Source organism: Variovorax multivorans (assembly GCF_051216835.1).
Taxonomy (GTDB): domain Bacteria; phylum Pseudomonadota; class Gammaproteobacteria; order Burkholderiales; family Burkholderiaceae_C; genus Variovorax.
In genome coordinates this window covers 56930-164277 of the sequence record NZ_JBPJZL010000007.1, presented here as the reverse complement: position 1 = coordinate 164277, position 107348 = coordinate 56930, and the positions used below count along the sequence as shown (strand labels likewise).

At 67.4% G+C, this 107348-nt stretch carries 117 protein-coding genes (2 of these 117 running past the window's edge); 66 read left to right on the top strand and 51 right to left on the bottom strand.

The features are described from left to right. Positions 1-878: the 3' portion of a class I adenylate-forming enzyme family protein gene (locus tag ACSFCA_RS19770; RefSeq protein WP_435460808.1), read on the top strand. 706 nt of this gene lie to the left of the window's left edge; only the last 878 of its 1584 coding nucleotides appear in the window; its start codon lies off the left edge, out of view; the stop codon is at positions 876-878. Positions 879-906: 28 nt separating this feature from the next. Here the strand turns inward: ACSFCA_RS19770 and gshA are convergent, their stop codons facing one another. The 4 genes from gshA to ACSFCA_RS19750 all read right to left on the bottom strand — a co-directional run bounded on the left by gshA (position 907) and on the right by ACSFCA_RS19750 (position 4776). Continuing rightward, on the bottom strand, positions 907-2463 hold the full coding sequence (gene gshA / locus ACSFCA_RS19765) for a glutamate--cysteine ligase (protein WP_258350327.1): 1557 nt from the start codon (positions 2461-2463) through the stop codon (positions 907-909). Positions 2464-2628: 165 nt separating this feature from the next. Then, a complete protein-coding gene (locus ACSFCA_RS19760) occupies positions 2629-2946 on the bottom strand; it encodes a putative quinol monooxygenase (protein ID WP_258350328.1) in 318 nt (105 codons plus the stop codon). A gap of 23 nt (positions 2947-2969) precedes the next feature. Then, positions 2970-3632: an alpha/beta hydrolase gene (locus ACSFCA_RS19755; RefSeq protein ID WP_258350329.1), complete on the bottom strand. Its 663-nt coding sequence runs from the start codon at positions 3630-3632 to the stop codon at positions 2970-2972. A gap of 151 nt (positions 3633-3783) precedes the next feature. After that, the gene (locus ACSFCA_RS19750; RefSeq protein ID WP_435460809.1) at positions 3784-4776 is read right to left on the bottom strand and encodes a Bug family tripartite tricarboxylate transporter substrate binding protein; all 993 of its coding nucleotides are present in this window, start codon (positions 4774-4776) and stop codon (positions 3784-3786) included. Positions 4777-4987: 211 nt separating this feature from the next. Here ACSFCA_RS19750 and ACSFCA_RS19745 point away from each other — a divergent pair, with 211 nt between their 5' ends. Further along, positions 4988-5461, top strand: a complete 474-nt coding sequence (locus ACSFCA_RS19745) for a Fur family transcriptional regulator (protein WP_258350331.1) — start codon at positions 4988-4990, stop codon at positions 5459-5461. A 7-nt stretch (positions 5462-5468) separates the two neighbouring features. Here the strand turns inward: ACSFCA_RS19745 and zigA are convergent, their stop codons facing one another. Further along, positions 5469-6662, bottom strand: a complete 1194-nt coding sequence (gene zigA, locus ACSFCA_RS19740) for a zinc metallochaperone GTPase ZigA (RefSeq protein ID WP_258350332.1) — start codon at positions 6660-6662, stop codon at positions 5469-5471. A 110-nt stretch (positions 6663-6772) separates the two neighbouring features. Between zigA and ACSFCA_RS19735 the strand changes: the two genes are divergently transcribed. Further along, entirely contained in the window at positions 6773-7360 is a 588-nt protein-coding gene (locus ACSFCA_RS19735; protein WP_435460810.1) for a GNAT family N-acetyltransferase, read from the top strand. A gap of 2 nt (positions 7361-7362) precedes the next feature. Here the strand turns inward: ACSFCA_RS19735 and ACSFCA_RS19730 are convergent, their stop codons facing one another. Together ACSFCA_RS19730 and ACSFCA_RS19725 are read right to left on the bottom strand one after the other, a co-directional pair. Continuing rightward, positions 7363-8259: an SDR family oxidoreductase gene (locus ACSFCA_RS19730; RefSeq protein ID WP_435460811.1), complete on the bottom strand. Its 897-nt coding sequence runs from the start codon at positions 8257-8259 to the stop codon at positions 7363-7365. Between the two features lie 54 nt (positions 8260-8313). Beyond that, a complete protein-coding gene (locus tag ACSFCA_RS19725; RefSeq protein ID WP_435460812.1) occupies positions 8314-9189 on the bottom strand; it encodes a helix-turn-helix domain-containing protein in 876 nt (291 codons plus the stop codon). An 83-nt stretch (positions 9190-9272) separates the two neighbouring features. On the opposite strand from ACSFCA_RS19725, the gene ACSFCA_RS19720 reads away from it, so the two are divergent. Continuing rightward, entirely contained in the window at positions 9273-9929 is a 657-nt protein-coding gene (locus ACSFCA_RS19720) for a glutathione S-transferase (RefSeq protein ID WP_435460813.1), read from the top strand. Here ACSFCA_RS19720 and ACSFCA_RS19715 read toward each other — a convergent pair whose 3' ends face one another. Then, positions 9930-10832 (bottom strand): LysR family transcriptional regulator, encoded by a 903-nt coding sequence (locus ACSFCA_RS19715; RefSeq protein ID WP_435460814.1) that lies wholly within the window; start codon positions 10830-10832, stop codon positions 9930-9932. A gap of 134 nt (positions 10833-10966) precedes the next feature. Here ACSFCA_RS19715 and ACSFCA_RS19710 point away from each other — a divergent pair, with 134 nt between their 5' ends. Together ACSFCA_RS19710 and ACSFCA_RS19705 are read left to right on the top strand one after the other, a co-directional pair. Continuing rightward, positions 10967-12301, top strand: a complete 1335-nt coding sequence (locus tag ACSFCA_RS19710) for an MFS transporter (protein ID WP_435460815.1) — start codon at positions 10967-10969, stop codon at positions 12299-12301. A gap of 40 nt (positions 12302-12341) precedes the next feature. Beyond that, complete coding sequence (locus ACSFCA_RS19705) at positions 12342-13448, top strand: M14 family metallopeptidase (protein WP_435460816.1); 1107 nt, start codon at positions 12342-12344, stop codon at positions 13446-13448. Between the two features lie 4 nt (positions 13449-13452). Here the strand turns inward: ACSFCA_RS19705 and ACSFCA_RS19700 are convergent, their stop codons facing one another. From ACSFCA_RS19700 to ACSFCA_RS19690, 3 genes are all read right to left on the bottom strand, one after another. Further along, a complete protein-coding gene (locus tag ACSFCA_RS19700; RefSeq protein ID WP_435460817.1) occupies positions 13453-14250 on the bottom strand; it encodes an enoyl-CoA hydratase/isomerase family protein in 798 nt (265 codons plus the stop codon). 33 nt (positions 14251-14283) lie between these two features. Then, positions 14284-14706, bottom strand: a complete 423-nt coding sequence (locus ACSFCA_RS19695) for a hypothetical protein (protein ID WP_093078907.1) — start codon at positions 14704-14706, stop codon at positions 14284-14286. 63 nt (positions 14707-14769) lie between these two features. Further along, positions 14770-15042 carry a DUF2164 domain-containing protein gene (locus ACSFCA_RS19690; protein WP_258350342.1) on the bottom strand — a complete coding sequence of 91 codons (273 nt, stop codon included), beginning with the start codon at positions 15040-15042 and terminating at the stop codon, positions 14770-14772. A gap of 93 nt (positions 15043-15135) precedes the next feature. Here ACSFCA_RS19690 and ACSFCA_RS19685 point away from each other — a divergent pair, with 93 nt between their 5' ends. Together ACSFCA_RS19685 and ACSFCA_RS19680 are read left to right on the top strand one after the other, a co-directional pair. Beyond that, a complete protein-coding gene (locus ACSFCA_RS19685; protein ID WP_435460818.1) occupies positions 15136-16332 on the top strand; it encodes a YncE family protein in 1197 nt (398 codons plus the stop codon). Between the two features lie 36 nt (positions 16333-16368). After that, entirely contained in the window at positions 16369-16584 is a 216-nt protein-coding gene (locus ACSFCA_RS19680; protein ID WP_258350344.1) for a hypothetical protein, read from the top strand. Positions 16585-16622: 38 nt separating this feature from the next. Here ACSFCA_RS19680 and ACSFCA_RS19675 read toward each other — a convergent pair whose 3' ends face one another. The 3 genes from ACSFCA_RS19675 to ACSFCA_RS19665 form a co-directional block, all read right to left on the bottom strand. After that, entirely contained in the window at positions 16623-17531 is a 909-nt protein-coding gene (locus ACSFCA_RS19675) for a DUF808 domain-containing protein (RefSeq protein WP_093078757.1), read from the bottom strand. A gap of 75 nt (positions 17532-17606) precedes the next feature. Next, positions 17607-18290 (bottom strand): PepSY-associated TM helix domain-containing protein, encoded by a 684-nt coding sequence (locus tag ACSFCA_RS19670; protein ID WP_093177831.1) that lies wholly within the window; start codon positions 18288-18290, stop codon positions 17607-17609. A gap of 1 nt (position 18291) precedes the next feature. Beyond that, entirely contained in the window at positions 18292-18810 is a 519-nt protein-coding gene (locus ACSFCA_RS19665; protein ID WP_093059111.1) for a GNAT family N-acetyltransferase, read from the bottom strand. Between the two features lie 87 nt (positions 18811-18897). Between ACSFCA_RS19665 and ACSFCA_RS19660 the strand changes: the two genes are divergently transcribed. The 3 genes from ACSFCA_RS19660 to ACSFCA_RS19650 are packed head-to-tail and all read left to right on the top strand — an operon-like array spanning position 18898 to position 19639. Further along, positions 18898-19047, top strand: coding sequence for a hypothetical protein (locus ACSFCA_RS19660; protein ID WP_013542593.1), 150 nt, complete (start codon positions 18898-18900; stop codon positions 19045-19047). Further along, positions 19044-19355 (top strand): VF530 family protein, encoded by a 312-nt coding sequence (locus ACSFCA_RS19655; RefSeq protein ID WP_258350346.1) that lies wholly within the window; start codon positions 19044-19046, stop codon positions 19353-19355. Before ACSFCA_RS19660 ends, ACSFCA_RS19655 begins: the two co-directional genes overlap by 4 nt. Beyond that, positions 19352-19639, top strand: coding sequence for a 2Fe-2S iron-sulfur cluster-binding protein (locus ACSFCA_RS19650; protein WP_435460819.1), 288 nt, complete (start codon positions 19352-19354; stop codon positions 19637-19639). The genes ACSFCA_RS19655 and ACSFCA_RS19650 overlap by 4 nt, the downstream gene beginning before the upstream one ends. Here ACSFCA_RS19650 and ACSFCA_RS19645 read toward each other — a convergent pair. Next, complete coding sequence (locus tag ACSFCA_RS19645) at positions 19636-20916, bottom strand: MFS transporter (RefSeq protein WP_435460820.1); 1281 nt, start codon at positions 20914-20916, stop codon at positions 19636-19638. The two genes, ACSFCA_RS19650 and ACSFCA_RS19645, sit on opposite strands and share 4 nt — an antisense overlap. 95 nt (positions 20917-21011) lie before the next feature. Between ACSFCA_RS19645 and ACSFCA_RS19640 the strand changes: the two genes are divergently transcribed. Then, positions 21012-21686, top strand: a complete 675-nt coding sequence (locus tag ACSFCA_RS19640) for an RluA family pseudouridine synthase (RefSeq protein WP_435460821.1) — start codon at positions 21012-21014, stop codon at positions 21684-21686. A gap of 16 nt (positions 21687-21702) precedes the next feature. Here ACSFCA_RS19640 and ACSFCA_RS19635 read toward each other — a convergent pair whose 3' ends face one another. The 5 genes from ACSFCA_RS19635 to egtB form a co-directional block, all read right to left on the bottom strand. Then, positions 21703-22143 (bottom strand): universal stress protein, encoded by a 441-nt coding sequence (locus tag ACSFCA_RS19635; protein ID WP_007833935.1) that lies wholly within the window; start codon positions 22141-22143, stop codon positions 21703-21705. Between the two features lie 128 nt (positions 22144-22271). Next, positions 22272-23030 (bottom strand): 2OG-Fe dioxygenase family protein, encoded by a 759-nt coding sequence (locus ACSFCA_RS19630; RefSeq protein ID WP_435460822.1) that lies wholly within the window; start codon positions 23028-23030, stop codon positions 22272-22274. Continuing rightward, positions 23027-23311: a DUF427 domain-containing protein gene (locus ACSFCA_RS19625; protein WP_093059105.1), complete on the bottom strand. Its 285-nt coding sequence runs from the start codon at positions 23309-23311 to the stop codon at positions 23027-23029. Before ACSFCA_RS19625 ends, ACSFCA_RS19630 begins: the two co-directional genes overlap by 4 nt. Before the next feature lie 708 nt (positions 23312-24019). Then, positions 24020-24916, bottom strand: coding sequence for an L-histidine N(alpha)-methyltransferase (gene egtD, locus ACSFCA_RS19620; protein ID WP_435460915.1), 897 nt, complete (start codon positions 24914-24916; stop codon positions 24020-24022). 110 nt (positions 24917-25026) lie between these two features. Next, on the bottom strand, positions 25027-26283 hold the full coding sequence (egtB, locus tag ACSFCA_RS19615; RefSeq protein ID WP_435460823.1) for an ergothioneine biosynthesis protein EgtB: 1257 nt from the start codon (positions 26281-26283) through the stop codon (positions 25027-25029). 157 nt (positions 26284-26440) lie between these two features. On the opposite strand from egtB, the gene ACSFCA_RS19610 reads away from it, so the two are divergent. Beyond that, positions 26441-27787 (top strand): NAD(P)/FAD-dependent oxidoreductase, encoded by a 1347-nt coding sequence (locus tag ACSFCA_RS19610; protein ID WP_435460824.1) that lies wholly within the window; start codon positions 26441-26443, stop codon positions 27785-27787. A gap of 18 nt (positions 27788-27805) precedes the next feature. Continuing rightward, on the top strand, positions 27806-28054 hold the full coding sequence (locus ACSFCA_RS19605; protein ID WP_435460825.1) for a hypothetical protein: 249 nt from the start codon (positions 27806-27808) through the stop codon (positions 28052-28054). Positions 28055-28078: 24 nt separating this feature from the next. On the opposite strand, the gene ACSFCA_RS19600 is transcribed toward ACSFCA_RS19605, so the two are convergent. Both ACSFCA_RS19600 and ACSFCA_RS19595 read right to left on the bottom strand, forming a co-directional pair. Beyond that, positions 28079-29989, bottom strand: a complete 1911-nt coding sequence (locus tag ACSFCA_RS19600) for a PhoX family protein (protein WP_435460826.1) — start codon at positions 29987-29989, stop codon at positions 28079-28081. Positions 29990-30072: 83 nt separating this feature from the next. After that, positions 30073-30597, bottom strand: coding sequence for a thermonuclease family protein (locus ACSFCA_RS19595; protein ID WP_258350355.1), 525 nt, complete (start codon positions 30595-30597; stop codon positions 30073-30075). A 120-nt stretch (positions 30598-30717) separates the two neighbouring features. Between ACSFCA_RS19595 and ACSFCA_RS19590 the strand changes: the two genes are divergently transcribed. Further along, positions 30718-31200 carry a tetratricopeptide repeat protein gene (locus ACSFCA_RS19590; protein ID WP_093058310.1) on the top strand — a complete coding sequence of 161 codons (483 nt, stop codon included), beginning with the start codon at positions 30718-30720 and terminating at the stop codon, positions 31198-31200. 7 nt (positions 31201-31207) lie between these two features. On the opposite strand, the gene ACSFCA_RS19585 is transcribed toward ACSFCA_RS19590, so the two are convergent. Beyond that, positions 31208-32905: a long-chain fatty acid--CoA ligase gene (locus tag ACSFCA_RS19585; protein WP_435460827.1), complete on the bottom strand. Its 1698-nt coding sequence runs from the start codon at positions 32903-32905 to the stop codon at positions 31208-31210. 215 nt (positions 32906-33120) lie between these two features. Between ACSFCA_RS19585 and ACSFCA_RS19580 the strand changes: the two genes are divergently transcribed. Both ACSFCA_RS19580 and ACSFCA_RS19575 read left to right on the top strand, forming a co-directional pair. After that, complete coding sequence (locus ACSFCA_RS19580) at positions 33121-33561, top strand: OsmC family protein (protein WP_435460828.1); 441 nt, start codon at positions 33121-33123, stop codon at positions 33559-33561. Positions 33562-33604: 43 nt separating this feature from the next. Then, entirely contained in the window at positions 33605-34570 is a 966-nt protein-coding gene (locus tag ACSFCA_RS19575; RefSeq protein WP_258350358.1) for a Bug family tripartite tricarboxylate transporter substrate binding protein, read from the top strand. A 19-nt stretch (positions 34571-34589) separates the two neighbouring features. Here the strand turns inward: ACSFCA_RS19575 and ACSFCA_RS19570 are convergent, their stop codons facing one another. Then, the gene (locus ACSFCA_RS19570) at positions 34590-35315 is read right to left on the bottom strand and encodes a Crp/Fnr family transcriptional regulator (protein WP_258350359.1); all 726 of its coding nucleotides are present in this window, start codon (positions 35313-35315) and stop codon (positions 34590-34592) included. A 142-nt stretch (positions 35316-35457) separates the two neighbouring features. Here ACSFCA_RS19570 and ACSFCA_RS19565 point away from each other — a divergent pair, with 142 nt between their 5' ends. The 22 genes from ACSFCA_RS19565 to ACSFCA_RS19460 all read left to right on the top strand — a co-directional run bounded on the left by ACSFCA_RS19565 (position 35458) and on the right by ACSFCA_RS19460 (position 53149). Then, complete coding sequence (locus tag ACSFCA_RS19565; RefSeq protein WP_258350360.1) at positions 35458-35967, top strand: ester cyclase; 510 nt, start codon at positions 35458-35460, stop codon at positions 35965-35967. Then, positions 35964-36737: an SDR family NAD(P)-dependent oxidoreductase gene (locus ACSFCA_RS19560; RefSeq protein ID WP_435460829.1), complete on the top strand. Its 774-nt coding sequence runs from the start codon at positions 35964-35966 to the stop codon at positions 36735-36737. The genes ACSFCA_RS19565 and ACSFCA_RS19560 overlap by 4 nt, the downstream gene beginning before the upstream one ends. A 34-nt stretch (positions 36738-36771) precedes the next feature. Next, on the top strand, positions 36772-37845 hold the full coding sequence (locus ACSFCA_RS19555) for an MBL fold metallo-hydrolase (protein ID WP_435460830.1): 1074 nt from the start codon (positions 36772-36774) through the stop codon (positions 37843-37845). A 39-nt stretch (positions 37846-37884) separates the two neighbouring features. Next, on the top strand, positions 37885-39222 hold the full coding sequence (locus tag ACSFCA_RS19550) for an MFS transporter (RefSeq protein WP_435460831.1): 1338 nt from the start codon (positions 37885-37887) through the stop codon (positions 39220-39222). Between the two features lie 88 nt (positions 39223-39310). After that, complete coding sequence (locus tag ACSFCA_RS19545) at positions 39311-40093, top strand: GntR family transcriptional regulator (protein WP_435460832.1); 783 nt, start codon at positions 39311-39313, stop codon at positions 40091-40093. Next, positions 40090-40890, top strand: coding sequence for a transporter substrate-binding domain-containing protein (locus ACSFCA_RS19540; RefSeq protein ID WP_258350365.1), 801 nt, complete (start codon positions 40090-40092; stop codon positions 40888-40890). The genes ACSFCA_RS19545 and ACSFCA_RS19540 overlap by 4 nt, the downstream gene beginning before the upstream one ends. Positions 40891-40905: 15 nt before the next feature. Continuing rightward, a complete protein-coding gene (locus ACSFCA_RS19535; protein ID WP_093058300.1) occupies positions 40906-41568 on the top strand; it encodes an amino acid ABC transporter permease in 663 nt (220 codons plus the stop codon). Positions 41569-41592: 24 nt separating this feature from the next. Further along, entirely contained in the window at positions 41593-42246 is a 654-nt protein-coding gene (locus ACSFCA_RS19530) for an amino acid ABC transporter permease (protein ID WP_435460833.1), read from the top strand. After that, positions 42230-43009 carry an amino acid ABC transporter ATP-binding protein gene (locus tag ACSFCA_RS19525; RefSeq protein ID WP_093078782.1) on the top strand — a complete coding sequence of 260 codons (780 nt, stop codon included), beginning with the start codon at positions 42230-42232 and terminating at the stop codon, positions 43007-43009. Before ACSFCA_RS19530 ends, ACSFCA_RS19525 begins: the two co-directional genes overlap by 17 nt. A gap of 54 nt (positions 43010-43063) precedes the next feature. Continuing rightward, complete coding sequence (locus ACSFCA_RS19520; protein WP_435460834.1) at positions 43064-43552, top strand: GNAT family N-acetyltransferase; 489 nt, start codon at positions 43064-43066, stop codon at positions 43550-43552. 18 nt (positions 43553-43570) lie between these two features. Next, a complete protein-coding gene (locus tag ACSFCA_RS19515) occupies positions 43571-44464 on the top strand; it encodes a LysR family transcriptional regulator (protein ID WP_258350367.1) in 894 nt (297 codons plus the stop codon). Between the two features lie 91 nt (positions 44465-44555). Continuing rightward, the gene (locus ACSFCA_RS19510) at positions 44556-45536 is read left to right on the top strand and encodes a Bug family tripartite tricarboxylate transporter substrate binding protein (protein ID WP_435460835.1); all 981 of its coding nucleotides are present in this window, start codon (positions 44556-44558) and stop codon (positions 45534-45536) included. A 2-nt stretch (positions 45537-45538) separates the two neighbouring features. After that, positions 45539-46507, top strand: coding sequence for a M14 family metallopeptidase (locus ACSFCA_RS19505; RefSeq protein WP_435460836.1), 969 nt, complete (start codon positions 45539-45541; stop codon positions 46505-46507). Positions 46508-46565: 58 nt separating this feature from the next. Next, the gene (locus ACSFCA_RS19500) at positions 46566-47147 is read left to right on the top strand and encodes a DUF1439 domain-containing protein (RefSeq protein WP_307617154.1); all 582 of its coding nucleotides are present in this window, start codon (positions 46566-46568) and stop codon (positions 47145-47147) included. Beyond that, on the top strand, positions 47144-48139 hold the full coding sequence (locus ACSFCA_RS19495; protein WP_435460837.1) for a glycerophosphodiester phosphodiesterase: 996 nt from the start codon (positions 47144-47146) through the stop codon (positions 48137-48139). The genes ACSFCA_RS19500 and ACSFCA_RS19495 overlap by 4 nt, the downstream gene beginning before the upstream one ends. Beyond that, positions 48136-48414, top strand: coding sequence for a hypothetical protein (locus tag ACSFCA_RS19490; protein ID WP_258350372.1), 279 nt, complete (start codon positions 48136-48138; stop codon positions 48412-48414). Before ACSFCA_RS19495 ends, ACSFCA_RS19490 begins: the two co-directional genes overlap by 4 nt. Positions 48415-48451: 37 nt before the next feature. Next, a complete protein-coding gene (locus ACSFCA_RS19485) occupies positions 48452-48871 on the top strand; it encodes a hypothetical protein (RefSeq protein WP_435460838.1) in 420 nt (139 codons plus the stop codon). Positions 48872-48948: 77 nt separating this feature from the next. Then, positions 48949-50424: a TolC family protein gene (locus ACSFCA_RS19480; RefSeq protein ID WP_435460839.1), complete on the top strand. Its 1476-nt coding sequence runs from the start codon at positions 48949-48951 to the stop codon at positions 50422-50424. A 1-nt stretch (position 50425) separates the two neighbouring features. Then, a complete protein-coding gene (locus ACSFCA_RS19475) occupies positions 50426-51817 on the top strand; it encodes a multicopper oxidase family protein (RefSeq protein WP_435460840.1) in 1392 nt (463 codons plus the stop codon). A 33-nt stretch (positions 51818-51850) separates the two neighbouring features. Further along, positions 51851-52369, top strand: coding sequence for a cupredoxin domain-containing protein (locus ACSFCA_RS19470; RefSeq protein WP_435460841.1), 519 nt, complete (start codon positions 51851-51853; stop codon positions 52367-52369). A gap of 10 nt (positions 52370-52379) precedes the next feature. Next, complete coding sequence (locus ACSFCA_RS19465; protein ID WP_435460842.1) at positions 52380-52826, top strand: DUF411 domain-containing protein; 447 nt, start codon at positions 52380-52382, stop codon at positions 52824-52826. 32 nt (positions 52827-52858) lie between these two features. Beyond that, positions 52859-53149: a copper-binding protein gene (locus ACSFCA_RS19460; RefSeq protein WP_258350378.1), complete on the top strand. Its 291-nt coding sequence runs from the start codon at positions 52859-52861 to the stop codon at positions 53147-53149. A 43-nt stretch (positions 53150-53192) separates the two neighbouring features. Here the strand turns inward: ACSFCA_RS19460 and ACSFCA_RS19455 are convergent, their stop codons facing one another. Further along, entirely contained in the window at positions 53193-54494 is a 1302-nt protein-coding gene (locus tag ACSFCA_RS19455; RefSeq protein WP_435460843.1) for an NAD(P)/FAD-dependent oxidoreductase, read from the bottom strand. A 40-nt stretch (positions 54495-54534) separates the two neighbouring features. On the opposite strand from ACSFCA_RS19455, the gene ACSFCA_RS19450 reads away from it, so the two are divergent. From ACSFCA_RS19450 to ACSFCA_RS19430, 5 genes are read left to right on the top strand one after another with little or no spacing between them, the layout of a single operon-like run. Further along, on the top strand, positions 54535-55563 hold the full coding sequence (locus tag ACSFCA_RS19450) for a P1 family peptidase (protein WP_258350380.1): 1029 nt from the start codon (positions 54535-54537) through the stop codon (positions 55561-55563). Between the two features lie 16 nt (positions 55564-55579). Continuing rightward, positions 55580-56986 carry a TAXI family TRAP transporter solute-binding subunit gene (locus tag ACSFCA_RS19445; RefSeq protein ID WP_435460844.1) on the top strand — a complete coding sequence of 469 codons (1407 nt, stop codon included), beginning with the start codon at positions 55580-55582 and terminating at the stop codon, positions 56984-56986. Beyond that, the gene (pabB, locus tag ACSFCA_RS19440) at positions 56976-58775 is read left to right on the top strand and encodes an aminodeoxychorismate synthase component I (RefSeq protein WP_435460845.1); all 1800 of its coding nucleotides are present in this window, start codon (positions 56976-56978) and stop codon (positions 58773-58775) included. The genes ACSFCA_RS19445 and pabB overlap by 11 nt, the downstream gene beginning before the upstream one ends. A gap of 51 nt (positions 58776-58826) precedes the next feature. Continuing rightward, positions 58827-59324 carry a MerR family transcriptional regulator gene (locus tag ACSFCA_RS19435; RefSeq protein ID WP_258350384.1) on the top strand — a complete coding sequence of 166 codons (498 nt, stop codon included), beginning with the start codon at positions 58827-58829 and terminating at the stop codon, positions 59322-59324. Further along, positions 59242-59703, top strand: a complete 462-nt coding sequence (locus ACSFCA_RS19430) for a carboxymuconolactone decarboxylase family protein (protein WP_435460846.1) — start codon at positions 59242-59244, stop codon at positions 59701-59703. The genes ACSFCA_RS19435 and ACSFCA_RS19430 overlap by 83 nt, the downstream gene beginning before the upstream one ends. A 3-nt stretch (positions 59704-59706) precedes the next feature. On the opposite strand, the gene ettA is transcribed toward ACSFCA_RS19430, so the two are convergent. Beyond that, on the bottom strand, positions 59707-61368 hold the full coding sequence (gene ettA, locus ACSFCA_RS19425; protein WP_093058280.1) for an energy-dependent translational throttle protein EttA: 1662 nt from the start codon (positions 61366-61368) through the stop codon (positions 59707-59709). A gap of 300 nt (positions 61369-61668) precedes the next feature. Here ettA and ACSFCA_RS19420 point away from each other — a divergent pair, with 300 nt between their 5' ends. Both ACSFCA_RS19420 and ACSFCA_RS19415 read left to right on the top strand, forming a co-directional pair. After that, a complete protein-coding gene (locus ACSFCA_RS19420; RefSeq protein ID WP_435460847.1) occupies positions 61669-63492 on the top strand; it encodes a DEAD/DEAH box helicase in 1824 nt (607 codons plus the stop codon). Positions 63493-63581: 89 nt separating this feature from the next. Next, positions 63582-64622, top strand: a complete 1041-nt coding sequence (locus ACSFCA_RS19415) for an endonuclease/exonuclease/phosphatase family protein (protein ID WP_435460848.1) — start codon at positions 63582-63584, stop codon at positions 64620-64622. A gap of 10 nt (positions 64623-64632) precedes the next feature. Here the strand turns inward: ACSFCA_RS19415 and ACSFCA_RS19410 are convergent, their stop codons facing one another. The 5 genes from ACSFCA_RS19410 to ACSFCA_RS19390 form a co-directional block, all read right to left on the bottom strand. Further along, complete coding sequence (locus tag ACSFCA_RS19410) at positions 64633-65703, bottom strand: ABC transporter ATP-binding protein (RefSeq protein ID WP_435460849.1); 1071 nt, start codon at positions 65701-65703, stop codon at positions 64633-64635. Positions 65704-65722: 19 nt separating this feature from the next. After that, on the bottom strand, positions 65723-66574 hold the full coding sequence (locus ACSFCA_RS19405; RefSeq protein ID WP_093058276.1) for a carbohydrate ABC transporter permease: 852 nt from the start codon (positions 66572-66574) through the stop codon (positions 65723-65725). Then, positions 66571-67452 carry a carbohydrate ABC transporter permease gene (locus ACSFCA_RS19400; RefSeq protein ID WP_093058275.1) on the bottom strand — a complete coding sequence of 294 codons (882 nt, stop codon included), beginning with the start codon at positions 67450-67452 and terminating at the stop codon, positions 66571-66573. The genes ACSFCA_RS19405 and ACSFCA_RS19400 overlap by 4 nt, the downstream gene beginning before the upstream one ends. Before the next feature lie 45 nt (positions 67453-67497). Then, entirely contained in the window at positions 67498-68880 is a 1383-nt protein-coding gene (locus ACSFCA_RS19395) for an ABC transporter substrate-binding protein (RefSeq protein WP_093078812.1), read from the bottom strand. Positions 68881-68991: 111 nt separating this feature from the next. Continuing rightward, the gene (locus tag ACSFCA_RS19390) at positions 68992-69735 is read right to left on the bottom strand and encodes a FadR/GntR family transcriptional regulator (protein ID WP_435460850.1); all 744 of its coding nucleotides are present in this window, start codon (positions 69733-69735) and stop codon (positions 68992-68994) included. A 149-nt stretch (positions 69736-69884) separates the two neighbouring features. Between ACSFCA_RS19390 and ACSFCA_RS19385 the strand changes: the two genes are divergently transcribed. The 5 genes from ACSFCA_RS19385 (at position 69885) to ACSFCA_RS19365 (ending at position 74489) form a co-directional block, all read left to right on the top strand. Continuing rightward, positions 69885-71621 carry an IlvD/Edd family dehydratase gene (locus ACSFCA_RS19385; RefSeq protein ID WP_435460851.1) on the top strand — a complete coding sequence of 579 codons (1737 nt, stop codon included), beginning with the start codon at positions 69885-69887 and terminating at the stop codon, positions 71619-71621. Between the two features lies 1 nt (position 71622). After that, positions 71623-72531 (top strand): 2-dehydro-3-deoxygalactonokinase, encoded by a 909-nt coding sequence (locus tag ACSFCA_RS19380; protein WP_435460852.1) that lies wholly within the window; start codon positions 71623-71625, stop codon positions 72529-72531. Further along, positions 72528-73175, top strand: a complete 648-nt coding sequence (locus ACSFCA_RS19375; protein ID WP_435460853.1) for a 2-dehydro-3-deoxy-6-phosphogalactonate aldolase — start codon at positions 72528-72530, stop codon at positions 73173-73175. Before ACSFCA_RS19380 ends, ACSFCA_RS19375 begins: the two co-directional genes overlap by 4 nt. A gap of 50 nt (positions 73176-73225) precedes the next feature. Continuing rightward, positions 73226-73978 carry an aldolase gene (locus ACSFCA_RS19370; protein WP_258350394.1) on the top strand — a complete coding sequence of 251 codons (753 nt, stop codon included), beginning with the start codon at positions 73226-73228 and terminating at the stop codon, positions 73976-73978. A gap of 196 nt (positions 73979-74174) precedes the next feature. Beyond that, positions 74175-74489 (top strand): hypothetical protein, encoded by a 315-nt coding sequence (locus ACSFCA_RS19365; protein WP_258350395.1) that lies wholly within the window; start codon positions 74175-74177, stop codon positions 74487-74489. A 33-nt stretch (positions 74490-74522) separates the two neighbouring features. Here ACSFCA_RS19365 and ACSFCA_RS19360 read toward each other — a convergent pair whose 3' ends face one another. From ACSFCA_RS19360 to ACSFCA_RS19345, 4 genes are all read right to left on the bottom strand, one after another. Then, positions 74523-75230 carry an SDR family oxidoreductase gene (locus tag ACSFCA_RS19360; RefSeq protein ID WP_435460854.1) on the bottom strand — a complete coding sequence of 236 codons (708 nt, stop codon included), beginning with the start codon at positions 75228-75230 and terminating at the stop codon, positions 74523-74525. Positions 75231-75269: 39 nt separating this feature from the next. Further along, a complete protein-coding gene (locus ACSFCA_RS19355) occupies positions 75270-76691 on the bottom strand; it encodes an MATE family efflux transporter (RefSeq protein ID WP_258350397.1) in 1422 nt (473 codons plus the stop codon). 19 nt (positions 76692-76710) lie between these two features. After that, positions 76711-78027 (bottom strand): MFS transporter, encoded by a 1317-nt coding sequence (locus tag ACSFCA_RS19350; protein WP_435460855.1) that lies wholly within the window; start codon positions 78025-78027, stop codon positions 76711-76713. A gap of 105 nt (positions 78028-78132) precedes the next feature. Further along, positions 78133-78588 (bottom strand): MarR family winged helix-turn-helix transcriptional regulator, encoded by a 456-nt coding sequence (locus ACSFCA_RS19345; RefSeq protein WP_093058264.1) that lies wholly within the window; start codon positions 78586-78588, stop codon positions 78133-78135. 75 nt (positions 78589-78663) lie between these two features. On the opposite strand from ACSFCA_RS19345, the gene ACSFCA_RS19340 reads away from it, so the two are divergent. After that, a complete protein-coding gene (locus ACSFCA_RS19340; protein ID WP_435460856.1) occupies positions 78664-79212 on the top strand; it encodes a PaaI family thioesterase in 549 nt (182 codons plus the stop codon). Positions 79213-79220: 8 nt separating this feature from the next. Here the strand turns inward: ACSFCA_RS19340 and ACSFCA_RS19335 are convergent, their stop codons facing one another. Further along, on the bottom strand, positions 79221-79550 hold the full coding sequence (locus ACSFCA_RS19335) for a hypothetical protein (protein ID WP_435460857.1): 330 nt from the start codon (positions 79548-79550) through the stop codon (positions 79221-79223). A 173-nt stretch (positions 79551-79723) separates the two neighbouring features. On the opposite strand from ACSFCA_RS19335, the gene ACSFCA_RS19330 reads away from it, so the two are divergent. From ACSFCA_RS19330 to ACSFCA_RS19305, 6 genes are all read left to right on the top strand, one after another. Then, complete coding sequence (locus ACSFCA_RS19330; protein WP_435460858.1) at positions 79724-80788, top strand: Fe(3+) ABC transporter substrate-binding protein; 1065 nt, start codon at positions 79724-79726, stop codon at positions 80786-80788. Positions 80789-80822: 34 nt separating this feature from the next. Beyond that, positions 80823-82502: an ABC transporter permease gene (locus ACSFCA_RS19325; protein WP_435460859.1), complete on the top strand. Its 1680-nt coding sequence runs from the start codon at positions 80823-80825 to the stop codon at positions 82500-82502. Then, on the top strand, positions 82499-83182 hold the full coding sequence (locus ACSFCA_RS19320) for an ABC transporter ATP-binding protein (RefSeq protein ID WP_435460860.1): 684 nt from the start codon (positions 82499-82501) through the stop codon (positions 83180-83182). Before ACSFCA_RS19325 ends, ACSFCA_RS19320 begins: the two co-directional genes overlap by 4 nt. 112 nt (positions 83183-83294) lie before the next feature. Further along, entirely contained in the window at positions 83295-83978 is a 684-nt protein-coding gene (locus tag ACSFCA_RS19315) for a glutathione S-transferase family protein (RefSeq protein ID WP_435460861.1), read from the top strand. A gap of 71 nt (positions 83979-84049) precedes the next feature. After that, positions 84050-84463 (top strand): lactoylglutathione lyase, encoded by a 414-nt coding sequence (gene gloA, locus ACSFCA_RS19310; RefSeq protein WP_081268016.1) that lies wholly within the window; start codon positions 84050-84052, stop codon positions 84461-84463. 17 nt (positions 84464-84480) lie between these two features. Continuing rightward, positions 84481-85038: a DUF1697 domain-containing protein gene (locus tag ACSFCA_RS19305; RefSeq protein WP_435460862.1), complete on the top strand. Its 558-nt coding sequence runs from the start codon at positions 84481-84483 to the stop codon at positions 85036-85038. On the opposite strand, the gene ACSFCA_RS19300 is transcribed toward ACSFCA_RS19305, so the two are convergent. From ACSFCA_RS19300 to ACSFCA_RS19285, 4 genes are all read right to left on the bottom strand, one after another. Continuing rightward, entirely contained in the window at positions 85039-85770 is a 732-nt protein-coding gene (locus tag ACSFCA_RS19300; RefSeq protein WP_258350410.1) for a haloacid dehalogenase type II, read from the bottom strand. Between the two features lie 8 nt (positions 85771-85778). Beyond that, entirely contained in the window at positions 85779-86420 is a 642-nt protein-coding gene (gene eda / locus ACSFCA_RS19295; protein ID WP_093058255.1) for a bifunctional 4-hydroxy-2-oxoglutarate aldolase/2-dehydro-3-deoxy-phosphogluconate aldolase, read from the bottom strand. After that, positions 86411-88252: a phosphogluconate dehydratase gene (gene edd / locus ACSFCA_RS19290; RefSeq protein WP_435460863.1), complete on the bottom strand. Its 1842-nt coding sequence runs from the start codon at positions 88250-88252 to the stop codon at positions 86411-86413. The genes eda and edd overlap by 10 nt, the downstream gene beginning before the upstream one ends. 203 nt (positions 88253-88455) lie before the next feature. After that, a complete protein-coding gene (locus tag ACSFCA_RS19285) occupies positions 88456-89004 on the bottom strand; it encodes an OmpA family protein (RefSeq protein WP_093078833.1) in 549 nt (182 codons plus the stop codon). Between the two features lie 135 nt (positions 89005-89139). Here ACSFCA_RS19285 and ACSFCA_RS19280 point away from each other — a divergent pair, with 135 nt between their 5' ends. Both ACSFCA_RS19280 and ACSFCA_RS19275 read left to right on the top strand, forming a co-directional pair. Then, the gene (locus tag ACSFCA_RS19280; RefSeq protein WP_258350414.1) at positions 89140-89847 is read left to right on the top strand and encodes a gamma-glutamylcyclotransferase; all 708 of its coding nucleotides are present in this window, start codon (positions 89140-89142) and stop codon (positions 89845-89847) included. Then, a complete protein-coding gene (locus ACSFCA_RS19275) occupies positions 89844-90383 on the top strand; it encodes a superoxide dismutase family protein (protein WP_435460864.1) in 540 nt (179 codons plus the stop codon). The genes ACSFCA_RS19280 and ACSFCA_RS19275 overlap by 4 nt, the downstream gene beginning before the upstream one ends. Positions 90384-90399: 16 nt before the next feature. Here the strand turns inward: ACSFCA_RS19275 and ACSFCA_RS19270 are convergent, their stop codons facing one another. After that, positions 90400-90969 carry a nucleotidyltransferase family protein gene (locus ACSFCA_RS19270; protein WP_435460865.1) on the bottom strand — a complete coding sequence of 190 codons (570 nt, stop codon included), beginning with the start codon at positions 90967-90969 and terminating at the stop codon, positions 90400-90402. 29 nt (positions 90970-90998) lie between these two features. Here ACSFCA_RS19270 and pdxH point away from each other — a divergent pair, with 29 nt between their 5' ends. Continuing rightward, entirely contained in the window at positions 90999-91652 is a 654-nt protein-coding gene (gene pdxH, locus ACSFCA_RS19265; RefSeq protein ID WP_435460866.1) for a pyridoxamine 5'-phosphate oxidase, read from the top strand. A gap of 12 nt (positions 91653-91664) precedes the next feature. Here the strand turns inward: pdxH and ACSFCA_RS19260 are convergent, their stop codons facing one another. The 8 genes from ACSFCA_RS19260 to msrA all read right to left on the bottom strand — a co-directional run bounded on the left by ACSFCA_RS19260 (position 91665) and on the right by msrA (position 100188). Beyond that, a complete protein-coding gene (locus ACSFCA_RS19260; RefSeq protein WP_435460867.1) occupies positions 91665-92876 on the bottom strand; it encodes an OmpA family protein in 1212 nt (403 codons plus the stop codon). Continuing rightward, complete coding sequence (locus ACSFCA_RS19255; RefSeq protein WP_435477244.1) at positions 92870-93262, bottom strand: hypothetical protein; 393 nt, start codon at positions 93260-93262, stop codon at positions 92870-92872. Before ACSFCA_RS19255 ends, ACSFCA_RS19260 begins: the two co-directional genes overlap by 7 nt. A 134-nt stretch (positions 93263-93396) precedes the next feature. Further along, the gene (locus ACSFCA_RS19250) at positions 93397-94350 is read right to left on the bottom strand and encodes an AEC family transporter (RefSeq protein WP_435460868.1); all 954 of its coding nucleotides are present in this window, start codon (positions 94348-94350) and stop codon (positions 93397-93399) included. A gap of 51 nt (positions 94351-94401) precedes the next feature. Beyond that, positions 94402-96483, bottom strand: coding sequence for a TonB-dependent receptor (locus ACSFCA_RS19245; RefSeq protein ID WP_435460869.1), 2082 nt, complete (start codon positions 96481-96483; stop codon positions 94402-94404). 81 nt (positions 96484-96564) lie between these two features. Further along, positions 96565-96960: a hypothetical protein gene (locus ACSFCA_RS19240; protein WP_435477241.1), complete on the bottom strand. Its 396-nt coding sequence runs from the start codon at positions 96958-96960 to the stop codon at positions 96565-96567. A 17-nt stretch (positions 96961-96977) separates the two neighbouring features. Next, on the bottom strand, positions 96978-99146 hold the full coding sequence (locus ACSFCA_RS19235; RefSeq protein WP_435460871.1) for a TonB-dependent receptor: 2169 nt from the start codon (positions 99144-99146) through the stop codon (positions 96978-96980). A gap of 80 nt (positions 99147-99226) precedes the next feature. Beyond that, positions 99227-99529, bottom strand: a complete 303-nt coding sequence (locus ACSFCA_RS19230; protein WP_435460872.1) for a hypothetical protein — start codon at positions 99527-99529, stop codon at positions 99227-99229. Between the two features lie 107 nt (positions 99530-99636). After that, a complete protein-coding gene (gene msrA / locus ACSFCA_RS19225; protein ID WP_435460873.1) occupies positions 99637-100188 on the bottom strand; it encodes a peptide-methionine (S)-S-oxide reductase MsrA in 552 nt (183 codons plus the stop codon). 102 nt (positions 100189-100290) lie between these two features. On the opposite strand from msrA, the gene ACSFCA_RS19220 reads away from it, so the two are divergent. Genes ACSFCA_RS19220 through ACSFCA_RS19205 form a run of 4 tightly spaced genes read left to right on the top strand, consistent with a single transcriptional unit; the run spans position 100291 to position 103648 of the window. Beyond that, complete coding sequence (locus ACSFCA_RS19220; RefSeq protein WP_435460874.1) at positions 100291-101013, top strand: TetR/AcrR family transcriptional regulator; 723 nt, start codon at positions 100291-100293, stop codon at positions 101011-101013. Positions 101014-101034: 21 nt separating this feature from the next. Further along, the gene (locus tag ACSFCA_RS19215) at positions 101035-101712 is read left to right on the top strand and encodes a protein-L-isoaspartate O-methyltransferase family protein (RefSeq protein WP_093058243.1); all 678 of its coding nucleotides are present in this window, start codon (positions 101035-101037) and stop codon (positions 101710-101712) included. 16 nt (positions 101713-101728) lie between these two features. Then, positions 101729-102073, top strand: a complete 345-nt coding sequence (locus ACSFCA_RS19210; protein WP_435460875.1) for a rhodanese-like domain-containing protein — start codon at positions 101729-101731, stop codon at positions 102071-102073. 21 nt (positions 102074-102094) lie between these two features. Next, positions 102095-103648, top strand: a complete 1554-nt coding sequence (locus ACSFCA_RS19205; protein ID WP_435460876.1) for a TolC family outer membrane protein — start codon at positions 102095-102097, stop codon at positions 103646-103648. 13 nt (positions 103649-103661) lie between these two features. Here ACSFCA_RS19205 and ACSFCA_RS19200 read toward each other — a convergent pair whose 3' ends face one another. Both ACSFCA_RS19200 and ACSFCA_RS19195 read right to left on the bottom strand, forming a co-directional pair. Next, on the bottom strand, positions 103662-105044 hold the full coding sequence (locus tag ACSFCA_RS19200) for a 3-deoxy-D-manno-octulosonic acid transferase (protein ID WP_093058240.1): 1383 nt from the start codon (positions 105042-105044) through the stop codon (positions 103662-103664). A 9-nt stretch (positions 105045-105053) separates the two neighbouring features. After that, entirely contained in the window at positions 105054-106436 is a 1383-nt protein-coding gene (locus ACSFCA_RS19195) for a phosphomannomutase/phosphoglucomutase (protein WP_435460877.1), read from the bottom strand. 111 nt (positions 106437-106547) lie between these two features. Here ACSFCA_RS19195 and ACSFCA_RS19190 point away from each other — a divergent pair, with 111 nt between their 5' ends. Beyond that, positions 106548-107348, top strand: partial view of a DNA-3-methyladenine glycosylase 2 family protein gene (locus ACSFCA_RS19190; protein ID WP_435460878.1) — the 5' portion only. Its footprint extends 798 nt past the window's final position; 801 of the gene's 1599 nt are visible here — the first part of the coding sequence; it begins with the start codon at positions 106548-106550; its stop codon lies beyond the right edge, outside the window.

The window sequence follows — 107348 nt, the reverse complement described above, 5'->3', positions numbered from 1 at the left end:
TGGTCGGGGCAACGCTGTGGCTCGCCAACGGCTTCGATCCGGCGGCAATGCTGGCGGCCATCGGGCGCGAACGCATCACCTGGCTGTCGTGCCTGCCGATGATGTTCGATGCGCTGATGAAGCACCCGCAGCGCCCGCAAACCGACTTCTCGTCGCTGCGCGTGTGCATGTACGGCCTGGCGCCGATGCCGAAGAACCTGCTCGCGGACATCCGGCGCGACATGTGCGCCGACGTGCGCCTGGGCACCGGCCAGACCGAGATGTACCCGCCGACCATGATCTACCGCGCGAGCGACCATCCGGGCAAGGACGGCAACTGCTGGGGCGTGTCGGTGGCGGGGGTGGAGACCGCCGTCATGGACGACGACGGCCGGCTGCTCGGGCCGGGCCAGGTCGGCGAGATCGTCCATCGCGGGCCCAACGTCTTTCTCGGCTACCTCAAGGACCCGGAGGCCACCGCCGCGGCGCGCCGCTTCGGGTGGCACCACACCGGCGACATCGGCATGTTCGACGCCGACGGGCACATGCTGTTTCTCGACCGCAAGAAGGACATGATCAAGACCGGCGGAGAGAACGTCTCCAGCGTCAAGCTGGAGGCCGTGCTGCTCGCCCACCCTGCCGTCAGCGCCGCGGCCGTGGTGGGCCTGCCGCATCCGCACTGGGGCGAGGCGGTTGCCGCATTCGTGGTCTTGCGCCGCAATGACGGCTCGTGCGGCGAAGACGAACTACTGGCGTTCTGCAAGGAGCGCCTCGGCCGGTTCGAAGTGCCCAAGTCGATCCGCTTCGTCGACGAGATGCCGATGACGCCGACGGGCAAGATCCAGAAATTCCAGCTGCGCGGCGCCCATCTGGCGCTCTTCGAGTTCGCGCAAGGATAGGCGCGGTGCGCAGCGGGTTCAGGACCCGCTAGGCAGCGACCGCCATGCGGCCGCGCGCCATGCCCAGCCGCGCGGGCGAGACGTACTGCTCGCGGTAGATCTCGAAGGGCATGGTGTCGGCCGCCTCGATGCGCTTCTGCTCCTGGATCGACTCGGCCGTCATCTGCTCGAACTCGGCCTGTTGCGCGGCCGAGAACGGCAGGCCCAGCAGCGCGGCACGGGTCTGCTCCGACTGGGCACGCACGAAGCCGATGAAGGAGTTGCCGTGGTCTTTCTCGATGGCCGCGAGCACGCGGGCCGAGGGCAGGCTGTCGGGGTTCTGCAGCGCGGCCCTGGCAGCGCGCACTGCGTCGGCATGCGCCGTGCCGCTCAGTGCCGCGTCGAGCGCGGCGGCAATGGGCAGGCACTGCTCGACCAGCTCCAGGCCCCAGTCGGCCAGCGCCACTTCGCGTCCGTCGCGCTGCAGCTTCAGGCCCGGCTCGCGGCCGCGCGCGGCCGTGAGGTGCTGGTTGTGCGCGAGGTCGGCAATTTCCTGCGGCGTGTCGTCGGGGCTGTCGCTCAGCAGGCAGTGCAGCAGGAACACGTCGATGAAGCGCATGGTCTGCGCGTTGATGCCGACGGTCTCGAACGGGTCAAGGTCCATCAGGCGCACTTCGACGTACTCCACGCCGCGCTCGCGCAGCGCATGCAGCGGGCGCTCGCCGGGGTTGATCACGCGCTTGGGGCGGATGGTGCCGTAGAACTCGTTCTCGATCTGCAGCAGGCTGGTGCCCAGCTGGTTGTAGTCGCCGCCGAGGTTGCGGATGCCGATGGATTCGTACGCCGGCCACGGGCGCGTGAGCGCGTCCTGCAGCGAGGCGCCGTAGCCGTCGAGGCTGTTGTAGCTCACGGCCAGCGAGGCCTGCGCGTCACTCTGGTAGCCCAGGCGGCCCATGCGCAGCGAGGTGCCGTGCGGCATGAACATGCTGCCGTCGCCCAGCGGCTGCAGCTCGTGCGGGCGACCCGCAACAAAGCTCGAACACAGGGCCGGCGAGGCGCCGAACAGGTACAGCAGCAAGAAGGCCTGGCGGCGGAAATTGCGGATCAGCGCGAAGTACTGTTCGCTCGACACGTCGGGCAGCGACCAGTTGTAGTGAATGCCCGATATGGTCTGCATGCGGCGGCCATAGCGGTGGCTCAGGCCCATGCGGTAGACGCTCTTGGCGCGGCCCACGTTCGAGGAGCCATAGCGGCCGATCGGAATGGTCTCGTCGGTCGGCAGGCCGCAGGGCATGCTCGACACCCACAGGCGCTCGTCGCCCAGGCCGTCGAGCACGCGGTAGGTGAACTGGTGCACCCGCGTGAGTTCTTCGAGCGCCGATTCGACGTTCGCGTGCACGCCCGTGATGAGTTCGAGCTGCGATTCGCTGAAGTCGGTCGTGATGTGCGGATGCGTGAGCGCGGAGCCCAGGGCCACGGGATGCGGCGTCAGCGCGAGCTTGCCGTCCGGCAGAGCGCGCAGGCTTTCCTTCTCGATGCCACGTCGCATGCCCTGGAGGCGTGCGGCTGAAAGTGCACCCAACCTCTCCTGCAATCTGTTGCTCATATTGTTATGACCCATCAATCTTCTGAGGGGCTGGAAGGTAGCACGGGCACGCGGGCATTGCTTGTGCAGGGAATCCCGAGGCTGGCTACCCTGTAGCTCGCTATTCTTTTGATAGCTGCCTGCATAGACGACGCGCCAGTGAATGGCCCCGATGGCTGGTGAATTTCAGGCCTTGGCGCGGCCCGCCGACAGGTCGATCTCGTCCGACTGGTAGACGTGGATCTCCGGCGTGCCGTCGGCCATGGCCGCCAGCGCCTTGCCGAAGGCGCGCGAAGCGTCCACGCGAAAGTGCGTCTGCAGCGCGGCCATGTCGCTCCAGCGCTCCACGAAGGTCAGGCGCAGCGGGTCCTGCACGTCGGTCGTGACTTCGTGCGAGATGCAGCCGGGTTCGGCGCGCGAGCGCAGCACGTGCTCGGTGCTGATGGCGAGCATGGCCTGCAGGGTGTCGGGCTTTGCCAGGGCATGTCCGATGACCAGGATCATTTTTTTGTCTCCTTCGACGAAGTTCAGCCGAGCACCCGCAGCAGAAAGCGGTTGAGGTCGGCGATTTCTTCCATGCACACCGAGTGCGCCATCGTGTATTCGTGCCACTCGACGGTATAGCCCAGAGCGGACAGCGCGTCGCGCGAGCGCATCGCGGCAGCAAGGGGCACCACGGGGTCTTGCCGACCATGGGCGAGGAACACGGGTGTCTCGTGATTGGCCGCGTGACGTTCGGCCGCGGTGGTGGCCGCGATCGGCAGGTAGCCTGAGAGACCGACGATACCGGCCAACCGCTCGGTGTGGCGCAGGCCCGTCATCAGCGCCATCGCGCAGCCTTGCGAGAAGCCGGCCACCACGATGCGCTCGGCGGCGATGCCGCGGGCTTTTTCACTGGCGATGATCGCTTCGATGCTCGCCTGCGAGCGGCGCAGGCCGGCCTCGTCTTCCTGCGCTGCCAGGTCGGGCAAGGCGATGTCGTACCAGGCCGGCATCTGGTAGCCGCCGTTGATGGTCACGGGAATGACCGGTGCATTGGGGAACACGAAGCGCACGGGGCCCACGGCCGAGAGCTCGAGTTCGTTGGCAATGGGCACGAAGTCGTTGCCGTCGGCGCCGAGGCCGTGCATCACGATCACCGTGGCGGTGGGGTTGGGGGCGGTTTCGATCTCGATGGGAGGACGGGACATGGTCGGGCAAAGGTATTCAGGAACGCGGATGACCGCACCTTAGCGCATCCGGGGCCTGCCCAAGGCACGGAAACGGCCGGTTGGCTGACTTGCACATCGTTGCGATGTGCCACCGTGCGGCTGCCTTGGCAGGCGACTGTTTGACTGTTTGTTACTCGGCCTTGATGCCCACGGCCTTCACGATCTGCGCATAGCGCTCGTATTCGGCCGCCACCTGCGTCTGGAATTGGCGTTGCGGATGGCCAGTGGCCTCGATGCCCTGCACTGCGAGTTCGGCACGGGCGGCCGGAGCCTGCACGATGCGCCCCGCCTCCGCCGCGATGGCATCGAGCACCAGCTGCGGCGTGCGCGCGGGCGCGAACAGCCCGAACCATGTGCCCGAGCGGTAGCCCGCATAGCTTTCGCCCACGGTCGGCACTTCGGGCAGCAGCGCATGGCGCCTCTCGCCGCTGGTGCCCAGCGCCACCAGCCGGCCGCTGCGGATGTGCGGCAGCGCGGGGCCGACCGCGATGAACATCACGTCGACCTGCCCCGCGATCACGTCCTGCATGCCCAGCGGGCCGCCACGGTACGGGATGTGCGTGACGTAGATGCCGGCCTTCTGCTTCAGCAGCTCCATGCTCAACTGCTGCGGGCTGCCGTTGCCGGCCGAGGCGTAGTTGATGCGCCCAGGGTGGGCCTTGGCCGCACGAACGAAGTCGGCCACCGTGTGGAAGCCGGTCTTCGGGTTGGCGACCAGCACGAAGTCGATCTGCCCGAGCGATACCACCGGCACCAGGTCGCGCCGGGCGTCGTAGGGCAAGCCGGCTTGGATGTTGGGGAGGATGGTGATGGGGCCGTCCGCGCCCACCAGCAGTGAGTAGCCGTCGGGCTGCGCCTTGGCCAGCCCGTCGGCGGCCAGGATGCCGGCCGCGCCGGCGCGGTTGTCGACCACCACCGGCTGCTTCCATTGCTCCGACAGGCGCTGCGCCAGGTAGCGCGCCAGCACGTCGGGCGAACTTCCGGGCGTGTTCGCGACCGTGATGTGCACGGGCTTCGACGGATAGGCGGCCGCCGGTTGCGCCTGCGCGGCCACGGTCAACGAAGCGCAGGCCCACAGGGCAAGGACCGGCTTGAGCAGCTTCGACAGGAAATGGGCACGCATGGCGAACTTTCGGTTGCAGAAGGCAAAGCGCGCGATTCTGTCGTGCCCTCGCCCGCAAGCGAACGACCCATTTGTCAGATGCTTAGGCTGGTTCCGGCATATGCAGCGCTCCCAGTTCGCCATCGCCTCGCCCCATCAGGCGGGCGATTCGACCCCTCTCTACCCCGTGCACCCCGGAATGCAACACAATGGCGTTTCGCAAGAAGACCGCATGAAGACAACGACCTCGCACCCGAAACCCCCTCGCGCCGCCCCATTCGACAGCGAAGCGCTGCTGCGCGACAGCGGCCTGCGCGTGACCCGCGCCGCGCAGACCGTGCTCGAACTGATCGAACACAGCTCGCAACCCCTGACACACGAGGAAGTCGCCTCGGCCTACACCACCGCCACCGGCGAAACGCCCGACCGCGTGACGGTCTACCGCGTGCTCGACCGGCTTGTCGAGGCCGGCCTGTGCGACCGCCGCGTGGGCCCCGACCGCGTCAACCGCTTCTCGCGCCATGTGGAGGCCGAGTCGGGCAACACCTTCGAATGCGACCAGTGCCACAAGGTGCTGGCGCTGCCTTCGGACCCGGAGCTGCCGAAGGTGATGGGCCGTCTTGGCCGTGCGCTGCGCAAGCAGGGCATCGACACCCGCCACACTGCGCTGACCCTTCACGGCACCTGCGGCGACTGCGCCCGCTAAGCTGTTCTCACACGTTCCACGAAGGGAACGGATCCGGAAAGTTCTGCCACCACGAGGCGCCGAAGCGCATCTCGTTTTCCGTGAGCAGGCACTCGTCGAGCCGGGCACGCAACGCGTCTTCATCCATGCCGATGCCGATCAGCACCAGTTCCTGCCGCGCATCGCCCGTGGCCGGGTCCCAGTTCTTGTGGATCAGTTCCAGCGCATCCGGCTCGGTCGGCCAGTGCTCGCGCGGCACGGCGGCCCACCAGAAGCCAGCCGCGCCATAGCGGCAGGCACCGCCGGCCTGCGACCACGAGCCCGCGCGCGTGGCACGGCTCGCGAGCCAGAAGAAGCCCTTGGAACGCACCACGCCTTCCCATTCGCTTTGCACCAGCTTCCAGAACCGCATCGGGTGAAACGGAATGCGCGAGCGGTAGACAAAGCTGCGAATGCCGTATTCCTCCGACTCGGGCACGTGCTCGCCGCGCAGTTCGGCCAGCCAGCCGGGCGCCTGCTCGGCCTGCTCGAAATCGAACAGGCCGGTGTCGAGCACGCGATCGAGCGCCACGCGGCCGAACTCAGACACCTCGATGCGGGCGCGTGGATTCAGGCTGCACAAGATGGCCATGAGCCGTTCGCGCTCCTCGGGCGTGACGAGGTCGGTCTTGTTGACCACCAGCACGTCGCAGAACTCGATCTGCTCGATCAGCAGGTCGACCACCGTGCGCGTGTCCTCGTCACCAAGCGATTGCCCGCGCTGGCCGAGGCTGTCGGGCGAGCCGTAGTCGCGCAGGAAGTTGAAGGCGTCGACCACCGTCACCATGGTGTCGAGCCGGGCCACGTCGGCCAGGCTCTTGCCGTCTTCGCCGGCGAAGGTGAAGGTTTCGGCCACAGGCAGCGGCTCGGAGATGCCGGTGGACTCGATCACCAGCTGGTCGAAGCGCCCTTCCTTCGCGAGCCGGTTGACCTCGATCAGCAGGTCTTCGCGCAGCGTGCAGCAGATGCAGCCGTTGCTCATCTCGACCAGCTTCTCGTCGGTGCGCGAGAGCTCGGCACCGCCGTCGCGCACGAGCGCAGCGTCGATGTTGACCTCGCTCATGTCATTGACGATGACTGCCACGCGGCGGCCCTCGCGGTTGTGCAGGATGTGGTTCAACAGCGTGGTCTTGCCGGCGCCGAGAAAGCCGGAGAGAACGGTAACGGGGAGGCGGTCAGCCATTGGGCAGGCTCCATATATGCAACAGGATTGCATTATATGGATCAACGCAACCTTGTTGCGTTTTATGCCAACCACTCCCCGGAGCCAGCTGTTCGCCTACCATCAGGAAGATGTCCTCGGAACCCCGCACGCCCTTGCAACTCGTCTGGCCTTCGCACGAACACCTCCCTGGCTACATCGCCGCGCTGGAAAGCGGCTGGTCGCCCAACAACCTTCGGCCCGAAGCCGGCCAGGAAGAACTGGCGCAGATCCACGCCGACCCCGAACGCTTTCTGGCCAGCCTAGTCGACCCCGAAGCCAAGGGCCCGCCAGTCGCGCTGCCCGGCGGAGGCACGGTGCCCCGCCTGCCAGGCTACCGGCGCTGGATGTGGGACGGCGAGTTCTGCGGCAGCATTCAGCTGCGCTGGCAGCCTGGCACCAACGCCCTGCCCATCTACTGCCTTGGCCACATCGGCTACGGCGTGGTCCCGTGGAAGAGCGGCCGGGGCTACGCCAAGGCTGCGCTGCGCGCGCTGCTGCCCGAGGCGCGCGCCAGGTGCCTCGATCACGTCGAGATCACGACCAGCCCCGAAAACCTCGCCTCGCAGCAGGTGATCCGCGCCAACGGCGGCCTGCTGGTGGAAGAGTTCGTCAAGCTACCCGAGCTCGGCGGCACGCCTGAACTGCGCTTTCGCATCGACGTGCGGGAGCTCCGGTAGCGCTACATCTCGAAGGCCTCGACCTGCCTGCCGTCGATGTCGGTGAAGCCGTATTCGCGCGCCAGGTCGGCCACGCGCAGCACCTCGCCGCTCTTGTCCATCACCCGCGCATCGCCGGCCAGCGCCGCGATCGCCCGTCCCAGGTAGCGCGGCGACTCGGTGCGCGCCAGCGCGGGCCGCTCATGCCAGTGCGCCTCGTCGGTCTTGTGGCCGGCCAGCACGAACTCGGTGCGCATCCAGCCGGGGGACACGGCAATGGAAGCGACGCCGTGCGGCCTCAGGTCTTGCGCCATGCCGAAAGCCAGCCGGGTCATCGAAGCCTTGGCAAGGTCATAGAAGAGGCTGCCACGCAGGTAGTGGCCACGGTCCCAGAAGGTGGTGGTGGTGATCAGGCCCTTCTTTCGTCGCGCCATCAGCGGCGCAGCACATCGGCTGGCCACGAGGTGGTTGCGCACGCCTCGGTCGAACATCGAATCCCAGTTCGACAGCGGGTGCTCCCAGAAAGGCGCTTCGAACACGCCGTTGAAGGTCTCGTGGCCGCCCCATGCGTTGTTCACCAGCAGGTCGATGCGGCCTGCCTCGCGCTCCACGCGAGCGAAGAGCGCCGCCACTTCTTCTTCGCGGGTGTGGTCGCACTGCACGGCGATGCCGTGCCCGCCCATGCGGGTGAGTTCGTCTGCGGTGTCGTCGATGCTGCCGGGCACGGCCTGCATGTCGGACAAGGCCAGCAACTGGCCGTAGGTTTGCGCGGGCTGTTCGCGTGTGCTGCGCCCGGTGACGTACACCGTGGCTCCGGCGGCGCCCAGTTCCAGCGCGATGCCGCGCCCTGCACCGCGGCTCGCGCCGGTCACCACGGCTACGCAGTCCTTCAACGGGCGCTGGGTTTTTTCGTTCTGCATGTTCGGTTGCTCCTTCGATCTGCCTGTGCAAGAGCCGACGAAGATAGTGCGCGCTCAACGCGCCGTCTTGGAAGAACCCGAAACGGCGTGCCCCATGAACTCGGTCGGCGTAACGCCGCAAAGCGCGCGGAACTCGTTGACCAGGTGCGACTGGTCGTAGAAGCCGCTCTCCAGCGCAACATCGGCCCACACGGGCGACGACTGCATCCGCAGCGCGCGCAGACAACCATGCATGCGCGCGAGCCGGCTCCAGGCGCGCGGCGAAAGGCCCACGTGGGCATGAAAGAGCTGCTGCAGGCGCCGTTCGCCAACGCTGACGGCCATTGCCACCTCGCGCAAGGAGCGACGCCCACCGGATGCGGCGATGAGTTGCGCAGCACGCATAGCGACAGCTGCGTTGCCTGCTGCGACGTCACTGTCGCGAAGCCGGCGTTGCAGAACGGCGTGCAGCAGCATCACGCGTGCTGCGTCGTTCGGCGCCTCGGCCATGCGCCCCAGCAGCTCGGTGCCTTCGCCCTGCCACAGCGCATCGAGGTGCACGGCGCTGCCGCCGATCTCGCCGACTGGCAACCCCAGCAGCGCAGCGGCGGCACCAGGGCACAGGGTGACGGAGAGCCCCTCCACCTTGCGCCGCATGCGCACCACCACAGGCGCGGCCGAAGCGCCAATGGCTTCCACCGCCAGCCCCTCGCCCTCGCCGGCGGACGGCGCATCGCCGAGGTTGAAGACCAGACGCACCGCGCCATCGGGCAGCACGCGCTCGCGCACCTCGTGGCCATTGGCAAAGGTCTCGCGGTACAGCAGGATGTGCGAGACATGCGCCCGCAGCGCCGCCCCCACGGGAAACGCGCGCAACGTACCGGCCGGCACGCCCGATTCCGGCCCGTGCAACGGGTCGTCGTCGAGGCGCAGGAAGAGGCGTTCGGCCATGGCCGCCCATTGTGATGAAAACCCCGCCCGGGAGCGAGCCGGCCACGGTCGCGGAAAATCGGCCGCTTCGCCTGCACACACGAATGCCCGCCACCGCCCTCCCCGTCCTCTATTCGTTCCGCCGCTGCCCCTATGCGATGCGGGCCCGGCTCGCACTGGTCGCGAGCGGCCAGCACTGCGAGCTGCGCGAGGTGGTGCTGAAGAACAAGCCGGCCGAGATGCTCGCAGCCTCGCCCAAGGGCACGGTGCCCGTGCTGCTGACCGAAGACGGCACGGTGCTGGAGCAGAGCCTCGACGTGATGCTCTGGGCCTTGCGGCGCAACGATCCGCTGCGCTGGCTCCAGCCCGGAACCGGCACGTTGCAAGACATGCTCGCGCTGGTCACCATCTGCGACGACGAGTTCAAGCCCCAGCTCGACCGCTACAAGTACCCCGACCGGCATGCGGATGGCGGCGAACCCGCGCGCGAGCGGGGCGCCCGGTTCCTGCGCGACCTCGAAGCCAGGCTGTCGGCTTCGCCCTACCTGACCGGAGCGCACGCCACACTGGCCGATGCCGCCGTCATGCCCTTCGTGCGCCAGTTCGCGATGGTCGAGCCCGCATGGTTCGATGCACAGCCCTGGCCGCGCCTGGAAACGTGGCTGTCTGGCTGGACCGCCTCCGGCCTGTTCGAGCGCGCCATGTACAAGTACACGCCGTGGAAGGCCGGCGATGCCGGCGTCAGCTTTCCGCCGCTATAGCTAGCCGCTCATCGCCACTGCCGAGGCCCGCTGGATGCATTCGACGAAGTGCTGCGCGGCCGGCGTCAGCAGTTGCCCCCGGCGCTTGATGACGCTGACGCTCAGCATGGGCAGCTCTTCCTCGATCTCCACGCGCCGGATGCCGTGGCGCTTGAAGGTCAGCGTTGCCAGCGGCTCCACGAACAGGCCGACCAGGTCCATCTGCCCGACCAGCGCCAGCGCCACCGTGACCGACTGCCCCTGGATCACCCGCGCCGGCGGCGGCAGGCCCAGCGGCAGCAGCGGCGACACGGCCTCGCGGCCGCTGAAATGGTCGTCGCCCGGAAGAATCCACTCGGCCTTGTAGAGCTCGCGGATCGAGCGGCTCGCGCGCAGCGGATGACGCTCACGCAGTCCCACCACCAGCCTCACCGGAAAGAGCTCCATCGCCTCGAACTGCGGATCGAGCCGGCCCGGCACCACGTGCGCCACCGCAAAGTCGAGCGAGCCCTCGCGCAGGCGCCCCAGCATCCAGGGCAGCACCGTTTCGCTGAACTGCACGTCGACCGCCGGCAGACGCGCGTGGAAGTCCTTGAACGCGGCCGGCAGCACCGTGAGCGCAAACGAAGTGCTGACGGCCAGCGAGACCTTGCCCGTGAGCCCGTCGCGGATCTGCGCAATCTCGTCGCGTGCGCGCTGCATGTCGGCCAGCAGCAGCCGGGCGCGCGGCGCGAAGGCCTTGCCGAACTCGGTGAGCCGCACGCCCTTGACGCTGCGCTCCACCAGCGGCGCCCCGACTTCGCGCTCCAGTTCGCGCACGATCTTGGTCACGGCCGGCTGGGAAATGCCCAGCACGCGGGCTGCGGCGCGAATGCTCATCTGCTCGACCACCGCCACGAAGGCGTGCAACTGATTGGGTTTCATGACAACCAAAAGTTATCTTTGACGCCCAATTATTGTCTTTTCATGACAGCAGCGAGTCTCTAGCATCCGGCGCGGTCAGTGCGTAGATACCTTCGACCGACATCCTCGAAAAGCAAAGCCAACACTGGAGAGACATGAGCACCCCAAGCAAGCAGCCCTCGCCGTCCTCATCCCCCGCTCGCCCGGCGCGCAGGCGCCAGACCATCGTGGCCACCACCATCGGCAACGGGCTGGAGTTCTTCGACTTCACCGTCTACGGCTTTCTGGCATTGGTGATCGGCAAGCTGTTCTTCCCGACCTTCAATTCGTACGGACAGCTGCTGCTGACGGTGGCCAGCTTCGGCGTGGGCTTCATCATGCGGCCGCTGGGCGGCATCGTGATCGGCGCGTATGCCGACCGCGCGGGCCGCAAGAAGGCCATGACGCTCACGATCTTCCTGATGGCGCTGGGCTGCGCGTTGATCGCCTTCACGCCCACGTATGCGGCCATCGGCGTGGCGGCGCCCGTCGTCATCGTGCTGGCGCGGCTCATCCAGGGCTTCTCGGCCGGCGGCGAAGTCGGCGCCTCCACCACACTGCTGGTCGAGCACGCCACGCCGTCCAACCGCGGCTACATGGCGAGCTGGCAGTTCGCGAGCCAGGGCCTGGGCGTGATGCTCGGCGCCGTCGTGGTGGGCCTGCTGACCTTCACGCTGTCGACGGAATCGATGCAGAGCTGGGGCTGGCGCGTGCCCTTCATCATCGGCATGCTGATCGCGCCGGTGGGCATGTACATCCGCCGCCACCTGGAAGAGTCGCTGCACATCTCGCCGGAAGCCGCCGCTGCACCGCGCGAGAGCAGCCTGAAGATCGTCTGCACGCAGCACGGCAAGACGGTGTTGGCCGCGATTCTTTCGCTGGTGGGCGGCACCACGGCTGCATACGTCGTCACGTTCTACATGCCGACGTATGCCGTGCGCGAGCTGGGGTTCACACCGTCAGTGGCGCTGTTCGGCGCCGCGCTCACCGGGCTGATCTCGTTCGCCTTCGCGCCCTTCGTCGGCAAGCTGTCGGACGTGGTGGGCCGCAAGCCGCTCATCGTCTGGAGCCGCATCGCGCTGGCGATCCTGATCTACCCGGGCTTCCTGTGGCTCAACGCCTCGCCTACGCCGGCGGTGCTGTTCGTCGTGCTCGGCGTGTTCAGCTTCGGCCTGGTGGTGCAGACGGTGCCCGGCATCACGATGCTGCCGGAGATGTTCCCGAAGGCGGTGCGCGCCAGCGGCATGTCGCTGGTGTACAGCGTGGGCGTGGCGCTGTTCGGCGGCTTCGCGCCTTTCATCAGCACCTGGCTGCTCAACGCCACGGGCAGCAAGCTCGCACCGGCCTGGTACCTTGTGGCGATGACGGTGGTTTCGCTGATCGGCCTGCTCTGGCTGCGCGACCACACGGGCCGCGACATCGATGCCGCAGGCGCCCACGCAACGGCCTGACGACTTTCTTCACCATTCCACGCACAGGAGTCCCCACCTCATGCCGACAACACAACGCTCCGCCGCCACGCGGTATTTCTCGGGCACGTATGCCGAAGCCCGCGCCAAGTTCCTCGAGGCCGCAGCGCAGCGCGGCGCGGCCGTCGAATCGTTCGTGCTCGAAGCGCACCGCGGCGCGCTCGGCGAAGAACTCGCCACCGACGTTGCGCTGATTGGCGCGATCGACGCGAAGAAGCTGCTGCTCGTGACCTCGGGCACGCACGGCCCCGAAGGCTTCTGCGGCTCGGGCACGCAGATCGCCACGCTCAACGATGCCGATCTGCTCTCGCGGCTGGAGAAGGCGGGCGTCGCGCTGCTGCTGGTGCATGCCATCAACCCGCATGGCTTTTCGCACCTGCACCGCACGAACGAAGACAACATCGACCTGAACCGCAACCACATCGACTTCAACGCGCCTCTGCCGGTGAATGCCGAGTACGCGGATGTCGAACCACTGGTGCTGCCTGCAACCTGGCCACCGACACCCGCCGACGAAGCGGCCGTGGCCGCCTACGTCCAGCAGCACGGCATGACCGCCTTCCGCGCGGCCGTGACCAAGGGCCAGTACACCTCGCCCGACGGCCTGTTCTACGGCGGCACCGCACCCTCGTGGAGCAACGGAACCATCCGCAAGATCCTGCGCAAGTACGCTGCATCGGCCACCCACATCGGCTGGATCGACGTGCACACCGGCCTCGGCCCCTACGGCCATGGCGAGAAGATCTACCCGGGTCGCAACACGCCCGAAGACCTCGCGCTGGCTCATGCGTGGTGGGGCGCCGACGTGTTCGCGCCGTTTGCGGGCGACTCGGCCTCGGCCGACGTTTCGGGCCCTGTGATCTCGACCGCGTACGACGAATGCCCGAACGCCAAGATCGCGCCGATGGGCCTGGAGTTCGGCACGCTGCCCGACCTCGAAGTGCTGACCCGCCTGCGCGCCGACACCTGGCTGCGCCGCCACCCGGAGGCACCGGAAGCGCAGAAGCGCGAGATCCGCGCACAGCTGCGCGACGCGTTCTACTGCGACAACGAGGAGTGGAAGGGAATGATCCTCGGGCAGACCCGCGTCGTGCTGCTGCAGACGCTCCAAGGCCTTCGCAAGGCCTGATCGCTCAGTCGAACTTGGGCGCGCGCCGTTCGCGCAGCGAGGCAATGCCCTCGCGCACGTCGGCGCCCGCAAAGCCCATGAATTCGAGCGCCAGCGAGGCGTCGAAAGTCGGGCCGGCCTGGCGCAGCCAGTTGTTCAGCGCGTACTTGGTGAGGCGAATGGCGCTCTGGCTGCCGGCCGCCAGCCGGTCGGCCACATCGTAGGCACGCGGCAGCAGGTCGGCCTCTTCCACCGCAAGCGACACGAGGCCGATGCGCTCGGCCTCCTCGCCGCTCACCGGCTCGCACAGCAGCAGGTGGTACTTGGCCTTGGCCATGCCGCACAGCAACGGCCAGACGATGGCCGCGTGGTCGCCTGCCGCCACGCCCAGTCGCGTATGGCCGTCGACGATTTTCGCGTTCTTCGTGGCGATGGAGATGTCGGCCAGCAGCCCCGCCACCAGCCCCGCGCCCACGGCCGGGCCGTGCATGGCGCTCACGATGGGCTTGTCGCAATTGATGATGTTGTAGACGAGGTCGCGCGCCTCGCGCCACACGCGCTGGCGCACCGCGTCGTCGGTGGTCATGTCCTGCACCATCGCGAGGTCGCCGCCACCCGAGAAGCCCTGGCCTTCGCCCCGCAGCACGGCGCAGCGCACCGTGTCGTCGGCCGATACGTCACGCCAGATTTCGGCGAGCTCGCGGTGGCCGTCATGGCCCGCCGTGGGCAGCTTGCCGTTGGCGGCCCGCATCTGGATGTCGAGCACCGCGCCATTCGCACCACGGCGCGCGATGGCGAGGGTCTGGTAGCGGGCGTAGTCCATGGCGGGTGTCTCTTTCCGTGGCTTGTCTGCCGTCTATTTTTTTGCGGCCACTTCGCGGCAGCGCTGCACGTTGGTGTCGAAGCGTGAGGCCAGCCCGGGCTCGCACTCATCGGATGGGGTGAGCTTGCACATGCCGACGACCACGTAGTCCATGACCGCCGACGTGCACATCGGGTAGGCCGCCAGATCGGGGTTGGCCTTGACCTTGAAGCCCCAGCGTTCGGAGAACTGCACCGTGCGGATCATCGCGCCATGGAAGAAGCTGCGGTCCTTGGCGGCAATGGCTGCTTCCATGCGGGGCAGTTCCTCGTTCAGGTAGCCGACCGAATCCAGCGGGAAGCCGGACGGGTCCTGCTGCGCGGTGGCCATCGATGCGGCAACGACCAATGGCAAGGCAGCCAGGATGCGCAGGACGGGAGAAAGCGAGGGGCGGAGGGGCGTGCGTGGAAGGTGCATGGCTTCGAATTTTGCAACGTTTTGAAGCACTTTTGAAATCGCCGCGGTGCGCCCGCGCCACACCTACTTGCCCTTCTTCTGCTTGTCGAACTTGCGCCAGTACTGGAATTCGTCCTCGTGCACCTCCAGGTCGATCTCCGAAATGCGCGACTGCAGGCGCTCCTGCACCTCGGCCACCGCCTTGTTGAAGACCAGTGGACCGATCTCTTCGAGGAAGAAGCCGAGCAGCGCCCCCGCCGCGATGTTGCCGATCGGCTCTTCCATGTTCTCGCGGAAATAGCGCTCGATGGACGTGATGGCCTGCTGGCGCGCTTCCTTCGGTATCTCGATGGTCATGGGTGTTCGCTCCTCGGGACGTTCGGGCTGCCGATTGTGCCGCCCGCCTCTTCGCTACCATGCGCGCACACAACTACACCGGAGACACACACCATGCAGTTCCGCCCCGCCGCACTCGCGGCCCTGGCCCTGGCAGCCCTTGCCGCTCTCCCCGGCTGCTCGAACCTGACCCCCACCGTGCCGCAGCGCCAGCTGATGCTGGTCGCCAACGACGAGAAGCAGTCGTGGAACGATGCCGGCGTCGTGAGCCTCGGCCCCATGGGGCGCGACACCGTGCAGGTGCTCGACATCGGCACCGACCCGCTGGCGCCCAAGCTCGTCGGCACGCTGCAGCTGGACAACACCATCGCCGGCCCGCCGACCAACCTCGCGATCACGCCCGGCGAAACGCTGGCGCTGGTCGCCAACTCGCTCAACGTGGTCGAGGAGAACGGCGCACGCAAGCAGGCGCCCGACAACCGCCTCTTCGTGATCGACCTGACCACCACGCCGCCCAAGCTGCTCGACACCCTGCAGGTCGGCAAACAGCCCTCTGGCCTGTCGATCAACCGCACGGGCGACCTCGCACTGGTGGCCAACCGCGCCGACAACTCGGTGAGCGTGCTGCGCATCTCGGGCAAGAAGGTGACACTGATCGACACGGTGGCCATGGGCGATTCGGTGGCGCACGTGCGCTTCACGCCCGACGGCAAGCGCGCATTGGCGGCCAAGTTTCCGAGCCACAAGATCGCGCTGCTCGACGTGAACGGCGAGAAGGTCAGCTACAACAAGGTCGACCTCGCAGCGGGCCTGTGGCCCTACAACGTCGACGTGACGCCCGACGGCAAGCTCGCGCTCACGGCCGACAACGGCAACTCGGGCGCATCCGACGGCCAGGTCGACACCGTGAGCGTGATCGACCTCGAAGCCGCGCCGCCGCGCGTGGTCGACAAGGTGGTGGTCGGCGACGGCCCCGAAGGCCTGGCGGTTAGCCCGACCGGCAGGCACGCGGTGGCGGTGATCCTGCGCGGCAGCAATTCTTCGAAGAGCGCCTACTTTTACAACCGCAACGGCTCTGTGGTGCTGCTGAAGATCGACGGCAAGAAGGTCACGCGCGCCAACGAGGTGGTGGTGCGCGGCCTGCCCGAAGGCGCGGTGTGGAGCGCAGATGGCAAGTACCTGTACGTGGGCAACTTCATCGACCAGGACATCACGATCTTGCGGCTCGATGGCGACACGCTGGTGCCCACGGGCAAGTCGTTCCCGCTGCAGGGGCATCCGGCCGCGATGCGCGGGACAATGACGCACTGATCGATCCACCCTCCCCCGAACCCGAACGAAGAAGCCATGGCGCAGCAACCCAAACGACAACTCCGCACGCTCGAACGCGGCATCCTCTGCCTCGTGATCGGCGCCGCTGTTCTGCTGGGGCCGCGCTTTCTCCAGGGCACGCGCTGGTTCGAGATGGTCGCGGGTGCCTACCTGGTCGGCTGGTTCGCGCTGGTGCTGGGCGTGGCGCTGATCGTGGTCGAGCTGGTGAAGCGCGGCAAGACGCGCCAGTAAAAAAGAAACCCGCCTCGCGGCGGGTTTCAGCAGCAGGCTCAGGCCTTCTTGCCGCGCAACTTTCCGACCAGTTCCACCACGACCAGCACGATGGCGCCGGCCACGATGCCCACGCCGGCATTCACGCCCATCGAGCCCAGCGTACCGAACACGCCGCCCGTGGCCGCGGCCCAGCCCTCGACCGCATGGCCCAGCGCCGGCACGCCGTGCACCAGGATGCCGCCGCCCACGAGGAACATCGCGGCCGTGCCGGCCACCGACAGCGCCTTCATGAGCCACGGCGCCGTGGCCAGGATGCCGCGGCCCAAGGCCCGCGCGCCTGCGCTGGCGCGCTGGCTCAGGTAGAGGCCCGCGTCGTCGAGCTTCACGATGCCGGCCACCAGGCCGTACACGCCGATGGTCATGATCAGCGCGATGCCGACCAGCACGCTCAGCTGCGTCGTGAAGGGCTGGCCCTGCACGGTGCCCAGCGTGATGGCGATGATTTCGGCCGAGAGGATGAAGTCGGTGCGCACAGCGCCCTTGATCTTGTCCTTCTCCATGGCCACCACGTCGACCGATTCGTCGGCCACGGCCTTTTCGTGGCGCTCGGTGTCGGCGTCGTGCTCCTTCTTGTGCAGGAACTTGTGCGCGAGTTTCTCGGCGCCTTCGAAGCAGAGAAAAGCGCCGCCGACCATCAGCAGCGGCGTTACCAGCCAGGGCAGCCAGGTGCCGATGGCCAGCGCCGCTGGCACGAGGATGGCCTTGTTGACGAACGAGCCCTTGCACACGGCCCACACCACCGGGATCTCGCGATCGGCCTTGACGCCGGACACCTGCTGCGCATTGAGGGCAAGGTCGTCGCCCAGCACGCCGGCCGTCTTCTTGGCGGCCACTTTGGTGAGGATCGATACGTCGTCGAGAACGGTCGCGATGTCGTCGAGCAGCAGGAGCAGGCTGGTGGCCATGGGCGGGATTCGGGCTGAAAAAGAAGCGGCGAGCTTATCCGCAGCCGCCAACCGCCCCTGCAATAACCGTACGAATCAAAGAGCGCTGAGCGCAATGGCCAGCACCGCGGCGAGCGATGCGCCGAACAGCGCCAGCCCCACGCGGCGGCGGCGGTGCGTGAGCATCCACAGCGCCATGCCCGACATCGACAGGAAGATCAGGCTGCCGGCCAGCGTGTCGACCAGCAGGATCCACGGCAGCGGCATGCCGCCGCCCTTGTGCATGCTGGTGAGCGTGGCGACAAAGCCGTTGTGCGTGGTGGTGACGCCCACCGAGCGGTTGCCCTGCCAGTACTCGACCTGCACGATCTCGTTGGGGCCGCCGAAGTTGAACACCCAGCGCGCGGGCTGCGTGAGCACGGGGGCGCTCTTGTCGCTCTTGTCGGCCCAGGCGACGGGCTTGGCGGGCTCGATGCGGCGGGAGTTGGGCGGGCCGCTCATGCGCAGCGCACCCTGTAGCCACTGGCTCATGGCCTCGGGCGTTTCCGGCGCAGGGTCGGGCAGCACCAGCTGGGCGCGCGTGCGCTCCTGGGCCTGCGGCAGCTTCAGCACGTCGCGGTGGTTGAGCCAGATGCCGCTGAAACCGAACAGCAGCCCCAGCACCGCGCCCCAGAGGCCGAACCAGCCGTGGGTGCGGCGGATCCACTGCACGGCGGTCGTGCGCCGCTGGTGCGCGCGCACGCGCGCGGCGTGGCCTAGGGCGGTGCTGCCGGAGTCCATGTCAGGAAACGTCGCGCTTCAGGCGGATTTCCTCGACGCGCACGGTGCCGAAGGCGGTGGTCTTGGCGGTCTTCATCTCGCGCTTGAAGCCCGCGAGTTCGTGGAAGCGCATGGCGCGGTCGTTGCGGATCGGCACCCAGATGGTGACCGTGGTGCAGCCCTCTTCTTCCAGGCCTTCGCGCGCGGCATCCCAGAGGGCCACGCCCACGCCCTTGTCCCAGTGCTCGGGCTTGACGTAGATGGCCCAGATTTCGCCGGTGGTGGGCGGGGTCTTGGGGTCGCGCGAACGGTCGAAGCCGACGAAGCCGACGATTTCGCTGCCCAGCACGGCCACGCGCACCTGCGGCTCGCTGTATTCGATGGCTTCGCGCCACTTGGCTTCGCGGGTGGCCGGGGCCAGGGCGCGCAGCTCTTCCTCGGGAAGGATGCCTTCGTAGGCGGCCTTGGCGGCGAGGGAATGGATTTCGGCGACGGCCTTGGCGTCGCGCAGGGTGGCGGGGCGAACTTCGTAATCTGACATGAATGCGGGGAAATCAATGGAACCGCGTATTGTCGCCGCACCGCTAAACTGCTTGCCGCATCCGTCGTAACAACAGGAGAAATCGACATGGCCAAGAGTCAGCAACGCAGCACCAAGGAAGCGAAGAAACCGAAGAAGGACACCTCGCCGCCCAAGCCTGTGGGCACTGGCGGCATCGAGCCCGTTCGCACGATCACGACGGCGGTCATTCCCCGCGGCAAGCTCAAGAACAAGTGACGAACGACGCTCCAGCGCCCGCCCCGGCCGCCCCCGCGGCCGCAAAGGCCCAGCCGCGCAACCCGCTGCATGGGGTCACGCTGGAGGCCATCGTCACCGCGCTGGCCGACTACTACGGGTGGGAGCACCTGAGCGAGCTCGTTCCCATCCGTTGCTTCACGCTCGACCCGAGCGTGAGCTCGAGCCTCAAGTTCCTGCGCAAGACGCCGTGGGCGCGCGAGAAGGTCGAGAGCCTTTACCTCTTCATGCTGCGCGAGCAACGCCGCGAGCAGCAGCAACAACAGCAAAGCCAGCCACCGCAGCCATGAAGGTCCGACTCGAGCCCTCGGGCCTCGACTTCGAGACCGATGCCGGCACCACGCTCCTGAAAGCCGCCGAGGCCGCCGGCATCGAGCTGCCGAGCTCTTGCCGCAACGGCACCTGCCGCACCTGCATCTGCCAGCGGCTGTCCGGCGAAACCCGCCACATCATCGAATGGCCCGGCCTGAGCGCCGATGAAAAAGCCGAAGGCTGGATCCTGCCCTGCGTGGCGCAGGCGCTGGGCGACATCACGCTCGACGCGCCGGGCGCGCGCGCCCTGTTCGCAGACTAGGGCTTGACCAGCGGCCTGACGGAAGGCGCCGCCACCACCAGCCGGTCTCGCTGCGCGAGCGACGGGAACAGCCTGAACCAGGTCAGCGCGACCAGCATCGTCCCCACGCCGCCCACCACCACCGAGCCGACCGGCCCCAGCAGCGCCGCCGTGGCGCCCGACTCGAATTCGCCGAGCTGGTTGCTCGCGCCGATGAAGATCGAATTGACCGCACTCACCCGCCCGCGCATGGCATCGGGCGTTTCGAGTTGCACCAGCGTCTGGCGGATCACCACATTGACCATGTCGGCGCCGCCCGAAACCGCCAGCGCGATCAGCGAGACGACAAAGCTCTTCGAAATGCCGAACACCACCATGCACAGCCCGAAGAGCCCGATGGCCAGCAGCAGCGTGCGCCCCACGCGGCGCTCGACCGGCCGGCGCGTGAGCGCAATGGACATCACCAGCGCCCCCACCGCCGGCGCGCCGCGCAGCAGGCCGAGCCCCCAGGGCCCGGTGTGCAGGATGTCCTTGGCATAGATCGGCAGCAGCGCCACCGCGCCGCCCAGCAGCACCGCGAACAGATCGAGCGAGACCGCGCCGAGCACGGGCTTGCGCTTCCAGATGAAATCGACGCCCGCGAACACGGTGGCCAGCGTGACCGGCTCGCGCGCGGCCGGCGTGTAGGCATAGCGAAGCCGCAGCACCAGCGCGCAGGCGACGACAAAGAAGGCCACGCTGGCGCCGTAGACCACCGCCATGCCCGCCACGAACAACAGCCCGCCGAGAGCCGGCCCGCCGATGATCGCGCCCTGCATGCCCGCCGAACTGAAGGCCATCGCGCGAGACAACATGGTGGGCGGCACCAGCAGCGGCGTCAGCGCCTGCTGCGCCGGCATCTGGAAAGCCCGCACAGCGCCCAGCACCAGGGACAGGCCCAGCAGCAGGCTGCGCGAATCATGCTTTTCCAGCACCGCCAGCAGTAGCACGAGCGCCACCAGCCCCTGCACCGCGAAACAGGCCGCCACGATGCGCCCGCGATGGTGGCGGTCGACGATGTGGCCGGCCAGCAGCGCCAGCAGCAGCGCGGGCACGAACTGGTAGAGACCCACGAGGCCCAGGTCCCAGGCGCTGCTGGTGAGCTCGTACATGTGCCAGCCGATGGCCACCAGCAGCATTTGCGAGGCGGCAGTACCGAACAGCCGCGCCGTCCACATCTGCATGAACGGGCGTTCGCGCGTCAGGTCGGAAAAGCTGGGGGGAGAAGAGGAAACGGAGGCTGGGGCGGGGCCGGACATCCGCTCAAGGATAGCCGAGGCCGGATGAGCGGGGCATGAGGGGCCTGGAACGCGGGAACGGGCCACCATCGTGCTCTCTACACTCTGCGGCATCCATGACGACCGCGCCGCCGCTCCTGCAACCCGTTCACGAAGACCCGCACCTGCTGGTGCTCGACAAGCCAGCCGGCCTGCTCTGCGTACCCGGCCGCGGCGAGGACAAGCAGGACTGCCTGAGCGCACGCGCCATGCGGCAGTGGCCCGACGCGCTGATCGTGCACCGGCTCGATATGGCTACCAGCGGGCTGGTGGTGATGGCGCGCGGCATCGAAATGCAGCGTGCGCTGAGCGCGGCCTTTGCCGAGCGCCGGGTGCACAAGCGCTATGAAGCTATCGTCGATGGCGCGATGCCGATGCTGGAAGACTGGTCGCTGATCGACGCGCCGCTGATGGCCGACTGGCCGCGCAGGCCGCTGCAGAAGATCGACCCCGCGGGCAAGCCCAGCGTCACTCGGTGGAAGGCGATTTCATTGCTGCCAGGAGTGCGGCCTGGGGAGTCCGCCGCCACGCATGTGCTGCTGGAACCGCTGACCGGCCGTTCGCATCAGTTGCGCGTACACCTGCTGTCGATCGGGCATCCGATTCTTGGCGATGCGCTGTATGGCGATGCTGCTCTGCAGGCACGTGCGCCACGGCTGCTGTTGCATGCGAGCGAGCTGGGGTTCGTGCACCCGGTGACGCAGCAGGAGCTTTACTTCAAACGGCCGCCCGATTTCGTCGTCGTTTCCTGACCAATCAGTCAGCCAGTCAGCCGCCCTTGACGACCAGCACGGGCATGTTGGCGTCCTGCAGCACGCGCTGCGTCACGCTGCCCAGCAGCAGTTTTTCGATGCCGCTGCGGCCGTGCGAGCCCATCACGATCAGGTCGGCCGCGATGGCGATGGCCGTATCGACGATGCCTTCGTGCACCACGTGGCCGTCAATCACGCGCTGGTCGCTGTGCAGTCCTTCGGCCGCCAGGGCGGCCACGCCGCGTGCGAGCGCCGCGTTGGCGCTGGCCGTGGCTGCTGCGAGGTATTCGTTCTGGCCAAGCGCATAGTCCGCGCCCACGCCGATGAAGGGGTAGTTGTCGATCACGTGAATGAGCGTGATGCGGCTACCGAAAGCCAGTGCGAGGCCGCTGGCCTTGCTGACGGCGAGCATGGAAGTTTCGGAGCCGTCGATCGGAACCAGGATGTGATTGAACATGGCGGGACCTCGCTTTCGTTCGCAGACAGACACGGCCCACATGGAGCCGGGCCCCGAATTTAACCGCTGTTCCGCGGGCGGACTGTAGGACTCGTGCCAGCGACGGCGCGCAGCGCCGCCGTGCAGGGTCAGTCCCCCTGGAAACCCTTGGCGCGGCAGGTGATCACGAGCGTGTCGCGCCAGCCTTCGCCGCCCTCTTCCAGCGGCTGGATCGGCGTCGATTCGTGGATCACGCGCGCATCGTCGAGCACGAGCAGGCTCCACGGCTCGGTCATGGTGAAGCGCTCGCCGCGACGGCCGTTGGCTTCGAACACGCGCGTCTCACCGCCCTTGATGCCGTGCCGGCCGACGAGTGCCACGGCCACGAGATCCACACCATCGCGGTGCGCGCCCTCGGGCGTCGGGCGGCCGATGCCACCGGCGGTGTCGATGCGGAACTGGTGCGCTTCCACATACCAGCGCTGCGGTACACCGCCACGCATGTCGCTGCTGGCCTTGCCGAGCTGCTGCAGCAGCCGCTGCCACACAGGCTGCGCCACGGTGGCCTCGAGCATCGGCGCGAACCAGCGCTGCATGCCGCCGTGCAGGGCGTTGTATTCGACCGGCTGCCAGTGCGCGCGGTGCGGCACCTGCGCCGGCGTGGCATGGTCGTCGGCTTCGACGGTGAAGCAGGCATGGCGCCGCGTGCGGTAGCGGCCGCCGTCCTTCAGGTATTCGTCGGGCGGGAGATCGTTCCAGTCTGCGTGCAGTGCATTCAGCTGCGCGAGCGGGACGCCAAGCCATTCGCTGATGCCCTGCGGACTGAGCACCGCATAGCCTTGATCGCGCAATGCGGCAGGTAGCTCGGCGGGGGCGATGAACGGGGGAGTGAAAGCGGCCGTGGTCACTGCGCGCTGACCTTCACGTCCTTCCAGAACGCGACGCGGTCGCGGATCTCTTCGGCTTCGGGCTTCGGATCGGCGTAGTACCAGGCGGCGTCGGTGTTGAGTTCGCCGTTGACCAGCAGCGAGTAGTAGCTTGCGGTGCCCTTCCAGGGGCAGGTGGTCTTGTGGTTGCTGAAGGTGACTGCGTCGCGATTGAGCGAACTCATCGGGAAATAGTGGTTGCCTTCGACGAGCACGGTGTCGTCGCTTTCGGCGATGGTGACGCCGTTCCAGGTTGCTTTCATGGTCTTGGTCTCCAGGGGGAGGGTTGCGGGCGCTGGCCGTTGCGCTGCCGCACGGGGCTTGGGTATTGTGCCGTTGCTTGGCACTGCCGCTTTCTTCGTTGCTGTATCTACCCTGTTGGGGGGTTTGTTTTCTGGGGCCGGGTCTCGGCCCGGCGGCCGACTCACTTTCTTTTGCTTCGCCAAAAGAAAGTAAGCAAAGAAAAGGCGACCCTGCTGTCTGCGTCCCTTCGCTTCGCTGCGGGCAACCTGCGGTGCTCGACTCCGGAGGGGGTCCGCAGAACTCGCTTCGCTCAGACAGCTGCGGCCCTGATCCCTCCTGCGTCTGCGCTCCTCGGCGCAGCCAGAAGGGATTTGGGGACCCAGCAGGCCATCGCTGCGCTCGGCCTTCGAACCGCCAACAGCCAAACTCAACCACTGCAGGCGCTACGCGCCTGCAGTGGCCCCGAGGCCGAGCGAAGCAAAGGCCCGTGTTGTCTCCACCTCCCCTCTGGCTGCGCCGAGGAGCGGAGCGTTTCGCGGATCAGGGCCGCAGTTGTTTGAGCGAAGCGAGTTCTGCGGACCCCGCGAAACGCGAGCACCGCAGGTTGCCCCGTAGCGAAGCGAAGGGGTCGCAGACAGTGGGGTCGCCTTTTCTTTGGCTACTTTCTTTTGGCGAAGCAAAAGAAAGTAGCTCGCCCGCCGGGGCGAGTCCCGGCCTCGAAAGCCAAACTAGGCAGCCAGCCAGTGCACGCTAAAGAGCTTCTCAGGATCCGTCCAAACCGCAGCAGGACGAAACCCGGCACGAACAGCCAAAGCCCGCAACCCCTCAACAGTGAACTTATGCGAGTACTCAGTATGAATAGTCTCGCCCTCCTCAAACCCAAACCGTTCCCCATTCAACGAAACGCTCTGAGCCCGCCGGCTGACAAGATGCATCTCGATCCTCTGCCGAGGCGCGTTATAGAACGCCGCATGCGCAAATCCATCGACATCGAAGTCCGCATCCAGCTCAGCATTAGCCCGACGCAGCAGATTGAGATTGAACTCCCCCGTCACTCCTTGAGCATCGTTGTAGGCCGCGTGCAACCGCCCCGGATCCTTCACCAGATCCACCCCAATCAGCAGCCCACCCCCACGCAACATCCGCGCGGCCAGTTGCAAAAAGGCAAGCGCCTCCTCAGGCTCGAAATTCCCGATCGTCGACCCCGGAAAAAACCCGACTCGCCGCCCCGAACCAGCCATAGGCGCAGGCAACACCAGCGGCATCGTGTAATCCGCAGCAATAGGCTGCACAACCAGCTTCGGATAGTCCGCCTTCAGCCGCTCGGCCGCAGCCTCCAGATACTCCCCGGAGATGTCGATGGGCAGATAGCGCTTCGGCGCCAGCAGCGCATCGAGCAGCAGCCGCACCTTCGTGAGCGACCCCGCTCCGAACTCCACGATCTCCGCGTTCGGCCCGATCTGCTCGGCGATCTCCCCGGCACATTCACCAAGAATGCGCAGCTCGGTACGCGTCGGGTAGTACTCCGGCAGCTCGCAGATGCGGTCGAACAGCTGTGACCCTGCCGCGTCGTAGAAAAACTTCGGCGAGATGCTGCGCGGCGAGCGCGCAAGTCCCGCCTGCATCTCGCGCCCGAACTCGGACAACGGCGTGGAGACCGCTGGAGAAGAAGAAACACGCGGCTTCGCGGCAGGTGCGAACGACAGCGACGAGGAAGAAGTTGGATTGCGCATGATCAAAGGTCTTTCGCGAGCCGCAGCCCCGAGAACTGCCAGCGCGCCGCCGGCGGAAAGAAGTTGCGATAGCTGGGCCGCGTATGCCCCACCGGGGTGGCCACGCTGCCACCGCGCAACACCAGTTGCCCCACCATGAACTTGCCGTTGTATTCGGCCGCGATACCAGGCATCGGACGGAAGCCGGGATACGGGTCGTACGACGAACGCGTCCACTGCCAGACGTGCCCCGTCATCTGCGAGATGCCGGGGGCATCGAACGCGGCCTCCCATTCGAATTCGGTCGGCAGCCGCGCGCCGGCCCACTCGGCATACGCAGCGGCTTCATAGAAACTGAGCTGCGATACGGGTGCATCGGCCTCCATCGGCCGCACGCCGTGCAGGCCGAACACCTGCCAACCTGCGTTACCACCCTGTTGCTGCGCACCAAGGCCAAGGCGCGGATCGTCCGGCTCGAGCCAGTACACCGGATGCCTCCAACCCTGCGCCTGCACAGCGGCCCAGCCATCGGACAGCCAGAGCTCGGCCCGCTGATAGCCGCCATCCGCGATGAACTGCGCGTAGTCGCCGCAGTTCACCAGCCGGTCGGCAATCGCATAGGGCTGCAGCAAAGCCTTGTGGCGCGGCGTCTCGTTGTCGAAAGAAAAGCCCTGCCCCGGGAATCCCACCTCGAGTACGCCGCCGGCTTGCTCGATCCAGCGCACGGCAGGCGGCACCGCAGCCAGCCGCAGCGCAGGTCCGCTTGCAGGCTTGTAGGCCGGCAGCAGCGGGTTGCACGACAGCGCGTGCAGGATGTCGGTGAGCAACAGCTCCTGGTGCTGCTGCTCGTGATGCAGCCCGAGCGTGACGATGGGCTCGACGGTGGCCCAGTCGAGTCCGCCCTCTTCGAGCAGCGCGACCACCGCCTCGTCAACGTGCCGGCGGTAGGCATGCACCTCGTCCACCGAGGGCCGCGTGAGCAGGCCGCGCTGCGGCCTAGGATGCCGCGGCCCGAGCGCCTCGTAGTACGAGTTGAAGAGGTAATGAAAACGCGCATCGAAGGGCTTGTAGCCACTTGAATGCGGCTGCAGCAGCACGGTCTCGAAGAACCACGTGGTGTGCGCGAGGTGCCACTTGGTCGGGCTCGCGTCGGGCATCGACTGGATGCACTGGTCTTCGGGGGAAAGCGGGGCGGCAAGCGCCAGGCTCGTGGCGCGCACCTCGCGAAATCTGTCGCGCAGTGTGCTCGCCGCCTGTGTGATCGGCCGGGAAAGCGTCATGGGGTCTCCAGTCGGGTCAGCCGCAAGTTTTAGCCCATCCGGGCTGCGGCGGCGCGTAGGACAAAACGCCGCAGCCCTGCCGCCGGCACTTCGGCAAAGGGCAGCCACTGTGGCACAAGATTCGAGGCCTTGCAGGCGGCTGCGTATCATCCGTGCGATGCAAACGACCAACCCCTCGGGCAGGCCCAAAGTCGTCATCGTCGGCTGCGGATTCGGCGGACTCGAAGCGGCACGCAAGCTGCAGAGCGCCGACGTGGACGTGACGGTGATCGACAAGACCAACCACCACCTGTTCCAGCCGCTGCTGTACCAGGTGGCAACCGCCGGGCTCGCCGCGCCGTCGATCGCGGCGCCGGTGCGCGCACTGTTCCGCAAGCAGCCGAACATCACGACGCTGCTGGGCGAGGTGGGCGGCATCGATCCGGCCACGCGATCGGTGCAGCTGGCCAATGGGGACCGCGTGCCGTACGACCACCTGATCGTCGCGGCCGGTGCCACGCACAGCTACTTCGGGCACGACGAATGGGCGCCCGTCGCCCCGGGCCTGAAGACGCTGGCCGACGCCTTCGAGATCCGCCGTCGCGTGCTGCTGTCGTTCGAAAACGCCGAGATCACGGCCGACCTGGAACACCGCCGCGCCCTGCTCACCTTCGTGGTGATCGGCGCCGGCCCCACGGGCGTCGAGATGGCCGGCACGCTGGCCGAGATCGCCAAGCACACGCTGTCGGGCGAGTTCCGCCACATCGACCCCGCCAGCGCGCAGGTGCTGCTGGTCGAAGGTGGCCCGCGCGTGCTGCAGGCCATGCCCGAATCGCTGAGCCAGAAGGCGCTCGAACAGCTGGAGAAACTGGGCGTCGAAGTGCGGCTCAACGCGCGCGTGACGTCCATCGATGCCACCGGCCTCGAAGTACAGACTGGTGGTGGCGCAGACGGCGCACCGGTCGCCAGCTACCGAATCGATAGCAGCTGCGTGGTGTGGGCGGCGGGTGTGGCGGCCTCGCCGCTGGGCCGCATGCTGGGCACGGCCACCGGCGTCGAATGCGACCGCGCGGGCCGCATCAAGGTCGAGCCCGATCTGAGCCTGGCGGGCCATCCTGAGATCAGCGTGGTCGGCGACCTCGCGGCCGCCATGAGCCATGCGCCCGGCAAACCGCCCAAGCCCGTGCCCGGCGTGTCGCCCGGCGCCAAGCAGATGGGACGCGCGGCGGCCGCCAATATCTTGCGCCGCATTGCGGGCCAGCCGACGGTGCCGTTCCGCTATGCGGACTACGGCAACCTCGCGACCATCGGCCGCAACTCGGCGGTGGTGGACCTGGGCACGCCCTTCGGCCCGCTGCGTTTCAGTGGCCGGCTCGCGTGGCTGTTCTGGCTGTTTGCGCACGCGTACTTCCTGATCGGCTTTCGCAACCGCATCGTCGTGATGATGGACTGGGCAGGCGCCTATTGGAGCTTCCAGCGCAACGCGCGCGTGGTGGCAGACGTGCAGGGCAAGAGCGAGTCCTGAGCAAGGAGATCACGCGAAATGTCGCTGGCCTTGTGGATCGTGGTGCACGCAGCCGAAGCGCTCTTCTGCCTCTGGGTGCTGCGCTGGGGTGGTGCCGAACGGCTCGAAGGCAGCTTCGCCTCGGGCCTTATCAGCACCTTCGCGCCGCGCTGGAGCGCCGAGGGGTTGCGCATGGCGGCGCTGATCCTGCTGGTCTTTTGCGCCATCACCTTCGCCGTGGGCCTGTTCGTGCCCTCGCTGCGCTGCTGGGTCGGCGGCTCCTGCTGAGCGCTGCCAACCCGCCCTACCCCATCAGGTCCCGATCACGCCGCCGTCGTTCTTGGTGATTGCGATGGTCGCCGAGCGCGGGCGGCCCGCGCCGTCGGGCCACTTCGACACGGCGAGCGGACGGTCCGGGTCGCTGCGCTCGTTGGCCGGCTCGCCCGGGTGCTGGATGTTGATGAACAGCGTGCGCAAATCTGGCGTGGCCGTAAGCCCCGTGATTTCGCAGCCAGCCGGGCCGAGCAGGAAGCGGCGGATTTCGCCCTTTGTCGGGTCGCAGGCCAGCATCTGGTTGTTGGGCAGGTTGACGTACTCGCCCTTGCCCAGCGTGGAAGTCGACACGTCGGTCTCGATCCACAGCACGCCGCGCGCATCGACCATCAGGCCGTCGGGGCTGCCGAAGGTGTCACCCTTGATGTTGCCCTGCGCTTCATAGCGCGTCTGCTTCGGGTCGCCCGCGAGCACAAGGTGGTTCCACGCAAACCTGGTCGCGTCGAGGTCGCCGGTTTCCTTCCAGCGGATGATCTGGCCCATTGTGTTGTTGGAGCGCGGATTGGCCGCGTCCATGAAGGGCTGACCGGCACCGCCGCGGTTGCTGTTGTTGGTCAGCGTGCAGTAGACCTCCTTGGTGAGCGGGTCTACCGTCGTCCATTCGGGGCGGTCCATCTTGGTGGCGCCCAGCAGGTCGCTGGCCTGGCGTGCCTTGATGAGCACGTCGCCCTGCGTGGTGAAGCCCTTGTCTGCGACCAGGCCGTTCTTGCCCTGCACCAGCGGCAGCCACTCGCCGGTGCCGTCCACGTCGAAGCGGCCGACGTACAGCGTGCCGTGGTCGAGCAGGTCGCGGTTGGCCGCGGCGCCGCCGGGCTTGACGCTGTCGCGGCTCACGAACTTGTAGATGTATTCGAAGCGCGAGTCCTCGCCCATGTAGATGACGGCGCGGCCGTCGTTGGTGAGCGCGGTGGCAGCACCTTCGTGCGCGGCGCGGCCGAGGGCGGTGCGCTTGCGCGGCGTCGAGGTGGGGTCTTGCGGATCGATCTCGACCACCCAGCCGTAGCGGTTCGATTCGTTCGGGTTCTTCGACACGTCGAAGCGCGCTTCATGCTCGTGCCAGCGGTACTTCGCGCCATTGCCCTTCTTGATGCCCCAGCGCTTCTGGTGGGCGTCGGGCGTGTCGGTGCCTTCGAAGTAGTCGGCGAAGTTTTCTTCGCAGGTCAGATACGTGCCCCACGGCGTGTGGCCGTTCGAGCAGTTGTTGAAGGTACCCAGCACCTGCGTGCCCGACGGGTCGGCGGCGGTGCGCAGCATGGCGTGGCCGGCGGCGGGGCCGGTCAGCGTCATCGGCGTCAGGGCGGTAATGCGGCGCGCAAAGCGCGAGGGCGCAAGCTGCGTCCACGTGCCACCGTCGCGCTTCAGTTCAATGACCGACACGCCGTGCGCATTCATCGACTTGCGCACCTTCTCGGGCGTCCAGGTCTTCATGCCGTCGGTGTGCAGCAGGCCGTCGTCGACGTATTCGTGGTTCAGCACCAGCAGGCCGCGGTTGGAGCCATCGATCGGAAAGAAGGCCATGCCGTCGTGGTGCATGCCGGCCTGCAGCGCCTGCTCTTCAGCAGTGTTGGAGCCATCGGTCTTGAAGGCGGGCATGGCGCCAGCGATGCCGGTGGCGTCGCCCCAGCGGTAGAGCACCTGGGTGCTGTAGCCCTCGGGCACGACCACGGTGTCGACGGCGGCCATCGGCACGCTCTTGAAACCGATGGCACGGCCCAGCGAACCCGCCGCGCCGCCTGTTGCCGCACACCCGGCCAGCGGGCCGAACAGCCCGGCAATCGCGGCAGCAAGGCCGCCTTGCACGAGCATGCGCCGCTTCGGGTCGGACACTTCGTGGATCGTGGGGTTGGCGGACGGGTTGGAGTCCTCCATGCGGGCGAAGTCTTTGGCCATGTTCTTGTCGTCGTGGGGTTACGGAGCCGAGCATGGTGTCGCCAACTCGTGAATTCCGCATGACATGGGCCTGCAACAAGAGCTCAGAAGAAGCCGCCCCAATGCGGCTGCTCGCCTCGCTGGCGCTTGCGCCAGTCCCAGGGCGGCGTCGGCTTCGAATCGGCCCAGAGGCCGGCGTGCCGGGCACGCGCGCTGTCTTGAAGCCTGAAGAGCCCGCCGCCGCGTTTGGTGGCGAGGTGGTTGTAGTCGTACACCCAGGCCCAGCCTTCGGACACCATGCGGCTGCCGGCGTCCTCGCCGTTGCAGCGCACGTCGGCCACCGTGCGGCCATAGCGGTCGGTGTCGATCTCGGTGATGAGCGCCTGCTCGCGAAAGCAGATGTTGCTCAGCGCCTGCTTGCTGCGCTGGCCGTAGGGCTGGGCTTTTTCGGGCGCATCGATGGCGGCGATGCGCACCTTCACGCGCTCGTAGGCGCCGATGCGGCCGCAGCGCGCGGTAAGCGTGTCGCCGTCGCTGATGCCCACGACGAGGCAGGTGCGGGGAGCGGCTTGGGTCAGGAGGGGAGAAAAGGCAAGAAGGCAGGAAAGCAGCAGCGCGCGTGAATGCATGAAAAAGCGGGGAGATAGGCAGAATGGCAGGACCGATCGAGGCTAAGTGATCCATCCGCCGGAACCGATCGGTACACAGATTTTTTCTTTTGAACCACGCTTCGAAGGAGAGCACGCACCATGCAAGAACCTACCCAGGACGACTGGTTCCTTGCGGCCAACGACGCATGGGACGCTGGCGCGCACAAGAAGGCCCTCTCGCTGTTCCTCAAGGCCGCGGCCGCGGGCGAGACCCACGCGCTCAACAGCGTCGGCTATTTCCTCGACCACGGCATCGGCGTGAAGAAGAACCCCGCTGCCGCACGCGACTGGTATCGCAAAGCGGCCAAGGCAGGCGACGTGGCGGGCTGCGCCAACCTCGCCATCTGCTACCGCGACGAGGGCAATTTCCGCTGGGCGCGCTTCTGGTTCGAGAAGGCCTATGCGCAGGGCGACGGCGATGCAGCGCTGGAACTGGGACGGCTCTTCCTGTGGGAAGGGCCGAACCAGAATCGGCACAAGGTGGTGGACTACCTGGGCAAGGCGGTGGCCTCGCAATCCATCACCCCGAACGGCCGCACGGAGGCAGGGGCGCTGCTGAAGTCGCTGGGCCTCATCAAGTGAAGCGCGCTCACTTCGCCGCGTTCTCGTCCTCCTGCAGCAACCGCCACATCACCTTCCCGCTGCCGCTCTTCGGCAACGCATCGACGAACTGCACCTTGCGCGGGATCTTGTAGACCGCCATGTTCTCGCGGCACCAGTCGATGATCTGCTGCTCGGTGGTGTCCTTGTGCGTGGCGCGCAGCACCACTACGGCCTTGACCGATTCGCCGCGGTAGTCGTCCTTGGTCGAGATGACGCAGGCCTCCTGGATCGCGGGGTGGCGGAACATCAGCAGTTCGACCTCGGCCGGCCACACCTTGAAGCCGCTCGCGTTGATCATCCGCTTGAGGCGGTCGGTCATGAAGAAGTAGCCGTCCTCGTCCATGCGGCCCATGTCGCCCGAGCGGAAGAAGCGCTTGCCTTCGAACTCGACGAATGCGGCGGCCGTGGCGTCGGGGCGCTTCCAGTAGCCCTGGAACACCTCGGGGCCGTGGATGATGATTTCGCCCGATTCGCCGATGGGCATTTCGGCCAGCGTGTCGGGGTCGACCACGCGCGCGTCGGTGCTCATGAACGGAATGCCCAGGCACTGTTGCTTGGGGTGGTCCGACGGGTTGGTGTGCGAAGGCGCGGCGGTCTCGGTCAGGCCGTAACCCTCCTGGTACTTCAGCCCGTACTGCTCGAACAGGCGCTGCGCCACGGCCTGCGGCATGGCCGCGCCGCCACCGCCGATGTAGGTCATGCTCGACAGGTCGTAGCTCGCGAAGTTGGGGCTGGCCATGAGGTCGATGACCATGGTCGGGATGTTGGTCCAGGCCGTGACCTTCCAGCGCGAGATCAGTCGGCCGGCCACGTCGCGGTCCCAGCGCGGCATGATGATCAGCGTGGCCGCTGCGAGGATGGCCGTGTGCATCATGCTCACCACGCCGGTGATGTGGAACATGGGCACCACGGCCAGCACCACTGTCTCCGAAGTCGACCCGCCCCACATCTGGCCGGAGACCGCGTTGTGCATCAGGCTCGAATGGTGGTGGATGCAGCCCTTGGGAAGGCCGGTGGTGCCGCTGGTGTAGGGCAGCAGCGCCATGTCGTTGGCGCCCACCACGTGCTCGGGCGGCGGATGGCCGGCCTCGAGCGCGTCGGTCCAGGCGATGACCTTGCCGCCGTCCAGCGCGGGCAGCAGATGGCGGGTGGTGAGCCAGTCTTTCCAGGCGGGAGCCGGGGCGTCGTCGCCCGACGCGTCGGCGTCGAAGGCGTCGGTGAACTGGGTCACGATCATTTGGGCGAGCCGCTGCTCGGGTGGCAAGGCGTTGCTGGCCTTGGCCAGCTCGGGCGCCAGATCGCCGGTGATGATGGCCACCTTGGCGTCGGGATCGGTGATGTAGTGCTTGAGTTCCTCGGCCCGGTTCATCGGGTTGACCGGCACCACAACGGCATTGGCGCGCAGGATCGCGAAATGCGCGATCACCAGCTGCGGGCAGTTCTGCATGTCCAGGATCACGCGGTCGCCGCGCTTCACGCCCAGCGCGTGCAGCGCACCGGCCAGGCGCTCGGCCTGGGCGGCAAATTCGCGGTAGCTGATGACGCGGCCGAAGAACACGAGCGCGGGCTTGTCAGGGTAGCGTGCGGCCGAGGTGGCCAGGTTGTGCCAGAGAGATGTGGCGGGGACGGTAATCGAATGCGGGAGGCGTTTGGGCCAGAACTTGTAATGCGGGCGTTGTTGCATGGTGAGTACAGGCGGAACAAAGAAAAGCGCGACAGCCCGCCAGCCTAAGCCGCCAAGGCCGCCGCTCCCATCGGGGAAGCCCCCGGAGCGTCGCCTAGGTGACGCCATTTCTTCTCACATGCGCAACCTTCTGCTCACGCGCCCTGCGACTACAGACACGGGCCGCCTTCCGCGCGATACCTGTCAGCCCCCATCCACCGAATGAAGGAACCTCCATGGCAGCAGAAAAGCACGCAAGCGTTCACTGGGAAGGCGCCGGCAAGACCGGCAAAGGCCAGGTCAGCACCGAGACCGGCGCCCTGAAGGACTACCCCTACGGCTTCGCCAGCCGCTTCGAGGACGACAAGCGCGGCACCAACCCCGAGGAAATCATCGGCGCGGCGCATGCCGCCTGCTTCACGATGGCCTTCGCCTTCGCGCTCGAAAGAGAAGGCCTGGCCGCCACGAAGATCGACACCAAGGCGGCCGTGCGGCTGGCCAAGGACGGCGACGGCTTCAAGATCGACCGCATTGCGCTCGAACTCGACGCCAGCGTGCCGAACCTCGACGAAGCCAGGTTCCAGCAGATCGCAGCCGCCGCCAAGGCCGGCTGCCCGCTGTCGAAGGCGCTGGCGAGCGTGCCCGAGATCACGCTGAAGGCCACGCTGGCCGGCTGAGTGCGCTGCTTATGATCGTCTCCCAATAAAAAGGAGACGGATCATGAACAAGCTTGCCCGGACCGCGCTCGCGGTCCTTTCTTTCGGCCTCGGCACGGCCGCGATGGCGGCCTACCCCGACAAGCCGATCAAGGTCGTCATCGGCTTTCCGGCCGGCGGCCCGCTCGACCAGCACGCGCGCCTGCTCACCGACAAGCTGCAGGCCGTGCTCGGCCAGCCGCTGATCGTCGACTACAAGCCCGGCGCGGGCGGCTCGGTGGGCGCCGACGCGGTCGCCAAGAGCCCGGCCGACGGCTACACGCTGATGCTGGCCAACACCGGCGTGGCCGTGATCAACGGCGCGCTCTACAGCAAGCTGCCCTACAACACGCAGCGTGACTTCGTACCCATCGCTCGCACCGCCATGCAGCCGCTGGCGCTGCTGGTCACGCCCAAGCTGCCGGTGCAGAACCTCAAGCAGTTCGTCGACTACGCCAAGGCGCGGCCCGGCCAGGTCAACTACGGCTCGGCCGGCAACGGCGGCATCAGCCACCTGGTGCCCGAGATGTTCAAGACCGCGACGGGCATCTTCATGGTGCACATTCCCTACCGCGGCAGTGCTCCGGCCTTCACCGACCTGATGGGCGGGCAGGTGCAGTTCATGGCCGAGTCGATTCCGCAGGCCGCCAACTATCACAAGCAGGGCAAGGTGCGCGCGCTGGCCGTGACCAGCCGCGAGCGCAACCCCGCCCTGCCCGACGTGCCGACCGTGATCGAGTCGGGCGTCAAGGGCTTCGAGGTGGTGGGCTTCTATGGTTTTCTCGCACCGAAGGACACGCCGAAAGACGTGGTCGCCAAGCTCAGCGACGCATTCAGGCAGGTGCTGAACAACCCCGAGGTGCGCGACCGCATGGTGAGCCAGGGCGCAGACCCGGCCTTCCTGGGCAGCGAGGATTTCGGGCGCTTCCTGGCGACGGAAACGCCGCGCTGGGAGAAGGCGGTGAAGGCGTCGGGCGCTCGGATGGACTGACCGACCTGCCCGTTGGAGTTCAGCGCGGCGTGGCCGCATGCCGCTCCAGCTGCGCACGGTCCAGAAGCTCGATGCTGCGGTAGCGCACGCGCAGCGTGCCGTCTTCTTCCCACAGCTTCAGCTGTCGGTTCACGCTCTGGCGCGACACGCCGAGCATGAACGACAGGTCTTCCTGCGACACGCCCAGCAGCGTGCCGCCGCCCTCGCCCGGGCTTTGGGCGCGCGCGTCCAGCGTGAGCAGCCGGTGCGCGAGCCGCACCTGCAGCGGCATAAGGATCACGTCGTCGATCCACGCCAGCGCCTGGCGCAGCCTCAGGCAGACCAATCGGGTGAAGGCCATGTGCACGTCGGGGTGCTCGGCCACCAGCCGATGGAAATCGGCCGCCGCGACCACCGCCATCTCGGTCGTGTCGGCCGCGCAGGTGTCGTAGACGCGCTCGCGCCCGACCAGCAGCGACACCTCGCCAAACCAGTGGCCGGGTTCGAGCATCGCGATCACCGCCTCGCGCCCGCCCGGCGCGACCACGCTCACGCGCAACGAACCGCTGACCACGCCGAACAGTGCATCGGGCGACGACCCCTTGTGAAAGAGAGATTCGCCTCGCGCCAGCGTGCGCCGATGCGCCACGGCAAGCAGCCGCTGCTGCACGTCCTCGGCCAGCCGCATGTCGCTGTTGTGCACCGGTGACGGCTGCGCGTGCGGCGTGGCGCTGGTGGCGTTGGATGAAGGGGGCGTGCGTGGCATCGCGGGTTTGTCCCGAGCGGCGATTGCCAACACCGGACAGTCTTGTTGCGGGAGCGTGCCGATAGTAAGCAGCGAGCCCGGACCTGCGCATTCGCAGCAACCCGATGTCACCCGTCATCCCTGTCACATGGAGCACACCCCGATGAACACACAACGCACCGAACTTCAAGCCCGCCGCGAGCGCCTCGTGCTCGACCACTTCGCCGACGAGACCCGGCAGGACTTCGACGCCGTGCTCGGCACCTTCCCGCATCCGCACTACGAGCTGATTCCCAGCGGCGAAGTGCACGACGGTATTGCCGACGTGCGCCAGTACTACGCCGACACGCGCCGCGCCTTTCCCGACCAGCGGCACGAGATCATCCAGCTGCGACACGCCGACGATTCGGTGGTCGTCGAGTTCTGGCTGCTGGGCACGCACCGCGGCCCGCTCAAGGGCCTGCCGCCGACAGGCAACAGCTTTCGCTGCCGCATGAACGCGTTCTTCATCTTCGAAGGCGACCGGCTGGTATGCGAGCGCGTGTACTTCGACACGCTGACGATGCTTCGGCAGCTGCTGGCCGGTGTGCCCGCGGAGCATGTCGCCGCGCTGGTAGGCGGGTTGCTGGGCCAGCCAGCCGCAACTCGCGCACCCGAGGCGGCAGCTGCATGACTGCGCTGCGCAACGATGCGCTCGCAGGCCGCCACGCCATCGTGACGGGCGGCGCGCGCGGCATCGGCCTGGCCATTGCGCGGCGCTACCTGGCGGCTGGTGCCAGCGTCGCGCTGTGGGACCTCGACGCGTCGGTGCTGGCAAATGCGCTGCAGACGCTCGCGCCGCTCGGCACCGCAACCTCGGCAGTCGTCGACGTGCGCGACGAAGACCAGATCGCCCGTGCCGCCGCCCAGTCGCAGGAACGCTTCGGCGGCATTGACATCCTCGTCAACAACGCCGGAGTGCTCGGCCCGACCGTGCCAGCCTGGGAGCACACGCCCGCGCAGTGGCGCAATGTGCTCGACATCAACCTGACGGGCGCATGGCTGTGCTGCCGCGCGGTCGCACCGGTGATGCTCGCCCGGCGGCGTGGCCGCATCGTCAACATCGCCTCGGTTGCCGGCAAGGAGGGCAACGGCTTCAACGCCGCCTACTCGGCCTCCAAAGCCGGGCTCATTTCGCTGACCAAGTCGCTCGGCAAGGAGCTGGCGGCGGCGGGCGTGCTGGTGAACTGCATCACGCCCTCGGCGGCCGACACCGAGGTGTTCGCGGCTGTGCCCGTCGAGCACCGCGAACAACTGCGCACCGCCCTGCTCTCGCGCGTGCCGATGGGGCGCTTCGTCGAGGTCGACGAGGTGGCGGCCATGGCCGCATGGCTCGCGTCGGACGACTGCTCTTTCAGCACCGGCGCGGTGTTCGACATCTCGGGCGGCCGCTCGATGTACTGAGAGCCTGCGCGCCAAAAGCCAAGGAGAACTTCCCATGACCCGAGACCCCGACCCAACCGGCTTCGCACACCTGGCGGATTTCGACGGCACCCGCGACGCCGCCATGCCGCAAGACCGCCTGCGCGCCATCCGCCGCTCAGCCGAAGGCTTGCGCGAACGCCTGCTCGATGCGCCGCCGGTACGCTTCGCGCGCAGCTTCAACCTGCTGCGCATTCCGTACCCCGCATGGTTCGCCTTCACCGGCGTGTATTCGCAGCAGCTGCTCAAGCCGCACATGGTCCACCTGCTGGCGCGCACCGTGCTTATCCAGTACGACGACTTCGAGGGTCGCCTGCGCACGCTGCTGTTCACGCCGGCCGACTTCGAGGCCGGCAACGAAACGCCCTACTTCAAGCGCCTGGGCGAGCAGACGCCGAAATTTCTGCACAAGGCCATCGCACCGGTCTACCAGACCGTCCTGCAGGCGTTGGCAAGTTGCGGCGTCGCGCCGGAACAAGTCGACTTCATCACCTACGACCACCTGCACACGCAGGACGTACGCCGCTGGCTCGGCAGCGCCGCCATGCCGGGCCTGCTGCCGAACGCCAGGCTGCTGGTGCACCGCCAGGAACTCGCCAGCGTGCAAGGCTTGCTGCCGGTGCAGGCCGAGTGGTACTGCCCGCACGGGCTGGGCGGCGTGCCGGCCGAGCGCATCGTGCCCTTCGACGGCAGCATCCAGCTGGGCCGCGGCCTTGCGCTGGTGCATTCGCCTGGCCACACAGAGGGCAACCATTCGCTGGTCTACCGCACCGCCGACGGCCTGCGCGTGAGCAGCGAGAACGGCGTGGCGGCCGACAGCTGGGCGCCGCTGCAGTCGCGGCACAACGGCATCCGCCGCTACGCGCAGGCTACCGGCGCGGAGGTGATCCTCAACGGCAACACGCAGGAAAGCAGCAACGACCAGTACCTGTCGATGGTGCTGGAGAAGACCCTCGCCGGCACCTCGTCCTCGCACGGGTTCAGCAACGTGGTGCCGTCGGCCGAATGCTCGCCGCACTGGCTGTTTCCGGGCGCGCCGGCCAGCCACCTGTGGGGCGAGACCTGCTTCGGCACGCCCACCGTCGCCTGACACGCCGCCGCAGGAACAACACAGAAGGAGACACAGACGATGAACACCACCACCCTCGATGCCGCGGACGCACGCACGCCGGCCGAGACCACCGACGCCGCGCTCTTCCGCAAGATCACCTGGCGCCTGATGCCGCTGCTGTGCGCCTGCTATGTGCTGAACTATCTCGACCGCACCAACGTCGGCTATGCACAGCTGCAGATGAAGGACCAGTTGGGCTTCAGCGACGCGGTGTTCGGTCTGGGCGCGGGCATCTTCTTCATCGGCTATGCGGTGTTCGAGATTCCGAGCAACCTGATGCTCGCGAAGATCGGCGTGCGCGCGACGCTGCTGCGCATCATGGGCCTGTGGGGGCTGGCGTCGGCGGCGATGATGTTCGCGACCACGCCCACGCAGTTCTACGTGCTGCGCTTTCTCATCGGCGTGTTCGAGGCCGGCTTCGCGCCGGGCGTGCTGTTCTACCTGACGCTGTGGTTCCCGTCGCACCGCCGCGCACAGGCCACCGCGCTGTTCTTCATGGCTTTCGGCGCGGCGCCCATCGTGGCGGGGCCGATCGCCGGGCTCACCATGACCTACCTGGACGGCGTGCTGTCGCTGCGCGGCTGGCAGTGGCTGTTCCTGCTCGAAGGCATTCCGAGCGTGCTGCTGGGCGTGGCGGCGTTCCGCTGGCTGTCGAACAGTCCGTCGCAGGCGGCCTGGCTGTCCGCAGCCGAGAAGCAGCGCGTGGCGCGCCTGCTGGCCGAAGACCAGGCCGCGAACGGCGCCACAGGGCGCCACACCTTCGGTGCGGCCATACGCGACGCCCGGGTCTGGCTGATCGGCTTCATGTCGTTCCTGATCATCCTGGGCATCTACGCCATGTCGTTCTGGCAGCCCACGATCCTGAAGTCGATGGGGCTCAGCGTGCTGCAGATCGGCTTCTATTCAGTCATTCCGGCGATCGCGGGCATTGCGGCCAACATCGTCGTGGGGCGGCATTCGGACCGGTGCAAGGAGCGCCGCTGGCACTTTGCGCTGAGCGCAGTGGTGGGCGCTGCCGGGCTGGCGCTGACCACGCTCTTCATGCACAACGCCTTTGCCGCCGTGCTGTGCCTGGCACTGGCGGCCATGGGCATTTCCGCCGCGTTCACGGTGCTCTGGTCGGTGCCCGGCAATTTCATGTCGAAGAGCGCCGCGGCTGCGGGCATTGCGCTCATCAGCACCATCGGTGGGAGCGCAGGGCTGGTGGCGCCGATGATGGTCGGCGCGCTGAAGACGCTGACGGGCGGCTTCACCCTCAGCCTCTACGTGCTGAGCGGGGCCCTGGTGCTGTCGGCATTGCTCATGCTTGTGGCCCTGCCGGCGAGCGCACTGGGCCGGGGGCAAGCCCGGCGCTGAGCCCGCGCGCCCCTTTCGGGGTCATGTTCCATTTAGGTGCACAGATCTTGCATACCAGTTGGCACAGAAGCTGCTGGTATGCAGGCCTATGGCCATCTCCGCATCCGAAATCAGTGCACGCATCGTCGAAGCGGTGATGGCGCAGAAGCTCGCGCCGGGTTCGCGCCTGGGCGAGCAGCAGCTGGCGATGCTGTTCGACTGCAGCCGCACCATCGTGCGCGAGGCCCTCACGCGGCTGGCGGCGCGCGGCATCGTCACGGTGAGCGCGCGGCGCGGCTGGTTCGTCATCGAGCCATCTCAGGACGAGGCGCGCGAAGCCTTCGAGGCGCGGCGCGTGATCGAGCTGGGCCTCATCCGCAGTGCGGGCAGCACCGGAAAGATCGAGAAGACCGCCCTGCGCCAATTGAAGGCGCACCTTCAGCGTGAAAAGGCCGCACTGAAAGAAAGCGACGTCGGCAACCGCAGCTTCCTGCTGGGCGACTTCCACGTGTGCCTGGCCGAATGCCTGGGCAACACGCTGCTGGCCGACACGCTGCGCGACTACACGGCGCGCACCACGCTGATCGCCATGCTCTACCAGTCCACGCACGACGCGGTGCAGTCGTGCGAAGACCACGTGCAGATCGTCGCGGCGCTCGAGCGCGGCGACCATGCCGCCGCCGAGGCACTGATGGCCGAGCACATCGGCACGGTGCAGTCGGCGCTGCGCGTGCTGGCGCCCACCGATCCGCTCGCGCAGCTGCGCGATGCGCTGGCGCCGCTGCACAACACCAATGCCGCCCCGGCGCCCAAGGCCAGAAAGCGCCGCAAGGCTGCCGACGCCGCGTCCTCCGATTCAGATTCTTCGACTTACCTAGGAGCCCTGCTATGACCTTCTCTGCATCCAAACGCAACCTCGCCCTTGCGCTTGCTTCCGTTGCCATGCTGGCCTCGGCCGGCGGCGCGTACGCCCAGAACGCGCTCGACAACGTGCTCAAGGCCAAGACCATCAAGATCGCCGTGCCCACCGACTACCCGCCCTACGGCTCGGTCGACAAGAACATGAAGCCGCAGGGCCTCGACGTCGAAATGGCCGAGCTCATCGCCGCCAAGCTCGGCGTGAAGGTCGAACTGGTGCCCGTGACCAGCGCCAACCGCATTCCCTACCTGCAGACCAGGAAGGCCGACCTGGTGATCTCCACGCTCGGCAAGAACCCGGAGCGCGAGAAGGTGATCGAATTCACGTCGGCTTATGCGCCCTTCTTCCAGGCCGTGTACGCCGCCAAGAGCATGAAGCTCACCAGCTTCGCCGACATGGCCGGCAAGACCGTCGCCGTGACGCGCGGTGCGATGGAAGACCAGGAGCTGAACAAGGTGGCGCCGCCGAACGTCGACTACCGCCGCTTCGAGGACAACAACGCGACCATCGCCGCCTTCGTGGCCGGCCAGACGCAAACCCTCGCGACCAGCGCGGCGGTTGCTGGCGACATGCTCGCCAAGAATCCGAAGGTGAGCGCCGAGTTCAAACTGCTGCTGAAAGACAGCCCCTGCTTCGTCGGCGTAGCCAAGGGTGAAACCTCGCTGAAGACCAAGGTCAACGAAATCATTGCCGCCGCCAAGAAGGACGGCACGCTGGACGCCATGTCGAAGAAGTGGCTCGGCAAGGCAGCCGGCGACCTTCCCGTCTGATCGAACTGCGCGGCCATGAACATCGAGTTTGACTTTGGCGCGGTGCTCGCCGAATGGCCGCTGCTGCTGCGCGGCGTGGCGTGGACCGTCGGCCTCACCGCCGTGGGCACCGTGCTGGGCATGATCGTCGGCACCTTCTGCGCATGGGCGCGCTCGGGCGGCCCGAAGTGGCTGCGCGCCATCGTGGGCACCTATGTGGAGCTGATCCGCAACACGCCCTTCATCGTGCAGCTGTTCTTCATCTTCTTCGGGCTGCCGGCGGCGGGCGTCAAGCTCTCGCCGGAAGTGGCTTCGGTGATCGCGATGGTGATGAACCTGGGCGCCTATTCCACCGAGATCATCCGCGCCGGCATCGAGGCCACGCCCAAGGGGCAGATCGAGGCGGCCGTGAGCCTGGCGCTGAGCAAGTCGCAGGTGTTCCTGCGCGTGGTGCTGCCGCCGGCGCTGAAGAAGGTGTGGCCCGCAATGGTGAGCCAGATCGTCATCGTGATGCTGGGCTCCGCCGTGTGCGGACAGATCTCGACCGAGGAGCTGAGCTACGCGGCCAACCTGATCCAGAGCCGCAACTTCCGCGCCTTCGAGGCTTTCATCATCGCCACGCTGATCTACCTGGCGCTGTCGGTGGCGCTGCGGCGTCTGCTCGACTGGGCGGGTCCGAAGTTCTTCTTCGGCCGCTGACCGAATACCGAGGCCTTTTTCACCATGGCTGATTTTTCTCTCTGGGACATCCTGCGCAACCTGCTGATGGCGTTGCGCTGGACCGTCGTGCTGTCGCTCATCGCCTTCATCGGCGGTGGCCTCGTGGGTGCCCTGCTGCTGTTTTTGCGGATGCGCGGCGGCAAGGCGATCGGCAGGGTCGTGGGCCTGTATGTGCAGCTCTTCCAGGGCACGCCACTGCTGATGCAGCTGTTCCTGGCCTACTTCGGCATTGCGCTGTTCGGCATCGACGTGTCGGCGTGGACCGCGGCCAGCGTGGCGCTCACGCTCTACACCAGCGCCTTTCTCACCGAGATCTGGCGCGGCTGCGTGGCCTCGATCCCGAAGGGCCAGTGGGAAGCCTCGGGCAGCCTGGCCCTGAGCTTCGGCGAGCAGATGCGCCACGTGATCCTGCCGCAGGCCGTGAAGATCGCCATTGCGCCCACGGTCGGCTTTCTGGTGCAAGTCATCAAGGGCACGGCGCTGGCATCAGTGATTGGTTTTGTCGAACTCACCAAGGCCGGCAGCATGATTTCGAACGCAACCTTCAAGCCCTTCGTGGTGTTCAGCTGCGTGGCCCTGCTTTATTTTGTGCTGTGCTTCCCCGTGAGCCTGTACGCCAAGACCCTCGAGAGGAAAACCCATGGCCGCCGTGCTTGAACCGCAACAACCCGCCACCTCGGTGGGCGCTCCCATCGTGCGCATCACCGCGCTGCGCAAGTCTTACGGTACCAACGAAGTCCTGAAGGGCATCGACCTCGACGTGAAGCGCGGCGAGGTGATCGCCATCATCGGCAAGAGCGGCTCGGGCAAGAGCACGCTGCTGCGCTGCATCAACGGGCTCGAGGTGTTCCAGGAAGGCTCGCTCACCGTCGACGGCAAGCCGCTGCTGCATGAAAGCGCCATGGCCATGCGCGAGCTGCGCCAGCGCGTGGGCATGATCTTCCAGAGCTTCAACCTGTTTCCGCACCTCACGGTCGGCAAGAACGTGATGCTCGCACCCACACTGGTGAAAAAGCGCGGCAGCCTGGAAGCCGCCTCGCAGGCGCGCAAGCTGCTCACGCGCGTGGGCCTGGCCGAAAAATTCGACGCCATGCCCGACCAGCTTTCGGGCGGCCAGCAGCAGCGCGTAGCGATCGCCCGTGCGCTGGCAATGGAACCAGCCGTGCTGCTGTGCGACGAGATCACGTCGGCGCTCGACCCCGAACTGGTAGGCGAAGTGCTGCGCGTGGTGGAGTCGCTGGCCGACGAAGGCATGACGCTGCTGATGGTCACGCACGAGATGAGCTTCGCGCGCAAGGTCAGCGACCGGGTGATCTTCATGCACCAGGGCCGCGTGCACGAGATGGGGCCGCCGGCGGAGCTGTTCGGCAATCCGCAGACGGCGGAGCTCAAGCAGTTCCTGTCGTCGCTGCATGACTGAGTGATTGAGACTGAGAGGGGTCTTGCGGTCGGTCGGCTATCCTCCGCCACCGCGATGTACATAGAGCAAGCAACCTCCTCCGAAGCGGCCACAGTTGCCGCCGTTCTGAACGAAGCCGCCCAATGGCTCGCCGCCGATGGCCGACCGCTGTGGTCGGCCGCCGACGTCGGCCTCGAGCGCGTGCAGCGCGACACCGATGCCGGGCGCTACTTCATCGCACGCGAAAACGGCGACGTGGCCGGCGTGGTGCGGCTCGACATGGAAGACCCCTTCTTCTGGCCCGAGATCGAACCGGGCAGTTCGGCGTTCGTGCACAAGCTGGCTGTTCGCCGGGCGTGGGCCGGGCGCTGCGTGTCGACCGCCCTCCTGGCCTTTGCACGAGAGCGCGCCTTCGAGCTCGGGCGCAGGCATCTGCGGCTCGATTGCGTGGCAGACAGGGCGGCCCTGCGAAGCCTCTACGAACGCTTCGGTTTCCTGCTGCACAGCGAGATTCAAAAGGGCACCTCGTCCTTTGCCCGCTACGAACTCCCCTTGGGCAACTAGCCAGCCGCGCGCCGCACCATGCAATTCAAATGGATGGAGGACTTCATCGCGCTGGCGCAGACGCGCAGCTTCACGCGCGCGGCCGAGCTTCGCCACGTCACGCACCCGGCCTTCGGGCGGCGCATCCGCGCACTCGAGTCGTGGGCCGGCGCGACGCTGATCGAACGCGGCAGCTCGCCGGTCGTGCTGACGGCGGCAGGCGAGAGCTTCCTGGACAACGCAAGCCAGGTGGTGCGCAGCGTCGAGGGCTCGCGTGAAGAGGTGCACAACGTGGCCGGCAGGCAGGCCCGCACGGTGACGCTGGTCACGGGCCGCACGCTCGCGCGCACGGTAATGGCCGACTGGCTGGTGCGGCTGCAACCCGTGCTGCGCGATGGCGAGGTGCGCGTGCTGACGGGTGCGCTGGCGGAAACGGTGCGGATGCTGGAACACAACGAGGTGGATTTCTCGCTGATCTTTCATCACGCCGCGCTCACTTTCCGGCTCGATGGGCGGCAGTTTTCCCATGTGACGGTGGCGTCCGACAAGCTCGTGCCCGTGTCGCGCACCGATGCGCAAGGCCTTGCCAGGCACAGCTTCGACGGCACCGGCCAGGTGCCTTTTCTGTCTTATGTCCGCACGCTCGCCATGGGCCGCATGGTGGAAGACCTGCTCGCCAACAATCCGCAGGCGCCGCGCCTCCAACGTCGCATCGAATGCGATTCGGCCGATGCACTCTACGAGTACGTGCTGAGAGGGCTGGGCGTGGCATGGCTGCCCTGGTCGATGGTGCAGGGCGATTGCAAGGCCGGTCGGCTGGTGCCCGTGGGCGGCCGGCGCATGGAGGTGCGCTTCGAGGTTCGGCTCTATCGGCCGAAGCGCCGGCTGGGTCCGCTGGCCGAGGATGTGTGGCGGGCAATGACGCCGCGCTAGCCCAATCGGCACGGTCTTGTGCCAGTACGGCACCACACAGGAATGATCGGCCCCGCAGAATCCTCGGGATTACTACAACTCCGAGGCAACGATGCGTCTTCCCCGTACTTTCTCCTCCTGCCTCGCCGTGGCCCTGTGCGGCCTTGCCTGGGCCGCCGCCGGCCCGGCCAATGCCCAGGCCTACCCGAACAAGCCCATCACGCTGGTGGTGGCCTACCCGCCGGGCGGCTCGACCGATCTCACCGGACGTGCGCTCGGCGTCGAGTTGTCCCATCGCCTTGGCGTGCCGGTGATCATCGACAACGTGGGCGGTGCCGGTGGCGCTATCGGCGCGCAGAAAGTCGCCAATGCCGCGCCCGATGGCTACACGCTGCTCGCCGGTGCCAGCAACGAAGTGGCAATCAACAGGCTGGTCAACAGCAACGTGAAGTACGAGCCGAAGGACTTCACCCCCATCGGCCTGATTGCCTCGCAGCCGCTGGTCCTGGTGGCCGCCCCGGGCGCCGGCGTGAAGAACACCGGCGAATTCCTCGCGCTGCTGAAGAAGAACCCCGGCAAGTACAGCTACGGCAGCTCCGGCGTCGGAACCTCGCTGCACCTGGCCGGCGAAATGCTCAAGCAGCAGGGCGGCGTGTTCATGACGCACGTGCCCTACCGCGGCGTGGCGCCGCTCACCAATGACCTTCTGGGCGGCAACATCGACTTCGGCGTGTTCGTCCTCTCCAGCGCCCTGCCCTACATCCGCAGCGGCAAGATGGTGGCGCTGGGCACCACCGAGGCCAAGCGCTCGGCCATCACGCCCGATCTGCCGGCGCTCAGCGAGAGCCCGAGCCTCAAGGGCCTGGACATCGGCGTCTGGTTCGCGCTGCTGGGGCCGGCGAAGCTGCCGGAGCCGGTGCTGGCCCGGCTTAAGACGGCACTGAACGAGACGCTGCAGTCGCCCGACTTCCGCAAGAAGATGGAAGCCACCAGCTCGGTCGTCCCGACGTCGAACGTGGACATCGACAAATTCCTGGTCACCGAGACCGCCAAATACAAGACCATCGTCAAATTCGCCAACATCAAGGAATGAGCTTGTCCACGCTGTTTCAACTCCCCGCCCCCGATCTTTCTGCCTGGCGCGCCGGCAACACCGGCGTCGAAGGCGTCTGGCACTTCGAAGCCGAAGCGCCCGGCCGGCACGTGATGATCAGCGCGCTCGTGCACGGCAACGAAGTGTGCGGCGCCTGGGCGCTCAAGGGCCTGCTGGAGGCCGGCGTGCGCCCGCAGCACGGCACGCTCACGCTGGCGTTCTGCAACCTGGAAGCCTTCGACACGTTCGACGTGGCCGATCACGATGCCTCGCGCTTTGTCGACGAAGACCTCAATCGCCAGTGGCTGCCCGATCGCATCGAGGCCGGTGGCACGCGGGAGCGGCTTCGCGCCGCGGCGCTGCTGCCCTACGTGACCCAGGCCGACTGGCTGCTCGACCTGCACTCGATGCACGAGCCCTCGGCGCCGCTGACGCTCACCGGCATCCAGCCGCGCAATCTGCAGCTGGCGCAGGCAATGCGCAGCCCGGAGCACGTGGTCATCGACGCGGGCCACAAGGACGGCGTGCGCATGCGCGACTTCGGCCGGTTCGGCGCGCCCGATGCCGACGCGCAGAGCGACGCCCTCGCACTGCTGGTCGAATGCGGATTCCATGGCGACCCGGCCAGCCGCACCGTGGCGCAAGACCAGTGCGCGCGCTTCCTGCGGGCGGCCGGCACGCTGGACGACAACGCCATCGCGCAACAACTGGCCGGCTGGCTGCAGCCGGACGCGCCCCGTCAGTGGGGGCTGGACGTGACCGGCCCGGTGGTGGCGCGCAGCGAGGACTTCCGCTTCGCGCAGCCCTTCACCGGCCTGGAAGTGATCGAACGCGCGGGCACCGTGATCGGCTGGAACGAGGGCGAGCCCGTGGTCACGCCCTACGACGACTGCGTGCTCGTAATGCCTTCCACGCGCCAGGCCAAGCCCGGCGTGACGGTGGTGCGTTACGCCCGTCGCCGGCTCCTCTAAGGCCTCCCCGGGGGGCAGCTGGCGGGAACCTTTGCGGCTGTGGCAAGCTCGGGACGGTATGAACCTCCGCACCCCGTTCCCCACTTCCCGCCGTCGGGTACTGCGCGCGCTGCTGGGCGCCGCGGCCCTGCAGGCGCCCTTCGCGGCGCTGGCCGGCTTCAATTTCTTCACCAGCGAATACACCGCCACCCGCGACGAGCTGCAGACGCAGATCGCCAAGCGCTTTCCGGTGGCCGAGCGCTATGCCGAGATCTTCATGGTCGGGCTGCGCGATCCGCAGTTGGGCCTGGACGCACGCGGCAACCGCGCAGCCATCACGGCCACGCTGACCATTGCCAGCCCGCTGCTGGCGGCCTCGCCGGTGCAGGGCCTGGTGTCGGTCAGCAGCGCACTGAGGTACGACCCGGCCACGCGCGCGCTGCGGCTCGACCAGCCCAAGGCCGAGCGCCTCGAGCTGCAGGGCGTCGAAGGCCGCGACGCCGAGAGGCTGCAGAAGATCGGCGCCGTGGTCGCGCAGGAGCTGCTGCAGGGCCAGGTGCTGCGCAGCTTCACGGCCGACGAACTGACGGTCGGGCGCAAGACTTACGAGATTGGCGACATCACTGTGCAAGACAACGGGATCAAAGTGCAGCTCAAATGAAATACGCCTTTCTAGCCTCCGCCCTGCTCATGGCCGGCTGCGCCGCCGTCCTGCCCACGGCCAAGCAGCACTTCGACCTCGAAGCCCATCGCGGCGGACGCGGGCTGGCACCCGAGAACACGCTGGCCGCGTTCTCCAATGCCGTCGACCTGGGCGTGACCACGCTCGAGCTCGACATCGCGCTCACGGCCGACGGCGTGGTCGTGATCTCGCACGACACCTCGCTCAACCCCGACCACACGCGCGATGCGAGCGGCGCCTGGCTGGCCCCGAACACCGGCGCGGCCATTCGCTCGCTCACGCTGGCGCAGCTGCAGACCTACGACGTGGGCCGCCTCAACCCGGCGAGCAACTACGGCAAGCAGTTCGCGCTGCAGCAACCGCGCGACGGCGAGCGCATTCCCACTCTGGCCGCGCTGTTCGCGCAGGTGCAGGCACGCGGCGCCGACGCGGCCACGGTGCGCTTCAACATCGAGACCAAGATCGACCCGACCAAGCCCGAGGAAACCGCCGCGCCCGAGCCGATGGTGCGCGCGCCGCTCGCCGAGATCGACAAGGCGAAGATGGCCGACCGCGTGACGATCCAGAGCTTCGACTGGCGCACGCTGGCGCTGGTCGGCAAGCTCGCGCCGCAATTGCCCCGCGCCTACCTCACAACGCCCCGCACGCTGAAGGACAGCCGCTGGACCGCCGGAATCGACGCGGCCGGCTTCGCCTCGGTGCCGCAGATGGTCAGGGCCGCTTCGGCCAACGCGCCGGGCCCGGTGATCTGGTCGCCGGCCTTTGCCGACCTCACGCCCACCGTCATCAAGGAAGCGCAGAAGCTCGGCCTGAAGGTGCTGCCCTGGACCGTGAACCAGCGCGCCGACATGCAACGGCTGATGGACTGGGGCGCGGACGGGATCATCACGGACTATCCGGACATCCTGCGCGACCTGATGCGCGAGCGCGGGCTGTCGCTGCCGCCGCCCGGAAAGAACGGTAAGCAATGAGCGCCGCACAGCAACTCGACGCCATCGCCGCGCGCATCGCGGCCCTGCGCAGCGACGGCGGCGGCTCCGTCACCACGCTGTCGAACGAAGCCCGCGCCAGCACCGAACTGCTCGGCGCCCTGCCACCGCGCTACGGCGAGGTACTGCTGAGCCTGCTCGACCGGCTGGAGTCGAGCGCGCTCTTCAGCGAGGAAAGCTGCTCCTTCAGCCAGAAAGACCTGCTCGACAACCTGCAGGTGTGGGTGGACAAGGCCCGAGGCCAGCTGGTGTCTTGAACTGGCGCCTTGAAGCACAGGTTTATCATCCCGCCCCATGCGCACCCTGCTGCTCGCCCTCATGATCGCCCTGCTGCCCATCCGCGGCTGGCTCGGCGATGCCATGGCGGTCGAGATGGTGCGGCATTCGCTGCCGGCGGCTGACGCGGCCGTGTCCATGGCGACTGCGGCTACTGAAGCCCATTGCCACGAGGCGATGGATGACGGCAACAGCATGAACATGCAGATGGACATGGCAGACCACGCCGGTTCGCATGACAACCACAGCAGCAACGACGGCACTGGCCATCAAGGCTGCGGCACCTGCACCGCCTGCCAGGTCTGCCACACGGTGGCCCTTGGCGGCATGCCCCTCGTCGACATCGTGCACAGCGCGCCCCAGGCGCCGCCTGCGGCACACGCGGCCCCCTTCGCAAGCGCAGAGCCCGCACAGGGCCTGAAGCCGCCCATTTCCTGATCTCCCTGCCCGTAGTCCGTCCGCAGTGAGCCCTTTCCGGCTCGCGGCGTCCGTCGTATTGCTCATGGAGATCGAGCGTGAACCCCATTGTTCGCCGGCAGCGTGCCGGCCCCCCTTGCTATCGAAGAAGTAGCACGCCGCTCAAACGCGCCGCTGCATTCGCAAGCGTCCTGATACTGGCCGGCTGCGCCAGCCTCTCGCCCGACGGAGGCTCTGCCGACGTGCAGGCGCTGGTCAACGGCAACCCGCTGATGGCGGGCACCACAGCCCAGCGCGCGCCAGACGAGGCTTCGCAAAAGAGCGTCGATGCCCTGCTCGCCAAGCCGCTGGACGTCGAAGCCGCGGTGCGCATCGCGCTCATCAACGGCCCGCGAGTGCAAGACGCCTTCGCCACCCTGCAACTGAGCGACGCCGACCGTGTGCAGGCCGCGAGCCTGCCGAACCCGGTGCTTTCCTTCAGCCGTCTGGCGCAGGGCAGTGAGCGCGAGTTCGAGCGGATGCTCAGCTTCAACGTGGTGGGCCTGGTCACGCTGCCATGGCAGGCCCGATGGGCTGGCCAACGGCACGAGGCGGCCAAGCTGCAGGCTGCGCAGAGCGTGCTGATGCTGGCCGCCGACACTCGCCGCGCCTGGGTGCGCGCGGTGGCCGCGCAGCAGAGCGTTGTCTACCTGCGCGATGCAAAGGAAGCAGCCGAAGCCGGCGCCGAGCTCGCGCATCGCATGGCCCAGGTCGGCAACTGGAGCGCGCTGCAGCGCACGCGCGAACAACTGCTGCTGGCCGATGCGTCCGCGCAGCTCGCGCGTGCCGAACAGGCGGCTGTCGCGAGCCGCGAGCAGCTCACGCGCCTGATGGGCCTGAGCGGCGCTCGCGCCAGCTACACCCTGCCCGACCGCCTGCCACCGCTGCCGCAAGCCGCGCCGGAACTGGGCGACGTGCAGGCGCTGGCGCTGCGCGACCGTCTCGACGTGCGCTCGGCCCAAGCGCAGAGCACCGCCATGGCCGGCTCGCTGGGCCTCACGCATGCCACCAGCGTGATCAATGCGATGGAGCTCGGCGTAGCGCGCAACACCACCTTCGACAACGACGCCGACCGCACGAAAAAGACCAAGCGCGGTTTCGAACTCGACCTGCCCATTCCGATCTTCGACTGGGGCCAGGCCCGCAACGGCCGCGCCGAGGCGCAATACCTGCAGTCGGCCGCCCGCGTGCGCGACGTGGGCGTGCTCGCCGCGAGCGAGGCGCGCGAAGCGTGGCAAGGCTGGAACACCGCCTACGCCATTGCCCGCCGCTACCGCGACGAAGTGCTGCCGCTGCGCAAAAAGGTCAACGAAGAGATGGTCCTTCGCTACAACGGCATGCTCGCCAGCGTGTGGGAACTGCTCGGCGAAACGCGCGCCAGCATGCTCGCCGTGAACGCCGGCATCGAGGCGCAGCGCGATTTCTGGCTGGCGGACACCGATCTGCAGCTGGTGCTCACGGGCAGCTCGCCCGGTGGAATGACGGCCCTGCAGACCGCAGCGGCCGGCGATGCCCCCGCAACGGGAGGCCATTGAAATGAACCGTCGCAACTTCTTCGCAGGCGCAGCCACTGCCGTCGCCGCAACCACCGTCAGCCGTGTGTCCATGGCAGCGCTGCCCGAACCTGTGTCGCAAGGCTCCACCGCCACGGCGCCGCCGCTCGTTCCGCCTAACGGCCGTTCGTACAACCCCGTCGTCACGCTCAACGGCTGGACGCTGCCCTGGCGCATGAACGCAGGCGTCAAGGAGTTCCACCTCGTCGCGGAGCCCGTGGTGCGCGAGATGGCGCCTGGCTTCAAGGTCAACATGTGGGGCTACAACGGCCAGTCGCCCGGCCCGACCATCGAGGTGGTCGAGGGCGACCGCCTGCGCATCTTCGTGACCAACCGGCTGCCCGAGCACACCACCGTGCACTGGCACGGCCAGCGCCTGCCCAACGGCATGGACGGCGTGGGCGGCATCACGCAGCCGCACATTCCGCCGGGCAAGACCTTCGTCTACGAGTTCACCGCGCGCCGGCCCGGCACCTTCATGTACCACCCACATGCCGACGAGATGGTGCAGATGGCGATGGGGATGATGGGCTTCTGGGTCACGCACCCGAAAGAAAACCATCCGCTCATCGACCCGGTGCAGCGCGACTTCTGCTTCCTGCTCGGCAGCTTCGACGTCGAGCCCGGCAGCGCCACGCCCAAGGTCAACACCATGACCGACTTCAACATCTGGAGCTTCAACAGCCGCGTGTTCCCGGCCATCGACACGCTCAACGTGCGCAAGGGCGACCGCGTGCGCATTCGCGTGGGCAACCTCACGATGACCAACCACCCCATTCACATCCACGGCCACGAGTTCGAAGTGACCGGCACCGACGGCGGCCCCGTGCCGCGCACCGCGCGCTGGCCGGAGGTGTCGGTGGATGTCGCGGTAGGCCAGATGCGGCAGATGGAATTCATCGCCGACGAGGAAGGCGACTGGTCGCTGCACTGTCACAAGGCGCACCACACCATGGGGCCGATGGGCCACGACGTGCCGACCATGATCGGCGTGGACCACAAGGGCGTGGCCGAGAAGATCCGCAAGCTCGTGCCCGACTACATGGTGATGGGCGACAAGGGCATGGCGGACATGGGCGAAATGGAAATGCCCATTCCCGACAACACCGTGCCGATGATGACGGGCACCGGCCCCTTCGGATCGGCCGAGATGGGCGGCATGTTCACGCTGCTGAAGGTGCGGCGCGACCAGAAGCCCGGCGACTACCGCGACCCGGGGTGGTTCAAGCACCCGGCCGGCACGGTCGCACGCGAAGTGCCGAACGCGAACGTGCCGCCGGCCACGCGCAAGGAAACACCCACGCCGTCGTCGAAGAACGGCAGCCCTGACGCAACCGTGCGCAAGCCCTCCGGGTCTGGCGCACACAACCACTGATTCCTCTCCCCTTTCCTCCCTGGAGCTCAACTCATGAACAAGACACTCATCAAGTCCATCGCCGCGGGCCTCGTGCTCGCGGCCTCCGCCACTGCGTCGCTGGCCCACGAGGCCCACAACGGCCCCAAGCCCAAAGGCGCCGCCACGCTCGCGCCCGAGCAAAAGGCCTGGGGCATCGCGGCCAAAGCCAATGCGGTGAAGCGAACCATCGACATCGCGATGGCCGACGACATGACCTTCACGCCCTCGGTCATCGAAGTGCGCGAAGGCGACACCATCCGCCTGAGGCTGAAGAACCGTGGCAAGGAACTGCACGAACTCGTGCTCGGCACCACCGCCGAGATCGAGGCTCACGCGGCCATGATGAAGAAGTTCCCGGACATGGAACACGACGACCCGTGGATGGTGCACGTGCCCGCCGGCAAGACTGGCGACATGGTCTGGACCTTCAACCGCGCCGGCGATTTCGACTTCGCCTGCCTCGTGAAGGACCACTACGAACTCGGCATGGCCGGTCGAATCCGCGTGCTGCCTGCCGCCGGCAAATCCTGAAGGAGACCTCATGCAAAGAAGAAAGCTTCTGCTGGCGCTGGCCTCGACCACCTTGCCTTTCACAGCGATGGCCGCGGCACCGATGGTCGAGATCTGGAAAGACCCGAACTGCGGCTGCTGCCAGGACTGGGTGAAGCATCTCAACAAGAGCGGCTTCGCCACGCGCGTGCATGACGAAGGCAACGCGGCCGCGCGCACCCGCCTGGGCGTGCCCGCCAAGCTGGGCTCGTGCCACACGGGCCTTGTCGGCGGCTACGCCATCGAAGGCCACGTGCCCGCACGCGAAGTGCAACGGCTGCTCAAGGAAAAGCCCAAGGCCGTCGGCCTCGCCGTGCCCGGCATGCCGGTCGGCTCGCCAGGCATGGATGGCCCCTCCTATGGCGACCAGCGCGATCCCTACGACGTGCTGCTGGTGCTGGCCGACGGCAGCACGCGCATCTATCAAAGCTATCGCTGAATCAACCAATTGCCGAGGAAAGCAAACTCATCATGAAGAAACTGTTCACCGCACTCTCTGCCGCCCTGCTCGCTGCATCCGCCTTCGCGCAGGCCGCCTTGCCAACCGTCGAAGGCGAGGTCCGCAAGGTCGACACCGACGCGAAGAAGATCACGCTGAAGCACGGCGATATTCCCAACCTCGAGATGACGGGCATGACGATGGTCTTCCGCGTGAGCGACCCCGCGTTGCTCACGAAGGTGAAGCCCGGCGACAAGGTGCAGTTCACGGCCGACAAGGTCGACGGCGCACTCACGGTGCTGTCGATAGCTCCGGCGAACTGAGCTTCGTCTGCGTGCGTCTTGCGGAACTGGAGCGCGGCGAACTCTAGGACTGGAAGCGCCCCGGATCGAAAGGCGCCAACGGTATCTCCGCAGCAACTCCCGCGAGCAGCTGCGCCGCCAGCCTCCCCGTGCGCGCCGAGCCGCACAGGCCGACGTGGCCATGCCCGAAGGCCAGCACGATGTCGGCGCTGGCACCTGACGGGCCGATGCAGGGCAGCCCGTCGGGCAGGCTCGGGCGGTGTCCGAGCCAATGCTTCACGGAAGGCGCGCCCGGCGCGGGCCGTGCAAGCGACGGAAACATCGATTGCAGATGCTCGTACAGGATTTCGGCGCGGCGCCAGTCGGGCGCCGCTTCGAGGCCCGCGATCTCGACCTGCCCTGCCGCGCGCAGGCCGCCGTCCATCCAGTGCGCGATGAGCTTGCCGTCGGCCACCATGGTCGGCGTGCGCGGGCCGGCCGTGGCGTCTTCGACGACCACGTGGTAGCCGCGCTCCGACTCCAGCGGCACCGCGGAGCCGGCCGATGCGGCCAGCGGACCTGAGCGGGCACCGGCACAGATTGCAGCGCCGTCGCAGGCGATTTCGCCGGCCTCCGTGCGCACCGCGCGCAGCCGGCCGCCCTCGATGCGAAAACCCGTCGCGCGGGCGGCGACGCGTTCGGCACCCGCATCGACTGCATGCCGCGCCAGGGCCGCCACGTAGGCGCCCGGATTGCGGCAGTGCCCGGCTTCGGGCACGAAGATGCCGAGCGTGTAGCGCGCTGCCAGATCGGGCTCGCGGCGGCGCAGTTCATCTTCCGGCCATTCCTCCCACTGGACGCCGACGCGCCGGCGCACGCGCCAGCCCAGCGCATCGCCATCGAACTCTGCGCGCGAACGGTAGGCGTGCAGCAGCCCGCGCCGCTCGATGAACTGCGGCACGCCAGCCTCGGCGGCCAGTTGCGCATGCAGCGCGGGCGCGTCGGCCAGCAGCGTGCGCAGGGCATCGGCTGTACGCTGCACGCGCGCCTCGGTCCAGCCCGAGGCCAGATAGCGCAGCAGCCATGGCAGGGCGCGCGGCAGGTAGCGCCAGCGCAAGGCGAGCGGCCCGAGCGGGTCGGCCAGCCAGCCCGGCACCTTGCGCCAGGCTCCCGGCAGTGCGGGCGGCACCACGGAGTGCGACGACAGCCAGCCGGCGTTGCCGTAGCTCGTGGCATGCGGACCGCCCGGCTCGCCGGGCTCCACCACCGTCACGCGCAGGCCCGCGCGCAGGGCTTCGATGGCGGTGGCGCTGCCCACCGCGCCCGCGCCGATCACCACGACATGACGGCGGCCGCCGTCGGGGGAGAAACTTCTTGCAACTGTCATGGTGGGGATCGTAGAGGGTGCGGTCTCATAATCGGCCGCCATGTCTGCCCCGTCTTCCACCCCCACTCAATCCGCCGGTTCCATCACCGACGTCGCCGGCATCGAGGTCGGCCACTTCTCCGACACCCGCCGCCCCACTGGCTGCACCGTTGTCATGGCGCGCGACGGCGCCGTGGCCGGCGTGGACGTGCGCGGCGCCGCCCCCGGCACGCGCGAGACCGACCTGCTCGCGCCCGGCAACCTCGTGCAACAGGTGCACGCCGTGATGCTCGCGGGCGGCAGCGCCTGGGGCCTGGCGGCGGCCGACGGCGCGATGCGCTGGATGGAAGAACGCAACATCGGCATGGACGTGCGCTTCGGCACGCTGCCCATCGTGCCGGCCGCCGTGCTGTTCGACCTGCCCATGGGCGACGCACGCATCCGCCCCGACGCCGCGGCCGGCTATGCCGCCTGCGAGGCCGCGAGCACCTCGGCGCCCGCCGAAGGCAACGTGGGCGCCGGCACCGGCGCGCTGGTGGGCAAGCTCTTCGGCGTGCAGCGCGCGATGAAGGGCGGCATCGGCACCGCATCGGTCACGGTCGGCGGCGTCACGGTGGGCGCACTGATTGCGGTGAACTCGCTGGGCGACGTGATCGACCACAACACCGGTCAGCCCGTGGCCGGCGCGCGCACCGAAGACGGCAAGGCGCTGCTCGACACCCGCCGCGCCCTGCTGCGCGGCGACAGCCCCAAGCCGCTGCTGGCGGGCACCAACACCACCATCGGCGTGATCGCAACCGACGCGGTGCTGACCAAGGTGCAGGCCAACCGGCTCGCCATGGTCGCGCACGACGGGCTGGCGCGCGCCATCAACCCGGTGCACACCATGAGCGACGGCGACACGCTGTTCGCGCTGGCCACCGGCCGCGTGCCGCTGGAAGGCAACGCTCCCGGCATGACGGTGCTCAGCACCATGGCCGCCGAGGCGGTGGCCATCGCCACGCTGCGCGCGGTGCATGCGGCGCGCACGGTGACGGTGGGCGAGCTGCACATTCCCTGCGCAGCGGATCTCGCCGCAGCACGCGGCTGAACACGAGAAGACCATCATGGCGTTCCCCAGAACCCTGAAGCTGATCCTGCTGTCGATCCGCGACCTGATCGCCTCGGCAGGGCCGATCATTTTCATCGTCATCGGCCTGCTGATCGCCGCCTACTGGTGGCTGCAGCCGCAGCCACCCAAGCACGTGACGCTGGCCACCGGCCCCACGGGCAGCGCCTATGCGCAGTTCGGCAAGCGCTATGCCGAAGCGCTCAAGCACAGCGGCATCGAGGTGGAACTCAAGCCCACCTCGGGCTCGACCGAGAACCTGCAGCTGCTGCGCACCGGCGGGGCCGACGTGGCTTTCGTGCGCGGTGGCAGCGCCGACCCGGTGGCCGACGAAGAGGCCGGCCTCACCTCGCTCGGCAGCCTGTTCTACGAGCCGATCTGGCTCTTCTACCGTGCCGACTCGGCGCAGAAGATCGACCGCAAGACCGGCACTCTGACCACCCTTGCCCAATTGCGCGGCCTGCGCGTGAACATCGACCTTCCGGGCAGCGGGCTTCCAGACATCATGGAGCGCCTGCTCAAGGCCAACAGGCTCGGCCCCGAAGACCTGCTGCTGTCGAACCTCGAACAGGCGTCGGCCGCCGAGGCACTGCAGGCCGGCCTTCTCGATGCCATCGTGCTGTCTTCCGCGCCGCAATCGCCGCAGGTGCAACGGCTGCTGCGTTCGGACGACATCAAGCTCATGGACTTCGGCCAGGCCGACGCCTACTCGCGGCGCTTTCCGTTTCTCTCGGCGGTGACGCTGCCGCGCGGTGTGGTCGACCTGTCGAAAGACCTGCCGCCGCACGACGTGGCGCTGCTCGCTGCCACCACCTCGCTGCTGTCGCGCGACGAGACCCATCCGGCCCTGCGCCAGCTGTTCGCGCAGGCGGCGCAATCGGTGCACAGCGGCGCCGGCTGGTTCAACCGGGCGCGCGACTTTCCCAACACCCGCACCAGCGAACTACCGGTGAGCCCCGAAGGCGACCGCGCCATCAACGGCACGCCGCCGATCTGGCAGCGCTACCTGCCCTTCTGGGCCAGCAACCTGGTCGAGCGCATGTGGCTGGTGCTGGGCGGCCTGCTGGTGCTGATGCTGCCGCTGAGCCGCGTGGTGCCGCCGCTGTACCAGTTCCGCGTGCGCCGGCGCGTGTTCCGCTGGTATGCGCGGCTGCGCGACATCGAGGCCAAGGTCGATGCAAAGACCGAAGTGAAAGAGGCCGAACAGAAGTCCCTGCTCGAAGACCTCGACCAGCTCGACCGCACGGTCAACAAGGTAGCGGTGCCGCTGTCGTATGCTGACGAGCTCTATGCGCTGCGCAACAACATCTATGCGGTGCGCAAGCGGGTGCTGGCCCGCGCGTCGCAAGTCAGCAGTGCGGGCGGTGGGGCAGGACCGACGACCGCGGCGAACGATGCCGCGTGATGGAGCACTGCATTCGACCTTGCGCACGCTGATCGATTTCGCACAGCCGCACGGCGAAGGTGCATGCCGGCTGCGCCTGTCTTTCGGTGCGCCGTCGCGCGTGCTGGTGGCGCGCGAGGCTGCCGAAGTGCGGCCCGTACTCGAAGCCGTCGAGGCGATGGCGCGTGAGGGGCGCTGGTGCGTGGGGTATCTGCGCTATGAGGCTGCGGCGGCCTTCGATCCCGCATTCGCGGTGCATGTAGCGGACGGGCCGTTGGCCTGGTTCGGCGTTCATGACGAAGCGCAGCCCTGGCCGGAAGCCCGAAGCGATGCTTCGCCGGTGCCCACGGTGGATTGGCAAGACAGCCTCTCGCGCGCCGATTTCGACCAGCGCATGCAGGCCATCCACTGCGCAATTGCGAACGGCGAGCTCTACCAACTCAACTACACCGCCCCATTGCATGCCGGCTTTCATGGCGATGCGCGCGACTGGTTTCTTGCGCTGCGGCAGGCGCAGCCCGACGGCTACACCGCCTTCATCGACACCGGCGAAGAGCAGGTGCTGTCGGTGTCGCCCGAACTCTTCTTCGACTGGCACGGCGACCGCATCCTGACGCGCCCCATGAAAGGCACAGCCCCGCGCGGCGCCACGCCCGCCGAAGACGAGGCGCTGGCGCAGCGGCTGCGCACCGTGCCGAAGGAGCGGGCCGAGAACGTCATGATCGTGGACCTGATCCGCAACGACCTCTCGCGCGTGGCGCGGCCGTTCTCGGTGCGTGTGCCGCGGCTGTTCCACACAGAGGCGCTGCCGACAGTGTGGCAGATGACGTCGGATGTCGAAGCCCTCGTGCGCGAAGGCACCGCGCTGGCCGACGTGTTCGGGGCGCTGTTTCCGTGCGGCTCGATCACCGGAGCGCCCAAGGTCAGCGCGATGCGCATGATCCGCGAACTGGAGCCCGAGGCGCGCGGTGTGTACTGCGGCGCCGTGGGTGTGGTGCAGCCCGGCGGGCATGCGACTTTCAATGTGCCGATCCGCACCGTCACCCTGCGCGGCAGCGAGGCGCGCTGCGGCATCGGAAGCGGCATCACGGCCGATGCGCGGGCCGATGCCGAGTGGGAGGAGTGGCGGCACAAGCGTGCCTTCCTGTCGCACGCGAAGCGACCCGCTGATCCGCCTTTCGAGCTGCTCGAAACACTGGCGCTGGCAGACGGCGAGTTGCGCGATGCACCAGCGCATCTCGCACGTATGGCAAACGCCGCCCGGCATTTCGGCTACGCATGGGACGAAGCGCTCGTCGCCGCGTGCCTGCATCGTCTTCAAGCACAACACACGAGCGGCACGTGGCGCGTGCGCCTGCTGCTCGACGCGCAAGGCACGCCCCGCGCCGAAGCCTTCGCTATGGAAGCGCCGCCCGCGCGCGTGCAACTGCAACTCGCCGCGCGCGCATTCGACGAGGCCCAAAGCGACTTCACCCGCTTCAAGACCACCCGCCGCGCCCACTACGAAGCCTTCGCGCCCACCGCCGCGGGCGTGTTCGACACCCTGCTGTGGAACCGCGACGGCGAGATCACCGAATGCACGCGCGGCAACATTGCCCTGCTGCTCGACGGCCGCTGGGTCACGCCGCCCTTGCACTGCGGCTTGCTGAACGGCATCGGCCGCGCCGGCCGCGTGCGCAGCGGCCAGCTTGCCGAAGCGGTCGTCCGGGTGGACGATCTACCCCGGGTGCAGGCGCTGGCCTTCGTGAACAGCCTGCGCGGCTGGCTGGATGCCGATCTGAGTGCCGACCTGAACGTCCCGCAAAAATAGTTCGACAAAGCGCTTGACTTAGAGCGCGCTCTAATTTCGAGAATCAACGCCATGGAAACCAGTCTGACCATTGCGGAAGTCGCAGAGCGAACCGGCCTCACGGCCTACACGCTGCGCTACTACGAACGCATCGGGCTGATTGCCGCGGTGCCGCGTGCACCGGGTGGTCAGCGGCGCTATGCGAGCGCCGACATGGACTTGCTGGATTTCCTGTTGCGCCTGCGCGAGACCGGCATGTCCATCCAGGGCATGCAGGCCTTCGTCAGGCTTCGAAGCCAGGGGGACGCCAGCGTCGGCGAACGGCGCGAGATGCTCGAACAGCACCTTGCCGAAGTTCAGGCCCGGGTGGCGACGCTGCAGCAATCCATGCAGGCGCTGTCGCTCAAGATCGACCACTACCGCGAGGTCGAGAAGACGAAGAAGCGTCCTCCTCTATCGGGCAAAGCCCGGGAAGGAAAGACGAACAATGACGAACACACAGAACCAGGGCCACAACGACAACCTGCGCTACACGCGTGGCCTGGCCAAGCTCCAAGAGATCGACGGTGAAGGCGGCGTCAAGGTGGTTGAGAGCCTGGCCGGCATCGCGCCGGACTTCGCCCGCCTGGTGATCGAGTTTCCGTTCGGCGACATCTACTCGCGCCCCGGCCTCGACCTGCGCTCCCGCGAGATCGCGACCGTGGCCGCGCTCACCGCCATGGGCAATGCCGCGCCGCAGTTGAAGGTGCACATCCACGCTGCGCTGAACGTCGGCGTGACGCGCGACGAGGTGCTCGAGGTCATCATGCAGATGGCGGTGTACGCGGGCTTCCCGGCGGCACTGAACGGCCTCTTCGCCGCACGCGAGGTGTTTGCAGCGGACGATGAAAAAAGCGCGCAGTCCCTTGCGGAACCGCGCGCTCTTGCTGAAGCGGCCGAAGCCGCCTGAGGCTTACTTCAGGGCCTTGTAGCGCATGCGCTTGGGTTTTGCGCCTTCTTCGCCAAGGCGCTTCTTCTTGTCGGCTTCGTACTCCTGGTAGTTGCCGTCGAAGAAGGTCCATTGGCTGTCGCCTTCGGCGGCCAGGATGTGCGTGGCGATACGGTCGAGGAACCAGCGATCATGGCTGATCACCATGACCGTGCCGGCGAATTCGAGCAGCGCGTCTTCGAGCGCGCGCAGCGTTTCCACGTCGAGGTCGTTCGAGGGTTCGTCAAGCAGCAGCACGTTGCCGCCCGCAATCAGCGTCTTGGCCAGGTGCAGGCGGCCACGTTCACCGCCCGACAGCGTGCCGACCTTCTTCTGCTGGTCGGCGCCGTTGAAGTTGAAGCGGCCCGCATACGCGCGGCTGGCCATCTGGAACTTGCCGACGTTGATGATGTCGAGACCGTTCGAGATGTCTTCCCACACGGTCTTCTGGTTGGCCAGCTCGTCGCGGTGCTGGTCGACGAAAGCCATCTTCACGGTCTGGCCGATGACGACCTCGCCCGAATCCGGCTTTTCCTTGCCCGCGAGCAGCTTGAACAGCGTCGACTTGCCGGCGCCGTTCGGGCCGATGATGCCGACGATGGCGCCTGGCGGCACAGTGAAGCTCAGGTTGTCGATCAGCATGCGGTCGCCGAAGGACTTGCTGACGCCGTGGAACTCGAACACCTGCTGGCCCAACCGCTCCGCCACCGGAATGAAGATCTCCTGCGTCTCGTTGCGCTTCTGGTATTCCATGTCGCTCAGCTCTTCGAAGCGGGCCAGGCGGGATTTGCTCTTGGCCTGGCGTGCCTTCGGGTTCTGGCGCGACCACTCCAGTTCCTTCTTCAGCGCCTTGGCGTGAGCTTCTTCGCTCTTCTGCTCCTGCGCCAGGCGTTCGCCCTTCTGCTCGAGCCAGGTGCTGTAGTTGCCCTTCCAGGGAATGCCGCGACCACGGTCCATTTCCAGGATCCACTCGGCCGCGTTGTCGAGGAAGTAGCGATCGTGGGTGATGGCCACCACGGTGCCCGTGAAGCGCTGCAGGAACACTTCGAGCCATTCAACAGATTCGGCGTCCAAATGGTTGGTCGGCTCATCGAGCAGCAGCATGTCGGGCTTGCTCAGCAGCAGGCGACACAGCGCCACGCGGCGCTTTTCGCCGCCCGACAGCACGCCGATCTTGGCGTCCCAGGCCGGCAGGCGCAGGGCGTCAGCGGCAATTTCGAGCTGGTGTTCGGAATCGGTGCCGGCGGTGGCGATGATGGCTTCGAGCTGGGCCTGCTCGGCTGCCAGCGCGTCGAAGTCGGCGTCTTCGGCACCATAGGCGATGTACACCTCTTCGAGGCGCGCCTTGGCCGCAAACACCGCGCCCATGGACTCTTCGACCGACTCGCGCACCGTGTGCTCGGTGTTGAGCTTGGGTTCCTGCTCCAGATAGCCGATCGTCATCCCCGGCATGGGCAGCGCCTCGCCCTCGAACTCCTTGTCCACACCCGCCATGATCTTGAGCAGCGTGGACTTGCCCGAGCCGTTCAGGCCGAGCACGCCGATCTTGGCGCCGGGGAAGAAAGAGAGCGAAATGTCTTTCAAGAGCTGCCGCTTGGGCGGCACGGTCTTGCTGACACGGTTCATCGAATAGACGTATTGAGCCATGTGTGGGTAGTTACCTTGGGTAGCGGGGATTCAGGGAAAGCGCGGCTGCCGGAATGCGGGCATTCAGGCGCGGCAAACCACTGATTATCGACTCATGCGACAATAGGCCCCGTTGCCGGGTCCAGTTGCCCGCAACACCGGCTCTCTGCCGGGGACGAAGAAAGCTCCATTTCAACCCTTTTGCGAGGGTGGACTTTCCGGCTCCCACCCCTGACCTTCATCTGCCTTGACTGGCTCGGCGTCAACAAGACGCCAAGCGGGCCGATGCCACTGCGCCGTGTATGGCGCTTATTGTTTCCAATGAATTTTGATGAACTGAAGCTGGCTCCCGCCATCTTGAAGGCTGTGCACGAGCACGGTTACGACACCCCCACCCCCATCCAGGCGCAAGCCATCCCCGCCGTTCTCGACGGCCACGACCTGCTCGGCGGCGCCCAGACCGGCACCGGCAAGACGGCCGCCTTCACGCTGCCGATGCTGCACAAGCTCAGCATGAGCCGCAGCGCCACCAACAAGTTCGGCGGCACCGGCATCCGCGCCCTCGTGCTGACCCCCACGCGCGAACTCGCGGCCCAGGTCGAAGAGTCCGTCCGCACCTACGGCAAGTACCTGCAGCTCGACTCGACCGTGATCTTCGGCGGCGTCGGCATGAACCCGCAGATCAGCAAGCTCAAGAAGGGCGTCGACATCCTCGTGGCCACCCCCGGCCGCCTGCTCGACCTGCAGCAGCAAGGCATGCTCGACCTGAGCCAGGTCCAGATGCTGATCCTGGACGAAGCCGACCGCATGCTCGACATGGGCTTCATCCACGACGTGAAGAAGATCCTGGCCCTGGTGCCCAAGGAAAAGCAGAGCCTGCTGTTCTCGGCCACCTTCAGCGACGAGATCCGCGACCTCGCGGCCACGCTGCTGAAGAACCCGCAAAGCATCCAGGTCACGCCGCGCAACACCACCGTGCAGCGCATCACCCAGGTGATCCACCCCGTGGGCCGCGGCAAGAAGAAGGCGCTGCTCGCGCACATCATCAACGAGAACAAGTGGAGCCAGGTGCTCGTGTTCACGCGCACCAAGTTCGGCGCCAACAGCGTGGCCGAATTCCTCACCAAGAACGGCATCGAGGCGATGGCGCTGCACGGCAACAAGAGCCAGAGCGCACGCACGCAGGCGCTGGCCGGCTTCAAGAGCGGCGACATCCGCGCGCTGGTGGCCACCGACATCGCGGCCCGCGGCATCGACATCGACGAGCTGCCGCACGTCGTGAACTACGAGATTCCGAACGTCAGCGAAGACTACGTTCACCGCATCGGCCGCACCGGCCGCGCCGGCTCGAGCGGCGAGGCCGTGAGCTTCGTGTGCCTGGACGAAGAAGGCTTCATGCAGGAAATCGAACGCTTCACCAAGCAGACGATTCCGGTGCAGATCGTCGAGGGCTTCGGTCCTGAAGAAGGCGAACGCGCCGAACCCATCGCCATGGGCCGCCAGACCATCTGGGGCGGCGCAGGCCGGCCGCCGAGCCGCGACGTGATGCAGGCAGCCGCCAAGGCCGCCCGCACCGAGATGCTGCAACGCATTCGTGAGAACAAGGCCGGCCAGGGTGCTGGCAACGGCGGCAGCGGTGGTGGCGGCAATGGCGGCGGTCAACGTCGTGGCGGTGGCCAGGGCGGCGGCGGTCAAGGCCGCAATGCCAGCAACGGCGGCGGACAGGGCCAAGGCCAGGGTCCGCGCGGCCAGGGCGCTCGCCCGCCGCAAGGCCGCGGCCCGCAAGGTCCGGCACGCACGCCGCACCATGCCCCGCAGCACCAACAAGGCCATCTGCCGCATGACGAGCGCCAACCGCGCCATCACGGCAACAGCCACAGCCCGACGCAAGCCAACCAGGTCGCGCACCTGCGCGCCGAAGCAGTCGCAGGCGGCGCCGGCCAGCCGGATCCGTTGCGCACCAGCGTCGACCACATGGGTGGCGGCCGCGGACGCGGTCGCCCGGGTGGTGGCGGCGGTGGCGGTGGCTACGGCGGCAATCGCTCGGGCGGCGGTGGCCGTTCGGGTGGTGGCGGTGGCTACGGCGGTGGCGGTGGTGGCAACCGCTCGGGTGGCGGTGGCGGCGGACGTTCGTTCGGGCGCTGATATCCACGGGCAGAACACCTGCCCCGGAACATGAAGAAAGGGCACCTCGGTGCCCTTTTTCTTTGGTGCATCGGCACAATCGTTCCGCCATGCAATACATCCCACCCAACTACGCCACCCTCTTCGTAGCCACCTGCAACCTCCTCAATCTCGCGGCCCCGAACCGCGTGTACTACGAGAACCAGGACGCCTACACCGAGCGCGAGTACGAGCGAAAGATCGACTGGACCGGCGAGCGCTTTCACGCACTCAACGCCGACGTGCTGGCGGTGCAGGAGGTGTGGGATGAGTCGGCGTTGAAGGCGGCCATCGCGCGCAGCGGGCTGCGCTACGACTTCGTCTCGGTGCCCGGCGCCGAGAACACACCGCCGCCCGGAAGCCCCGAGGGCACCCCTGCGAGAACTGGCGCACAGGGCACGCCGCGCGTGGGCATCGTCACGCGGCTGATGGTGGACGAGGTGCGCTCCTTCGTCGACTTTCCGCCGGGCTTCGGTGTCGACGTGCCGGGGCTCGGTGCGCACACACGCTTCGAGCGGCCTCCCCTGCTGGTCACGGTGCGCATGAAGCACGGCCAGCAGGTGCATGTGCTCACGGTGCACCTGAAGTCCAAGCGCCCGAAGTTCCTGCAGGACGCGCAGGGCAACCACCTCGAAGACCGCGACGACCGCAAGGTAGGCGTGATGGCGTCGCTGCGCTCGCTGCTGATGCGCGGCGCGGAAGCTGCGGCCCTGCGCTGCATCGTCATCGATCTGCTGCAGGGCACGAACGTACCGCTCGTGGTGATGGGCGACTTCAACGACAACCCGCACAGCGTGACCACGCAGCTCGTGGCCGCCACCTCCGAAGTGGCCTACGACAAGGCCGCGCGCGATGTGGCGCTGTTCAACGCCTACGAAATGCAGGGCGAGTCGGCGCTCAAGAAGGACGTGGCGTACTCGCACATCCACCAGGGCTTCCCGGATGTGCTCGACCAGATCCTCGTGAGCGAGGAGTTCGTCGCCAGCAGCCGGCACAGCCTGGGCGACGTGCGGCGTGTCGACTACTTCAACGACCACCTGCACGAAGGGCGCGACCGCTCGCGCTCCGATCACGGCTTCGTGCGCGCCCTGTTGCGGCTGCGCACGGCCTGACCCTGGCGACTCAGCCCATGCGCCGGCCGGTCTGCCGGTCGAACATGTGCACGCTCTCCGCCTCGATGGCCAGCCGCACCGTGTCGTCCGGTCCGGCATCGACGCGGCCGTGCACCGCAAGCACCAGCTTGGCTTCGCCGACCTGCACCAGCAGTTCGGTCTCCGCGCCCGTGGGCTCGACCACGATCACCCTGGCCTCCACGCCGTGCGAACCGCCGCCGAGCGTCATGTCGCCGGGCCGGATGCCGTAGTGCACCGGCTGGCCGTCGGGCGCCGAGGTACCGATGGGAACCGGCCAGCGCGCGCCCTGCGATTCGACCCAGCAGTCGCCACCTGAACGCCGCACCGTGCCTTCGATGACGTTCATCGACGGCGAGCCGATGAACTGCGCAACGAACAGGTTGTCGGGCCGGTCGTACAGGTCCAGCGGCGTGCCGATCTGCTCGACGATGCCGTCGTGCATCACGACGATGCGGTCGGCCATGGTCATGGCCTCGATCTGGTCGTGCGTCACGTAGACGGTGGTGGTCTTCAGCCGCTGGTGCAACGCCTTGATCTCGGCGCGCATCGCCACGCGCAGCTTGGCGTCGAGGTTCGACAGCGGCTCGTCGAACAGGAACACCTTCGGGTCGCGCACGATGGCGCGGCCCATGGCCACGCGCTGGCGCTGGCCGCCCGAGAGCTCGCGCGGATAGCGGCCCAGCAGCGCATCGAGGTTGAGAATTTTTGCAGCCCTGGCCACGCGCTCGTCGGTCACCGACTTCTCGGCGTTGCGCAGCCGCAGGCTGAAGCCCATGTTCTCGCCCACCGTCATGTGCGGGTACAGCGCGTAGCTCTGGAACACCATGGCGATGTCGCGGTCCTTCGACTCGAGGTCGTTGACCACGCGGCCGTCGATGATGATCTCGCCGCCGCTGATGTCTTCCAGGCCCGCGAGCATGCGCAGCAGCGTCGACTTGCCGCAGCCCGAGGGGCCGACCAGCACGACGAACTCGCCGTCGGTGATGTCGAAGCCCAGGCCCTTGATGATCTGGACCTTGCCGAAGGATTTCTCGATATTGCGAAAGGATACGGATGCCATGTGTTGTCCCTGAAATCGTTCAGCTCTTGACGGCGCCGGCGGTGAGGCCGCCGACCATGTAGCGCTTGAATGCGTAATAGATCGCCGCAGGCGGCAGTGCGTAGATGAGGCCGGTGGCCATCAGCAGCTCCCACGGCGAATCGTCGGCCGACAGGAAGTTGCCCAGCGCCACCGCCAGCGTCACGCTCTTGTCGTTCGACAGCAGCAGGAAGGCATAGAGGTACTCGTTCCAGGCCAGCAGCAGCGAATACGTGCCCACGGCCACCAGCGACGGCACCATCAACGGCAGGTACACGAGGCGAAACAGCTGCAGCGGAGAGGCGCCGTCCATGCGCGCGGCTTCGTCGAGTTCGTAGGGCAGCTTGTCCGACGCCTGCTTCAGCACCCAGATGCAGTACGGCGAGGCGATGGTCACCATCGCGAGAATCAGCGCCCACTGGCTGTTGAGCAGGCCGTAGTTGCCCATGGTCTTGTACATGGGCACGGCCAGGAACGCCGCCGGAATGAAGTACGTGAACAGCGCCAGGTTCATCACCGTTCGCCCGCCACGCACGCGCAGCCGGCTGATCGCGAAGGCTGCCGTGGTTGCGACGAAGAGCGTGATCGCGCCTACCGATACGGCGATCAGCAGCGAGTTCCACAGCTGCAGCCAGAAGTGGTCGAGGTAGAAGTGCTTCTGCTGGAACACGATGCGGAAGTTGTCCAGCGTCGGGTTCTTGGGCCACAGGTGGCCCGAGGTCGCCGAGTCTTTGGACGAGATCGCGAACAGCACCATGTGATAGACCGGGATCAGCGTCCACAGCAGCACCGGAATGCCGATGAGCAGCAGCTTGGCCTCGGTCGCCACGGCCTTGGGGGTCCAGCGCTTCATTTCGAGAGCCTCTTCATCATGAAGTACACGAGCGGCAGCACGAGTGGCAAGGCCACCACGATGGATGCCATCGACAGGTCGACCTGGTCGAGCCGCAGGTAGCGGATGCCCAGCGTGGCAAGCACGTGCGTCAGGTCGGCGGGGCCACCACCGGTGAGCAGATAGACGCTGTTGAAGTCGCCCAGCGTCCAGATCATCGAGAGGATCAGCGAGGTGATGTAGAGCGTCTTGAGCGCAGGCCAGCTCACGAAGCGGAACTTCTGCCACGACGATGCTCCGTCAACCGAAGCCGCTTCATATTGCTCGGTGGGAATGGCCAGCCGGCCCGCCACGAGGATGAGCGTCCAGAACGGCAGCGACTTCCACACATGCACCACCATCGCGAAACTCAGCGCCAGCGCAGGGTCGTTGAGCCAGTTGGGGCCATCGGCGCCGGTCAGGCGAAAGATGGTGCTGTTGATCACGCCCCACTCCGGGTTCAGCATGAAGCGGATCGACAGGATGGTCGGAATCGAGGGCATCGCCCACGGGAGGATGAAGATCGCCGAGATGATCTTGATCCACCAGCGAGACGTTACGAAGAAGCCCGAGAGCACCAGCGCCACGAGCATCTTGAGGTTGATCGCCACGACCAGGAAGATGGCCGTGTTGATCACGGAGCGGAAGAAGATCGGGTCTTCGACCAGCTTCACGTAGCTTTGCGGATGGCGGGCGAGCCAAAGCCCGTAGCCCACCGGATACAGCACGAACACCACGAACACCAGCAGGTAGGGCACGACCATGACCGCGCCCCAGAACTGCCAGCGCGCATGCCGCGCCCCGAGATTGACGACAGGCGCCGGTGTGGTCGACGCGGCGGCGGTGGCAGTGGCGCTCATGGCATGCAGCTGCTGGTTTGTTGACGGGTGCCGTGCGTGCGCGGCTTACTGCCCCGCCACCGTCTTGATGCGCGCGATCATCTCGTCCACGGCCTTGTCCACCGGCACCTTGTCGGTCACGACGCGGCTCATGGCCTTGGCCCAGACGTTCTCGTTGTTCAGCACGGTGAACTTGTAGTTCTTGGTGAATTCGAAGGTCACTGTGCCGGCGGCGTACTGGTTGTAGACAGAGAGGCGATGCGGGTCGGCCTTCCAGAAGTCACGCTGCTGCGCGGTCTTGGTCACGGGGAACCAGCGGCCCAGCGAACCCTCGACGTACGGCGTCAGGTTTTCTTCCTGCAGCAGGAAGGTGACGAACTCCTTGGCGCGGGCCTTGTTCTTCGCGTCCTTGAACACCACGCCGGTCTTCACGGCCGTGCGGTAGACCATCTTGCTGCCGTCGGGCTTGCTCGGAAAGCCTGCCGTGCGGATGCGCTCGGTGTAGTTCTTGCGCGCTTCTTCACGCTGCTCGGGCGTGAGCGAGGCGTTGTTCGAATCGTCGAGCCACTTGGCGGCAATGGAGATGGTCGCGTTGTGCGTCATCACGGTCGTCTTGTTGTGGAAGGCGACGTTGTTGTCCGGGTCCTTCCAGCTGGTGGAAGAAGGCGGCGTGCAGCCCTTGGTGTAGGGCGTGGTGTAGTCGGTCATGGCGCCGATCAGGCCGGTGCGCACCTTCGGGTCGTCGACCAGCAACTTGCCGTTGTCGTCCACCAGCTTGACGTTGTAGGCGTCCATGAAGGTCAGGAACGAGTAGAACGCGTCGCTCGAATCAACGCCCATCGGCATGCCGATGCCGAAGTTGCGCTTGCCGCTTTCCTTGCGGCTGGCGGGCTGCACCTTGTCGCACCAGAACGACCAGTACTCCTTCCAGGTGGTCGGGATGTCCGACTCCTTGAAGCCCGCCTCGGCCAGCATGTCGCGCCAGTACTCGATGTGCATCGTCTGCTGCTTGATCGGGAAGGCGTAGTAGGCCTTGGTCTTGGTCTGGTCGTTGTAGAGGTAGGTGGTCTCGAGCGTGTTGGGCGCGAAGCGGTCCTTCATTGGCGTGAGCACGCTGCTGATGTCTTCGAGCTTGCCGTCGTAGGCCCACTTGCCGGTGACCTGGAAGTCGTACACGTCGGCGTACGCCACATCAGGAGGGCTGCCCGAGTCGAGCGCGGACACGGTCTTGGGGATCATGTCCTGGATCGGGTACTGCGACAGTTCGATCTTCACGTTCTTGTTCTTCTCCTCGAACTTCTTGATGGCGGCGAACAGTGCGTCGTCCTCCGCCTTGTAGAAGCCCTTGACCCACCATACGGTGAGTTTCTCCTGCGCGGCAGCGTGGCCTGCCGACAGCAGGCCCAGCGCGACCAGCGTCGGCGCAATCAGCGACTTGACGAGTTTCATGGTTGATGTCTCCTTCTTCTCTTGGGTGGAATTTGCTCGGGGCGCGAGCGTAGGGTGAAAGAACCGGATGCGAACTGCGGACAAACGCGTAGACGGCGCCAATGCGACCAGCTAACTGGCCTTGAGCCTGGGCGGCGGCCTGCTCAGGCGCGGCAATCGTCGGCGCGAGCCCAGCACGTCCTCGATGTCCTGGCGCGCGCCGTCGATGAGACGGATGATCGCGAGCTCGGCCCTGACCGGGTCGTGCGCGATCACCGCATCGAGCACCGCACGATGCAGCGGCAGCGAAAGCGTGGGGCCGTCGGGCTTGGTGGTCGAAATCTCGAAACTGGTGCGCAGCAGCGCGTTGAGCACCTTGCTCATCTGCGACAACATGCGGTTGCCCGCGGCACTCAGCAGGCCGTTGTGAAAACGCAGGTCGAAGGTGACGTAGTCGCCGCCGTTCTCCACGGCTTCCTTCATACCTGCGAAGGCGCTTTCTATTTCCTCGATGTCGGTGGCCGTGGCCCGCTCGGCCGCAAGCCTTACTGCCGCTGGCTCCACCACGCGGCGCAGGTCCTGCAGGTCGCGCAGGAACTCGGGCGTGAGCCCCGCACGCGCCTGCCAGGTGATGACGTCGGGGTCGAACCAGTTCCACTTGTCCTTGGGCAGCACACGCGTGCCGACCTTCGGACCGGTGACGATCAGGCCCTTGGCTGCCAGCGACTTGATGGCCTCGCGTACCACGGTCCGGCTCACGCCGAGTTCCTCGCCGAGCACGGGCTCGGAGGGGATCGACGCGCCGATCGCATAGCGCCCCGCCACCACGGCTTCACCGAGGAGTTCGAGCGTGCGACCGTGGATGTTCTTGATCATGTGCGATGTGAAATCTGATATCTCGCCGCTCGAAAACACTAAGGCTCCGGCGCATTGTTCGCGCTTATCATATGATGATTGAAACGCTGGATCGGCAGGACAAACCCTGAGGGTCGAGCCCACGCATCGACAACAAAGAGAGACATTTCATGAGCACCGCCCCAAAGAAAAAACCCGGTGAACTTCGCAGCCAGCAATGGTTCGGCCGTCATGACCGCGATGGCTTCATCTACCGCAGCTGGATGAAGGGCAAGGGTGTGCCGCACGACCAGTTCGACGGTCGCCCGGTCATCGGCATCTGCAACACATTCAGCGAACTCACGCCCTGCAACTCGCACTTCCGCACGCTCGCGGAGCAAGTGAAGATCGGCGTGTACGAAGCGGGCGGCTTCCCGCTCGAGTTTCCCGTGATGTCGCTCGGCGAAACGCTGCTGCGGCCCACCGCCATGCTGTATCGCAACCTCGCGAGCATGGACGTGGAAGAAAGCATCCGCGGCAATCCGCTCGACGGCGTGGTGCTGCTCATGGGCTGCGACAAGACCACGCCCGCACTCATGATGGGCGCAGCCAGCGTCGACCTGCCGACCATCGGCGTGTCGGGCGGCCCGATGCTCTCGGGCAAGTGGCGCGGGCAGGAGCTCGGCTCGGGCACCGGCGTGTGGCAGATGAGCGAACAGGTGCGTGCCGGCACGCTCAAGCTGCAGGAATTCTTCGAGGCCGAGAGCTGCATGCATCGCAGCCACGGCCACTGCATGACGATGGGCACCGCGAGCACCATGGCCAGCATGGTCGAGTCGCTGGGCATCGGCCTGCCGGGCAATGCGGCCTACCCCGCCGTGGACGGCCGCCGCAACGTGCTGGCACGGCAGGCGGGCAGGCGCATCGTCGACATGGTTCATGAAGATATGAACATGTCGAAGATCCTCACGCGCCAGGCCATCGAGAACGCGATCAAGGTCAATGCTGCCATCGGCGGCTCGACCAACCTCGTGATCCACCTGCTGGCCATTGCGGGCCGCATCGGTGTCGACCTCACGCTCGACGACTTCGACCGCCTCGCCTCCGATCTGCCCTGCCTCGTGAACCTGCAGCCCTCGGGCCAGTACCTGATGGAAGACTTCTGCTATGCGGGCGGCCTGCCGGTAGTCATCAAGGAGATCGCCGAGCACCTGCACAAGGACATCCTCACCGTCACCGGCCAGAGCCTGTGGGAGAACGTGAAGGACGCCGAGAACTACGGCCCGCAAGTCATCCGCACGCTGGCGGAGCCTTTCAAGGAGAAGGCCGGCATCTGCGTGCTGCGCGGCAACCTCGCGCCCAACGGCGCCATCATCAAGCCGAGCGCGGCCACGCCCGAGCTGCTGGTGCACAAGGGCCGCGCGGTGGTGTTCGAAAGCGCCGAAGACCTGCACAAGCGCATCGACGACGAGAACCTCGACATCGACGAGCACTGCATCATGGTGCTGAAGAACTGCGGCCCCAAGGGCTACCCCGGCATGGCCGAAGCGGGCAACATGCCGCTGCCGCCGAAGGTGCTGCGCAAAGGCATCACCGACATGGTCCGCATCAGCGATGCACGCATGAGCGGCACGGCCTACGGCACGGTGGTTCTGCACACCGCGCCCGAAGCGGCCGCCGGCGGCCCGCTGGCGCTGGTGCAGGACGGCGACATCGTCGAGCTCGACGTGCCGAACCGTAAATTGCATCTGCATGTGAGCGACGAAGAACTGGCCGAGCGCCGTGCTAAGTGGGTGGCACCGAAGGCGCCGCTGGACTCCGGTTACTGGAAGTTGTACGTCGATACAGTGCTGCAGGCTGACCAGGGAGCCGACCTGGCCTTCCTGCGTGGTCGCCGCGGGGCATTCGTGCCGCGCGACAATCACTGAGATGACAAGACTGGTAGCAATCGACTGGGGCACGAGTTCACTGCGCGGCGCACTGCTGGATGCCGGCGGCAAGGTGCTGGAAGAGCGCAGCGATGCGCGCGGCATTCTCACGGTGCCCGAAGGCGGCTTTCCCGCCGTCTTCGAGACGCTGTTCGGCGACTGGATGCGCCTTGAGGGCACGCGCTGCCTGATCTCCGGCATGGCCGGCAGCAAGCAGGGCTGGGTGGAAGCGCCCTACTGCGCCTGCCCGGCGGGCCGCGTCGAAGTGGGCCGCAAGATCATCGACATCGATGCTATTCCCGGCGCCCGCATCGCGATCGTGCCCGGCCTGAGCGACGAGCACGCCGGCGTACCCGACGTGATGCGCGGCGAAGAGGTGCAGATCTTCGGCGCGATGGAGCTCACCGGCCTGAGCGAAGGCGTCTTCGTGCTGCCCGGCACCCACAACAAATGGGTCACGGTAAAAAAGGGCCGCGTCGCGGGTTTCCGCACCTACATGACGGGCGAGTTCTACGCGCTGCTGAGCCAGCACTCGATCCTGGCGCGCACGCTCGATGCATCGGCGCCGCTCGATGAAGCCTCGTTCCTCGAAGGCGTCACACGCTCCGAAAACGGGCACGGCCTGCTGCACAACGCCTTCGGCACACGCACGCTCGCGCTGTTCGAGCGCATGCCGAAGGAAGAGCTCGCGAGCTATCTCTCGGGCCTGCTGATCGGCGAAGAATTGCGCACGCAGTCGCTGCAGGCGGCCGGCGAGGTGATCCTGATCGGCTCCTCCGCCCTCACCCAGCGCTACACACTGGCCCTGCGCGCCACCGGCGTCGCCACGCGCACGCTGGGGGCCGAAGCCACCTGGGCCGGGCTGCATGCGCTGTCCGGCTTTCTCGATTCCGACAGAATTCCCGCATGAGCACCCCCACTCCCCTCGACAAATTCGGCGCCGCGATGCGCGAGCTGCCCTTGGTGGCGATCCTGCGCGGCCTCACGCCCGCCGAGGCAGCCGATGTCGGCGATGCCATCGTCGAGCCCGGCTTCCGGCTGCTCGAAGTGCCGCTCAATTCGCCTCAACCGCTGGAAAGCATCGCGCTGATGCGCAAGCGCTTTCCGCAGGCGCTGGTCGGCGCCGGCACAGTGCTCGGCGCGCAGCAGGTGCGCGAGGTGAATGCGGCCGGCGGCGAACTGATCGTCTCGCCCAATTTCAACGCCGAGGTCATTGCCGAAGCCGTGCGGCTCGGCATGGTCTGCCTGCCGGGCGTCATGACGCCGACCGAGGCTTTCGGCGCGCTCGCGGCCGGCGCCACCGGGCTCAAGCTGTTCCCGGCCGAACTGGCCTCGCCCGCCGTGGTGAAGGCGCTGCTGGCCGTGCTGCCGGCCGGCACGCCGGTGATGCCCGTGGGCGGCATCACCCCCGCGAACATGGCCGAATGGCGCGCGGCTGGCGCTGCCGGCTTCGGCATCGGTTCCGCGCTCTACAAGCCCGGCAAGCAGGCCGCGGCGGTGCGCGAAGACGCGAAGAAATTCATCGCGGCCTGGACGGGCCTGACCCTCGCCTGACCCTCGCCTGATCCTCGCCTGATCTACGCCCTTACTCCGTAACAAGAAAAATGGAGAGCCCCTCGATGTCCGCCGATGCCACCTACGCCAGCCCTGCCGTGCGCAAGCTGCGCGAAGACCTCGCCCTGGCCCTGCGCGCAGCCGCCCACCACGGGCTGTCAGAAGGCGTCTGCAATCACTTCAGCGTGATGTTGCCGGGCGCACAAGACCGCTACCTCATCAACCCGCGCGGGCTGCACTGGAGCGAGATCGGCCCCGACGACATCGTGCTGATCGACGTGCACGGCGAGGTGCTCGCCGGGCGCCACCGCGTGGAGCCCACCGCCCTCTTCATCCATGGCGCGGTGCACCGCATCACGGGTCATGCAGTCGTGCTGCACTGCCACATGCCGTATGCCACGGCGCTCACGATCACGGTCGACCGCGCGCTCGACCCGACCGCGAGCCAGAACGCCATGCGCTACATGAACCGCATCGCCATCGACGCCGAATACAACGGCCTTGCGCTCGACGACGCGGAGGGCGAACGCATCGCCCGCGCCATGGCGGGCAAGGACGTGGCCTTTCTGGCGAACCACGGCGTGATCGTGGCCGGCGGCAACATTGCCCACGCCTACGACGACCTCTACTACCTGGAGCGCGCCTGCCTGCACCAGGTGATCGCGCAGTCGACCGGGCGCCCACTGGTGCCGGTCAATGCGAAGCTGGCCGCGCACGTGGCGGCGCAGATCCAGGGTGAACGCGAGCAGTCGGACCTGTTCTTCGAAGCCCTGCGCCGCATGCTGCCCGCCCCGCGCGGCTGAACTTCCGGCCGATACGGCCAATGGCCTATCCGCGGGACATGTTCCGCGGTGCAAAGTCCATTCACAATTGTGTCTTGGCCTTGCTACGTCCTGCACGCAAGGCGCTTACAGCTCTTCATCCGATTTCGCTCCAGCCTTACACCAACTTCACACAAGGCCGCGAGGATGGGGCTTCCAACCACAACCGGGGGATCACATGAAACAGCTTTCTTTTGCATTCGGCGCCGCGGCCCTTCTGTCGCTGGCCTCGCTCACCGTTCCGGCCCAGGCCCATGCGAGCGGAAACTTCATTCAGGCGCAGGTGTATGTCGTGCCCGCACCGCCGCCTCCGCGCCGCTACTACGCACCGCCGCCTCCGCCGCGTCACTACTACGGCCCCGGCTATCGCCGCGACGGCTACTACGACCGCCGCTGGGATGACCGCCGCCACCATGGCGGCCGCCGGGACAACGACGGTGACGGTGTGCCCAACCGTTACGACCGCCGGCCCAACAACCCCTATCGCTATTGATGAAGACCCGGGCCGCGTGCCCGGGTTTTGCGTTCAGGCCGGGGAACCCGCATAGGGCGGCGTCGCGCTCGACAGGGTCTGCTTGAGCTGCCGCGAGACTTCGTCCGCCAGCACCTCGGGCCGCCCCGCCTCCACGCCCGCCAGCGCCTGGCGCGCCACGTCGTCCGGCGAGGACTTGTCGCCCTGCACATGCGCGGCCATGTCGGTGTCCATGTAGCCCACGTGCAGGCTCGTGACCTGCGTGCCCTGCCCGGCCAGTTCATTGCGCAGGCCGTTGCTCAGCGACCAGGCCGCCGACTTGGTCGCGCTGTAGGTCGCAACGCTCGGGAAGGTGGTCCAGCTCAGGGCCGACAGCACGTTGATCACACCCCCGCCGCCGTTGGCCGCGAGCACGGACGCGAAGGCCTGCGTCAGCGCCCAGGGGCCGAAGAAATTGGTTTCGAATTCGGCGCGCGCAGCGGCCAGCGCATCGGGTGAGCCGAGGAAGCTGGAGCCGCGAGAGATGCCCGCGTTGTTGACGAGCAGCGTGACGTCGCCGCAGGCGCGCACGGCCGCTTCGATCTGCGCGAGCTGCGTCACGTCGAGTGCCACCGGCGTCACGCCGGGCAAGACGATGCTCTTCGGGTCGCGCGCCGCGCCATAGACCTTGCGCGCACCCGCTGCCAGCGCCGCCTTCGCAAAGGCGAGACCGAGGCCGCGATTGGCGCCGGTGATGAAGACCACGGAGTCCTTGATTTTCATGATGAGTCTTTCGTTGATGGAAATCGTTGAAAACTGTTCTCAGGCCTGCGCCACGCGCCGCAGCAGGCCGTTGGTGGTGCGCGGCCAGCCCACGCGGCCGAACCAGGCGCCGCCCGCGATGGCCGATGCGATCACGATGCCGTACACCACGAGTGCCACGCCCTGCGCCGCGAACACGCCGGTGAGCCCGCCACCCCAGCGCAGCGCCAGCCAGCCGCCCGTGCCGGCAACCGCCAGGCGCGCGATGTTGCCCAGCACCGGCCACAGCAGGCGGCCCGCGCCCTGCGACGCGAAATACAGCACCAGCCCGACGCCGAAGAAGCCATACAGCGGCCCCACCACGCGCAGGTAGTGCGCGCCGGTTTCGAGCATGGCCGGGTCGTTGCCGAACAGCAGCAGCCATGGGCGCGGGAACAGCGCGGCCGCAATGCCGATGGTCTCGGTCAGCGCAAAGGCCAACGCCGCGCCGGCCCAGGTGGCACGCAGCGCACGCTCGCGCTGCCCGGCCCCCATGCAGGTGCCGACCATCGCAACCAGCGGCGCGCCAAGGCCGAACACCAGCGGCACCAGCAGGTATTCGAGCCGCGAGGCCGTGCCGTAGCCGGCCAGCGCACCCGAGCCGAAGTGCCCCGTCAGCGCAGTGGCGATGCCGATCGACAGGTTGGTCGCCACCGTCGATACCGCGCCCACCAGCCCGATGCGCAGGATGTCGCGGAACAGCGGCCAGCGCAGCTTGAGCGCGGCCAGCGTGGGCCGCAGCAGGCTGCGCGGCGAGCGCAGGTAGACGATGAGCGCAATGGAGCCCAGCAGGTAGTACAGCAGCAGCGCCATCGCGCCGCCCGCGATGCCCATGCCCGGCAGCGGCCCGACACCGAATATCAGCAGCGGCGACGCCGGAATGAGGAACACCACGCCCACCACAGTCACGTTGGCCGGCACCGACATGTTGCCGGTGCCGCGAATGATGGCCGAGAGCGAATTGAAGAGCCACACGAGCATCGCGCCCGCGAACACCCAGTTCGAGTACGTGAGCGCCGCGTCGAGCGCGGGTCCGGTGCCGCCCATGATCCCGTACAACCAGCGTCCGCCCAGCAGCAACGCCAGCGTGAAGCACAGGCCGAAGCCCAGCGCGATGACGATGGCATGCCACACCAGAGCGTCGGCATCGGCGCGGCGGCGTGCGCCTAGCGCGCGGGCGATCGACGAAGCGATGCCGCCGCCCATCGCGCCGCTGGATGTCATCTGCATCAGCATGACGATGGGGAACACCAGCGCCATGCCCGCGAGCGCATTGGTGCCGAGCTTGCCGACGAAGTAGGTTTCGATGAGGCCAACGGAGGCCTGCGCCACCATCACCAGCACGTTGGGCGCGGCGAGGCGCAGCAGCGTGGGAACGATGGGCGCCTCGAGCAGGCGGCGCGTGCGCGGGTCGAGTTCGGCGGTGCTGTTTGAAGCTGTCATGGAGGGAGCCTCGATGCGTTCAGGCACGTGCCGCTGCGGAAGGCGTGACCGGCGTGCCGGCCTTCGCCGCCGGGCGGCGGATCATCGTCACGATCAGCGCCGCCACCAGGCAGGCCGCGCCAGCCGCGTAGAGCGCCGGGGTGTAGGTCAGCAGCAGCGTGCGAGCAAAGCCGGCGCCATAGGCAGCCGTGGCGGCGCCCAGCTGGTGCGCGGCAAAGACCCAGCCGAACACGAGGCCGACCTTGGCCGGGCCGAAGGCGGCGCCCGCGAGCTTGACGGTCGGCGGCACGGTGGCGATCCAGTCGAGGCCGTAGAACATCGCGAAGATGCCCAGGCCGTAGATGGTGAATTCCGAATGCGGCAGCCAGAACAGCGACAGCCCGCGCAGGCCGTAGTACCAGAACAGCAGCTTGCGGTTGTCATAGCGGTCCGACAGCCAGCCCGAGAGGATCGTGCCGACGAAGTCGAAGGCGCCCATCATCGCGAGCACCGAGGCAGCGGGCACCGCGCCCATGCCGTTGTCGCCGCACAGCGAGATGAAGTGCGTCTGCACGAGCCCGTTGGTGCTCAGGCCGCAGATGAAGAAGGTGCCGGCCAGGATCCAGAAGGTGCGGTTGGTCGACACCTCCTTCAGCACGCGGAACGGCGTGGCGAAATTCATCGCTGGCGCGGCGGCGGCAGGCGCTGCCGGCTGCGTGCCGGGCAGTTCGCCGTAAGGCAGCAGGCCGATGTCCGAAGGCCGGTTGCGCATGAGGCACAGCGCCAGCACGCCGATGAGGATGCTGCCGATCACGATCGGCACGATGGCCGAGCGCCAGCCCCAGTGTTCGATCATCCAGGCCGCGAACGGCAGGAAGGCCAGCTGCCCGGTCGCCGAACTCGCAGTGAGCATGCCGATCACCAGCCCGCGCCGCGCGACGAACCACCGGTTGGCCACCACCGCGCCGAGCACCAGCGCCGTCATGCCGGTGCCCAGGCCCAGCATCAGGCTCCACAGCACGAACAGCTGCCACAGCTGCGAGGCCATGGTGACCAGCGCCATGCCCATGCCGACGAGCGCGAGGCCGGTGCAGATCACCGCGCGCAGGCCGTAGCGTTCCATCAGCACCGCGGCGAATGGGCCCATGAGGCCGAACAGCGCGAAGCGCAGAGCGAGCGCCGACGAGATCTGCTCGGTGCTCCAGCCGAACTCCTTGCCCAGCGGCTGCAGCATGGCGCCCGGCAGGCCCAGCGCGGCCGACATGGTCAGCATGGTCAGGAAGGTGATGGCGGCGACGATCCATCCGTAGTGGATGCCGCGGCGCTGGAGCCATGCGGAAACGGGGGTGGCGAACATGGGACCTCTGCTGTTGGAATGAGATGTGGAGGAGAAGAAAAAAACGGGAGCCGCGCGCGACGGAACGCGTGATGGGATGGGGTCGGGAAAGCGGTTGGAGGCGGGTCAGTCGTCGCCGTCGGGCACGTCTTCGGCGCCCAGCAGTTCCATCGACTCGTCGATCAGCAGGTGCAGCGCCAGCACGCGCTCCACACCCAGCAGCGCATTGAGCTTTTGCTGCGCGGTCTTCCAGTGGGCCAGCGCCTCGCGCCGTTTCTCTTCGCCTTCGGGCGTGACATGCACCAGCCGGCTGCGCGCATCGGCGCCGGCGGTTTGCGCGACCAGGCCCGCGACGATCAGCGGCTGCAGGTTGCGGCTGAGGGTCGAGGCGGTCATCTTGAGTTCGCCCGCCAAGTCGACCGGCCGCGAAGGGCCGAGCCGCGCGAGGTTCGACAGCAGCGAGTACTGCGTGGTCTTCAAGCCGCTCTTCGACACCTCGGCGTCGTAGAACTGCGAAAGACGGCGCGAAAGCTGGCGCACCTTGAAGCTGGTGCAGCCGCGTGGCTTGGTGGGGGTGTCCATGGGATATTATTGTATGTGCAACTATTGCATATGCAACTACCACCCTACGCCAAAGCCCCCAGGAGGAACACAGGCATGACACAAAACCCCAACCAACTCGAAGCCTGGATCGCCGAAGAACGCCGCATCGCCGAGCGCCTCGAAGCCGGCCCAGGCCCCGGCCTCGCCCGCCCCGAGCAGATCGCCGGCAAGACCGGCCTCGAAGTGATGCAGGCGATGCTGAACGGCGACATTCCCTATGCAGCCATCGCCAAGACGCTGGACTTCACGATCCTCGAAGTGCGCCAGGGCGTGGCCATCTTCCAGGGCACGCCGCTGGCGCAGCACCTGAACCCGCTGGGCACCATCCATGGCGGCTGGGTCGCGACGATGCTCGATTCGGCCCTGGGCTGCTCCGTGCACACGATGATGCCGCCTGGGCGCGCCTACACCACGGCCGAGCTGAGCGTGAACTACGTGAAGGGCCTCACGCCCAAGGTTCAGCGCGTGCGCGCCGAAGGAAAGGTGATCCATTGCGGCAAGCAGCTCGCCACCGCCGAGGCTCGCCTCTATGGGCCCGACGGTACGCTGTTCGCACACGCCACGACCACCTGCCTGGTGTTCGAGGTGCCGCCGGCGCGCTGAGCCCCGCGCTATCGGGTTGGGCAGGAGGGCGTCAGCACGAGGAAGCGAGCGCCCCAGAGCACCACCAGCACCAGCCCCACCCACAGCAGCCAGTGCGGCCTGCGCCGCCGCACCGACAGCACCACCGCCACGACCAGCAGGGGAATCAGGTACGCGAAGGACTCGACCCGCGCATCCAGCCCGTGGTCGATGGGCAGGGTGCAGAAGGTCATGCCGTCGGCGCGCATCGCCGGGTCTTCCAGCATCCACTCGTAGCGGTTGCGCGGAAGGCCGAACAGCATCGCGGTGCAGAACAGCGCATAGACCGCCGACACGAGCACGAAAACAGATCGCTTCACGTTCATCACATCCTGTTGAGCGGCGCAGGCACCGTACTTTGCAACGAGGCAGTAGGCCTTCGACCTGTAAGTCCAAAGGCGTCGCAATTCATACCCCCAGTGATAATTATTCTCATCCGATGCCTGCAACAGGTCTCGGAGCTTTCTAGAACACCCGCTCCTGGAGGATCCTCATGACCGAACGCTCAAGCGTCCAAGGCCGCGCCGTGCGCGCACTGTTCGCCACCAGCGCCGCCTGGCTTGCCGTCGCCGCCCTGCCCGCGCAGGCTGCCGCAGCCGACGAACTCACCCTCTACACGACGCGCGAGCCGGCGCTGATCCAACCGCTGATCTCGGCCTTCAGCGCGCAGAGCAACATCAAGGTCAACACCGTGTTCGTGAAAGACGGCCTGCTGGAGCGCGTCAAGGCCGAAGGCGCACGCTCGCCGGCCGACGTGCTGATGACGGTGGACATCGGCAACCTCATGGACCTGGTCGACGGCGGCGTAACGCAGCCGGTGAAATCGGCCGCGCTCGAATCGGCCATTCCGGCCAACCTGCGCGGCGCCGACGGCCAGTGGTTCTCGCTCTCGCTGCGCGCGCGCGTGCTGTATGCCGACAAGAGCCTGCCCCTCACGAGTTTCCGCTACGAAGACCTGGCCAACCCGAAGTACAAGGGCAAGGTCTGCATCCGAGCCGGGCAGCACCCCTACAACACCGCGCTGGTCGCCTCGCTGATCGCGCACGACGGCGAAGCCAAGGCCGAGCAGTGGCTGCGCGGCGTCAAGGCCAACCTGGCGCGCAAGGCCACGGGCGGCGACCGCGACGTGGCGCGCGACATCCTCGGCGGCATCTGCGACGTGGGCCTGGCCAACTCGTACTACGTCGGCCAGATGAAGAGCGCCAAGGAAGGCACCGACGCGCGCAAGTGGGGCGACGCCATCAAGGTGGTGCGCCCGACCTTCGCCAACGCCAAGAGCGGCGGCACGCACGTCAACATCAGCGGCGCGGCCGTGGCAAAGAACGCGCCGCAGCGCGCCAACGCAGTCAAGCTGCTCGAGTTCCTGGTGTCGGAACCGGCGCAGTCGCTGTATGCGCAGACCAACTACGAGTACCCGGTGCGCAAGGGCGTGGCGCTCGACCCGATCATCGGACAGACCGTCGGCGAGCTGAAGGTCGATCCGCTGCCGCTGACCGAGATTGCCAAGTACCGCAAGCAGGCCAGCGCCCTGGTGGACAAGGTCGGCTTCGACCAGTGACATGGACGGCCGGGCACGCCTTGCCGGCGACTGAATGCTGACAGCGCGGCGCCAGCCGCCGGGCCTGCGCGCCGCGGGCCCGGCGTGGCGCTGCGCGTCGTTCCTGATCGCCATCGGCGTGCTCGCGCCGGTGCTCACGCTGGCATGGCTCGCGTTCGGCTCTGGCGTCGGCCACTGGGGGCCGCTTTTCGCGCATGTGCTGCCGCAGGTGGCGCTCAACACGGCCTTGCTGCTCACGGGCGTGGGCGCACTGGTGCTGGTGATCGGCACCGGCTGCGCGTGGCTGGTAACGGCGCACGACTTTCCCGGGCGCAGCGTGCTGCACTGGGCGCTGCTGCTGCCACTGGCGATGCCGACCTACATCGTCGCCTTCGCGTACCTCGACTTGCTGCACCCCATCGGCCCCGTGCAGGGCGCGATCCGCTGGGTGCTGGGCTTCGACAGCCCGCGCCAGTTCCGCCTGCCCGACCTGCGCTCGATGCCCGGTGCGATCTTCGTGCTGGGCTTTGTGCTCTATCCGTACGTCTACATGACGGCGCGCGCGATGTTCATGACGCAGCCGGCGCACCTGATGGAAGCGGCCCGCATGCTCGGCGAAAGCCGGCGCGGTGCGTTCTTTCGCGTGGCACTGCCGCTGGCACGGCCGGCGCTGGCCGTGGGGCTGAGCCTGGCGCTGCTCGAAACGCTCAACGACATCGGCGCTTCTGAATTCCTGGGCGTGAACACCTTGACGGTGGCGGTCTACACCACGTGGATCACGCGCTCCGACCTGGCGGGTGCGGCGCAGATTGCGTGCGCGATGCTGTTCGTGGTGGTGGCGCTGGTCTGGCTCGAACGCAACGGCCGGCAGCACCAGCGCTTCGGTTCGACACAGCGCATGCGCGCGGTGCAGCCACGGCGCCTGCATGGCGGCGCGGCCTGGGCTGCGACCGCGACGGCGGCGACGCCCGTGCTGATCGGCTTCGTGGCCCCTGCGCTCTACCTCGTCTGGGAAAGCGCTAAGCGGCTGCAGCAGGGCGGCGGCGTTTCCCGCGGCCTCATTGCCAGCCTCGGCAACACGCTGGCGCTGGCTTCGGGTGTCACCGTGGTCGCGGTGGCGGCAGGGCTGGTCGTCGCCTGGGTTTCGCGCAGCCAGGGTTCGAGCCTCAACCGCGCGCGCTGGCAGGCGCGCGTGGCAACGCTTGGCTATGCGGTGCCGGGCACGGTGCTGGCCATCGGCCTGCTCACGCCTGCACTGGCCTTCGATGCCGCCCTGGCCACCGCGCTCGGCTGGCAGGGCCTGCCGCTGATGAGCGCCGGTGTCGTGCTGGTCGTGGCCTGCGCGATCCGCTTTCTCGCGATGCCCGTGGGCGGCATCGAGGCCGGCCTCGCGCGCATTCCCCCCACCATCGAGCAGGCCTCGCGCCTGCTTGGCGAAACCACCGCCGGCACGCTGCGCCGCGTGCACCTGCCGCTGCTGCGCCCCGCCATGGCTGCAGCCGCGCTGCTGGTGTTCGTCGATGCAATGAAGGAGCTGCCGGCCACGCTGCTGCTGCGGCCCGCCAACTTCGACACCCTCGCCACATGGCTCTATGCCGAGGCCGCGCGCGGCACATATGAAGAAGGCGCGATTGCAGCGCTCGCGATCGTGCTGGCCGGTCTGCTGCCCGTCGTGCTGCTTGCGCGCAACCAGCTTGGCACGCCATCAGCCACACTCGGCCCCGACAAGACATGAGTTCCCCCCTGCACATCGATGCGATCACGCTCGCCTACGACACACCGCGCGGCCTGCACACGGTCGTCGATGGCTTCTCGCTGACCTTGAACGCGGGCGACATCGGCTGCCTGTTCGGCCCATCGGGCTGCGGCAAGACGACGGTGTTGCGCGCCATCGCCGGCTTCGAGCCGGTGCGCGTCGGCACTGTCCGGCTCGGCGACGTGCTGCTGTCGTCCGCGCAGAAGCACCTGCCGCCCGAGCAACGGCGCGTGGGCATGATGTTCCAGGAGTACGCGCTGTTTCCGCATCTGTCGGCCGCAAAGAACGTGGCCTTCGGGCTGCGTCGCATGGACCGTGCGGCGCAGCAATCGCGCGTCGCAGAAATGCTTGCGCTGGTCGGGCTGGCCGACGCGGGCGAACGCTATCCGCATGAGCTCTCCGGCGGCCAGCAGCAACGCATTGCGCTGGCCCGTGCGCTCGCGCCCTCACCCGCGCTGCTGCTGCTCGACGAGCCGTTCTCCAACCTCGACGGCGGCACGCGCGAGCGGCTGACCACTGAGGTGCGCGGCATCCTGAAGCAGGCCGGACAGACCGCGATTCTCGTCACGCACAACGAGGCTGAAGCGCACGCCATGGCCGACCGCATCGGCGTGATGCACGGCGGGCGTATCACGCACTGGCTCGACACGGCGGCCTAGCAGCATTAGCACAAGGGGGCCGTTTCTCGAATGGGCCTATCGGGAAAAGGTTGTTCGGGATCGCAAGAATCGCGGCGTTCCAGACACATCCATCCCAAAGAACGGAAGCCCCATGACGCGACAAGCCCTCACCCTCGTCAGCCACCTGCTGTGCCCGTACGTGCAGCGCGCCGCGATCGCGCTGAATGAAAAAGACGTGCCCTTCGAGCGCATCGTGATCGACCTCGCCAACAAGCCCCAGTGGTTCCTCGACATCTCGCCGCTTGGCAAGGTGCCGCTGCTGAAGGTGCAGCGGCCCGATGACAGCGAGGCCGTGCTGTTCGAAAGCAACGTGATCTGCGAATACCTCGAAGAAACCCAGCCCGGCGCGCGCCTGCACCCCGAAGACCCGCTCACCCGCGCCGAGCACCGCGCCTGGATGGAATTCGGCTCGGCCATCCTCGCCGACCTCTGGGGCTACGAGACCACGCAGGACGCGGCCGTGTTCGAGCAGAAGCGCCTCGCGCTCATCGCCAAGTTCGAGCGCGTCGAAGCTGCACTGGGCGAAGGCCCCTACTTCGCGGGCCGCAGCTTCAGCCTCGTCGACGCGGTCTTCGCACCGGTGTTGCGCTACTTCGAAGTGTTCGACGCGATCAGCGATTCGCACGTGTTCGACGCCCTGCCCAAGGTCGACGCCTGGCGCAAGGCGCTGGCCGCCCGCCCCAGCGTGCGCAACGCCGTGGTGCCCGAGTACCCGCAGCACCTGATGGAATTCCTGAAGCGCCACCAGGCCCACCTGCTGACACTGGCGGCTTGATCGCCGCGCCGGGAGGCAGACAATAGCGGCCTCCCTTTCCGATCTTCCCCATAACTACACGGCACCACGAGATGCGACTCCTCCACACCATGCTGCGCGTTGGCAACCTCCAGCGCTCCATCGACTTCTACACCAAGGTGCTCGGCATGAACCTGCTGCGCACGTCCGAAAACCCCGAGTACAAGTACAGCCTGGCCTTCATCGGCTACGGCAAGGGCAACCCCGACCAGGCCGAGATCGAGCTCACCTACAACTGGGGCACCGAAAGCTACGAACTCGGCACCGCCTACGGCCACATCGCGCTGGGCGTGCCCGATGCGTACGCGGCCTGCGAGAAGATCAAGGCCGCGGGTGGCAACGTGACGCGCGAGGCGGGGCCGGTCAAGGGTGGCACCACCGTGATCGCGTTCGTGACGGACCCTGACGGGTACAAGATCGAGCTCATTCAGCGTGACGAAGGCGCCGCTGGCGGCGGCCTGCGCTGAAGCGCGGCGGGGCGGCCATGGCGAGCACGAAGAAGCAGGCCACGACAACCCGCCACGTCGCGCTGCTGCGCGGCGTGAACGTCAACGGCATCGCCATCAAGAGCGCCGACCTGAAGGCGCTTTTCGTCGAGCTGGGCTTCGGCGCAGTGCGCACCGTGCTCGCGAGTGGCAACGTGCTGTTCGACACCGGCGAGAGTGATGCCGCCGCGCTGCGCACGCGCATCGAGCAGGCGCTGCGCAAGCGCTTCGGCTACGACGCGTGGATCGTGCTGCTCACGCAGAAGACCGTGGCCGAGATGGCGGCGGGCTACCCCTTCGAGCGCATCGACGAGGAGCGCCATCCCTACATCGTGTTCGGCTCCGACGCCGCGATGCTCGATGAAATCGTGGAGAAGGCCGGCACCGTCGATGCTGACGTCGAACAGCTGAAGCGCGGCAAGAGCGTGCTGTACTGGCAATGCCCGCGCGGCGAGAGCCTCGATACGCCAGTGGCCAAGCTGCTCGGCAAGACCCGCTACAAGTCGAGCACCACCACGCGCAACCTGCGCACGGTGGAGAAGCTGCTCACAGACTGATCAGCAGCCCAGCAGGTCCGCCAACTCGTTGATGTCGCGCGCATGCAGGTTGTTGTCTGGCTGCGGCGAAACATCCTTCGGCCTGGCGCGGCCGAATTCATGCGGGCGCTCGATGTACGCGGTCTTCAGGCCGCAGGTGCGCGCGGCGGCCAGGTCGTCGTGGTGCGCGGCGGCCAGCATCACCTGCCCGGGCGTTGCGTCGAACACACCCGCCACGCCGAGGTAGGTGCGCGGATCGGGTTTGTAGGCCTTGAACACTTCGGCCGACAGCACGCAGTCCCAGGGCAGGCCGGCGCGCTTTGCCATTTCGGTGAGCAGACCGATGTTGCCGTTCGACAGCGTGCAGATGGTGAACTTCTTCTTGAGCCGCGTGAGCCCGGCCACCGAATCGGGCCAGGCGGGCAGGCGATGCCAGGCACGGCTCAGATCGCGCTTGGCGGCGGTGTCGAGGTGGTTGGCCAAGCTGAAGTCGTGCAGCACCTGTTCGAGCATGCTCAGGTGCAGTTCGTCGAGCAGCGTGAAGCCGCCCTCGCCCGCGGCGATGCGTTCCATCACCGCCTTCATCGCAGGCTGGTAGCCGGCGCGCCAGGCCAGCGCGAAGGCTGCGCCGTCCACGCCAGGCAGTGCGCTCTCGGCCTCGGCGGCAATGCCGCTGTGCCAGTCGACCACCGTGCCGAAAACGTCGAACGCGATGACCTTGAGGTCGCTCGCGTCGAAATCAACGCCGCTCATGGCGATGCTCAGCGCGGCAGCTGGCTCGCGGCGCGTGCCAGCTGCTCGATGCGCGCCCAGTCGCCATCACGGATCGCGTCGGTCGGCACGATCCACGAACCGCCCACGCAGGCCACGTTCGACAGCGCAAGAAACTCGGCCGCGTTGCCAGCATGGATGCCGCCCGTCGGGCAGAAGGTGACGTCGCCGAACGGCCCCTGCCATGCCTTGAGCATGGGCAGACCGCCGGCCTGCAGCGCGGGGAAGAATTTCAGCTGCGTGTAGCCGTCTTCCTGCGCCGTCATGATTTCGCTACCAGTGGCCACGCCGGGCAGCAGCGGCAGGCCGAGGTCGTGGCAGGCCTTGCCGACCGCGCGCGTGTAGCCCGGGCTCACGCCGAACTTGGCACCGGCCAGCGCCGAGGCTTGCGCATCGGCAGCGCTGCGGATGGTGCCGGCGCCGGCCACGGCCTCGGGCACGTCCTTGGCGATGGCCTCGATGCATTGCAGCGCCTGCGGCGTACGCAGCGTGACTTCGAGCATGCGGATGCCGCCGGCCACCAGCGCACGCGCCAGGGGCACGGCGTCTTTCACGTCGTTCAGCACGATGACCGGAATGACCGGTGCGTCGCGCATCACGTCCAGCGCGGTGAGTTTTTCGTTCATAGCCATGAGCAGGCTCCTTCTTCTGCGGTCAATGCATTGCGGCGCATGCCGGCGAACAGTTCGCGGCCGAGGCCGTGTCCGTCGGCGATGCGCTGCGCTTCGGGTTGCGTTGCGGTCTCGCGCGCTGCCCATTCGTCTTCGGGCAGCAACACGGCGAGCGTACCCGCGACGGAGTCGAGACGGATCAGGTCGCCGTCGCGCACCTTGGCAAGCGGGCCGCCCGCGGCCGCTTCGGGCGAGACGTGGATCGCGGCCGGAATCTTGCCCGACGCGCCGCTCATGCGGCCGTCGGTGACCAGAGCCACGCGGAATCCCTTGCCCTGCAGCACCGACAGCGGCGGCGTGAGCTTGTGCAGCTCGGGCATGCCGTTGGCCTGCGGGCCCTGCCAGCGCACCACGCAGACCACGTCGCACTCCAGCTCACCGGCGGTGAATGCCTTCTGCAGCGCGGCCTGCGAGTCGAACACGCGCGCAGGGGCTTCGATGACGTGGCGGTCGTCGGGCACCGAAGACACCTTGATGACGCTGCGGCCGAGGTTGCCGCTCAGCAGCTTCAGGCCGCCAGTGGCGCTGAACGGGCTCGCGACGGTGCGCGTGACGGCTTCGTTCTTCAGGGACGCGGCGGGGGTCCATTGCAGGCGGTGCTCGCCCGCATCACCCGCGAGCGCCGGAATGTTCGCGAATTCGCGGATGCCGCCCGAGCGCACCGTCAGCACGTCGGCATGCATGAGGCCGGCATCGACCAGTTCGCCGATCACGAAACCGGGGCCGCCCGAGGCCTGGAACTCGTTCACGTCGGCGCTGCCGTTGGGATACACGCGGCTCAGCAGCGGCACCACGTCGGAGAGCTTGGAGAAGTCATCCCAGTCGATCAGGATGCCTGCGGCGCGCGCCACGGCCACCCAGTGGATCAGGTGGTTGGTGGAGCCGCCCGTGGCGAGCAGGGCCACCATGGCGTTGACGATGCAGCGCTCGTCGACCATCTCGCCGATAGGCGGGCAATTGAATGCTGCCTCGCCCGCCTTGCCGAGCACTGTGCGCACGGCCTCGCGTGTGAGCGTTTCACGCATCGCGTCGCCCGGCTGGATGAAGGCCGTGCCGGGCACGTGCAGACCCATGGCTTCGAGCAGCATCTGGTTGCTGTTGGCGGTGCCGTAGAAGGTGCAGGTGCCGACCGTGTGATAGGCGGCCATCTCGGCGTCGAGCAGGCCCTGGCGGCCCACAAGACCCTGCGCCGCCTGCTCGCGCACCTTCGACTTGGCACCGTTCGACAGGCCCGAGGGCATCGGGCCGGCTGGCACGAACACGGTCGGCAAGTGGCCGAAGTGCAGCGCGCCGATGAGCAGGCCCGGCACGATCTTGTCGCACACGCCGAGCAGCAGTGCCGCATCGAACATGTCATGCGTGAGCGCAACCGCGGTGCTCATGGCGATCAGGTCGCGGCTGAACAGGCTCAGCTCCATGCCGGGCGTGCCCTGCGTGACGCCGTCGCACATGGCAGGCACGCCGCCGGCCACCTGTGCGGTAGCGCCGAGGCGGCGGGCCTCCTGCTTGATGATGTCCGGGTAGCCCTGGTACGGCGCGTGGGCCGAGAGCATGTCGTTGTAGGCGGTGACGATGCCGATGTTGGGCGCGCGCTCGGTCACCACGCGGAACTTGTCGTTGGCCGGGATGCCGGCCACGGCGTGCGCCACGTTGGCGCAGCCCATGCGGTCGGAGCCGCGGTCGCGGGCGCGGATTTCGGCAAGGCGGGTAAGGTAGGCGCCGCGCAGCCCCTGGCTGCGCTCGCGGATGCGATCGGTAACGTCGCGGACGGTGGGGTTTGTGCTGCTGCTCATGGGGGTACGTGGCTCTTGCTGCATGTCGCCAGGGCGACTGTGGGCCTGGAGGCCCATGGTAACAAGCCGGGCGTCAAAGCCCGATGAAATCCAGGCGCCAGGCAATACGAATTTACCCATTCGCGCCCTGCCGGGAGGCGTACGCAAAAAAGCCCGGCGTTACCGGGCTTCTTCTCTGATCTGGCAATCGGGGTGCGTGGCGCTCAGTCGACCAGCTTCACCTCGACGCGGCGCGCCTCGGCGTTGTTGCCAGTGCCGGCCGTCACGGCAGGCTTCTGCAGGTCGACCTTAGCCGCCGGAACGCCCAGGCCCACGAGCACGTCGCGCACCATCTCGGCGCGCTTCTTCGCGAGCTGTTCGTTGATGGCGGCGTCGCCGGTGGTGTCGTGGAAGCCCGAGATCACCGCCTTGCGGCCGCTTTCGACGCCCTTGATGACCGCGGCCAGTGCTTCGGCGGCGCCCGGTGCGAGATCGGCGCTGCCGGTCGCGAAGTAGAAGCTCACCACGCCGTCGACCACGCGGACGCTGGCGCCGTCGGGGATCGTGACCGTCACCGTCTCGGTGACTTCGGCCACCTTGGGTGCCGCACTGGGGGCCGGCGCCGAGATCGTCACTGCCGCAGCGGGCTTGGCGGCCGCCGGGTTGTGCCCCTTGTGCCAGAGCACGATGCCCACCACGAAGAAGATCACCAGGGCGATCAGCGCCATGACGAATCCGATGATGAAATTCTGCTGGCTGTCGTCGTCGCTCATTGCGGGTCTTGCTCCGTAGGAAAGAGGTCGGTAAATAATGGTGCGGTGAACCATGATCAGGAAATTGTAGGCGTCGGCCCTGACACCCCCGTGTCGGACCCTGCGCCGAACCCCGGTCCGCCGGGACTCGACCCCATGCCCAAGCCCCTGCGCGACCCGCAGCCGATGCTCGAGCGCGCCATCGCCGACTGGGGCGGACATGAGGATCTCTGGCTCTTCGGCTACGGCTCGCTGATCTGGCGGCCCGAATTCAGCTTCACTGAACGCCGACCTGCCTGGGTGCACGGCTGGCACCGGGCGCTGAAGATGTGGAGCCGCGTGAACCGCGGCAGCGTGCAGACGCCGGGCCTCGTGTTCGGGCTGCTCTCGGGCGGCAGCTGCCGCGGCATGGTGTTCCGCGTGCCGAAGGCCGAGGGCCTCGAAACCCTGGGCCGGCTCTGGCTGCGCGAGATGCCGACCGGCGTGTACGACCCCAGGTGGCTGCAATGCGGCACGGCTGAAGGTTCGGTGCGCGCGCTGGCGTTCACGCTGTCGCGGCGCAGCCCCAACTTCACGGGCGAGCTCAGCGACGATCACTACCGCCACATCTTTACCCACGCCGTCGGCCGCTACGGCAGCTCGCTCGACTACGCGCAGCAGACGCTGCTGGAGCTGCAGCGGCATTCGATCCACGACGCGGCGCTGGCGCGGCTGGTGGCGCTGGCCGCTGCAAAGGAACAGGAGCAGCGCCAGTCAGGGAACGCTGCTGATTGCGATGCACCGCAGGCTCCGGTATATGTTCCGGGGTCTCCAGACAAATCCGAATCCTCCCAATCTTCCGGACCCTCCAAGGAAAACACATGAACCAACGTCGTCTCATCGCCACCTGCACCGCCCTCCTCGCCTCGGCCCTCCTGGCCGCCTGCGGCAGCATGGGCGGCAAGCCGAGCACGGCCGTCGAACTGGTGCCGACCGCCGCGATCACGCCCAACCCGACGCGCGGCACGGTGACCTTCACCGCCCTCGAGCATGGCGTGCGCGTGTCGGGCGAGGTGCGCGGCCTGGTGCCGGGCAGCGAGCACGGCTTCCACATCCACGAAAAGGGCGACTGCGGCGACAACGGCAATGCCTCGGGCGGCCACTTCAACCCGGCCGGCGGCACGCACGGCAAGTTCGCCGCGCCGGGCAGCCATGCCGGCGAACTGCCGAGCCTGCGCGCCGACGCCAGCGGCATGGCGCGCTTCAGCGTGGAAGACCACGCGATCTCGCTGACGCCGGGCGCCGCCAACAGCGTGGTCGGCCGTGCGCTGGTGGTGCACCGCGACCCCGACGATTTCACGACGCAGCCGGCAGGCAACTCGGGCCCGCGCATCGCCTGCGCCGTGATCGCCAAGCCCTGAGATCGAATAGAAAAGGCTAGGCGCCCACGCGCGCCAGCCACAGTGCCTCGGCCTGCGCCAGCGCCTCGGGCGTGTCGATGTCGGTGACCACGCCGACATCGTCCACCGCCAGGTCGGCGACCGAATCGATGGCGCGCATCGACCGCAGGATGGACGATGCGCCGAGGCCTCCCTCCAAGGTAGCGAGCTGCGCGCCGCATCCGGCGGCAAAGCCTACCGGATGCCCGCGTTCGCCCCGGTATTGCGGCTGCACGGCATTCACCCGGCCGCCGAGGGCAGCTGCAACGGCCTGCAGCGTCGCGGGCAGCACCAGCGGCAGATCGCCCGGCAGGATCAGCCAGCCAGCCGCATCGGACGTGGCGCGCACGGCCGCCGCAATCGAGTCGCCCATGCCGGGGTGCCCCGCGTCTTCCACATGCCACGGCAGACCGCTGGCGCGCACCGCGTCGAGCGTGCGCTCCAGCACCGGCTTGCCGGCGAGCAGCGCCTTCAGCTTCGAGCCCGTGCCGCCAGCCGCGATGAAACGCTCGCCGCGGCCCGAGGCCAGCACGATCACTACCGGGGAATTCGCCTTCTGTGTCGTCATGGGCCGAGTATGTGCGCAACAATCCCGGCATGACTTCTCCTCTCTCCAATGACGCACTGGCGGCACTGCGCAAGAGCTACGAGCGAGCCGAGCTCGGCGAGGCCCACAGCGCCGGCGACCCGCTGAAGCAGTTCGAGCGCTGGCTCACCGAAGCCATCGACGCACAGGTGCCCGAGCCCAATGCGATGACGCTGTGCACCGTGGGCAGCGACCTGCGGCCGTCGAGCCGCATCGTGCTCATCAAGGGCTACGACGCGCGCGGCATCGTCTGGTACACCAACTACGAGAGCCGCAAGGGCCGCGAACTGTCGGGCAATCCGTACGCTTCGCTGCAGTTCCACTGGGTCGAGCTGGAGCGCGTGGTGCGCATCGAAGGCCGCGTCGAGAAGGCGGGCACTGAAGAGAGCGACGCCTACTTCGCAAGCCGACCGCTCGACTCGCGCATCGGCGCCTGGGCCAGCCCGCAGAGCGAAGTGATCAGCGGACGCGACGTGCTGGTGAAGAACGCGGCCGTGTTCGCCGCCAAGCACCTGCTCTCGCCGCCGCGCCCGCCGCATTGGGGCGGCTACCGGCTGGTGCCCGACCGCTGGGAATTCTGGCAAGGCCGCAAGAGCCGGCTGCACGACCGGCTGCGCTACCGGCTCGAAGGCGGCGACTGGGTGCGCGAGCGGCTGGCTCCCTGAGTCAAGTCGTCGTCAGGCCTCGCAGCCTACGACCTTGAACTCGACGCGCCTATCCAGCGCGTCGCTCGCATCGTCGGCCCCCGTACCGACGATGTTCTCGCGAAAGCCCATGCCCGATTCGCGCAGCTTCTTCGACAGCGGCGGCGCCTCGCCCACCAGCCGGGCCTTCACGCTCACCGCGCGCTGCAGCGACAGCCGCTCGTTCACCGCCTCAGAACCCGTGCGGCTCGTGTGGCCCGTGACCACCACGCACGAATCGATCTGCGCCGCCTGCCGCGCGATCTGGCGCAGCCACATCGGATAGGCGGTGCTGATCTTCGGGTCGGACAGGAAGTCGGTCGAGCCCGGCTTGAACAGGAACTTCACGCTCAGGTTGTTGGTTTCGAGTCCAAGGCGCGCGATAGTGCCGAAGGTTTTCTCGGCATCAGCAGTGCGGCCGAGCTGCGATTGCGTGAGGTACAGCCCGCTGTAGATGCGCAGCTGCTGGCCGTCGGGCCGCTTCGCCGCAGCCTCGTAGCGGCTCAGCGCCTCGCTCATGCGGCCGGCCTCGTAGGCGGCGGTGGCTTCCTGCAGCACGGTCGAGGTCGGCAGGCGCTCCAGATACAGCGCGTCGGCGGCCTGGCCGGGCTGGGTTTCGGCGGTGCGGATGTAGCCCTCGACGCCGCGGTCCTTGCCGTTCACCGGGCTGTCGCGGAAGAAGGCGGTGGGCCGCGTATCGAGCGTGGCATCGCTGATGCGCGTGACCGACTGCGCGATCACCACGCCGCTCTTGATCTCGGTCAGTGCAAGGTTCAACCGGTACGGCCCGCCAGAGGCGTCCTTGTCGCGCACCAGCGTGCCGTTCAGCACGTACTGCGCGTTGCCGATCTCGCTGGCGTTGAACGGCGTGACGGTGAACTGCTTGAACTGCGCCTGCATGCGCTGGACGATGCGCTGCTCGGCCACGCGCGTCACCTCGGTCTGCTGGCCGCTCGCGCCTTCGAGCAGCGGATCGATCACGATGCGGCGCTGCGTGAGCGTCGACTCCACCTTGGCCAGGAAGGCCGGCAGCTTCTGCGTCTGCACCATCAGGTCGTCCACTGCCTGGTTCACGGCCTGATCGAAGGGCATGGCGTTGCCGGGCGCGGGGCGGTGCGCGCAGGCGGCGGCAAGCACGGCGGCGGCGCACAGCGCGAACAGGCGCAGCGCCGTGCGGACTCGTTGGGTGGTGGTCGTCATCAGCATTGGCTCCTCAATGTCTTCATGTCCTGGTCCGACAGCGGCTCGCCGACGGCGGCGCGCATGTTGATTTCGCTGCAGCGCTTCGATGGCGCAGGGCGCGGCGCGGCGGCTTCGCGTTGCACTGGCGGCGGTGATGGCGACGCGGCCGGCTGCGCGCGTGTCCTGATCACCGGCTTCGGCTTCAGCGGCGTCTCGTCCGTCTTTTCAGACTTCTCGGCGGGAGGCGGCTCGGCCGGCTCGCGCGGCGCGTTCGCCGACAGGCACGGCGTGCGGCACGGCTTGGCCGCGCCAGCGGGCTCCGCGGCCTGCGCGGGACGGCCGTGCAGCGCGATCACCGTCGCGACCACCGCCATAGCAAGAAGGGGCGAAGAGCGCGCCGGGTGAATCATCAGCCGGCAAATGTAGGGTGCCAGCGGCCCCGCGCCATCTCGCCAAACGGCCACCCTGCCAAACGGCATAGGCGTGCGGCGAAGCGTTCTAAGGCGAAAGTCCGCTCAACGCCAAGGAGAAGAGACCGAAGGACTCAGGGCAGCCACTGCACACACATCATCACGAGCGTGAGCGTGACGAGCCCCAGTACCGTCGACACCGCGACGCTGGCCGTCACCAGGTCTTCGGACGTGCGGTAGCGCTGCGAGAACAGGAACACGTTGGCACCGATCGGCAGCGCCGCAGCCACCACCATCACCGTGAGCGGAATGCCGCGCACGCCCAGCAGCCAGCCGATGAGGGCCACCAGCAGCGGATGCAGCAGGTTCTTCACCAGTGCCTGCACCAGCGCGCCGCGCCAGTGCCGGCCGATGGGCGTGAGCGCGAGGGTAATACCCACCATCACCAGCGCGATCGGCCCGAAGGCCTGGCCCAGCAGCTGAATCGGCTTGTCGATGACCTCGGGCATGACCAGCCCGGTCTGCGCGAACAGCAGGCCCGCGATGATCGGCATCGGCACGGGGTGAATGATGGCGTTGCGCAGCGCGCGCATCACAGTGCGAGCCATCGACGGCCGCTTGTCTGCGCCAGCGGCGCCGGCCTGCTCGCGCGCGACGGCCAGCTCCAGCACCACCGTGGCACTGGTCAGCAGCACCAGCGAATGCAGCGAAATCAGCGTGAGCAGCACCACCATGCCCTCCTCGCCGTAGGCCAGGCCGATCAGCGCGATGCCGATCATCACGGTGTTGCTGTAGGTGTTGGCCAGCGCGAGCACCGCCGCCGTGCGGTTGAACCCGCGCAGCGCCAGCGTGCCCGCGAACAGCAGGCCCGAGGCAATGAAGTACGCCGCCACGGGCTTGAGGCTCAGCTGCTCGACGTGCACCGTGCTCATGGCGCGGAACAGCAGCGCGGGCGCGAGCAGCAGGAAGATGAGGTGCGACAGGTCTTTCACCGCATTGCCGCCGATCCAGCGGCGCTTGCCTGCCAGATAGCCGACAGCGATGAGCAGGACGACGGGGAGGAGCGAGGAGATGACGATGGAATTCACTCGGCTAGGATAGCCGAGGGACTTCTTCGTCTTCGCCCGCCCCTTGCGCCCTTAGAACGTCACGCGCAGGCCAACCTTCAGCGTCCGCCCCGGCAACGGCGCGTTCGGATACACCGTCGTCGTCAGGATCGAAGTCGCGCTGTAGGCCAGCTTGTTCGTGATGTTGTCCATGCGCGCATACCAGGTGAGGTTGGCGCGCTGCACCTTCATGCGGTAGGTGATGGCCGCGTTCCACAGCGTGTATGCATCGGTCTCACGCGCGCCCACCGACGGAATGCGGTGCTGCGCCGCGTTGTAGTCGAAGCCCAGGCGCGCACCCCACGGGCCGTTGGCATAGGCCAGCGTCGCGCCCAGCCGCAGCGGCGCGATGCGCGGAAGCGGCTCGCCGGTGTCGAGGTTCTTCGCGCGCACGATGTCGCCGCGCCACTCGAGGTCGAGCGTGCCCGCATCGCCCATGCGCGCGAAGCCGTCGGTGCCCAGCAGGCGCAGGTTGCCGTTGGCCTCGATGCCGGTGAAGCGCGCGCGCACGCCGCTGTAGACGTACTCGGCCAGCGTGTCGGTGGCGCCGGGCTCGGCCACATTGCCCTCTTCATCGAGGTTGCGCCCCGATGCCGTCAGGCCGATGTAGTTGCTGAAGCGCGTGACATACGCGTTCACGCGGGCCGTGTTGGGGCCCGACTTCCATTGCGCGCCCAGGTCGAGTCCGGTCGACTTTTCCTTCTTCAGGTTGGGGTCGCCCACCTCCCATGCGGCCGTTGCCACGTGGGGGCCATTGGCCAGCAGTTCGTAATCTTTTGGCGCGCGCTCGGTGTAGGCGAGGTTCGAAGTCAGCTGCCACTGCGGCGCGAGGTTCACCAGAGCGCCGAAGGCCGCGCTGTGCGGGTTGAAGGTGCGCTCGCCGACCGCAAAGCGCGTGACCGTCGGATCGTCCGGGTAGCCCAGCGAGCGGATGCGGACCTGCTCGGTGCGCGCACCGAAGCTCAGGCGGCCCCACGAAGTGCCGTATTCCTCGTACATGAACAGCGCGTTGGAGCGCGTGCGGCTGTGCGGCGCAAAGGCTTCCTCGCCGTCGGCGGCGAAGCGGTTGGTTTCGCTGCTGAAGCCGACCAGGCCCTCGAAGTTGCCGATCTTCTGGTGGCGCGCCTCGATGCGCAGATCGTTGCTCATGTTCGAAAACGTGGTGCCGGCTTCGCCGCCCTCGAACTCGGTGTGGCGGTAGTCGGTGTGGCTCAGCTTCGCGTGGATGCTGCTGATGAAGCCGCCCGGGCGCCACTCGCCTTCGATTGCATAGCGGTCGGACTTCATGCCGATGGTGACGTCGTCCTCGGCCACGGTGCCGTACTTGCTGCGGTAGGTGCTGACCGAGGCGCCGATGTAGCCCTGGTCGAAGAACATCGTGCCGCCGACGGCGCCGCCGTGCGCCTCGTTGGCCGAGTTGCAGATCTTGCGTGCAGTCCACGGCGAGCCGGGCTTGCTGCACTCGAGCGTGATCGGCACCGACACGTCTTTCGAGTCGCGGCTGAAGGCGTCGACGTGGATCGCCAGGCGGTCGTTGCCGCCTTCGAGCACCACGCCGCCGTTCTTCTCCTTGTTGCCGGTGGAGTAACCCAGGTCGGCGCGGCCGCCGAAGCCGTTGATCGGCTCCGTCGGAATGCGGTTGTCGATCACGTTGACCACGCCGCCGACGGCGCTGCCGCCGTATTGCAGCGCCGACGGGCCGCGCAGCACCTCGATGCGGTCGGTGACCAGTGCGTCGACCGGCACGGCGTGGTCGTAGCTCAGCGCCGAGGCGTCGGGCGCGCCGCCGCCGTTCTGCAGGATGCGGATGCGATCGCCGTCCTGGCCGCGAATGATCGGGCGGCTGGCGTTAGGGCCGAAGTAGCTGCTGCTCACGCCGGGCACGTTGTCGAGCGTTTGGCCAAGGGTCGATTCGGAGCGCAGCAGCAGCTTGTCGCCCGACAGCGTGGTGGTCGGCGCGATCAGGTCGCTGGCGCCGAGCGGGTTGCCGGTGACGGTGACTTCACGCAGGCTGGTGGCGTCGGCGGGTTGGGCCTGCGCCTGGGCCAGGCTTGCGAAAGAGGCAAGCAAAAGAACGGCAACGCCGATGGCGTTGCGAGGGAAATTGGGAGTCATGAATGGACACTCGTTGAAATCAAGGGGCGACCTGCCGCCACCCACGCCAAGCGGGTGCGGCAGTCGGAACACATCGGAAATTCAGCGAGTGGAAGGTGGGCCGCGTGCGTCGAACAGTACGATCCAGCGGGCGACGGCTTCGCCCTGCAGATACGCGAAGGTGGCCGACGGCAGCACCATCGGCAGCACCAGCAGCGGCACGCCGGGCGCACTGAAGCCATGCGACAGCCGGTCGTACAGCCGGCACTCGGCGTCGGTCTTGTCGCCAAACAGCGCATGCAGCCAGGTGTGCCGCTGCGCCGGGGCGTGCGCGCCCGAAGCCACGGTAGTGGCAGCGGTCGCGCGCTCGGCGGACAGGGCCCAGGCGCGATCGCCCGGCACGTGCAGCGTGGCATGCACGAGGCCGAGCGTCGACGTCACCCACACTGCGACGAGCAGCATGAAGGCGACTGTGCGCGAGAGCCTCGTGTGCGTCATCTGGCTTCGGGCCTGTATTAGAAGTGCGTGGTCATGCTCACGTACAGGCTGCGCCGCGTGCCGTACTGCGGCGCACCCACGCCCACGCCCGTGCCGTCGCGCAGCAGGTAGCTCTTGTCGAACAGGTTCAGGATGGCGACGCGCCCGACGATGTCACCGCCCGACGACTCCTTCCAGGTGTGCGAGTACGCGGCATTGACCACCGCGTAGTGCGGCAGCGCCGCGCTGTTGGGCGCGCCCCCGTCGGGCGTGCGGCGCAGGCCGCTGCCGAAGATCAGGTCGCCGCTGACCTGGTTGTCGCCGAAGCGGTAGCTGGCGCCGCCCGACAGCGTGTAGGTCTGGTCGTGGTCCAGGTACACGTAGTGGTTGGCGATGTAGCTCAGCTCATCGGCGCCGAACAGCGACTGGCTCGACACGATGTCCTTGCCCATCGCCTTCTGGTAGGCGAAGTTCGCGTAGGCCGACCAGTGGTCGTCGTTGTAACGGGCCGAAAGCTCCAGCCCGCGCGCGAAGCCCTTGGCGTAGTTGAACGGCGACAGGATCAGCGCCTGGCCGAACTGGCCTTCGTCGAGCAGGTTGGTGATGTCCTTGTAGTACACGTCGGCCGACAGCGACAGGTTGGCATTCACCTTGTGGTCCACGCCCAGGTCGAAGTAATGGGTGCGCTCCGCCTTCACTGCATCGGAGTTGGCAACCTCCGGCTGGTTGGTGGTGCCCGCATACAGATTGATGCTCTGCTGCGAGGCCAGCTCCTGCGGCGGCGGCGTGAAGTAGCGCGCGTAGCCCGCGTGCAGCGCCGTGTCGTCCGACAGCTTGTACGCAAGGTTCAGCCGCGGGCTCCACTGGTGCTCTTTGGTGAAAGCGTCGACGCTGTCGTAGCGCAAGCCGTAGTTGAAGGTCAGCTTCGGGTCGATGCGCCATTCGTCCTGCAGGTAGAGGCTGGCGAGCTGGCCGACCTTGCTGGAGTTGTCGTTGATCAGCAGCGGCGTGTTGCCTACCTGCGCGCCGGTGTCGTCGACCGGGAACACGTTCACCGCATTGATGCTGCGCGTGGTCTGCCGCGTGTAGGCGCCGCCGAAGCGCAGCGTGTGAGCATCGTTCAGCTTGTACGACGCATCGGCCTGCAGGCCGTTGGACGAGTTGGAGCGCAGGGTGTCGGAGGCCACGCCGTTGTAGATCAGGTCGCCCACGGCGTCGGGCACGTAGTGCAGGCTCGAGTACTGGTGGAAGGCCGAGACCTGGAAATCCAGCGCACCCACGGTCTTCTGGTAGGACAGCGCGACGAAGCGCGTGGCCTCGGTCTGGCGCTCGCGCACGTCGGACGACGGCAGCCCGTTGTAGCCCGTGCCCAGGTCGCTGTAGCCGGCCAGCGAGAAGGACGGCGTCTGGTTCGGGTTGGTCGGAATCTGGAACTTGCCGTTGTAGGTGCCGAACATCAGGCCCAGGCGCGTGTCGGCGTCGAGGTAGTACGAGAGGTTGCCGAAGGTCTTGCCCTGCCGCGTGCGGTCGTTCTGCGCGTTGAGCGTGGGCTGCGGGTTCTCGATGCCGTTGGTGTTGGACACCAGGCTGCCCGACAGGTAGTAGCTCAGGTTGCCGGTGGTGCCGTAGACCGAGCCGCTTTCTTCCAGCGTGTTGTGGCTGCCGAAGGTGAAGCCGAGCGAACCGCCGGGCTTGCCGAAGCCCTGCTTGGTCTGGATGTCGACCACCCCGGCGGTGCGCAGGCCGTATTGCGCGGGCAAGGCGCCGGTCAGGAAGTTGACCGAGTCGATGTAGCGCGTGTCCAGCGACTGGCCGAAGCCCGAAATACCTTCGGGCAGCTGCACGCCGTTGACGCGGTACTGCACGTTGCCGTGGTCGTCGCGCACATGCAGCGAGCCGGAAGCCTTCGAGTCCTTGGCCACGCCGGGCAGTGTCAGCAGCACGTCGTCCAGCGGCGTGGCGTCGCCCTTGCCGAGCGCGTCGATGGCCGCGCGGTCGATGCGGTAGACGGTCGCGCCGACCTCTGGCGAGAGTTCCATGCGCGCCTTCTTGAGGCGCTCGGACTGGATCTCCACGGTAGACAGCGTGCCTTCGGCGCTGGGCGCGACGGTGGTGGTCGTGGTGGTCGCGTCCTGGGCGAAGGCCGACCAGGACAGCAGTGAAAGAACGGCAATGCCAACGGCACTGCGACGGAAATTGGGAATCATGAATGGGCACTCGTTGAATCGATGAACGATCTGCCGCCGCCCGCGCGATGCGGGCGGCGGCAGCCGGAACACAGGGAGATTCAGCGAGAGGAAGGCGGACCGCGCGCGTCGAAGAGCGCGATCCAGCGGGCGACGACCTCGCCCTGCAGATAGGCGAAGGTGGCCGACGGCAGCAGCATCGGCAGCACCACCAGCGGCACGCTGGGCACGGCGGAACCGTGCTCCAGCTGGTCGTACAGCCGGCATTCGGCGTCGGTGTGCTCGCCGAACAGGCTGCCCAGCCCGTGGGCCGCGTGGTCGTGCGCGCCGCTGCGCGATGCCTGCTGCACCTGCACCGCCGCCTCGGCGTGCGAGAGGCCCGGCACGTGCAGCGAACGGTGCATGACCCCCAGCGTGCCCGCAATCCACAACGCGAACGCCAGCGCGACGATGAACGCGCGCGACGAACGGGAGGGAGACTGGCGGGCGATGCGCACGGGGTGGGAGGCGGTCAGGCCTTCAGGCGCGAGGCGAAGGTCTTCTGGAACTTCTCGACCTTCGGGCCCACGACGAATGCGCAGTAGCCCTGGTTCGGGTTGTTCAGGAAGTAGTCCTGGTGGTAGGCCTCGGCCGTCGAGTAGTTGGCGAGCTTCGCCACTTCGGTGACGACGGGCGAGTGATAGGTCTTGCTGGCCTCGATCTCGCGGATGACCCCTTCGGCCACCTCTTTCTGGGCGTCGCTGGTGTAGTAGATGCCGCTGCGGTATTGGGTGCCAGCGTCGTTGCCTTGGCGGTTGAGCGTGGTCGGGTCGTGCACGACGAAGAAGATTTCGAGGATTTCGCGCAGGCTGATCTGCGCCGGGTCGAATTCAAGCTTCACCACCTCGGCATGGCCGGTTCGGCCGGTGCAGACCTGCTCGTAGGTCGGATTGACGGCCTGGCCGTTGCAATAGCCCGATTCCACGTCCAGCACGCCCTGAACCCGGTCGAACACCGCCTCGGTGCACCAGAAGCAGCCACCGCCCAGCACGATGGTTTCGGTAGGCGGCGATGAGGTAGGCATGGTGCTGCTCCGGCAGGTTGGAAAAAGACGAACCCGATATTGTCGCGGCTTGACGTGACGGATGCCGGTCACTACATTACTAACCCGCGAGTCATTAACATCATGCCCACGCCCCGCTCCTTCGTCGAAAAGATCTGCCCGGTGCACGCCAAGCGCGAACGCCGGAAAGAGGCGCGCCCGGGCGAACTGCTGGCCGCCGCGCTCGATCTGTTCGTCGAAAAGGGCTTTGCCGCCACCCGTTCCGAGGAAGTGGCGGCGCGCGCCGGCGTCTCCAAGGGCACCCTCTTTCTTTACTTTCCGAGCAAGGAAGAGCTGTTCAAGGCCGTGGTCATGGAAAACCTCGGCGGCCGTTTCACGGAGTGGAATGCCGAGTTCGAGGCCTTCGAAGGCACCACGGCCGAGATGCTGCGCTACTGCATGAGCGTGTGGTGGGAGCGCGTCGGCAAGACCCAGGCCTCGGGCCTGACCAAGCTCATGATGAGCGAGGGCGCCAACTTTCCCGAACTGGCGGAGTTCTACCGCCGCGAGGTGGTCCGGCCCGGCCACGAGCTGCTGCGGCGCATTTTCAAGCGCGGCATCGACAGCGGCGAGTTCGCGCCCATGGACATCGACCACGCGATCTATTCGGTGGTGGCGCCCATGGTCTTCCTCATGCTCTGGAAGCATTCGGCCATGGTCTGCGTCGACGGCGCATCGGCGCTCGACCCCGAAAAGTACGTCGCCGTGCAGGCCGACGTGGTGATCAACGGGCTCAGCGCGCACCCCGGAAGGCCGAGCGTGCCGCCGGTGTCACCGACGGCACCTAAAATTGAAGGTTTGTCCTGAGCCCACTAGGAAAACCACGCCATGAACCCCACCCCCACCCTCGAGCGCTTGCGCTTCAACATGATCGAACAGCAGATCCGCCCCTGGGATGTGCTGGAAACGGACATCCTCGAACTGCTGGCCGAAATCCACCGCGAGGACTACGTGCCGGAAGAACACCGCACGCTGTCCTTCTTCGACATGGAGCTGCCCCTGCTCGACGGCTCCGTGCCCGGCGAATTCATGCTGTCGCCCAAGGTCGAGGCCCGCACGCTGCAAGACCTGCACATCCAGAAGCACGAATCGGTGCTCGAAATCGGCACCGGCTCCGGCTTCATGGCCGCCCTGCTGGGTGCCCGCGCCGCCCAGGTGCTGTCGCTTGAAATCAACCCCGTGCTGGCCGCCCGCGCCGCCGAGACGCTGCGCCGCAACGGCGTGACCAACGTCGAAGTGCGCAATGCCGACGGCGCCGTGCCCCTGGCCAGCGGCCCGAGCTTCGACGTGATCGTGCTCAGCGGCTCGGTCGCCCGCATTCCGCAGAACCTGCTGGGTTCGCTCAAGGTCGGCGGCCGCCTCTCGGCCATCGTGGGCGAAGAGCCGATGATGCGCGCCCACTTCGTCACCCGCTCGAGCGAAAGCAAGTGGGACACCATCCAGCCCTGGGACATCGTGGCCCCGCGCCTGCTGAACTTCCCCGAGCCCTCGCGCTTCTCGTTCTGAGCCGGCGGTTGACCGAATGATCGACCAAGTCCGCCCCGCCGACCTTGCCGCCTGGTTCGCCCAGAACGCCGACGCCACCCCCGTGCTGCTCGACGTGCGCGAACCCTGGGAACTGCAGACGGCGAGCGTCGCGCCCCAGGGCTTCACCCTGGTGGCGATTCCGATGAACGAGATTCCCGGGCGGCTGGCCGAGCTGAACAACGGCCAGCCCGAACTTCGAATCGCATGCCTGTGCCATCACGGCGCGCGCAGCCAGCGCGTGGCCGCCTTTTTGAACCAGAACGGCCTTGACCAGCTCGCCAACGTGGCGGGCGGCATCGACGCCTGGTCTTCGCACGACCCCTCGGTCCCGCGCTACTGATTCTTTCTTCAAGGACGTTCAATGCCTTCCAGGCCCCGGCTTTCGCCTCTTTCCGCAGCGCTCGCAAGCATCTTCGCAGCCCTGCTCGCATCGCCGGCCCTGACCCAGGCCCAGACACTGAACGAACTCTATGACGCCGCCCGCGGCTACGACGCCACCTACCAGGGCGCGCGGGCCCAGTACGAGGCCAACGTCGCGCGTGCCGCGCAGGCCAAGGCCGGCATCCTGCCCGCCGTGGGGCTCACGGCCGGCGTGACGCGCAGCGACCTCGACATCGACACCCTCACGGGCACCGGCCGCGGCACCACCACGCCGCGCGACTTCAACACGCAGAACGTCGGCATCAACGCCACGCAGCCGCTGTACCGGCCCGCCAACTGGGCCACGTACGAGCAGGGCAAGCGCCAGGCCGACATCGCGCAGGCGGTGCTCACCATTGCCGAACAAGACCTGATCGTGCGCGTGAGCCAGGCGTACTTCGACGTGCTCGCAAGCCAGGACAGCCTGGCGCTGGTGCGCGCGCAAAAGGTTGCCGTGGCCGAGCAGTTGGCGTCGGCCAAGCGCAACTTCGAGGTCGGCACTTCCACCATCACCGACTCGCGCGAGGCGCAGGCCCGCTACGACCTGGTGATCGCGCAGGAGATCGCGGCCGAGAACGACCTGCAGGTGAAGAAGATCGTGCTCGACCAGTTGGTCGGCCGCCCCGGCAGCGTGCCGGTGCCGCTGCGGGTGCCGGTGGTGCTGCCCGCCGCCGTGCCCGCGGACATCAACGCCTGGGTCGCGCAAGCCGACGAGGTGCATCCCTCGATTCAGCAGGCCCGACTGGGCCTCGACGTTGCCGGGCTCGAAGTGGACAAGGCCAAGGCCGGCCACAAGCCCACGCTCGACGCCAACCTGGGCTACAACGTCACGCGCAACCCGACGGGCACCAGCACCAGCACCGTGGGCACGCGCGTCAACGCGACCACGGTCGGCGTGACCTTCAACCTGCCGCTGTTCGCCGGCTTCGCCACCGAAAACCGCATCAAGGAAACGCTGGCGCTCGAAGACCAGTCGCGCAGCGTGCTCGACGGCACCCGCCGCAGCGTGGCGCAGGCCACCCGCGCGGCCTACCTCGGGCTCGTCTCCGGCGCTGGACAGGTGAAGGCGCTGGAAGCGGCCGAATCATCGAGCCAGAGCGCGCTCGACGCCAACCGGCTCGGCTACCAGGTGGGCGTGCGCATCAACATCGACGTGCTGAACTCGCAGAGCCAGCTGTACCAGACCAAGCGCGACCTGGCGCAGGCGCGCTACAACGTGCTGCTGGGCAACCTGAAGCTGCGCCAGGCCAACGGCACGCTGACGACCGACGACATGAATGCGATCAACGCGACGCTGGCAAGCAATGGCAGCGTGCCGGCCGTGCCCTCGGCCACTGGGCCCGATCGCAGCACCACGGTGCCACCTGCGACAACGGTGACGCCACCGAGCATTCCGGTGATCCCGCCGGTGCCGGTGCAGCCGTTCAATCCGCCGGCGCCGACGATGCCGACAGCACCCGTGCCGCCAGTGATCCTGAACCCGCCGGTGCGCTGAGCACGCGCCGCCGTCAATCCAGCGTGGGTTCAGCCCGCGTTGGCTCTTCGTCCAGCGGCTCCCCCGCCGCCGTCACTGGCTCTGCCGCCTGCGCAATAGCCAGCACTGCGGCCGCGGTGCGCTCGGCAGCCCCACGGTTCGATGAAGAGAACGCCAGCGCGGCCTGCGCCATCGTGGCGCGGCGCTCGGGGTTCTCGACCAGCTTCAGCGCGGCCGTCACGGCCTGCTCCATGCCCTCGACCCGCAGCGACGCACCGGCTGCCAGCGACAACTGCGCCGCCTCGGCGAAGTTGAAGGTCGACGGGCCCATGATCACCGGGCAACCGCAGGCCGCCGGCTCGATCAGGTTCTGCCCGCCCAGCGGCTCGAAGCTGCCGCCGAGCAGCGCCACGTCGGCCAGGCCGTAGTACAGCGCCATCTCGCCCAGCGAATCGCCGAGCCAGATCTCTGCATCTGACGGCTGGCCCGCCGCGCTCCGGCGCGCGACGGCAAAGCCCTCGGCCTCGATCAGCGCCGCCACTTCGTCGAAGCGTTGTGGATGACGCGGCACGATCATCCATTGCACGTCGTGCACGCGCTTGGCAATCGAGCGGATCGCGCCCTGCTCGGGCGGCACGGGCGAGGTTGCGCCGAAGCGCTTGAGCACTTCGAGCAGCAGTCGCTCTTCGCCGTCGCGCGAGCTTGCGAGCACGACCATCGGCTTGGGCAGGCGCTCGCGCAGCGACACGGCCGCGTTCAGCTGGCGCGCATCGGGCGTGGCGTCGAACTTGAGGTTGCCGTAGATGCCGGCCACCTTGGCGCCCAGCGACACCAGGCGGTGCGCATCGGCCTCGGTCTGCGCCCACACGGCGGTGAGCGCCGAGTACGCGGGCCGCGCCAGCCATGCAAGCCGTTCGGCCGAGGCCAGCGATTTCTCGTTGAGCCGCGCATTGGCCAGTACCAGCGGAATGTGGCGCTCGGCGCAGGCGGCGGCCATCTCGGGCCAGACCTCGGTTTCCATCAGCACGCCGATGCGGGGCTGGAACTTGTCAAGAAAACGCGCCACCGCACCCGGCGTGTCCCACGGCTGCCAGACCTGCGTGTCGCCGGGTTCGAGCAGCTTGGCGCCTTCTTCGCGGCCGGTGGCTGTGCCGTGCGTGAGCAGGATCGGAATGCCCGGGTACTGCCGCCGCAGCTCGGCAATCAGGATGGCGGCCGCGCGCGTCTCGCCGAGCGAAACCGCATGCACCCAGCACTGGGCCTGGCCGGTGGTCGCTTCGTCGTAGTGGCCGAAGCGCTCTTCCACGGCCACGCCATAGCCCGGCTCGGCCTCGGCGCGGCGCCGCAGCTTGCGGCGCACTAGCGGTTGCACGACGGTGGTGAAGACGCCGTAGAGGCGAAGCAGCAGGGAACGCACGGGCTCAGTTCAATGAGAGGCTTCAGCCAGTTTGGCGTCGGGCTTGACGGTTCTCAACAAAGCCAGCATCTCGGCTTCGATGCGCTTCAATGCGGCATCGGTCTGGCCTTCGAAGCGCAGCACCAGCACGGGGGTGGTGTTCGATGCACGGATCAGGCCGAAGCCATCGGGCCAGTCGACGCGCAAGCCGTCGATGGTCGAGACCTTGGCGGGCGCCGCAAAGCTCGCGCCCTTCACGAGCTTGTCGACCACCACGTGCGGCTCGCCTTCGGCGCAGGCCACGTTCAGTTCGGGCGTCGAGAAGCTGGTGGGCAGCGCGTTGAGCACGTCGCTCGCGTTCGGGCTCTTGCTCAATATTTCGAGCAGCCGGCAGCCCGCATAGGTGCCGTCGTCGAAGCCGAACCAGCGCTCCTTGAAGAAGATGTGGCCGCTCATCTCACCGCCCAGCGGCGAATCGATTTCCTTCATCTTCGCCTTGATCAGCGAATGGCCGGTCTTGAAGATCATCGGCACGCCGCCCGCTGCCTCGATGGCCGGTGCCAGGCGCTGCGAGCATTTCACGTCGTAGATGATGGTGCCGCCGGGCACGCGCGACAGCACGTCCTGTGCAAAGAGTTGCATCTGGCGGTCGGGGAAGATGTTCTGGCCGTCCTTGGTGACGATGCCCAGGCGGTCGCCGTCGCCGTCGAAGGCCAGGCCCAGTTCGGCGTCGCCGGTGGCCAGCGCGGCCATCAGGTCCTTCAGGTTTTCGGGCTTGCTGGGGTCCGGGTGATGGTTGGGGAAGTCGCCGTCGACTTCGCTGAACAGTTCGGTCACTTCGCAGCCGATGGCGCGGAAGATGGCAGGGGCCGATGCACCCGCAATGCCGTTGCCCGAATCGATCACGATCTTCATCGGCCGTGCCAGCTTGATGTCGCCGGCAATGCGCTTGACGTAGGCATCGGTCACGTCGACCTTGCGCACGCTGCCGCCCGGGGCAAGCTGGGCGGTGCCCGCTTCCATGGTCTTGCGCAGGCCCTGGATCTCGTCGCCGTAGATCGCGCGGCCGGCCAGCACCATCTTGAAGCCGTTGTAGTCCTTGGGGTTGTGGCTGCCGGTGACCTGGATGCCGCTCTTGCACAGCGTGTGGGCCGCGAAGTACAGCATTGGCGTGGTGACGGCGCCCACGTCGATCACCTCGACGCCGGTGGCCACCAGTCCCTTGATCAGCGCGTCTGCCAGCGCGGGGCCCGACAGGCGGCCATCGCGACCTACGGCCACCGACTTCTCACCGGCGGCGCGGGCTGCGCTGCCGAAGGCCCTGCCGAGCGCTTCCGCCACCTCCGTATCGAGAGTGACGGGCACGACGCCGCGAATGTCATAGGCCTTGAAGATCGACGCGCTGAGCTGCATGAAAGGCGTTTCCCTGTTGGTTTTGTAAACGGGGCATTGTAGGCAAGGCTCCAGATGCCCACATGTCCGAAAACGGCCAGTTGAAACGAGTCGAAACCGTATCATTTCCCCATGCCTACCAGCCACACCCCCACCGAAGCGCTCGAGAGCGACGCCTGCTACCTGGCGATGAAGACGCATGATGCGCGCTTCGACGGGTCGTTCTTCACCGCCGTGACCTCCACCGGCATCTATTGCCGCCCGGTCTGCCGCGTCAAGCTGCCGCGGCGCGAGAACTGCCGGTTCTTCCGCCACGCGGCTCAGGCCGAGGCCGCGGGCTTTCGCCCCTGCCTGCGCTGCCGGCCCGAGCTGGCGCCGCGTGCAGCCAGCTGGTCGACCGAAGACGCCTCGCGCATCCTCGCGCTGCAGGCGGCAAGGCTGATCGACGAGCCCGACGCCTGGTCGGAAGACGGCCCGGGCGCGGCACAGATCGCAGCGCGGCTCGGCGTGAGCGACCGCCACCTGCGGCGCATCTTCGAGGTGCAGTTCGGCGTCTCGCCCCTTCAATATCTGCAGACGCGCCGCCTGCTGGCCGCCAAACAGCTCATCGCCGACACCCGCCTGCCGATGACGCAGGTGGCACTGGCCAGCGGCTTCGCCAGCGTGCGGCGGTTCAATGCGGCCTTTCTGGAGCACTATGGCCTGAACCCCAGCGCCCTGCGGCGCGCCGGTGGCGCCACCGCCGAAGGTGGCGAAGGCAAGGCCATCGAGGTGCGGCTGGGCTTTCGCCCGCCCTACGACGCCAACGCGATGCTGGGCTTCTTCGCGCGCCGTGCACTGCGCGGCGTCGAAGTCGTATCCACGACGGACGGCAAGGAGCCCGCCAAGGGCAGCACGCCCACGTATGTAAAGCTGACACGCACGCTGCGCGTC

Bases quoted from the DNA above. Each gene is read 5' to 3' on its own strand.
- ACSFCA_RS19745 (WP_258350331.1), top strand. From the start codon at position 4,988: ATGAAGACAACGACCTCGCACCCGAAACCCCCTCGCGCCGCCCCATTC.
- ACSFCA_RS19395 (WP_093078812.1), bottom strand. From the start codon at position 68,880: ATGAAACTCGTCAAGTCGCTGATTGCGCCGACGCTGGTCGCGCTGGGC.
- ACSFCA_RS19315 (WP_435460861.1), top strand. From the start codon at position 83,295: ATGACGCGACAAGCCCTCACCCTCGTCAGCCACCTGCTGTGCCCGTAC.
- ACSFCA_RS19245 (WP_435460869.1), bottom strand. From the start codon at position 96,483: ATGACTCCCAATTTCCCTCGCAACGCCATCGGCGTTGCCGTTCTTTTG.
- ACSFCA_RS19700 (WP_435460817.1), bottom strand. From the start codon at position 14,250: ATGGACTACGCCCGCTACCAGACCCTCGCCATCGCGCGCCGTGGTGCG.
- ACSFCA_RS19435 (WP_258350384.1), top strand. From the start codon at position 58,827: ATGGAAACCAGTCTGACCATTGCGGAAGTCGCAGAGCGAACCGGCCTC.
- ACSFCA_RS19750 (WP_435460809.1), bottom strand. From the start codon at position 4,776: ATGCGTGCCCATTTCCTGTCGAAGCTGCTCAAGCCGGTCCTTGCCCTG.
- ACSFCA_RS19625 (WP_093059105.1), bottom strand. From the start codon at position 23,311: ATGAAAGCAACCTGGAACGGCGTCACCATCGCCGAAAGCGACGACACC.
- ACSFCA_RS19590 (WP_093058310.1), top strand. From the start codon at position 30,718: ATGCAAGAACCTACCCAGGACGACTGGTTCCTTGCGGCCAACGACGCA.
- ACSFCA_RS19760 (WP_258350328.1), bottom strand. From the start codon at position 2,946: ATGATCCTGGTCATCGGACATGCCCTGGCAAAGCCCGACACCCTGCAG.
- ACSFCA_RS19470 (WP_435460841.1), top strand. From the start codon at position 51,851: ATGAACAAGACACTCATCAAGTCCATCGCCGCGGGCCTCGTGCTCGCG.
- ACSFCA_RS19220 (WP_435460874.1), top strand. From the start codon at position 100,291: ATGCCCACGCCCCGCTCCTTCGTCGAAAAGATCTGCCCGGTGCACGCC.
- ACSFCA_RS19255 (WP_435477244.1), bottom strand. From the start codon at position 93,262: ATGATTCACCCGGCGCGCTCTTCGCCCCTTCTTGCTATGGCGGTGGTC.
- ACSFCA_RS19375 (WP_435460853.1), top strand. From the start codon at position 72,528: ATGAGCACCCCCACTCCCCTCGACAAATTCGGCGCCGCGATGCGCGAG.
- ACSFCA_RS19275 (WP_435460864.1), top strand. From the start codon at position 89,844: ATGAACCAACGTCGTCTCATCGCCACCTGCACCGCCCTCCTCGCCTCG.
- edd (WP_435460863.1), bottom strand. From the start codon at position 88,252: ATGAGCAGCAGCACAAACCCCACCGTCCGCGACGTTACCGATCGCATC.
- ACSFCA_RS19660 (WP_013542593.1), top strand. From the start codon at position 18,898: ATGGCCAAGAGTCAGCAACGCAGCACCAAGGAAGCGAAGAAACCGAAG.
- ACSFCA_RS19330 (WP_435460858.1), top strand. From the start codon at position 79,724: ATGACCGAACGCTCAAGCGTCCAAGGCCGCGCCGTGCGCGCACTGTTC.
- ACSFCA_RS19380 (WP_435460852.1), top strand. From the start codon at position 71,623: ATGACAAGACTGGTAGCAATCGACTGGGGCACGAGTTCACTGCGCGGC.
- ACSFCA_RS19490 (WP_258350372.1), top strand. From the start codon at position 48,136: ATGAGCGCCGCACAGCAACTCGACGCCATCGCCGCGCGCATCGCGGCC.
- pabB (WP_435460845.1), top strand. From the start codon at position 56,976: ATGCCGCGTGATGGAGCACTGCATTCGACCTTGCGCACGCTGATCGAT.
- ACSFCA_RS19390 (WP_435460850.1), bottom strand. From the start codon at position 69,735: ATGATCAAGAACATCCACGGTCGCACGCTCGAACTCCTCGGTGAAGCC.
- ACSFCA_RS19735 (WP_435460810.1), top strand. From the start codon at position 6,773: ATGTCCTCGGAACCCCGCACGCCCTTGCAACTCGTCTGGCCTTCGCAC.
- ACSFCA_RS19260 (WP_435460867.1), bottom strand. From the start codon at position 92,876: ATGCTGATGACGACCACCACCCAACGAGTCCGCACGGCGCTGCGCCTG.
- ACSFCA_RS19575 (WP_258350358.1), top strand. From the start codon at position 33,605: ATGAACAAGCTTGCCCGGACCGCGCTCGCGGTCCTTTCTTTCGGCCTC.
- ACSFCA_RS19420 (WP_435460847.1), top strand. From the start codon at position 61,669: ATGAATTTTGATGAACTGAAGCTGGCTCCCGCCATCTTGAAGGCTGTG.
- ACSFCA_RS19215 (WP_093058243.1), top strand. From the start codon at position 101,035: ATGAACCCCACCCCCACCCTCGAGCGCTTGCGCTTCAACATGATCGAA.
- ACSFCA_RS19565 (WP_258350360.1), top strand. From the start codon at position 35,458: ATGAACACACAACGCACCGAACTTCAAGCCCGCCGCGAGCGCCTCGTG.
- ACSFCA_RS19720 (WP_435460813.1), top strand. From the start codon at position 9,273: ATGCCCGCCACCGCCCTCCCCGTCCTCTATTCGTTCCGCCGCTGCCCC.
- zigA (WP_258350332.1), bottom strand. From the start codon at position 6,662: ATGGCTGACCGCCTCCCCGTTACCGTTCTCTCCGGCTTTCTCGGCGCC.
- ACSFCA_RS19385 (WP_435460851.1), top strand. From the start codon at position 69,885: ATGAGCACCGCCCCAAAGAAAAAACCCGGTGAACTTCGCAGCCAGCAA.
- ACSFCA_RS19340 (WP_435460856.1), top strand. From the start codon at position 78,664: ATGACACAAAACCCCAACCAACTCGAAGCCTGGATCGCCGAAGAACGC.
- ACSFCA_RS19325 (WP_435460859.1), top strand. From the start codon at position 80,823: ATGCTGACAGCGCGGCGCCAGCCGCCGGGCCTGCGCGCCGCGGGCCCG.
- ACSFCA_RS19455 (WP_435460843.1), bottom strand. From the start codon at position 54,494: ATGACAGTTGCAAGAAGTTTCTCCCCCGACGGCGGCCGCCGTCATGTC.
- ACSFCA_RS19320 (WP_435460860.1), top strand. From the start codon at position 82,499: ATGAGTTCCCCCCTGCACATCGATGCGATCACGCTCGCCTACGACACA.
- egtB (WP_435460823.1), bottom strand. From the start codon at position 26,283: ATGACGCTTTCCCGGCCGATCACACAGGCGGCGAGCACACTGCGCGAC.
- ACSFCA_RS19300 (WP_258350410.1), bottom strand. From the start codon at position 85,770: ATGAGCGGCGTTGATTTCGACGCGAGCGACCTCAAGGTCATCGCGTTC.
- ACSFCA_RS19755 (WP_258350329.1), bottom strand. From the start codon at position 3,632: ATGTCCCGTCCTCCCATCGAGATCGAAACCGCCCCCAACCCCACCGCC.
- gshA (WP_258350327.1), bottom strand. From the start codon at position 2,463: ATGAGCAACAGATTGCAGGAGAGGTTGGGTGCACTTTCAGCCGCACGC.
- ACSFCA_RS19475 (WP_435460840.1), top strand. From the start codon at position 50,426: ATGAACCGTCGCAACTTCTTCGCAGGCGCAGCCACTGCCGTCGCCGCA.
- ACSFCA_RS19400 (WP_093058275.1), bottom strand. From the start codon at position 67,452: ATGAGCGCCACTGCCACCGCCGCCGCGTCGACCACACCGGCGCCTGTC.
- ACSFCA_RS19710 (WP_435460815.1), top strand. From the start codon at position 10,967: ATGAGCACCCCAAGCAAGCAGCCCTCGCCGTCCTCATCCCCCGCTCGC.
- ACSFCA_RS19675 (WP_093078757.1), bottom strand. From the start codon at position 17,531: ATGGCCACCAGCCTGCTCCTGCTGCTCGACGACATCGCGACCGTTCTC.
- ACSFCA_RS19450 (WP_258350380.1), top strand. From the start codon at position 54,535: ATGTCTGCCCCGTCTTCCACCCCCACTCAATCCGCCGGTTCCATCACC.
- ACSFCA_RS19705 (WP_435460816.1), top strand. From the start codon at position 12,342: ATGCCGACAACACAACGCTCCGCCGCCACGCGGTATTTCTCGGGCACG.
- ACSFCA_RS19690 (WP_258350342.1), bottom strand. From the start codon at position 15,042: ATGACCATCGAGATACCGAAGGAAGCGCGCCAGCAGGCCATCACGTCC.
- ACSFCA_RS19665 (WP_093059111.1), bottom strand. From the start codon at position 18,810: ATGTCAGATTACGAAGTTCGCCCCGCCACCCTGCGCGACGCCAAGGCC.
- ACSFCA_RS19605 (WP_435460825.1), top strand. From the start codon at position 27,806: ATGTCGCTGGCCTTGTGGATCGTGGTGCACGCAGCCGAAGCGCTCTTC.
- ACSFCA_RS19670 (WP_093177831.1), bottom strand. From the start codon at position 18,290: ATGGACTCCGGCAGCACCGCCCTAGGCCACGCCGCGCGCGTGCGCGCG.
- ACSFCA_RS19510 (WP_435460835.1), top strand. From the start codon at position 44,556: ATGCGTCTTCCCCGTACTTTCTCCTCCTGCCTCGCCGTGGCCCTGTGC.
- ACSFCA_RS19585 (WP_435460827.1), bottom strand. From the start codon at position 32,905: ATGCAACAACGCCCGCATTACAAGTTCTGGCCCAAACGCCTCCCGCAT.
- ACSFCA_RS19305 (WP_435460862.1), top strand. From the start codon at position 84,481: ATGGCGAGCACGAAGAAGCAGGCCACGACAACCCGCCACGTCGCGCTG.
- ACSFCA_RS19715 (WP_435460814.1), bottom strand. From the start codon at position 10,832: ATGAAACCCAATCAGTTGCACGCCTTCGTGGCGGTGGTCGAGCAGATG.
- ACSFCA_RS19460 (WP_258350378.1), top strand. From the start codon at position 52,859: ATGAAGAAACTGTTCACCGCACTCTCTGCCGCCCTGCTCGCTGCATCC.
- gloA (WP_081268016.1), top strand. From the start codon at position 84,050: ATGCGACTCCTCCACACCATGCTGCGCGTTGGCAACCTCCAGCGCTCC.
- ACSFCA_RS19600 (WP_435460826.1), bottom strand. From the start codon at position 29,989: ATGGCCAAAGACTTCGCCCGCATGGAGGACTCCAACCCGTCCGCCAAC.
- ACSFCA_RS19500 (WP_307617154.1), top strand. From the start codon at position 46,566: ATGAACCTCCGCACCCCGTTCCCCACTTCCCGCCGTCGGGTACTGCGC.
- ACSFCA_RS19645 (WP_435460820.1), bottom strand. From the start codon at position 20,916: ATGTCCGGCCCCGCCCCAGCCTCCGTTTCCTCTTCTCCCCCCAGCTTT.
- ACSFCA_RS19560 (WP_435460829.1), top strand. From the start codon at position 35,964: ATGACTGCGCTGCGCAACGATGCGCTCGCAGGCCGCCACGCCATCGTG.
- eda (WP_093058255.1), bottom strand. From the start codon at position 86,420: ATGGCTATGAACGAAAAACTCACCGCGCTGGACGTGATGCGCGACGCA.
- ACSFCA_RS19350 (WP_435460855.1), bottom strand. From the start codon at position 78,027: ATGTTCGCCACCCCCGTTTCCGCATGGCTCCAGCGCCGCGGCATCCAC.
- ACSFCA_RS19610 (WP_435460824.1), top strand. From the start codon at position 26,441: ATGCAAACGACCAACCCCTCGGGCAGGCCCAAAGTCGTCATCGTCGGC.
- ACSFCA_RS19635 (WP_007833935.1), bottom strand. From the start codon at position 22,143: ATGTTCAATCACATCCTGGTTCCGATCGACGGCTCCGAAACTTCCATG.
- ACSFCA_RS19555 (WP_435460830.1), top strand. From the start codon at position 36,772: ATGACCCGAGACCCCGACCCAACCGGCTTCGCACACCTGGCGGATTTC.
- ACSFCA_RS19405 (WP_093058276.1), bottom strand. From the start codon at position 66,574: ATGAAGCGCTGGACCCCCAAGGCCGTGGCGACCGAGGCCAAGCTGCTG.
- ACSFCA_RS19410 (WP_435460849.1), bottom strand. From the start codon at position 65,703: ATGGCATCCGTATCCTTTCGCAATATCGAGAAATCCTTCGGCAAGGTC.
- ACSFCA_RS19730 (WP_435460811.1), bottom strand. From the start codon at position 8,259: ATGCAGAACGAAAAAACCCAGCGCCCGTTGAAGGACTGCGTAGCCGTG.
- egtD (WP_435460915.1), bottom strand. From the start codon at position 24,916: ATGCAGGCGGGACTTGCGCGCTCGCCGCGCAGCATCTCGCCGAAGTTT.
- ACSFCA_RS19270 (WP_435460865.1), bottom strand. From the start codon at position 90,969: ATGACGACACAGAAGGCGAATTCCCCGGTAGTGATCGTGCTGGCCTCG.
- ACSFCA_RS19525 (WP_093078782.1), top strand. From the start codon at position 42,230: ATGGCCGCCGTGCTTGAACCGCAACAACCCGCCACCTCGGTGGGCGCT.
- ACSFCA_RS19550 (WP_435460831.1), top strand. From the start codon at position 37,885: ATGAACACCACCACCCTCGATGCCGCGGACGCACGCACGCCGGCCGAG.
- ACSFCA_RS19535 (WP_093058300.1), top strand. From the start codon at position 40,906: ATGAACATCGAGTTTGACTTTGGCGCGGTGCTCGCCGAATGGCCGCTG.
- ACSFCA_RS19515 (WP_258350367.1), top strand. From the start codon at position 43,571: ATGCAATTCAAATGGATGGAGGACTTCATCGCGCTGGCGCAGACGCGC.
- ACSFCA_RS19430 (WP_435460846.1), top strand. From the start codon at position 59,242: ATGACGAACACACAGAACCAGGGCCACAACGACAACCTGCGCTACACG.
- ACSFCA_RS19240 (WP_435477241.1), bottom strand. From the start codon at position 96,960: ATGACGCACACGAGGCTCTCGCGCACAGTCGCCTTCATGCTGCTCGTC.
- ACSFCA_RS19445 (WP_435460844.1), top strand. From the start codon at position 55,580: ATGGCGTTCCCCAGAACCCTGAAGCTGATCCTGCTGTCGATCCGCGAC.
- ACSFCA_RS19485 (WP_435460838.1), top strand. From the start codon at position 48,452: ATGCGCACCCTGCTGCTCGCCCTCATGATCGCCCTGCTGCCCATCCGC.
- ACSFCA_RS19415 (WP_435460848.1), top strand. From the start codon at position 63,582: ATGCAATACATCCCACCCAACTACGCCACCCTCTTCGTAGCCACCTGC.
- ACSFCA_RS19640 (WP_435460821.1), top strand. From the start codon at position 21,012: ATGACGACCGCGCCGCCGCTCCTGCAACCCGTTCACGAAGACCCGCAC.
- ACSFCA_RS19195 (WP_435460877.1), bottom strand. From the start codon at position 106,436: ATGCAGCTCAGCGCGTCGATCTTCAAGGCCTATGACATTCGCGGCGTC.
- ACSFCA_RS19680 (WP_258350344.1), top strand. From the start codon at position 16,369: ATGGCGCAGCAACCCAAACGACAACTCCGCACGCTCGAACGCGGCATC.
- ACSFCA_RS19530 (WP_435460833.1), top strand. From the start codon at position 41,593: ATGGCTGATTTTTCTCTCTGGGACATCCTGCGCAACCTGCTGATGGCG.
- ACSFCA_RS19650 (WP_435460819.1), top strand. From the start codon at position 19,352: ATGAAGGTCCGACTCGAGCCCTCGGGCCTCGACTTCGAGACCGATGCC.
- ACSFCA_RS19725 (WP_435460812.1), bottom strand. From the start codon at position 9,189: ATGGCCGAACGCCTCTTCCTGCGCCTCGACGACGACCCGTTGCACGGG.
- ettA (WP_093058280.1), bottom strand. From the start codon at position 61,368: ATGGCTCAATACGTCTATTCGATGAACCGTGTCAGCAAGACCGTGCCG.
- ACSFCA_RS19695 (WP_093078907.1), bottom strand. From the start codon at position 14,706: ATGCACCTTCCACGCACGCCCCTCCGCCCCTCGCTTTCTCCCGTCCTG.
- ACSFCA_RS19230 (WP_435460872.1), bottom strand. From the start codon at position 99,529: ATGCACCGTTCGCTGCACGTGCCGGGCCTCTCGCACGCCGAGGCGGCG.
- ACSFCA_RS19360 (WP_435460854.1), bottom strand. From the start codon at position 75,230: ATGAAAATCAAGGACTCCGTGGTCTTCATCACCGGCGCCAATCGCGGC.
- ACSFCA_RS19285 (WP_093078833.1), bottom strand. From the start codon at position 89,004: ATGAGCGACGACGACAGCCAGCAGAATTTCATCATCGGATTCGTCATG.
- ACSFCA_RS19205 (WP_435460876.1), top strand. From the start codon at position 102,095: ATGCCTTCCAGGCCCCGGCTTTCGCCTCTTTCCGCAGCGCTCGCAAGC.
- ACSFCA_RS19280 (WP_258350414.1), top strand. From the start codon at position 89,140: ATGCCCAAGCCCCTGCGCGACCCGCAGCCGATGCTCGAGCGCGCCATC.
- ACSFCA_RS19495 (WP_435460837.1), top strand. From the start codon at position 47,144: ATGAAATACGCCTTTCTAGCCTCCGCCCTGCTCATGGCCGGCTGCGCC.
- ACSFCA_RS19595 (WP_258350355.1), bottom strand. From the start codon at position 30,597: ATGCATTCACGCGCGCTGCTGCTTTCCTGCCTTCTTGCCTTTTCTCCC.
- ACSFCA_RS19345 (WP_093058264.1), bottom strand. From the start codon at position 78,588: ATGGACACCCCCACCAAGCCACGCGGCTGCACCAGCTTCAAGGTGCGC.
- pdxH (WP_435460866.1), top strand. From the start codon at position 90,999: ATGACTTCTCCTCTCTCCAATGACGCACTGGCGGCACTGCGCAAGAGC.
- ACSFCA_RS19685 (WP_435460818.1), top strand. From the start codon at position 15,136: ATGCAGTTCCGCCCCGCCGCACTCGCGGCCCTGGCCCTGGCAGCCCTT.
- msrA (WP_435460873.1), bottom strand. From the start codon at position 100,188: ATGCCTACCTCATCGCCGCCTACCGAAACCATCGTGCTGGGCGGTGGC.
- ACSFCA_RS19235 (WP_435460871.1), bottom strand. From the start codon at position 99,146: ATGATTCCCAATTTCCGTCGCAGTGCCGTTGGCATTGCCGTTCTTTCA.
- ACSFCA_RS19545 (WP_435460832.1), top strand. From the start codon at position 39,311: ATGGCCATCTCCGCATCCGAAATCAGTGCACGCATCGTCGAAGCGGTG.
- ACSFCA_RS19520 (WP_435460834.1), top strand. From the start codon at position 43,064: ATGTACATAGAGCAAGCAACCTCCTCCGAAGCGGCCACAGTTGCCGCC.
- ACSFCA_RS19570 (WP_258350359.1), bottom strand. From the start codon at position 35,315: ATGCCACGCACGCCCCCTTCATCCAACGCCACCAGCGCCACGCCGCAC.
- ACSFCA_RS19465 (WP_435460842.1), top strand. From the start codon at position 52,380: ATGCAAAGAAGAAAGCTTCTGCTGGCGCTGGCCTCGACCACCTTGCCT.
- ACSFCA_RS19355 (WP_258350397.1), bottom strand. From the start codon at position 76,691: ATGACAGCTTCAAACAGCACCGCCGAACTCGACCCGCGCACGCGCCGC.
- ACSFCA_RS19365 (WP_258350395.1), top strand. From the start codon at position 74,175: ATGAAACAGCTTTCTTTTGCATTCGGCGCCGCGGCCCTTCTGTCGCTG.
- ACSFCA_RS19580 (WP_435460828.1), top strand. From the start codon at position 33,121: ATGGCAGCAGAAAAGCACGCAAGCGTTCACTGGGAAGGCGCCGGCAAG.
- ACSFCA_RS19370 (WP_258350394.1), top strand. From the start codon at position 73,226: ATGGAGAGCCCCTCGATGTCCGCCGATGCCACCTACGCCAGCCCTGCC.
- ACSFCA_RS19210 (WP_435460875.1), top strand. From the start codon at position 101,729: ATGATCGACCAAGTCCGCCCCGCCGACCTTGCCGCCTGGTTCGCCCAG.
- ACSFCA_RS19540 (WP_258350365.1), top strand. From the start codon at position 40,090: ATGACCTTCTCTGCATCCAAACGCAACCTCGCCCTTGCGCTTGCTTCC.